This window comes from Pseudomonas rhizozeae, from assembly GCF_031583775.1.
In the GTDB taxonomy this organism is placed as follows: domain Bacteria; phylum Pseudomonadota; class Gammaproteobacteria; order Pseudomonadales; family Pseudomonadaceae; genus Aquipseudomonas.
Map to the genome: position 1 here is coordinate 1 of NZ_JAVLSB010000007.1, position 112,413 is coordinate 112,413.

Annotated in this window: 110 protein-coding genes and 2 pseudogenes (1 of these 112 only partly in view); 48 read left to right on the forward strand and 64 right to left on the reverse strand. The window is 60.2% G+C overall.

The annotated features are described in order from the left end of the window. The first annotated feature begins 535 nt into the window (after positions 1-535). Positions 536-1,510: a 2-hydroxyacid dehydrogenase gene (locus RG836_RS01120; RefSeq protein ID WP_310842564.1), complete on the forward strand. Its 975-nt coding sequence runs from the start codon at positions 536-538 to the stop codon at positions 1,508-1,510. A 156-nt stretch (positions 1,511-1,666) separates the two neighbouring features. Next, on the forward strand, positions 1,667-2,176 hold the full coding sequence (locus RG836_RS01125; RefSeq protein WP_310842565.1) for a DUF2165 domain-containing protein: 510 nt from the start codon (positions 1,667-1,669) through the stop codon (positions 2,174-2,176). Between the two features lie 23 nt (positions 2,177-2,199). On the opposite strand, the gene RG836_RS01130 is transcribed toward RG836_RS01125, so the two are convergent. Then, entirely contained in the window at positions 2,200-3,102 is a 903-nt protein-coding gene (locus RG836_RS01130) for a DMT family transporter (RefSeq protein WP_310842566.1), read from the reverse strand. 138 nt (positions 3,103-3,240) lie between these two features. On the opposite strand from RG836_RS01130, the gene RG836_RS01135 reads away from it, so the two are divergent. Next, on the forward strand, positions 3,241-4,116 hold the full coding sequence (locus tag RG836_RS01135; protein WP_310842567.1) for an AraC family transcriptional regulator: 876 nt from the start codon (positions 3,241-3,243) through the stop codon (positions 4,114-4,116). 147 nt (positions 4,117-4,263) lie between these two features. Here the strand turns inward: RG836_RS01135 and RG836_RS01140 are convergent, their stop codons facing one another. The 8 genes from RG836_RS01140 to RG836_RS01175 all read right to left on the reverse strand — a co-directional run bounded on the left by RG836_RS01140 (position 4,264) and on the right by RG836_RS01175 (position 12,415). Beyond that, positions 4,264-6,702 carry a TonB-dependent siderophore receptor gene (locus tag RG836_RS01140; protein ID WP_310842568.1) on the reverse strand — a complete coding sequence of 813 codons (2,439 nt, stop codon included), beginning with the start codon at positions 6,700-6,702 and terminating at the stop codon, positions 4,264-4,266. Between the two features lie 163 nt (positions 6,703-6,865). Next, positions 6,866-7,855 (reverse strand): FecR family protein, encoded by a 990-nt coding sequence (locus RG836_RS01145; protein ID WP_310842570.1) that lies wholly within the window; start codon positions 7,853-7,855, stop codon positions 6,866-6,868. Next, positions 7,852-8,421 (reverse strand): RNA polymerase sigma factor, encoded by a 570-nt coding sequence (locus tag RG836_RS01150; protein WP_409078048.1) that lies wholly within the window; start codon positions 8,419-8,421, stop codon positions 7,852-7,854. Before RG836_RS01150 ends, RG836_RS01145 begins: the two co-directional genes overlap by 4 nt. 16 nt (positions 8,422-8,437) lie before the next feature. Continuing rightward, positions 8,438-8,764, reverse strand: a complete 327-nt coding sequence (locus RG836_RS01155) for a DUF3325 domain-containing protein (RefSeq protein WP_310842572.1) — start codon at positions 8,762-8,764, stop codon at positions 8,438-8,440. Then, positions 8,764-10,344, reverse strand: a complete 1,581-nt coding sequence (locus RG836_RS01160; RefSeq protein WP_310842573.1) for a PepSY-associated TM helix domain-containing protein — start codon at positions 10,342-10,344, stop codon at positions 8,764-8,766. Before RG836_RS01160 ends, RG836_RS01155 begins: the two co-directional genes overlap by 1 nt. Next, a complete protein-coding gene (locus tag RG836_RS01165; RefSeq protein ID WP_310842574.1) occupies positions 10,344-10,646 on the reverse strand; it encodes a DUF3649 domain-containing protein in 303 nt (100 codons plus the stop codon). The genes RG836_RS01160 and RG836_RS01165 overlap by 1 nt, the downstream gene beginning before the upstream one ends. Positions 10,647-10,857: 211 nt before the next feature. Beyond that, positions 10,858-11,268 carry an HPF/RaiA family ribosome-associated protein gene (locus RG836_RS01170; RefSeq protein ID WP_310842575.1) on the reverse strand — a complete coding sequence of 137 codons (411 nt, stop codon included), beginning with the start codon at positions 11,266-11,268 and terminating at the stop codon, positions 10,858-10,860. Between the two features lie 196 nt (positions 11,269-11,464). Then, positions 11,465-12,415: a LysR substrate-binding domain-containing protein gene (locus tag RG836_RS01175; RefSeq protein WP_310842576.1), complete on the reverse strand. Its 951-nt coding sequence runs from the start codon at positions 12,413-12,415 to the stop codon at positions 11,465-11,467. A gap of 135 nt (positions 12,416-12,550) precedes the next feature. Between RG836_RS01175 and RG836_RS01180 the strand changes: the two genes are divergently transcribed. Beyond that, positions 12,551-13,927: an L-serine ammonia-lyase gene (locus tag RG836_RS01180; protein WP_310842577.1), complete on the forward strand. Its 1,377-nt coding sequence runs from the start codon at positions 12,551-12,553 to the stop codon at positions 13,925-13,927. A 253-nt stretch (positions 13,928-14,180) separates the two neighbouring features. Beyond that, the gene (locus RG836_RS01185; RefSeq protein WP_310842578.1) at positions 14,181-14,498 is read left to right on the forward strand and encodes a DUF3509 domain-containing protein; all 318 of its coding nucleotides are present in this window, start codon (positions 14,181-14,183) and stop codon (positions 14,496-14,498) included. Here the strand turns inward: RG836_RS01185 and RG836_RS01190 are convergent. Then, positions 14,495-14,995 (reverse strand): phosphate-starvation-inducible protein PsiE, encoded by a 501-nt coding sequence (locus RG836_RS01190; RefSeq protein WP_310842579.1) that lies wholly within the window; start codon positions 14,993-14,995, stop codon positions 14,495-14,497. The two genes, RG836_RS01185 and RG836_RS01190, sit on opposite strands and share 4 nt — an antisense overlap. A 277-nt stretch (positions 14,996-15,272) precedes the next feature. Between RG836_RS01190 and RG836_RS01195 the strand changes: the two are divergent. Beyond that, positions 15,273-15,527, forward strand: a pseudogene (locus RG836_RS01195) (YebG family protein); the annotation flags it as partial. 190 nt (positions 15,528-15,717) lie between these two features. On the opposite strand, the gene RG836_RS01200 reads toward RG836_RS01195, so the two are convergent. After that, positions 15,718-16,737 (reverse strand): Leu/Phe/Val dehydrogenase, encoded by a 1,020-nt coding sequence (locus tag RG836_RS01200; RefSeq protein WP_310842580.1) that lies wholly within the window; start codon positions 16,735-16,737, stop codon positions 15,718-15,720. Positions 16,738-16,922: 185 nt separating this feature from the next. Here RG836_RS01200 and RG836_RS01205 point away from each other — a divergent pair, with 185 nt between their 5' ends. After that, entirely contained in the window at positions 16,923-17,726 is an 804-nt protein-coding gene (locus tag RG836_RS01205) for a SirB1 family protein (protein WP_310842581.1), read from the forward strand. A gap of 42 nt (positions 17,727-17,768) precedes the next feature. On the opposite strand, the gene maiA is transcribed toward RG836_RS01205, so the two are convergent. Genes maiA through hmgA form a run of 3 tightly spaced genes read right to left on the reverse strand, consistent with a single transcriptional unit; the run spans position 17,769 to position 21,035 of the window. Then, a complete protein-coding gene (maiA, locus tag RG836_RS01210; RefSeq protein ID WP_310842582.1) occupies positions 17,769-18,410 on the reverse strand; it encodes a maleylacetoacetate isomerase in 642 nt (213 codons plus the stop codon). 12 nt (positions 18,411-18,422) lie between these two features. Then, entirely contained in the window at positions 18,423-19,727 is a 1,305-nt protein-coding gene (fahA, locus tag RG836_RS01215; RefSeq protein ID WP_310842583.1) for a fumarylacetoacetase, read from the reverse strand. 3 nt (positions 19,728-19,730) lie between these two features. Continuing rightward, complete coding sequence (gene hmgA, locus RG836_RS01220; RefSeq protein ID WP_310842584.1) at positions 19,731-21,035, reverse strand: homogentisate 1,2-dioxygenase; 1,305 nt, start codon at positions 21,033-21,035, stop codon at positions 19,731-19,733. Positions 21,036-21,199: 164 nt separating this feature from the next. Here hmgA and RG836_RS01225 point away from each other — a divergent pair, with 164 nt between their 5' ends. Continuing rightward, positions 21,200-21,988, forward strand: coding sequence for an IclR family transcriptional regulator (locus RG836_RS01225; RefSeq protein WP_310842585.1), 789 nt, complete (start codon positions 21,200-21,202; stop codon positions 21,986-21,988). A 30-nt stretch (positions 21,989-22,018) separates the two neighbouring features. Here RG836_RS01225 and RG836_RS01230 read toward each other — a convergent pair whose 3' ends face one another. From RG836_RS01230 to RG836_RS01245, 4 genes are all read right to left on the reverse strand, one after another. Further along, positions 22,019-24,358 (reverse strand): dermonecrotic toxin domain-containing protein, encoded by a 2,340-nt coding sequence (locus tag RG836_RS01230; protein WP_310842586.1) that lies wholly within the window; start codon positions 24,356-24,358, stop codon positions 22,019-22,021. 272 nt (positions 24,359-24,630) lie between these two features. Then, complete coding sequence (locus tag RG836_RS01235) at positions 24,631-27,186, reverse strand: LuxR C-terminal-related transcriptional regulator (RefSeq protein WP_310842587.1); 2,556 nt, start codon at positions 27,184-27,186, stop codon at positions 24,631-24,633. 140 nt (positions 27,187-27,326) lie between these two features. Then, positions 27,327-28,697, reverse strand: coding sequence for a DUF1329 domain-containing protein (locus tag RG836_RS01240; protein WP_310842588.1), 1,371 nt, complete (start codon positions 28,695-28,697; stop codon positions 27,327-27,329). Between the two features lie 23 nt (positions 28,698-28,720). Continuing rightward, on the reverse strand, positions 28,721-30,514 hold the full coding sequence (locus RG836_RS01245) for a DUF1302 domain-containing protein (protein ID WP_310842589.1): 1,794 nt from the start codon (positions 30,512-30,514) through the stop codon (positions 28,721-28,723). Between the two features lie 630 nt (positions 30,515-31,144). Here RG836_RS01245 and RG836_RS01250 point away from each other — a divergent pair. Both RG836_RS01250 and RG836_RS01255 read left to right on the forward strand, forming a co-directional pair. Continuing rightward, positions 31,145-33,148, forward strand: coding sequence for an S-type pyocin domain-containing protein (locus tag RG836_RS01250; protein ID WP_310842590.1), 2,004 nt, complete (start codon positions 31,145-31,147; stop codon positions 33,146-33,148). 1 nt (position 33,149) lies between these two features. Beyond that, the gene (locus tag RG836_RS01255) at positions 33,150-33,410 is read left to right on the forward strand and encodes a bacteriocin immunity protein (RefSeq protein ID WP_310842591.1); all 261 of its coding nucleotides are present in this window, start codon (positions 33,150-33,152) and stop codon (positions 33,408-33,410) included. Between the two features lie 54 nt (positions 33,411-33,464). On the opposite strand, the gene RG836_RS01260 is transcribed toward RG836_RS01255, so the two are convergent. The 4 genes from RG836_RS01260 to RG836_RS01275 form a co-directional block, all read right to left on the reverse strand. Next, the gene (locus RG836_RS01260; RefSeq protein ID WP_310842592.1) at positions 33,465-34,376 is read right to left on the reverse strand and encodes an SDR family oxidoreductase; all 912 of its coding nucleotides are present in this window, start codon (positions 34,374-34,376) and stop codon (positions 33,465-33,467) included. Positions 34,377-34,494: 118 nt separating this feature from the next. Continuing rightward, entirely contained in the window at positions 34,495-35,397 is a 903-nt protein-coding gene (locus RG836_RS01265) for an alpha/beta fold hydrolase (RefSeq protein WP_310842593.1), read from the reverse strand. Continuing rightward, positions 35,397-36,179 (reverse strand): class II aldolase/adducin family protein, encoded by a 783-nt coding sequence (locus tag RG836_RS01270; RefSeq protein ID WP_310842595.1) that lies wholly within the window; start codon positions 36,177-36,179, stop codon positions 35,397-35,399. The genes RG836_RS01265 and RG836_RS01270 overlap by 1 nt, the downstream gene beginning before the upstream one ends. Positions 36,180-36,339: 160 nt before the next feature. Beyond that, positions 36,340-36,795 carry a flavodoxin gene (locus RG836_RS01275; protein ID WP_310842596.1) on the reverse strand — a complete coding sequence of 152 codons (456 nt, stop codon included), beginning with the start codon at positions 36,793-36,795 and terminating at the stop codon, positions 36,340-36,342. A gap of 142 nt (positions 36,796-36,937) precedes the next feature. Here RG836_RS01275 and RG836_RS01280 point away from each other — a divergent pair, with 142 nt between their 5' ends. Continuing rightward, entirely contained in the window at positions 36,938-37,393 is a 456-nt protein-coding gene (locus tag RG836_RS01280) for a PAS domain S-box protein (RefSeq protein WP_310842597.1), read from the forward strand. A 73-nt stretch (positions 37,394-37,466) separates the two neighbouring features. Next, a complete protein-coding gene (locus RG836_RS01285) occupies positions 37,467-38,072 on the forward strand; it encodes a hypothetical protein (protein ID WP_310842598.1) in 606 nt (201 codons plus the stop codon). Between the two features lie 30 nt (positions 38,073-38,102). Here the strand turns inward: RG836_RS01285 and RG836_RS01290 are convergent, their stop codons facing one another. Then, positions 38,103-39,062, reverse strand: a complete 960-nt coding sequence (locus tag RG836_RS01290; protein WP_310842599.1) for a MerR family transcriptional regulator — start codon at positions 39,060-39,062, stop codon at positions 38,103-38,105. 210 nt (positions 39,063-39,272) lie between these two features. Between RG836_RS01290 and RG836_RS01295 the strand changes: the two genes are divergently transcribed. From RG836_RS01295 to RG836_RS01320, 6 genes are all read left to right on the forward strand, one after another. Then, positions 39,273-39,842, forward strand: a complete 570-nt coding sequence (locus tag RG836_RS01295) for an antibiotic biosynthesis monooxygenase (RefSeq protein WP_310842600.1) — start codon at positions 39,273-39,275, stop codon at positions 39,840-39,842. A 69-nt stretch (positions 39,843-39,911) separates the two neighbouring features. After that, complete coding sequence (gene folM / locus RG836_RS01300; RefSeq protein WP_310842601.1) at positions 39,912-40,622, forward strand: dihydromonapterin reductase; 711 nt, start codon at positions 39,912-39,914, stop codon at positions 40,620-40,622. Between the two features lie 22 nt (positions 40,623-40,644). Continuing rightward, positions 40,645-41,199 carry a GTP cyclohydrolase I FolE gene (gene folE / locus RG836_RS01305; protein ID WP_310842602.1) on the forward strand — a complete coding sequence of 185 codons (555 nt, stop codon included), beginning with the start codon at positions 40,645-40,647 and terminating at the stop codon, positions 41,197-41,199. 2 nt (positions 41,200-41,201) lie between these two features. Continuing rightward, positions 41,202-41,573: a dihydroneopterin triphosphate 2'-epimerase gene (gene folX, locus RG836_RS01310; protein WP_310842603.1), complete on the forward strand. Its 372-nt coding sequence runs from the start codon at positions 41,202-41,204 to the stop codon at positions 41,571-41,573. Between the two features lie 96 nt (positions 41,574-41,669). After that, positions 41,670-41,963, forward strand: coding sequence for a DUF1244 domain-containing protein (locus tag RG836_RS01315; protein ID WP_310842604.1), 294 nt, complete (start codon positions 41,670-41,672; stop codon positions 41,961-41,963). Continuing rightward, entirely contained in the window at positions 41,960-42,298 is a 339-nt protein-coding gene (locus tag RG836_RS01320) for a HopJ type III effector protein (protein WP_310842605.1), read from the forward strand. Before RG836_RS01315 ends, RG836_RS01320 begins: the two co-directional genes overlap by 4 nt. A gap of 159 nt (positions 42,299-42,457) precedes the next feature. On the opposite strand, the gene trxB is transcribed toward RG836_RS01320, so the two are convergent. Further along, on the reverse strand, positions 42,458-43,420 hold the full coding sequence (trxB, locus tag RG836_RS01325) for a thioredoxin-disulfide reductase (protein ID WP_310842606.1): 963 nt from the start codon (positions 43,418-43,420) through the stop codon (positions 42,458-42,460). Between the two features lie 313 nt (positions 43,421-43,733). Here trxB and cysZ point away from each other — a divergent pair, with 313 nt between their 5' ends. From cysZ to RG836_RS01340, 3 genes are all read left to right on the forward strand, one after another. Further along, positions 43,734-44,486 carry a sulfate transporter CysZ gene (gene cysZ, locus RG836_RS01330; RefSeq protein WP_310842607.1) on the forward strand — a complete coding sequence of 251 codons (753 nt, stop codon included), beginning with the start codon at positions 43,734-43,736 and terminating at the stop codon, positions 44,484-44,486. An 87-nt stretch (positions 44,487-44,573) separates the two neighbouring features. Beyond that, the gene (locus RG836_RS01335; protein WP_310842608.1) at positions 44,574-45,950 is read left to right on the forward strand and encodes a site-specific integrase; all 1,377 of its coding nucleotides are present in this window, start codon (positions 44,574-44,576) and stop codon (positions 45,948-45,950) included. A 36-nt stretch (positions 45,951-45,986) separates the two neighbouring features. Next, on the forward strand, positions 45,987-46,286 hold the full coding sequence (locus RG836_RS01340; RefSeq protein WP_310842751.1) for a recombinase family protein: 300 nt from the start codon (positions 45,987-45,989) through the stop codon (positions 46,284-46,286). A gap of 321 nt (positions 46,287-46,607) precedes the next feature. On the opposite strand, the gene RG836_RS01345 is transcribed toward RG836_RS01340, so the two are convergent. Further along, complete coding sequence (locus RG836_RS01345; RefSeq protein ID WP_078834174.1) at positions 46,608-46,895, reverse strand: DUF3892 domain-containing protein; 288 nt, start codon at positions 46,893-46,895, stop codon at positions 46,608-46,610. Positions 46,896-47,027: 132 nt separating this feature from the next. Between RG836_RS01345 and RG836_RS01350 the strand changes: the two genes are divergently transcribed. Further along, positions 47,028-47,393, forward strand: coding sequence for a helix-turn-helix domain-containing protein (locus RG836_RS01350; RefSeq protein WP_310842609.1), 366 nt, complete (start codon positions 47,028-47,030; stop codon positions 47,391-47,393). Further along, positions 47,390-48,268 (forward strand): ImmA/IrrE family metallo-endopeptidase, encoded by an 879-nt coding sequence (locus RG836_RS01355; RefSeq protein WP_310842610.1) that lies wholly within the window; start codon positions 47,390-47,392, stop codon positions 48,266-48,268. Before RG836_RS01350 ends, RG836_RS01355 begins: the two co-directional genes overlap by 4 nt. 202 nt (positions 48,269-48,470) lie before the next feature. Here the strand turns inward: RG836_RS01355 and RG836_RS01360 are convergent, their stop codons facing one another. From RG836_RS01360 to RG836_RS01375, 4 genes are all read right to left on the reverse strand, one after another. Continuing rightward, positions 48,471-49,121 (reverse strand): Eco29kI family restriction endonuclease, encoded by a 651-nt coding sequence (locus RG836_RS01360; protein WP_310842611.1) that lies wholly within the window; start codon positions 49,119-49,121, stop codon positions 48,471-48,473. Beyond that, positions 49,118-50,329, reverse strand: a complete 1,212-nt coding sequence (locus tag RG836_RS01365) for a DNA cytosine methyltransferase (protein ID WP_310842612.1) — start codon at positions 50,327-50,329, stop codon at positions 49,118-49,120. Before RG836_RS01365 ends, RG836_RS01360 begins: the two co-directional genes overlap by 4 nt. Further along, positions 50,326-50,745: a very short patch repair endonuclease gene (locus tag RG836_RS01370; RefSeq protein ID WP_310842613.1), complete on the reverse strand. Its 420-nt coding sequence runs from the start codon at positions 50,743-50,745 to the stop codon at positions 50,326-50,328. Before RG836_RS01370 ends, RG836_RS01365 begins: the two co-directional genes overlap by 4 nt. A 154-nt stretch (positions 50,746-50,899) precedes the next feature. Continuing rightward, positions 50,900-51,700 carry a hypothetical protein gene (locus RG836_RS01375; protein ID WP_310842614.1) on the reverse strand — a complete coding sequence of 267 codons (801 nt, stop codon included), beginning with the start codon at positions 51,698-51,700 and terminating at the stop codon, positions 50,900-50,902. 289 nt (positions 51,701-51,989) lie between these two features. Here RG836_RS01375 and RG836_RS01380 point away from each other — a divergent pair. Then, a pseudogene (locus RG836_RS01380) lies at positions 51,990-52,211 on the forward strand (EI24 domain-containing protein); the annotation flags it as partial. A 42-nt stretch (positions 52,212-52,253) separates the two neighbouring features. After that, positions 52,254-53,453, forward strand: a complete 1,200-nt coding sequence (locus RG836_RS01385) for a glycosyltransferase family 4 protein (protein WP_310842616.1) — start codon at positions 52,254-52,256, stop codon at positions 53,451-53,453. Positions 53,454-53,528: 75 nt separating this feature from the next. Here the strand turns inward: RG836_RS01385 and RG836_RS01390 are convergent, their stop codons facing one another. The 3 genes from RG836_RS01390 to RG836_RS01400 form a co-directional block, all read right to left on the reverse strand. Beyond that, complete coding sequence (locus tag RG836_RS01390) at positions 53,529-54,632, reverse strand: NADH:flavin oxidoreductase (RefSeq protein WP_310842618.1); 1,104 nt, start codon at positions 54,630-54,632, stop codon at positions 53,529-53,531. A 158-nt stretch (positions 54,633-54,790) separates the two neighbouring features. Next, complete coding sequence (locus tag RG836_RS01395; RefSeq protein WP_310842620.1) at positions 54,791-55,273, reverse strand: glutathione peroxidase; 483 nt, start codon at positions 55,271-55,273, stop codon at positions 54,791-54,793. Positions 55,274-55,396: 123 nt separating this feature from the next. Further along, complete coding sequence (locus RG836_RS01400; protein WP_310842621.1) at positions 55,397-55,882, reverse strand: FKBP-type peptidyl-prolyl cis-trans isomerase; 486 nt, start codon at positions 55,880-55,882, stop codon at positions 55,397-55,399. On the opposite strand from RG836_RS01400, the gene RG836_RS01405 reads away from it, so the two are divergent. The 3 genes from RG836_RS01405 to RG836_RS01415 are packed head-to-tail and all read left to right on the forward strand — an operon-like array spanning position 55,851 to position 59,252. After that, positions 55,851-56,189, forward strand: coding sequence for a DUF3565 domain-containing protein (locus RG836_RS01405; protein WP_310842622.1), 339 nt, complete (start codon positions 55,851-55,853; stop codon positions 56,187-56,189). The genes RG836_RS01400 and RG836_RS01405 overlap by 32 nt on opposite strands. 60 nt (positions 56,190-56,249) lie before the next feature. Beyond that, positions 56,250-58,349: a phosphate acetyltransferase gene (gene pta / locus RG836_RS01410; protein WP_310842624.1), complete on the forward strand. Its 2,100-nt coding sequence runs from the start codon at positions 56,250-56,252 to the stop codon at positions 58,347-58,349. After that, on the forward strand, positions 58,350-59,252 hold the full coding sequence (locus RG836_RS01415; protein WP_310842626.1) for an acyltransferase: 903 nt from the start codon (positions 58,350-58,352) through the stop codon (positions 59,250-59,252). A gap of 233 nt (positions 59,253-59,485) precedes the next feature. Here RG836_RS01415 and cysN read toward each other — a convergent pair whose 3' ends face one another. The 3 genes from cysN to RG836_RS01430 form a co-directional block, all read right to left on the reverse strand. Next, positions 59,486-61,384, reverse strand: a complete 1,899-nt coding sequence (cysN, locus tag RG836_RS01420) for a sulfate adenylyltransferase subunit CysN (protein WP_310842628.1) — start codon at positions 61,382-61,384, stop codon at positions 59,486-59,488. 9 nt (positions 61,385-61,393) lie between these two features. Then, positions 61,394-62,311 (reverse strand): sulfate adenylyltransferase subunit CysD, encoded by a 918-nt coding sequence (cysD, locus tag RG836_RS01425; RefSeq protein WP_310842629.1) that lies wholly within the window; start codon positions 62,309-62,311, stop codon positions 61,394-61,396. A 254-nt stretch (positions 62,312-62,565) separates the two neighbouring features. Next, complete coding sequence (locus tag RG836_RS01430) at positions 62,566-63,324, reverse strand: Nif3-like dinuclear metal center hexameric protein (RefSeq protein WP_310842630.1); 759 nt, start codon at positions 63,322-63,324, stop codon at positions 62,566-62,568. Between the two features lie 103 nt (positions 63,325-63,427). Here RG836_RS01430 and algW point away from each other — a divergent pair, with 103 nt between their 5' ends. The 3 genes from algW (at position 63,428) to RG836_RS01445 (ending at position 67,512) form a co-directional block, all read left to right on the forward strand. After that, a complete protein-coding gene (gene algW / locus RG836_RS01435; RefSeq protein WP_310842631.1) occupies positions 63,428-64,588 on the forward strand; it encodes a Do family serine endopeptidase AlgW in 1,161 nt (386 codons plus the stop codon). 86 nt (positions 64,589-64,674) lie between these two features. After that, positions 64,675-66,780, forward strand: coding sequence for a TonB-dependent siderophore receptor (locus RG836_RS01440; protein ID WP_310842633.1), 2,106 nt, complete (start codon positions 64,675-64,677; stop codon positions 66,778-66,780). A gap of 12 nt (positions 66,781-66,792) precedes the next feature. Then, positions 66,793-67,512 (forward strand): DUF4198 domain-containing protein, encoded by a 720-nt coding sequence (locus tag RG836_RS01445; protein ID WP_310842634.1) that lies wholly within the window; start codon positions 66,793-66,795, stop codon positions 67,510-67,512. A gap of 149 nt (positions 67,513-67,661) precedes the next feature. Here RG836_RS01445 and hisC read toward each other — a convergent pair whose 3' ends face one another. The 10 genes from hisC to RG836_RS01495 all read right to left on the reverse strand — a co-directional run bounded on the left by hisC (position 67,662) and on the right by RG836_RS01495 (position 75,625). Next, positions 67,662-68,714, reverse strand: a complete 1,053-nt coding sequence (hisC, locus tag RG836_RS01450) for a histidinol-phosphate transaminase (RefSeq protein ID WP_310842636.1) — start codon at positions 68,712-68,714, stop codon at positions 67,662-67,664. A gap of 2 nt (positions 68,715-68,716) precedes the next feature. Beyond that, complete coding sequence (gene hisD, locus RG836_RS01455) at positions 68,717-70,054, reverse strand: histidinol dehydrogenase (RefSeq protein ID WP_310842638.1); 1,338 nt, start codon at positions 70,052-70,054, stop codon at positions 68,717-68,719. A gap of 125 nt (positions 70,055-70,179) precedes the next feature. Next, a complete protein-coding gene (gene hisG / locus RG836_RS01460) occupies positions 70,180-70,815 on the reverse strand; it encodes an ATP phosphoribosyltransferase (RefSeq protein ID WP_010213102.1) in 636 nt (211 codons plus the stop codon). 126 nt (positions 70,816-70,941) lie between these two features. Beyond that, complete coding sequence (gene murA / locus RG836_RS01465; protein WP_310842641.1) at positions 70,942-72,207, reverse strand: UDP-N-acetylglucosamine 1-carboxyvinyltransferase; 1,266 nt, start codon at positions 72,205-72,207, stop codon at positions 70,942-70,944. A 22-nt stretch (positions 72,208-72,229) separates the two neighbouring features. After that, positions 72,230-72,481, reverse strand: a complete 252-nt coding sequence (locus RG836_RS01470) for a BolA family protein (protein ID WP_310842643.1) — start codon at positions 72,479-72,481, stop codon at positions 72,230-72,232. Between the two features lie 115 nt (positions 72,482-72,596). After that, entirely contained in the window at positions 72,597-72,902 is a 306-nt protein-coding gene (locus RG836_RS01475; protein ID WP_310842645.1) for an STAS domain-containing protein, read from the reverse strand. Then, positions 72,899-73,540 carry an MlaC/ttg2D family ABC transporter substrate-binding protein gene (locus tag RG836_RS01480; RefSeq protein WP_310842647.1) on the reverse strand — a complete coding sequence of 214 codons (642 nt, stop codon included), beginning with the start codon at positions 73,538-73,540 and terminating at the stop codon, positions 72,899-72,901. Before RG836_RS01480 ends, RG836_RS01475 begins: the two co-directional genes overlap by 4 nt. Before the next feature lie 11 nt (positions 73,541-73,551). Beyond that, entirely contained in the window at positions 73,552-74,019 is a 468-nt protein-coding gene (mlaD, locus tag RG836_RS01485) for an outer membrane lipid asymmetry maintenance protein MlaD (RefSeq protein WP_310842649.1), read from the reverse strand. Next, a complete protein-coding gene (gene mlaE / locus RG836_RS01490; RefSeq protein WP_310842650.1) occupies positions 74,019-74,816 on the reverse strand; it encodes a lipid asymmetry maintenance ABC transporter permease subunit MlaE in 798 nt (265 codons plus the stop codon). Before mlaE ends, mlaD begins: the two co-directional genes overlap by 1 nt. Further along, entirely contained in the window at positions 74,816-75,625 is an 810-nt protein-coding gene (locus RG836_RS01495; protein WP_310842651.1) for an ATP-binding cassette domain-containing protein, read from the reverse strand. The genes mlaE and RG836_RS01495 overlap by 1 nt, the downstream gene beginning before the upstream one ends. 277 nt (positions 75,626-75,902) lie before the next feature. On the opposite strand from RG836_RS01495, the gene RG836_RS01500 reads away from it, so the two are divergent. The 10 genes from RG836_RS01500 to RG836_RS01545 all read left to right on the forward strand — a co-directional run bounded on the left by RG836_RS01500 (position 75,903) and on the right by RG836_RS01545 (position 82,932). Further along, positions 75,903-76,877, forward strand: coding sequence for a KpsF/GutQ family sugar-phosphate isomerase (locus tag RG836_RS01500; protein WP_310842652.1), 975 nt, complete (start codon positions 75,903-75,905; stop codon positions 76,875-76,877). Further along, entirely contained in the window at positions 76,878-77,402 is a 525-nt protein-coding gene (locus RG836_RS01505) for a KdsC family phosphatase (RefSeq protein WP_310842653.1), read from the forward strand. Positions 77,403-77,408: 6 nt separating this feature from the next. Further along, positions 77,409-77,981, forward strand: a complete 573-nt coding sequence (lptC, locus tag RG836_RS01510; protein WP_310842654.1) for an LPS export ABC transporter periplasmic protein LptC — start codon at positions 77,409-77,411, stop codon at positions 77,979-77,981. After that, positions 77,968-78,516: a lipopolysaccharide transport periplasmic protein LptA gene (gene lptA / locus RG836_RS01515; RefSeq protein WP_310842656.1), complete on the forward strand. Its 549-nt coding sequence runs from the start codon at positions 77,968-77,970 to the stop codon at positions 78,514-78,516. The genes lptC and lptA overlap by 14 nt, the downstream gene beginning before the upstream one ends. Then, on the forward strand, positions 78,516-79,241 hold the full coding sequence (gene lptB / locus RG836_RS01520; RefSeq protein ID WP_259499399.1) for an LPS export ABC transporter ATP-binding protein: 726 nt from the start codon (positions 78,516-78,518) through the stop codon (positions 79,239-79,241). The genes lptA and lptB overlap by 1 nt, the downstream gene beginning before the upstream one ends. Positions 79,242-79,428: 187 nt before the next feature. Further along, entirely contained in the window at positions 79,429-80,922 is a 1,494-nt protein-coding gene (locus RG836_RS01525; protein WP_310842658.1) for an RNA polymerase factor sigma-54, read from the forward strand. A 73-nt stretch (positions 80,923-80,995) separates the two neighbouring features. After that, entirely contained in the window at positions 80,996-81,304 is a 309-nt protein-coding gene (hpf, locus tag RG836_RS01530) for a ribosome hibernation-promoting factor, HPF/YfiA family (RefSeq protein ID WP_007941242.1), read from the forward strand. 12 nt (positions 81,305-81,316) lie between these two features. Beyond that, a complete protein-coding gene (gene ptsN, locus RG836_RS01535) occupies positions 81,317-81,781 on the forward strand; it encodes a PTS IIA-like nitrogen regulatory protein PtsN (protein WP_310842661.1) in 465 nt (154 codons plus the stop codon). Positions 81,782-81,783: 2 nt separating this feature from the next. Continuing rightward, on the forward strand, positions 81,784-82,641 hold the full coding sequence (gene rapZ / locus RG836_RS01540; protein WP_310842662.1) for an RNase adapter RapZ: 858 nt from the start codon (positions 81,784-81,786) through the stop codon (positions 82,639-82,641). A 15-nt stretch (positions 82,642-82,656) separates the two neighbouring features. Continuing rightward, the gene (locus RG836_RS01545; RefSeq protein ID WP_310842663.1) at positions 82,657-82,932 is read left to right on the forward strand and encodes an HPr family phosphocarrier protein; all 276 of its coding nucleotides are present in this window, start codon (positions 82,657-82,659) and stop codon (positions 82,930-82,932) included. Positions 82,933-82,992: 60 nt separating this feature from the next. Here RG836_RS01545 and RG836_RS01550 read toward each other — a convergent pair whose 3' ends face one another. From RG836_RS01550 to pmbA, 6 genes are all read right to left on the reverse strand, one after another. Then, a complete protein-coding gene (locus tag RG836_RS01550; protein ID WP_310842664.1) occupies positions 82,993-83,886 on the reverse strand; it encodes a ZIP family metal transporter in 894 nt (297 codons plus the stop codon). Positions 83,887-83,915: 29 nt separating this feature from the next. After that, positions 83,916-84,527, reverse strand: coding sequence for a superoxide dismutase (locus tag RG836_RS01555; protein WP_310842666.1), 612 nt, complete (start codon positions 84,525-84,527; stop codon positions 83,916-83,918). 1 nt (position 84,528) lies between these two features. After that, positions 84,529-84,966, reverse strand: a complete 438-nt coding sequence (locus RG836_RS01560) for a hypothetical protein (protein WP_310842667.1) — start codon at positions 84,964-84,966, stop codon at positions 84,529-84,531. A 27-nt stretch (positions 84,967-84,993) separates the two neighbouring features. Further along, the gene (locus RG836_RS01565) at positions 84,994-86,370 is read right to left on the reverse strand and encodes a class II fumarate hydratase (RefSeq protein WP_310842669.1); all 1,377 of its coding nucleotides are present in this window, start codon (positions 86,368-86,370) and stop codon (positions 84,994-84,996) included. Next, entirely contained in the window at positions 86,363-86,758 is a 396-nt protein-coding gene (locus RG836_RS01570; RefSeq protein WP_310842671.1) for a FagA protein, read from the reverse strand. Before RG836_RS01570 ends, RG836_RS01565 begins: the two co-directional genes overlap by 8 nt. A gap of 160 nt (positions 86,759-86,918) precedes the next feature. Continuing rightward, positions 86,919-88,265: a metalloprotease PmbA gene (gene pmbA, locus RG836_RS01575; RefSeq protein ID WP_310842672.1), complete on the reverse strand. Its 1,347-nt coding sequence runs from the start codon at positions 88,263-88,265 to the stop codon at positions 86,919-86,921. 108 nt (positions 88,266-88,373) lie between these two features. Between pmbA and yjgA the strand changes: the two genes are divergently transcribed. Beyond that, complete coding sequence (yjgA, locus tag RG836_RS01580) at positions 88,374-88,898, forward strand: ribosome biogenesis factor YjgA (RefSeq protein WP_310842673.1); 525 nt, start codon at positions 88,374-88,376, stop codon at positions 88,896-88,898. A gap of 48 nt (positions 88,899-88,946) precedes the next feature. On the opposite strand, the gene tldD is transcribed toward yjgA, so the two are convergent. The 8 genes from tldD to mreB form a co-directional block, all read right to left on the reverse strand. After that, positions 88,947-90,389, reverse strand: a complete 1,443-nt coding sequence (tldD, locus tag RG836_RS01585) for a metalloprotease TldD (protein WP_310842675.1) — start codon at positions 90,387-90,389, stop codon at positions 88,947-88,949. 27 nt (positions 90,390-90,416) lie between these two features. Then, complete coding sequence (locus tag RG836_RS01590; protein WP_310842676.1) at positions 90,417-91,256, reverse strand: carbon-nitrogen hydrolase family protein; 840 nt, start codon at positions 91,254-91,256, stop codon at positions 90,417-90,419. 82 nt (positions 91,257-91,338) lie between these two features. Beyond that, on the reverse strand, positions 91,339-95,142 hold the full coding sequence (locus tag RG836_RS01595; RefSeq protein WP_310842677.1) for a YhdP family protein: 3,804 nt from the start codon (positions 95,140-95,142) through the stop codon (positions 91,339-91,341). Positions 95,143-95,217: 75 nt separating this feature from the next. Beyond that, positions 95,218-96,675, reverse strand: a complete 1,458-nt coding sequence (rng, locus tag RG836_RS01600; protein ID WP_310842679.1) for a ribonuclease G — start codon at positions 96,673-96,675, stop codon at positions 95,218-95,220. Positions 96,676-96,733: 58 nt separating this feature from the next. Then, the gene (locus RG836_RS01605) at positions 96,734-97,330 is read right to left on the reverse strand and encodes a Maf family protein (RefSeq protein ID WP_310842680.1); all 597 of its coding nucleotides are present in this window, start codon (positions 97,328-97,330) and stop codon (positions 96,734-96,736) included. A 44-nt stretch (positions 97,331-97,374) separates the two neighbouring features. Then, a complete protein-coding gene (gene mreD / locus RG836_RS01610) occupies positions 97,375-97,857 on the reverse strand; it encodes a rod shape-determining protein MreD (RefSeq protein ID WP_310842681.1) in 483 nt (160 codons plus the stop codon). After that, positions 97,857-98,981, reverse strand: coding sequence for a rod shape-determining protein MreC (gene mreC / locus RG836_RS01615; protein WP_310842752.1), 1,125 nt, complete (start codon positions 98,979-98,981; stop codon positions 97,857-97,859). The genes mreD and mreC overlap by 1 nt, the downstream gene beginning before the upstream one ends. Positions 98,982-99,124: 143 nt before the next feature. Then, positions 99,125-100,162 carry a rod shape-determining protein MreB gene (gene mreB / locus RG836_RS01620; protein ID WP_002555108.1) on the reverse strand — a complete coding sequence of 346 codons (1,038 nt, stop codon included), beginning with the start codon at positions 100,160-100,162 and terminating at the stop codon, positions 99,125-99,127. Between the two features lie 210 nt (positions 100,163-100,372). Here mreB and gatC point away from each other — a divergent pair, with 210 nt between their 5' ends. The 6 genes from gatC to RG836_RS01650 all read left to right on the forward strand — a co-directional run bounded on the left by gatC (position 100,373) and on the right by RG836_RS01650 (position 105,664). Then, a complete protein-coding gene (gene gatC / locus RG836_RS01625) occupies positions 100,373-100,660 on the forward strand; it encodes an Asp-tRNA(Asn)/Glu-tRNA(Gln) amidotransferase subunit GatC (RefSeq protein WP_310842682.1) in 288 nt (95 codons plus the stop codon). 16 nt (positions 100,661-100,676) lie between these two features. Further along, a complete protein-coding gene (gene gatA / locus RG836_RS01630; RefSeq protein ID WP_310842683.1) occupies positions 100,677-102,128 on the forward strand; it encodes an Asp-tRNA(Asn)/Glu-tRNA(Gln) amidotransferase subunit GatA in 1,452 nt (483 codons plus the stop codon). A gap of 10 nt (positions 102,129-102,138) precedes the next feature. Then, positions 102,139-103,584, forward strand: a complete 1,446-nt coding sequence (gatB, locus tag RG836_RS01635; RefSeq protein ID WP_310842684.1) for an Asp-tRNA(Asn)/Glu-tRNA(Gln) amidotransferase subunit GatB — start codon at positions 102,139-102,141, stop codon at positions 103,582-103,584. 217 nt (positions 103,585-103,801) lie between these two features. Then, positions 103,802-104,176 (forward strand): septal ring lytic transglycosylase RlpA family protein, encoded by a 375-nt coding sequence (locus tag RG836_RS01640; RefSeq protein WP_310842685.1) that lies wholly within the window; start codon positions 103,802-103,804, stop codon positions 104,174-104,176. Between the two features lie 49 nt (positions 104,177-104,225). Beyond that, entirely contained in the window at positions 104,226-105,287 is a 1,062-nt protein-coding gene (locus tag RG836_RS01645) for a calcium/sodium antiporter (protein ID WP_310842753.1), read from the forward strand. After that, complete coding sequence (locus tag RG836_RS01650; RefSeq protein ID WP_310842686.1) at positions 105,284-105,664, forward strand: carboxymuconolactone decarboxylase family protein; 381 nt, start codon at positions 105,284-105,286, stop codon at positions 105,662-105,664. Before RG836_RS01645 ends, RG836_RS01650 begins: the two co-directional genes overlap by 4 nt. 60 nt (positions 105,665-105,724) lie before the next feature. Here RG836_RS01650 and RG836_RS01655 read toward each other — a convergent pair whose 3' ends face one another. The 5 genes from RG836_RS01655 to kdgD form a co-directional block, all read right to left on the reverse strand. Next, positions 105,725-106,666: an AEC family transporter gene (locus RG836_RS01655; protein ID WP_310842687.1), complete on the reverse strand. Its 942-nt coding sequence runs from the start codon at positions 106,664-106,666 to the stop codon at positions 105,725-105,727. A 326-nt stretch (positions 106,667-106,992) separates the two neighbouring features. Next, positions 106,993-108,546, reverse strand: coding sequence for a galactarate dehydratase (garD, locus tag RG836_RS01660; RefSeq protein ID WP_310842689.1), 1,554 nt, complete (start codon positions 108,544-108,546; stop codon positions 106,993-106,995). Between the two features lie 11 nt (positions 108,547-108,557). Next, positions 108,558-109,928, reverse strand: a complete 1,371-nt coding sequence (locus RG836_RS01665) for an MFS transporter (protein WP_310842691.1) — start codon at positions 109,926-109,928, stop codon at positions 108,558-108,560. Positions 109,929-110,027: 99 nt separating this feature from the next. Next, positions 110,028-111,473 (reverse strand): aldehyde dehydrogenase family protein, encoded by a 1,446-nt coding sequence (locus RG836_RS01670; RefSeq protein WP_310842693.1) that lies wholly within the window; start codon positions 111,471-111,473, stop codon positions 110,028-110,030. Between the two features lie 59 nt (positions 111,474-111,532). Next, positions 111,533-112,413: the 3' portion of a 5-dehydro-4-deoxyglucarate dehydratase gene (gene kdgD, locus RG836_RS01675; RefSeq protein WP_310842694.1), read on the reverse strand. It continues 31 nt past the right edge of the window; the window shows 881 of its 912 coding nt (coding positions 32-912); its start codon lies beyond the right edge, outside the window; it ends in the stop codon at positions 111,533-111,535.

A 112,413-nucleotide genomic window follows, 5' to 3' on the forward strand; every position in this document is an offset into this window, starting at 1 on the left:
ACCCCGAGCCTCAGCGAGGGGCCGTACGTCAGGGGCAGCCTTTTGGGTTACCTTTTTGGCGTTTGAAAAAGGTGACTCGCTGTAAGAGCGAAACCGTCAGCAGCCGTTACCGCAGCAATGGATATGTACACCCTCTTGCTCCCGCTGGCTTGCGCAGCAAGCCCATCACCAGGCGACTCGTGTTGTCAGTGAAGTCGGGGGCTCAGGGTTTGGGGCGGCTTCGCCACCCAGCGGGAGCATGCTCCCTCGCCACAATGGTTTGCGGTGAAACCCATAGTGCTTGGTTGGCAGTCAGGCCGCCATCGCTGGCAAGTCGAATCGTCGCACCGCAGCTCCCACATTGTCCGCGTATATCTCGAGGATTGCGTACCCCATCAGGTCGAGTGTCAGCTCGCCTCGCCGTAAAGGCGAAACCATAAGCAGCCCTTACCGCAGCAATGGATAAGCCCACCCAACCAACAGCACAAATTGCCCCACCCCCCAAAAAGAATGTTAGCGTGCTTCCCATTCCCAAAGCCCGACGAGCCCTCGTGCCATGAAAAAGACCGTCCTCGCCTTCAGCCGCGTCACCCCGGAAATGGTTGAACGCCTGCAACACGACTTCGACGTGATCGTGCCGAACCCGAAAAACGGTGACATCAACGCCCAGTTCAACGAAGCCCTGCCCCACGCCCATGGCCTGATCGGCGTCGGTCGCAAACTGGGCCGTACACCGCTGGAAAACGCCCCGCTGCTGGAAGTCGTGTCCAGCGTTTCGGTCGGCTACGACAACTACGACGTGGCCTACTTCAACGAGCGCGGGATCATGCTCACCAACACCCCCGACGTGCTGACCGAAAGCACCGCCGACCTGGGTTTCGCGTTGCTGATGAGCAGCGCACGCCGGGTCGCTGAACTGGATGCCTGGACCAAGGCCGGCCAGTGGCAAGCCAGTGTCGGCGCGCCGTTGTTTGGCTGCGATGTGCACGGCAAGACCCTCGGCATCGTCGGCATGGGCAACATCGGCGCGGCCATCGCACGGCGCGGTCGGTTGGGTTTCAACATGCCGATCCTGTACAGCGGCAACAGCCGCAAGCACGAGCTGGAAACCGAGTTGGGCGCGCAATTCCGCAGCCTCGACCAGTTGCTCGCCGAAGCGGATTTCGTCTGCCTGGTGGTGCCGCTCAGCGATAAAACCCGGCACCTGATCAGCCACCGCGAACTGGCACTGATGAAGCCGAGCGCGATCCTGATCAACATCGCACGCGGGCCGATTGTCGATGAGCCGGCGCTGATCGAAGCGCTGCAAAAAGGCCAGATTCGCGGCGCCGGGCTGGATGTCTACGAGAAAGAACCGTTGGCCGAATCGCCACTGTTCCAGTTGAAGAACGCCGTGACCTTGCCGCACATCGGCTCGGCCACCCACGAAACCCGTGAGGCTATGGCCAACCGTGCGCTGGAAAACCTGCGCAGCGCCCTGCTCGGCCAGCGCCCGCAGGATCTGGTGAACCCGCAGGTGTGGAAAAGCTGATCGACGCCGGGCGGGCGACTTGCCCGCCCGGCATTCTTCTAACTAACTGGTACAACTACACAACTTGCAAATGAGTGTCACACCGTTTATTCCGAGCGCGCTATAAACTCTCCCGGCTTTACCCCTCATGGTATTTAGTTATGGAGAACACCTACCTTGATTTTCTCGAGCACCGACCAACTTATCCGTGTCAGCAAAGCCTTATTAATGGCTTTCTTCAGTTTCTTCGGATTGTTAATGATGTACAGCAACTTCACCGACTACTCGGTCAACCATGAATATGTCGCACATATTCTGAGCATGGACACCGTGTCAGACAAAGTGCGCTACAGCTACCGGGCCATCACCTCACCAATGATGCACCACCGGATTTACTGGGCAATCATCACGCTGGAAGTGATTTACACCCTGTATTGCCTATTGGGCACTTATCAGTTGTTTCGCACTATCAACAGCAGCGCAAAAGACTTTCATGAAGCCAAAAAATTTTCGATTGCCGGTTTACTGATTGCCATCTTCACTTATTACGTGTGCCTGCAAGTCATTGGCGTCGAATGGTTCAACATGGACGAATCCACCGACTGGAACTACCAAGACTGGGCGCGGCATATCGTCGATTTCATCTTTCCGTTACTGGTCTACATAACACTGAAGACCGAGCGCTGAGTGCGCCCGATCTTCGCTCTGCTTCAAGCCAGTTTGCCGTGACCCGGTAACACTGCCGCTCTGGGTTTGCGAAATACCAACACGTTGCCCAGCATTACCAGCACCAGCCCCACAAGGGCCGGTGCTGTCCATTGATAGCCTTCGGCGAAAGCCGACACGTTCAACGCCACCACCGGGAACAGCACCGTGCAGTACGCCGCCCGTTCCGGGCCCATGCGCCCGACCAGGGTCAGGTAGGCGGTGAAGCCGATCACCGAACCCGGGATCACCAGGTACAGCAGCGAGCCGATATACCGCGTGTTCCATTCCATGTCGAACGGGATGCCCTTGATCAGGCACCAGACCGTCAGCATCGCCGCGCCATAGGCCATGCCCCAGGCGTTGGTGGTCAATGGTTTGAGCCCGGCCTTCTGTTGCAGGCTCGAGAGCATGTTGCCGGCGGAAAAACACAGCGTGCCGAACAAGGCCAGAGCCAGGCCGAGCAAGGTTTGCGGGCTGGCGGCGTGGCCGGCCAGTTCCGGCCAGAACAACAAGCCCAGGCCCATCAACCCCAGCGCACCGCCCAACAGCACGTTACGGGCAATTTTCTGGCCGAAAAACACCCGAGCGTTCAGGGCGTTCCACAGGGTCGCCGTGGAGAACACCACCGCCACCAGACCGCTGGGGATCCACTGGCTAGCGGTCAGGAAGCACATGAAATTGACGCAGAACAGGCACAAGCCCTGGGCCAGGCAAATCAGATGTCCGCGCCGGTTCATCACTTGCAGGCGACGGCTGAGCAGCAACATCACGAACAGCACCAGCGCCGCCAGGCCGAAGCGGTAAACGATCGACACCGGAATCGCCACCACGCCCAATTGCAGTTTCAGGGCGATCCAGGTGGTGCCCCAGATCAGCACGGTCAGCAAATACAACGACAGGTTCATGGCATAGCTCCTCAATAGACGCTCAGTCTCCGTCGGGTTCGCGGGGTGGCGCTTGCATAAACTTGCGCTTTTGTCGGGCGCCGGGCTGGCAGGCGGCAGTTGACGGAGTAGGATGCAAGGCGTCGGAGAGAAGCGATCATGCCCGCACTGGAAACCCTGCAAGTCTTTCAAGCCCTTAACCGTTCGCCGAATGCTCACCTGGAGCACAGTGCCGAACTCGGTGACGGCTTGTCGGCGGCGTTGTGGAGCAACCATCACGATGCCCAGGAATACGAAGCGCCAAGCCATCACACGCTGTCGTGCTACATCGCCGGCGGCACCGGCACCTTTCGCCGGGGTCAGCCTGGGACTAAGGGCGGCCCGGACAAGTTGTGCATCTTGCCGGCGGACCACCAGTCCGGTTGGGTGATCAACGGCAGCATTCGCCTGGCGCATCTGTATGTCAGCCCGGAGCAGTTCGCCCTGGGCTGCGTCACGCTACTGGATCGCGAGCCGCGAGAATTGCAGCTACGCGAACAGACCTTTCTCGAAGACCCGCTGCAAGCCCAGCGCTTTCGGCAACTGATCACCCTTAACTGGGATGAGCCGGGCGAGCGCCTGCTCACTAGCAGCCTGGCGCACGAAGTGCTCAGCCATGCTCTGCTCAACCAGGTCAACCCGCGCCAGGGCTTGCGCCTCAAGGGCGGATTGGCTGCGCATCAGCGGCGGCGCCTGGTGGAATTTATCGACAGCCAATTGGCCGAGCCGATCAGCCTCGGGCAACTGGCGGCGATGTGCGCGTTGTCGGAATACCACTTCGCCCGCATGTTCCGCGAAAGCTTCGGCTTGCCGCCCCATCAATACCTGCTGGCCCGGCGCATGACCCGCGCCCGCGAACTGCTGCGCACCACAGCGTTACCACTGGGCGAAATTGCGTTGGCCTGCGGGTTTGCCAGTGCCAGCCATTTCACCAACCGGTTCCGCCAGGTGTTGGGCGGGACGCCGGGGGAGTATCGGTTGGCGTTTTTGCGCTAGCCAGATCAGGATTGTTGGCGTCTGCACCGACGCCTTCGCGGGCAAGCCCGCTCCCACAGTGTTTTGTGGTGTGAACACTCACGTATGAACACCACAAAACCTGTGGGAGCGTGGCTTGCCCGCGATGAACGATAACGCGGTCTCCGATCAGAACTCCAACGTACTCGACAACGAAATCTGCCGCGAATCCCCCATCGACACAAAGAACCGACTCGCCGCCGAGGTGTAGTAGGTGCGGTCGAACAGGTTCTTCACGTTGAGCTGGAACTTGACCTTCTGCCCGTCGAGTTGCGTGTCGTAGGTGGCGAAGGCGTCGGCCACGGTGTAGCCCGGCAGGTCGAAATCGTTGACCGCGTTGCCGGCACGCTCGCCGACGTAACGCGCCCCGGCGCCGATGCGCAACTGGTCACCGCCGACCAGGCTGCCGAAGTCATACACCGCCGACAGCGAACCGCTGTTCTTCGCCACGTTTTGCAGGCGATTGCCCTGATAGTCCGGGTCCTTGGTGACTTCGGCGTCGGTGTAGGCGTAGCTGCCGATCAGGCTCCAGCGCTCGGTGAGTTGACCGCTGAGGTCGATTTCCAGGCCTCGCGAACGCACTTCGCCTGCAGCGCTGTACAGCGTGGTGGGGCCTTCGGCGTTGGCCACCAGCACGTTGCGTTTCTTGATGTCGAACAGCGCGATGTTGCCGGTGACGCGCCCCGCAATATCGAGCTTCGCCCCCAGCTCCCAGGCCTTGGCTTCCTCCGGAGCAATGCTGCCATCGAGCACCGTGCTACTGCCGGACAACGGCGCGATTGTCGAGTTGGGTTTGAACGATTCGGTGTAGCTGCCGTAGAACGACAATTCATCGGTATAGCGGTAAACCAGGCCGGCGCGCGGCACCCACTTCTGACCGTTGCTGTCGGTGTTGGCCTGGAACGGCACACCCTTGCCGGCGTATTGGTCGTACATCTGGAAGCGCCCGCCCGCCACCAGAATCCATTGGTCGGTGAGGTGGATCGAGTCCTGCAGGAACAGCGAGTTGCTGCGCAGCACATCGGTCTGCGCGCTGTCGGCCGGGCTAACGGTGGTGCCTTCAACTTCGCGGCCATAGACCGGGTTGACGTAGCTGAAGGTGCTCAGGCTGCGCTGGCGGATCAGGTCAGCGCGGTAGATTTTGCGGTACTCGTCATCGATGCCGAACACCAAGTCGTGCCGCATACCGGCGACGTCGACCTTGCCTTCGAGGCTGGCGGTGGCGAAACGGTCGGTGGAGAGCGCGTCGTGGGTGCCGTCCATGCTGCGGGTCAGGGTGCCGCGACGGGTGTCGATGGCGGTGACGCGCACCTGGCTGGCGTCGTAGGTCTCGCGGTTCCAGCTGTAGCCGAGGTGGGCTTTCCAGTTGTCGTTGAGCTCGTGATCGGCTTCGAAACGGTACAGATCAGAGCGCCCCTCCATGTCGTTGAAGGGCTCGTCGAGTCGCTCGTTGCGCGAGATGTCCAGCGGGTGGTTAGTGCGCGGATCGATCAACGTACCGCGATCGAACGGGGTGAGGAATTCCCGGTGTTCGTAGGCGAACAACAGCGTGGTGCTGTCCCCGGTCCAGGACAGCGACGGCGCCACCAGGCTTTCGCGGTGGGTGCCGAAATTGCGCCAGTAGTCTTCGTCCTCGTGGTCCAGCACCAGCCGATAAGCCAAGCCGGTATCGCCCAGGCCACCGGTGCTATCGAAGGTGCCGCCGCTGCCGTTCTTGCCGTCGCCGTAGCTTGAACCGCGCAGGGTCAGGGCGTTGTACGGCGTTTGCTCAGGTTTCTTGCTGACCAGGTTGACCACACCGCCGGGGTCCTGAATGCCGTACAGCAACGAGGCCGGGCCCTTGAGCACTTCGACCCGCTCCACCGAGGCATTCAGGCCACGGCCCTGCACCAGCGGCATGCCGTCGCGCATGATCGAACCGTTGCGGTTATCGCCGAAACCACGAGTCATTACTGAGTCCTGGGTGCTGGCCAAGGTGTTGCCCTGAGTGATGCCGCTGACGTTGGCCAAGGCGTCATCAAGGTTGCGCGGCGCCTGGTCACGCAGTACTTGAGCGGCGACGACGTTGATGGTTTGCGGAATCTCTTGCAGCGGTGCCGACGAGCGCATCACCGAACTGGTGGGCGGTGGCTGATAGCTGGTCGAATCCTGCACCAGCGAAGTGATGGTGGTGGCGCCGAGGTTCAGTGCGCCGTCAGTGGGCAGCGGTTCCAGCACCAGAGTGCGGGCGTCAGCGCGGCGGAAGGTGAAGCCCGATGTGCTCAGCAAGCGCTGCAGGGCTTGTTCAGCGCTGAACGGGCCATTCAGCGCCGGCGCGGTCAGGCCGTAAGGCGCTTCGTCGGTGTAGACCACACTGATGCCGGTGATCCGGCTGAAGTCGCTCAATGCCTGGGGCAGCGGCTTGGCGGCCATCGCGAAATTGAACGGCGCACTGTGCTGCATGCCGGCGGCGTCCGCCGCGAGCGCCAGGCTCAGGGGCAGCAACGCCAACGCCGAGACCGCAATCACGCAAACGCCAACCCTGTGTGTGAACGAACGACCTGCCACCGATTTTGCCCTGGACTTCATTGCTCATGACCTGTGTAGAACCACTACGGATGCGAACGACTCGCAGTTTCAGTCACTACACGGTTGGCGCTGTGGTTTACCTCACCCCTTTTTTGAAATTATTTTGCCGAGCAGATCGCTTTCCAGGGTGGGCGCGAGCCTGCTCGCGAAGGGGGCAACGGATTTACCGCAAAATAATCAGCCGCCCCATCACACTGTGCTGCTCAAACCCCATCGCACTTTGCAACGACGCCAGCACCGCTTGCGGGTCCTGACTCGGAAAGCTGCCACTGACCCGGCGCGCCGCCAGTTCATCGTTGAGCACGACGATGCGACCGGGGTAGTAACGACGCAAATCCTCCACCACTTCCGCCAGGCTGGCCTTGTAGTAATTCAACCAGCCCTGGCGCCAGGCCAATTGCCCCTCGCTGTCGGCGGCGTGCAAGGTGGCGGCACTGCCGGCGCCATACGCCACTTGTTGATTAGCACTCAGCACTTGCGGCGCCGCGCCATGCTGCGCCGTCACCGCGACCCTCCCGGACAGCACCGTGACTTGCGCGCCGACCGGCAACAAACGAACCTCGAATTGCGTGCCCAGGACCCGCGCCTGGCCCTGTTCGGCGTCGACCACAAACGGCTCGCCGGTGTGGGTCACGCGGAAAAAAGCGGCGCCTCGGCGCAACCGCACATGCCGTTCGCCACCGCTGAAATCCACGGCAATCGCACTGTCGGCATCGAGTGTGACTTGCGACTGATCGGCCAGGGTCACGGTGCGTACCTGCCCCGGTGCCGAGACGTAATCGGCGCCCAGATCATCCAGCCAACGGCTCGGCTGCCAACCGGCACCTACCGCGATCATCATCAGCAGGCACGCGGCCATCGCCAGCGCACCAGACCAGCGCCTGACGCTTGAGCGACGCGCAGGGTTCATTGCATTCAAGTAACCCTGCAGCGCCAGCGCGTCTTCATCGGCCAGGGTTCTGGCTGGCACTTCACTCAATTCCCACAGCACTTGTGCCTGGGCGTAGGCCTCGGCGTGGGCGGGATCGGCTTGCAGCCATCGACTGAAGGTCGCTTGATCGCCGCTGCTGGGCTGGTCATGCAACAGGCTCAACCAGGCCAGGGCGGCCTGCTCCTGGGCAGGCGTCGGCGTGATGCGGGCGGAAGGGTTCACGGGGCATTCCTTGGCGTGCGCGGTGGGGGTTCTCGCAGGCTGGCCTTGCAAGCGTCGAGGGCGCGCATCATATGTTTTTCCACGGCACTTTGGGACAAGCCCATAGCCTTGGCGATGTCCGCGTACTTGCGACCGTGAATGCGATTGAGCAAAAAGATCTGCCGCGTGCGCTCAGGCAAGGCGCGCAACGCCGCTTCGACATGCCGCAAATCGTTGCCCGCCTCCAGCGCCGCTTGGGGTTCGCTGCCCTGGCTGTCGGGCTCGTCCGGCGCCCAACCTTCGTTGACCCGCACCCGCGTGCCTTCGCTGCGCAGATGGTCGATGGCAATGTTGCCGGCGCAGCGCAGCAAGTAGGTGCTGAGTTCTTCCACTTGCACCAGAGGTCGCCGCCAGAAGCGCAGGAACAAATCCTGCACCAGGTCCGCTGCCGTCGCCCGACAGCCCACGCGCCGACTCACCAGCGCTTCCATCTGCGAGCGCTGGGACAGAAACACCCGTAGAAAATGCGCGCGACCGCCTCGCTGCTCGGCGCTGTCGGCGTCTTGGGAATCGGGAGGAAGGCTCATCAACACGCGCTGTCGGTTACAGCGGCACGAACGCGGCCACCGGGCTGAGCAGCAGGCTCACCCCCGCCAGCGCCAACGCCAGACGCGGCCAATACGGCAACAGCAACACCAGCGCCAGACCGCTGGCCATCAACACCGCCGACCACAGCACCAACCCCAGCGCCCAGCCTTTGAGCGCCATTGCCACCCACAGCGACAGCAGCAGCAACAACCAGCCGCCGATTTGCAGGGTCCGGCGTCGGCGCGGCGATGGCTTGGCGCCGAGCAGGTCACGGTGGTGCCGGTCCATCGACAGGCACAACGCGGTGAAACCGCCGTAACACAGGAACAAAGGAAGCCACATCAGTTGAGTTCCTGCTTCAGGCTGATGGAATGCGCGCGCGGTTGTTTGGCGCTGACCGCCGTGTGACCGGCGCGGTGCATTTTCCACGCCGCCCAGGCGAGGAACACGCCGCTGCCCAGGCACGTCAGGTCAAAACCGGCCATGGCCCAATCGCTTTGGGCGAGGCTGTTGGCCAAGTGATAAGGCGTGGTCAGCGCATTCAGCAACGGCACCCCGGCGAACAACAGCGCCGCCAGCGCCAATTGCTCGACCCACGCTTTGCGCCCCGGACGCAGCACCGCGTGCAACACGCCCAGGCCCCAGGCGATGAAGAAACTCTTCACTTCCCAATCCGCTCGCCCCGCCAGCTCCAGCGGCAACAAACGGTTGGCCCAGAAGAACACCGCGACCGCCACTACCAGCCCGGCCATGCCGGCGATGTTCAGCACCTGCACCAGGCGCAATTCGAAGGGCAAAGCGCGACTTTTGACGTGTTTGAGCGAACGCTTGCTGAGCCAGATCACCAACCCGGTGCCGATCAATGCGGTGCTCGCCAGACCAAAAACAAAGTAGACCCAACGCCACACCGGCCCAGCGAAATGGCCCATGTGCAAGCCATAAAAACTGCCGCCAATGGCCATCGCCAGCGGTTGTTCCGGTGTCACACCCAGCAGTTGCCCGGTGGTGCCGTTAAAAGACACCGCGCTGCCAAAGTCGTGGGCGATCTTGTCGGCGCCGTCGCGGAACACGTTAACCGAGGCATTGGCATCGCCGGGGTTGTTGATGGTCAGGCGGCCGACCCGGCCATTGTCCCAATGCGCCTGAGCTTGTTCGAGCAACGGCGCCAGTGGCAACAATTGCCCCGGCTGGCCGGACGGCGTGGCGGTGTCGGATGCAGGGAACACTTCTTTGAAAAAGGTTTGGGTGTCTTTGCCATAGGAGGCAATGATGCTGGCCGGCATCACCAGACTCATGAAGATGATCAGGCTGCTGTAAGTGATCATCAGGTGAAATGGCAGCACCAGCACGCCCACCGCGTTATGGCCGTCCAGCCAGGAGCGCTGGCCTTTGCGCGGGCGGAACGTGAAGAAATCCTTGAAGATTTTTTTGTGGGTGATGATGCCGGTGATCAGGCCGATGAACATCACCAGCGCGGCGAACGTGGCCAGCATACGCCCCCACGGATGCGGCATTTGCAGCTGGAAATGGAAGCGGTAGAAGAACTCGCCGCCGCTGCTGGCCCGGGCCTGGACCTCGTCGCCAGTCTGCGGGTCGAGGTGTTTCTCGGTGAACTTGCCGCGCTCGCCGGGCTTGCCTGCGGTTTGCCACATCACCGACAGCGCCGGCTCGCGGGCGTCGGGCAGGCCAATAAACCAGCGCGATGCGCTCGCGGCATGCTTCTGCAGATACTGTTGCGCGCTGGCCACGCTGGCTTGCGGATTGAGCGGCCGCGCGCTGATTTCCGGTTGCATCCAGTGCGTGGTTTCGTCCTTGAAATACGCCAGGGTGCCGGTGAGGAAAATCGCAAACAACAACCAGCCGAACACCAACCCCAGCCAGGTGTGCAGCCATGCCATGGACTGGCGGAAACCTTCCTTCATCAGTGCGCCATCCAGTAAGCCAGACCATCCACAGCGCCCAACACGGCGCTGACCGCCAGCAACCCGCCCCAGGCCTGCCACGCGCTGCGGCAGGCAAAACACCAGATCACCGCCAGCAGGTAAAACAGGAACGACAGCATCATGCCGCTGACCACCGCTTCTGCCCGGGCGATTGGCAACAGCAGCGAAAAGCACACACTGGCCAACGCAGCGACCAGATAGCCGCCCACCGCCGCTGCCACTACCCGCGAGGTAACGGCCAATCGATAGGACACCGGGAGCGACGGGGCTTTGCTTTTCATGGATCGACCTTGAAACCGGAAGTTACAAGGTGGCGATATTAATGATAAATATTCTCATACGCAAAGGAGTCTGCACGCCTATCTCGTTGACGGGCATGGTCTGCCGTTTCCGGGTGAGGCTTTTCCCTGATTTTTTGCTGGCCCAGAAACCAAAACGGGCCTGCAAATGCAGGCCCGTTTTCAGTGGGAAGTTTAAACAGTGGCTCAGGCCTCAGCCGTTTTGCGCAGCCTGTTCGTTCTCGAGAAATTCTTCTTCCAGCAACACATCGGCATGGGCGCCTCGTTCGAACGGCACCACGGCGGCACGCGGTTTGGCGCGCAACTTGCCAAATAAATGTTCCAGCGCATGTTCCAGCTTGGTAGCCGCCCCGTCGATCGCCAGTTCCAGGGTATCGGCTTTATGGGTAACGGAAATCGGCTGGTGGCCTTTTGGCCGCGCTTCCAGTTGGCAGCGTATATCGTGCGGACCGGGCTTATCGCCGTTCTCGTCGCGCAGATGGACTTCGACCCGAGTCAGGTCTTCTTCGTAACGGTCGAGCGTGCTCTCAATGGTGGTTCGTACCCACTCCTCCAGTCGGATGCTGCTTTGAATATGGTTATCGCTGTTGACTTGGATTTGCATAGTTCATCCCTTATTTCAGCTAGCTCGCGAGAGGTCTTGGACGATAAGTTCGTGACCCCTTGATTACAGAGTTGGGCAGACGGACAAACAATTCAACCCCTAAAAAAAGATAAATTTCTATTCGCAAATAAAGCCGGACAACGGCAAAAAGCGCTGTTAAGGTCGGGAGTTGGGTCGCCCCGCTTAACCGCCACAATTACTCGTAATTCTCCTCGCCCACCGGGTGCAGGCCGCGAAAAATCCCCGCCTCTTCCACCAGCCAGTCGTGCACCGCGCGCACGCTTGGATGGCTCAGTGCGCCCGGCGCATACAGCAAGACGTAACGTTTGTGATTGGGCACCGCCAGCCCGAATGGCACGATCAATGCGCCACGCTCCAGTTCGTCATTGAGCAGCGTGCGCCGCGCGATCGCCACACCCATGCCGGCAATCGCTGCTTCGATGGTCAGGTGGTTGCGATTGAAGGTATGCCCGCGCCGCACGTCGGCATGGTGGAAACCGATGGCGTCCAGGTAGAACGCCCACTCCGCGTATTCATAGCTGCCGCGCCAGGCAGTGATGTCGTGCAGCAACGGAAAGTGCACCAGGTCCGCCGGACCGTGCAGCGGCGGTCGACCACGCAACAGGCTGGGCGCACACACCGGAAAAATCTGTTCATCCAGCAAGGCTGTGGATAACAGCCCCGGATAGCTGCCGTCGTTGAGGTCGATGGCGAGGTCGAAATCCCCTTCATGCAGCGCCACGCTGCTGTCCTCGGCCACCAGCCGCAACTGGATGTCCGGAAAGCGTTGCTGCAAGCGCGGCAAACGCGGTGTCAGCCACTTACCGAGGAACGACGGAATCGAGCGCAGCCGCAAAGTGCCGCTGATCATCCCGGAGTCGAGCCGCGCCAGTTCGGCGTCAATGCTGCCATAGGCTTCGTTGACGGTAATGGCCAGGCGCTGGCCCTCGGCGCTGAGTTCGACGCCGCGCGCACGCCGATGAAAAAGGCGCAACCCGAGGCGCTCCTCGAGCTGGCGAATCTGCTGGCTTACCGCACCCGGTGTGATGTGCAGTTCTTCGGCGCATCGAGTGAAGGACAGATGCCGGGCCGCGCAGGAAAACACATGCAGCAAGCCATAAGTCTGCGTATGCAGTTGACGACTCATCGTTTAGCACCACTAAAGACTGTCTTAGGAGCTTTCGTTGGTCACGGCCCTAAGGCCAGCGCACTATCGCCATTATTGCGCCTGTCCTACAAAAAATGGCAGCGACTTTTACTGCATTGCTTGTGAGGCTTTAGCATGGCTATCAGTGTTTTTGATTTGTTCAAGGTCGGCATCGGCCCGTCCAGCTCCCACACGGTCGGCCCGATGCGCGCCGCTGCGACCTTCGCCCAATCCCTCAGCGATCAGGGTTTGCTTGACGCCGTGCGCCGCGTGGAAGTCCGGTTGTACGGCTCACTCTCCGCCACCGGCGTCGGCCATGCCACCGACCGCGCCTGTGTCATGGGCTTGATGGGCGAATGGCCGGATCGCGTTGACCCGACCACTATCGATAGCCGCATTCGATCCTTGCGCGAAAACCAGCAACTGAGCCTGGCAGGTCAGGTGACCATTACCTTCGACTGGCCGCGCGATCTGCTGCTGCTCGACGAAACCTTGCCCTATCACCCGAACGCCATGTCCCTCACCGCATTCGGTGACACCGGCGAATTGTGCGAGCAAACCTATTACTCGGTCGGCGGCGGTTTCATCGTCGAAGCGGCCGAAGCCGAGTCCGGCATCGCGCCAACAAGCGACGTCGAATTGCCTTACGACTTTTCCAGCGCCGCTGAATTGCTGTCGCTGTGCAACCAACACGGTTTGAGCGTTGGCCAGTTGATGATGGCCAACGAACGGGCCTGGCGCAGTGATGAAGAAATCCGACAGGGTCTGCTGCGCATCTGGTCGGTGATGCAGGAATGCGTCGAGCAAGGCCTGCGCCACGAAGGCATTCTCCCGGGAGGGCTGAACGTACCGCGCCGTGCTGCGAAGCTGCACCGCAGCCTGTTAGAAATCGGCAAGCCGAATGTCATCAGTTCCACGCTGTCCGCCATGGAGTGGGTCAACCTGTTCGCCCTGGCCGTCAACGAGGAAAACGCCGCTGGCGGGCGCATGGTCACCGCACCCACCAACGGCGCCGCCGGGATCATTCCAGCCGTGTTGCACTACTACATGAAATTCAACCCGGACGCGTCCGACGACGACGTGGTCTCGTTCTTTCTGGCGGCGGCCGCCGTCGGCATCCTGTGTAAGAAAAATGCCTCGATCTCCGGCGCTGAAGTCGGTTGTCAGGGTGAAGTCGGTTCTGCCTGTGCCATGGCGGCGGCCGGTCTGGCAGAAATTCTTGGCGCAACGCCTGAACAGCTAGAAAACGCCGCCGAGATCGGCCTGGAACATAACCTCGGCCTGACCTGCGATCCGGTGGGCGGCCTGGTTCAAGTGCCGTGCATCGAGCGCAACGCTATCGCTGCGGTGAAGGCAATCAACGCCACGCAGATGGCATTGCGCGGCGACGGCAAGCACTTCATCTCGCTGGATCGGGTGATTCGCACCATGCGCGACACTGGGGCCGATATGCACGACAAGTACAAGGAAACGTCGCGCGGTGGCCTGGCCGTGAATTGGGTGGAATGCTGATCGGTTAAGAGGCACGACCGGCGATCCTGCCCCCAAACGGACCGTCAAAAAAAAGACGAGCGCGACCGTTCATCTTTTTGACGCCCATTTTATTGTTCGACAATATTCCCGGCATGCCGATTGCTATAGCTCTGACCGAGGCTAAAAGGATTTTTGCCCTTTCAGCGAGCGACGTGCCGATGGTCTGGTGTTGCGAACTAATCACGATCACGGCCGGTCAACAACTGCACGTTCAATCAGGCGGTGACGCAATATGGACAACCCTTTTCAAGTCATTACCGATGCCTTCGCACCGGAGTATCAGATCAACCTGAGTATCCAGGGCCTGGACGGCAGCATCATGCTCACCCTGTCCAACGCCGGGCGTATCGTCGCCAAACGCATGATCAGCAGCGAACAGCGTAACGATCCACAGCGCTTGAAACGATTGGTACAGAGTATTCAATTCGGCATCGCCATCGAACAGGGCCACAGCGCCATGGCCATCCTCGAAGCCATGACCGATGGCGACAGCCTCAACCTGCCGCCGCCACCGAGCAAATCCCGCCTGCCGTTCCGAGTAGGGCTTTAGAGTTCACCCTTCTCCACTTCAACGTGTTCACTGGAACCCGCACCGATTTTTCTGTGCGGGTTTTCTATTTTCACCGAAGGAAATTTCGACGAGGCGTAACGTACCACCAGGATCGCGAACGCCAGCAGCAGAATCCCGCCACACAGGTAGATGATCCCCAGGTCGGGCGGGTTGTGGTGCGAGACGTTGGAGATCAGCAGCCGGGTCAGCGCGGTGATCGCCACGTAGATCAGGAAGCGCACCGGCATGTGGTTGGTCTTGAAGTAAATCCCGACCATCGCCCCGAGTTCGAGGTAGATGAACAGCAGCAAGATGTCGTCGATCTTGATGTGACCTTCCTCAATCATGCCGAGGAATTCCATGACCGCCGCCCAGGCCGTAACCGCGCCGATGGCGAACAGCGCCAGGTAGTGGAAGGTCTCAACGAACAGGTTGCCCAGGGACTCGGCGAGTTGGTGCACGTTCTGCCGCAGTTTCTCGGCCCAATTGATTTTCACGGTGTACTTCCTTAGGTCGGCTCGACCGGATGATGCGGGTTGGACGTGACGGTTGATCTGCATGCAGAAAAAAGGCCAGAGACATCATGGCGAGGTGCTGGCCAAGGCGCTCCGTGGCGTTTGGTCGCACCTGGGTACACATCGGCGTCACTCACGGCAATTTCGGTCTACATTAAAAAGCCACTACCCAAAGCGCAGGGATTCGCTTATCCTTTTCGCTGTATATAAATACAGTGGTCGAAACAGACAACTAATGTGAAGGCATGTGAGGTGGTGAATGGCCGTCGAAGTGGTATACCGCAGCAGCCGAGATCTGGAGCGCTTGTTCATGGATAAAGCCGAAGCTGACCGTCATGACAAAATGCTCGAACTCGCTGAGTTGCTGGCTGAAGTGTTGCAAAGAGCCGTGCCGTCCCTGAGCGAACAGCAAGTGGAGGAAGCCGGGATCTACATGGCCAAGAACCGCGATGTGTTCGCCAAGGCATTCAAGAGCCAGCCGGACGCGCTGTCCGAACTGCTCAGCGCTCCGGCTGAACCCGTGGCACCGGTTGCAGCCGTGGAAGAAGACGTCGAGGCCGAGGCACCGACGCCGGCCAAGCCGAGCAAGGCCGCTAAAGCGGCAAAGTAGGCACCTGCCGAATTGAAATGGCCCTGAGCATTGCGTTCAGGGCCTTTTTCATGGCTGGGATTTTTTCGGGGTGAGGCTCTTTTCCTTGTAGCGCTTAGCGGTACAGCAAGCGCTCCGCCAGTTCGTCCGCGACTCTGGCTGGCGAGCGTTTTTCCGCTTGGGCGTGGGCGAAGATTTCCGTCAGGCGGGTACGGATTTTCGACAGGTGCGCGGTAATGGTCGGCAACTCTTCGCCTTGATGCTTGAGCGCCACATAGATCAAACCGCCGGCATTGATCACATAGTCCGGCGCATACAGAATCCCGCGGCGCTCCAATTGGTCGGCTACGTCCAGGCTGGTCAACTGATTGTTCGCCGAACCGGCTACCGCCGAGCAGCGCAATTGCGCCACCGTGTGGCTGTTGAGCACACCGCCCAGACCGCAGGGGGCGAGTATGTCGCACGGGGTGCTGAGCAGCGCATCGTTGGCGATCGGGTGCGCGCCCAGTTGCTCCATCGCCAGTTGCACCTTGCCGTGGTCGATGTCGCTGACCAGCAACTCGGCGCCCGCCGCGTGCAGTTGTTCGGCCAGGGCGAAGCCAACGTTGCCCATGCCCTGGATCGCCACGCGCAAGCCTTCGAGGTTATCGCTGCCCAGACGGGCCATGGCGGTGGTGCGGATCCCGGCGAATACGCCCATGGCGGCATGCGGCGAGGGGTCGCCCGAAGCGGTGGTGCTGGTGACGTGCTGAGTCTGTTGGGCGATGCAGTCCATATCCGCGACCGAGGTGCCGCTGTCGATGGCGGTGATGTAGCGCCCGTCCAGTTGCTCGATGCAGCGGCCAAACGCTTCGAACAGTGCGGCTCGGCTTTCGACGTGGGCAGGCCGAACGATAACCGCCACTCCGCCACCTTGCGGCAGGCCGGCGAGCGCAGCTTTGTAGCTCATCCCACGGGCCAGCCGCACAGCGTCCTCGACCGCGCTTTCGTCGTCGGGGTAAGCGAGATAACGGCAGCCACCCAGGGCGGGCCCGAGTCGACTGCAATGGATGGCAATGACCGCCTTCAACCCGCTGACCGGGTCTACGCTTAAGTGCAGCGATTCAAGGCAAGAGCTTTGCATGAGAGCGAACATCGTAGGGCTCCCGAAACACTTCTTGTCAGTCGCCAGTATAGGCGTGCGCTTGAAAATTGCTGAAGCGCACCGGAATAACCGCCCGCGCCGGCCAGTCTTTCGGGCATAACCGGCCGTGCACCGCGCAGAGCACTGGACGAATCGCGGCCAGCGGGCTAAAAACGAGGCAACCGCCGGAGATACCGATGACACCGCGCCAAGCTTTTTTCGACTGCCTGCACCGCTCGCCTCCGGCGCTTTTCGAAGCGGCGTTGTGGATGGCGGCCGAACATGACCCGGGCCTGCGACCGGACACAGTGATGTCCGACCTCAAGGATTTGCAGCAACGGGTCAGCGGTGGCTTGCCGATGCTGCCGGTCAGTGAGTTGGCACAACCGATGTTACGACGGCTGAACGACATGGGTTTCGCTCAGGATGATTTCACGCCGCTGCGGCCGCAGGCTGCGCTGGTCGACAAAGTATTGGAGCGTCGGCGCGGCCAACCCCTGGCCCTCGGCCTGATCGCTCTGGAGCTGGCCCGACGCCTGGAAATCCCCATGACTGGCGTCAACTTCCCCGGGCATTTTCTGCTGCGAGTCCCCGGCGCCGATCACCTGCTCGACCCTTGCGGCGGACGCCGGTTGTACCCCAATGATTGCCGCGAGCTACTGCAACGCCAGTACGGCGCGAACATGAAGCTCAGCGCCGAACACCTGGTGACCGCCGAACCGCTGCAAATGCTGCAACGGCTGTCGCGCAACTTGCGGCAGTTGCACCTGGCCAACGACGACTTCATCGCGGCTCTGATCGACGCCGAACGGGTGCTCGAACTGGGCAACGCCAGCGCCGCTGATTACCTCGCCCGCGCCAGCCTGTATCAACGGCTCGATTGCCCTAACGCCGAGCGCTTTGACCTGGAACATGCGCTGCTGCTCAGCGACGACCCGATCCAGCGCCTGCGCCTGACCGAACGCCTGGGGCATTTGCCGCCGAATTCGGTGGTGCACTGAATCCACGAAACTCTAGACGCGCTCACCCGCGATGACTGCCGCTCAGGCGCTGGGCGTATCCGCCTGATTCGCCGGGTGCGCCTTGATAAACGCCGGATGCGCCGCCGCCAATGCCGCCACCCTAAGAATCCGCGGATAAGCCTCCAGTGCAACGTTGAACCGCTGCGCCGCATACAGCTGCGGGATCAGATACACGTCCGCCAAACCCGGCTCCGGGCCGAAACAATAACCGGCATCGCCAAGCCGTTGCTCTACCGCCGCCAACCCATGGCTGATCCAGTGCTCGATCCACTCCTGCACCTGTGCTTCATCACGACCGAGCTGACGCAAGCGGTTCAGCACGCTGACGTTGTGCAACGGGTGCATGTCGCAACCGATCAGCGCCGCGACGCCACGCTCGTGCGCGCGAAGGATGAGGTCTGTGGATAACAGCGGCACCTGTGGATAACGCTCTTCCAGGTACTCGATGATCGCTGGCGACTGGATCAGTAACGCACCCTCGTCGCTGCGCAATGTCGGCACCCGACCTTGTGGATTGAGTGCCAGATAAGCCGACTGCCGATGCTCACCACCGTCAGCCGCTACCAGATTGACGGGTAGCGCCCGGTAGTCCAAACCCTTCAGCGCCAAGGCAATGCGCACCCGGTAGGACGAGGTCGAGCGGTAGTAGGTATAGAGTTCCATGCCCCGCTCTCCTCAACGCGCCGGCAACACTGTGCCTCGGCATTCGCCGAAGCCAATCGAAGCGAAACCTTCGCGCACGCAGCGGGCGCGCAGGATGATTTCATCGCCGTCTTCAAGGAACTTGCGCACCTCGCCCGAGGCCAGTTCGATCGGTTTCTTGCCGCCCTCGGTGATCTCCAGCAGGCTGCCGAACTGGTCGTTATGCGGTCCGGACAAAGTGCCCGAGCCAAACAAATCGCCAGCCTGCAATTGGCAACCGTTGACGCTGTGGTGCGCGACCATTTGCGCCACGGTCCAGTACATGTGCCGGGTGTTGCTCAAGGTCAGGCGATGAGGTGGCAGGCCTGTTTCGCGCATGGATTCGGTGGTCAGCAGCACCTCCAGTTCGATGTCGAACGCACCGCTGGCCTGGTCCCGTGGGTCGAGCAAATACGCCAGCGGTTGCGGATCGCCGTCGGGCCGCGCCGGTTGTGCTCGGCGGAACGGCGCCAGCGCCTCAGCAGTGATCACCCACGGCGACACACTGGTGATAAAACTTTTCGACAAAAACGGCCCCAGCGGCTGGTATTCCCAGGCCTGGATATCCCGCGCCGACCAGTCGTTCAACAGGCAGTAACCGGCGATGTGATCGGCGGCGTCGGCAATCTCAATCGAGTCGCCCATGTCGTTGCCCTGGCCGATCCAGATGCCCAGCTCCAGCTCAAAGTCCAGCCGCGCACACGGGCCGAAGGTCGGCTCGCTGTGCCCTGCGGGCAGGGTCTGGCCCTTCGGCCGACGCACGTCGGTGCCGGACGGGCGCACGGTGGAAGCACGGCCGTGATAGCCGATCGGCACATGCTTGTAATTGGGCAGCAGCGGGTTGTCCGGGCGGAACAGTTTGCCGACGTTTTGCGCGTGTTCAATGCCGACGTAGAAGTCGGTGTAGTCGCCAATCTTTGCCGGCAAGTGCATCTGGCAGTCCGTCGCCAGTGGTAGCAACTTCGCCCCTTGGGCTTCGAGCTTGCCGTGCAGGGTGCTGCCCTCAGTGAACAGCTCCAGCAGGCGCTCGCGCAATGCCACGCGGGCCTCGCGACCGAGTTGGAAAAAGCCGTTCAACTGGCCGCCACGGGTGGCTTCGACCGCCGTGCGTGCGAGGCCTTCGAACACACCGGCGGCCAGCGCCGCTTCGAGGTCGAAGATGTGCTCGCCGATCGCCACGCCGCTGCGTGGCGCCGAGCCGTTGTGGCTGAACACCCCCAGTGGCAGGTTCTGCAGGGGGAAATCGCGATGGCCGTTGGCGGAGGCAACCCAGCTACGCAGGGGGGAAGTCGAGGGCATGGGTTATCTCCGGGTCGGGTCGAAAGTGGCAGGCAGCGAGGCCCAGCAAGCGTCGTAATTGTTTTGCAGTTGCGGGCAGTCGAGGGCAAAGCGGCTCGGGCGCAGCACCTGGCTGGTCTCGAACATGAAGGCCATGGTGTTGTCGATCTTGCCCGGCGCCAGCGTGGCGTTGATCGCCTTGGTGCAGGTTTCACCGTCCGGGCCGTGGGCACTCATGCAACTGTGCAGCGAGGCGCCGCCGGGCAGGAAGCCCTCGGCCTTGGCATCGTAGGCGCCCTGGATCAGGCCCATGAATTCGTTCATCAGGTTGCGGTGGAACCACGGCGGGCGGAAGGTGTTTTCGGCCACCATCCAGCGCGGCGGGAAGATCACGAAATCGAGATTGGCCAGGCCATGCACGCTGGTCGGTGAAGTCAGTACGGTAAAGATCGATGGATCGGGATGGTCGAAGCTGACCGTGCCGATGGTGTTGAAGCGCCGCAGATCGTATTTGTACGGCACGTTGGTGCCGTGCCAGGCGACCACGTTCAGCGGCGAATGATTGAGCTCGCAGCCCCACAGTTCACCGAGAAATTTCTGCACCAGCGCGGTGGGCTGTTGCAGGTGTTCGTAGTGAGCCACGGGGGTCAGGAAGTCCCGCGGGTTGGCCAGGCCATTGCTGCCGATCGGCCCCAGGTCTGGCAGGCGCAGCGGCGCGCCGTGGTTCTCGGCGACGTACCCGCGGGCCTCGGCATCAAGCAGTTCGACGCGGAATTTCAAGCCGCGCGGCAGTACGGCGATTTCCAGCGGCTCCAGTTCCAGCACGCCCAGTTCCGTGGCGATGCGCAACCGTCCCTGCTGCGGCACCAGCAGCAACTCACCGTCGGCATCGAAGAACACTCGTTCCATGGAGCGATTGGCGCGGTAATTGTAAATGCTGATGCCCGCCGGTTTCTGTGCGGCGGAGTTGGCGGCCATGCTCACCAGTCCGTCGACGAAATCCGTGGGTTCGGTTGGCATGTCCAGCGGGTTCCAGCGCAGGCGATTGGGCGTCACTTCGCCCAGCGGTCCGCCGGCCAATTGCCGCTCAAGTTTGACGAACGCCGGGTGATTGGCCGATGGCTGAATACGGTACAACCAGGTGCGTCGGGCTTCACTGCGCGGCATGGTGAAAGCGCTGCCGGAGAACAACTCGGTGTACAGGCCATACGGCGCTTTTTGTGGGGAGTTTTGCCCGATCGGCAAGGCGCCCGGCAAGGCTTCGGTGCTGAATTCATTGCCGAAGCCTGACTGGTAAGCCAGGGCTGGCGAAGTTGCATCGGGGTTCATGGAGCCTCCTGAACGGGAGTCGAGCCATGGCCTGTCACTCCGCATGGGAGAAATGGCACGCTCGGGTTATTTTTATCGTAATCGAATTACGCACAACGTAATTTGATTGCCAAAGACCGTCAAGCTATAAAGACGCCCATTCAGCCTTGGATCAAAGTGCCTTCATGGAAAAGCCCAGCGACAGTAACGGTAAGCAGAAAGTCCGCTCGGCAGAGGTCGGCACCGACATCCTCAAGGCGCTGGCACAACTGTCGCCCGCCACCTCGTTGTCGCGCCTGGCCGAGCATGTGCAGATGCCGGCGAGCAAGGTCCATCGCTACCTGCAAGCGCTGATCGCCAGTGGCTTTGCCGAGCAAAACCCGGCCACCAACCATTACGGCCTCGGCCGCGAGGCGCTGCGCGTCGGCCTGGCCGCGCTCAACAGCATGGACGTGTTGAAAGTCGCCGCCCTGCCCCTGGCCGAGCTGCGTGATGAACTGAATGAAACCTGCTTCGTCGCGGTATGGGGTAATCAGGGCGCGACCGTCGTGCACATCGAACCGGCGGTGCGCGCGGTCACGGTAGTCACGCAACTGGGCTCGGTGCTGCCGCTGCTCAGTTCGTCCACCGGGCTGGTGTTCAGCGCGTTCCTGCCGAACCGCGAGACCGAGGAATTACGCGAGATAGAGGTGCAGACCAGTGGCGCACATCCCTTGGCCGACCCGCGGGATTACGCCCTGCTACGGGAGCAGATCCGCGATCGCGGCCTGCACCACGTCCACGGTTTGTTGATGCCCGGCGTGGACGCGTTGTCGGCCCCGGTGTTCAACGCAGTGGGCAAGGTTGCGGCGGTGATGACCATCGTCGGCCCCGCCTCACTGTTCCACGCCGACGAAAATGGCCCGGCGGCGCAGCGTTTGCTGGCGGCGAGCCGGGCCGTGAGTTGGCGGATGGGCTTCCAGCCATCCGCCTGAAAACCTGCACGCCCTAGGTCGGTCGCCGGACTAGCGCACCAGCGTCTTGCTGTACGCCTGGCCATGGCTGGCCGATAGATCCCGGACGATGTCCAGCAAGACTTCATGCGGGACTTTTTGCCCGGTGGCGGCCGACACCAGGCTCGCCAGCGTCTTCACATCGCCCGCGAGGTCGATCAGGGTTTTCTGGGTGGACGTCACCGCCTTTGGCCCCAATTCCTTGTATTTGCCGTAACCCAGCGTCGCCAGGTCCACCAGCGCCGCTTTGAAGTGATCCAGGGCTTTGGCCTGATCCCGGTAGTGATAGGCCTGCGCACCGTCGAGTATGTTCCGGGTGATCTGCACTGCACTTACCGCCAACCCGACGGGCGGAATCACCAGGCTGATTACCTGCGCGGCCAAGATGACCGAGTCATACGTCAGCTTGGTGATAATTTCAGCCAGGCTGGTGGTTTGTCGATCCACGTCGTCGATCACCCGCAGGATCATCTGTGCATAACACTTGGAAAAATCGCGGACCCGGCTATTGACCTCGAGGTCCGGCGCTTTGACGTGACTGGTCGTGGCTTCGATCTGATCGAAGTATTCGACGCCGTGCGGACGATCCACGTAATGCAGGCGGTCGAGGTAGTACTGCCGCAGGCCTCTGAAGCGTACCGAACCGGCGAAGTTGTCCAGCGGGCGCAGCCACACGCCATCCGGCGCCTGCGGGGTGTACAGGTAATCGCGCACCTCGCCACCTCTGGCAAACCGGAACACATAGACACCCTCCACCGGCCGGCGCCGCCCCAGATGGAACTGATAGACGCTGTCCTGATTCACCGGGTAGTCGCCCATCACCGGCCCGCCATAACGGTCCGGCGTGCGCAACGCGGCAATGGCCTGCTTGAAGTCATCGTACTGCGCGCGGTCGATCTGTCCCTGGAAATAGGCCGATAGCGCGCCGCGGTTCATCTCGGCGAACTGGCGCTCGATATGCACATCCCGATGAAACACGTGAGTCGGGCTCTGCGGGTTCAAATGCACCGTGCGCAGCATCTCGATGTACTGCTCGCCGGGGCGTAACGTGCGGGACCAGCCTGCCAAATCGCGGATATCCAGGGTCTTCAAGGGCGGATGTCCCGCCGCCAGTTGATAACGTGGGTAGCTGTTGGTCGGATCGCGCTCATGCTCGGCCGCATAAAACGCCTTCTCTTGAGTGATCACGGAGGTCAACGACGCACGTTGCGCAGGGCCGAATTCAATCATGATCAAATCCGGATCGACCTGGACCTGTTCGCCGCGCTCTTTCAGGACACCTTCAATGCGCTGCTTGATCAGGTCATACGTAAACTTTTCATAGGAAATAAGTGCTGCCTCTCGACCTTCAACGGTGTACAGCGCTTTAAGTTGCGTATTGAGGCTTGCGTAATATTGCCGCTGATCATAATTGGCATTGCGATAGTTAGGCGGCGCCAGTTCAATACTTTCAAAACGGTCCCAGCGAATCATTTCCAGTACAAAACCGGATAACGGCTGCCCCGCGATGGTGTCCGAGTATTCAACCAGTTGGATCGGATGGCGATTCCACAAGTTGTAGTTTTTGGCCAGATCACGGAAGAACTGGCGCATGGTCAGTTGATAGCGACTACCCACTTGCGGATAGATATATTCCGGATGGCGTAGGCACCAAGTGCCGATATGAGCAGTGACGTCCGCCATATTTTCAAAAACATTCCAGGCCTTGCCGCTGGGTGCACCGGGTGCAAACACCACACAACGGCCTTGCGGCTCACGCCTCTGGTGGATAACGAACATATTCTTCAGGGGCGAAGCGGTGCCCGGCAGCACAATGCCACGCACCATGAGCGACGGGTCACCTTGCAGCAAGCGCTGCACCCACTCCTCGCAGAAGCGCTCAAGACGATGTTCCGTAAGGTTGCAGAACAGGGTGAACTCCACTTGCCGCACCCAGTGCTCATGGGCGGCCTCGTACACCGCCGGCACAGGGTTGTCGATCAGGCTCAACGCATATTCGGAGCGCATGTCGACTGACGACAGCCAGTTCTCTAGCGTGAAATACGAGACATTCGAAGAGGTCTGGCCTTCAAAGGTCAGGCTGATCCGGTCCTTGTCTTGCTGGCCGCCGATCGCGTACTCGGTCAATGAACGGCGTTCGTCGTGAATCACTTCCCGGCCACCCAGGCGATATCGATAGCGACTCTTGATAAAAAGTTTGTCTGGGTCGAGCGATGCGCTGCCCATGCTGCTCAACCATTGCTGCGTACGCAAACGCGAATAAGCCGTGAGCGAGGCCTGCGGCCCCATCACCCGTTGAAGTTCTGCAGCGGTTTCCAGCATGGCCGATTCCAGTGCGACGAAACGGCGCATGGAAAGCTCACCATACTGTTCGCGCCATAACTTATGGTTCGCTTCACGCTCGCTGGAAGAAGTATTTACCATCATTTATCAAATCACCTTGTTCTAAGTGGGAAGACGTTATGCCCTCCCGACACAGAACAACGTTATTGATCGGCCCAACCAATTAAAAGCCAGAACCCCTTACAATTCATTTAAGCAGGATTAACAAACATTAATAACAAACCTTGTAACGCCGACACATCAATAAAAACCACCTAATTATTTCTTAATTACGCGCTGCCTCAAGTTATCAATCCCAGGCCCCTTGCCTTGTCCACGGCTTGCGTTCGTCTTTCGACGCCTAACTTTCCATGAATACGTCGAGCATGGGTCTTTACGGTATGTAACGAGATGAACAACTGTTCGGCAATTTGTTGATTGGAATTACCCCGGGCAATCAGCTCCAACACTTCCAGTTCGCGCTGACTCAAGGAATGATGAGCCGGGCTGGGACACACCTCATCCATCGGGCCATCCTCACGAATCAGCCATCGCAGCGCCGGGGGCAAACGCAATTCCGCTTCTCTGAGGGCTTGTCGCAAATGGTAGCAACTCACCAAGTCCAGGCCCACTTGCCAGGTGGCCGTGGCGCCGGACGCATGACCTTCGAACGCCAACACCTCGGCCAGGGCGAACAGCAATTCGGCCTCCAGGTTCATCCGGCCACGGCGAGCGGCATTCTCGCGCCAGCGATGCAGCCGGTTGGCTGCGTCTGAACCGCCATGCAAGTGAGTCTCGGCCAGCACCAACAGATATTCGATCCTGGCAATCAATTCCAGGGTCGCCGGTGGCGCCTGACGCGCAGTCGGCCCGCGGTAATGCTTCAATACCCGGCTCAAGGCCTCATGCGCCAGTTCCGGCCGGCCCTGCTGCAACCAGAAATGGCTGCTGGTTTGCAGTAACACCCCGCGATACACCGTGTCGGGGATCTGCCGTTGTTGCATCAGCCGTTCGGCGTCACGCAGGTAAACGAACGCCTGGGCGTAATCGCGCTGATTGGCCGCCAGTTGCGCCAGGCCCAAATAGCCGTACAGCACACGTTTGTCGTGGCTGCGCCGGCAGTCGTCCAGACCAGATTCGAACAACCGCGCGGCCTGCCCGTCGTGGCCCTGGCTCAGGGCCAGTCGCCCCCGGCGCAACGCGATCCGCCCCAACAGCGAAACAGGGCGGTCGGTGCGTTGCTCCAGCAGTTGCTGAACATTGGCCAGCAAGTTGTCCGCACGCGGTGCCGCGCCACGCTGTTCGAGCAACTGCGCATGATCAAGTTCGAGCCAGGCCTCAAACAGCAGCGAGTCCTGCGCCCGAGCCAGGCACAGGGCCTGGCGATTGATGCCCTGGGCGCCGTCGAGATCACCCTCGAGCAGGGCTTGCTGGGTCATCCCCGACCAGCACAGCAACCGCGCGGGCCAGGCCTCGGCGTCCAGCGTATCCAGGGCCTCGAGGAACAACGCACGGGCCGCCGACATCCTTCCTTGCAGATGCAGCAGCCAACCCCGTTGCGCCTGCCAGCGAGCGATCAGTTGCGACTGTGCGTCGGCCGTTGGCTGTGGCAAGAACCGCGACAGTTGATCAAGGCAGCGGCCAGCCTGATCGAATCGCCCGGCGAACAGCAGCGCGGCGGTCACGAGGCCGATCAGTTGCGGCGTGCCCAGCAATAAATCGGCGCCCTGTTGTTCGTACAAGCCCAGCAGCAGCCGGGCGTTCTGTCGTTGCAAAACCTGCTCAACGCTGAAGTGTTGCAACAGACTCACCGCAACGTCGAACTCCTCGGCCAGCAAGGCTTGCTCGAACGCGGCTTGCCAGTCTTGCTCGGCACAGAACCACTGGCAGGCGCGGCGATGCCAGGCGCGGCCGACCGGCCACGGTTGGTCCTTGATCAAGCGGGCCAAGGGGGCGAACACGTGCAGCCAGTCTGGTGAGCCTTCCCAGGACTCGATGAAGCAACCTCGCGCCTGCAAGTCGAGCATCCAGCGCGCGCCCTCGCCCGCGCCAAACAGGTGGTCGCACAGACTGGCATTGAAACGCGGCAGGTGTGCCAGCACTTGCCAGGCGTCCGCCAGCTCCGGCGGCAAGGTGTTGAACAACTCGTGCTGCAAGTAATCGAGCAGTGTCGCCGAGCGCGCTTGCCGCGCCTCATCACGCGCCCACTGGCAGCCATCCAGCAGGGCAATGCGCACCGCCGCGCACCAGCCGCCACTGCGTTGCACCACCCTGCGTGCGGTTTTCTCCACCAGCGCCGGCTCGAGGTGACCCAGCAATTGTTCGACCTCGGGTTGATTGAAGGCCAGCGCCCGACCTTCGACTTCGTAGAGTTCGTCGTCGAGCAGCAGCCGTGGCCAGTTGCATTGCGGTCGCCGCCGCGCACTCAGCCACCAGGTCAGCGCGGGGCTGCTGACGGCGATCAGTCGATCCAGCAAGGCATCGAGTTCGGGCGCCGGGGTCCGGCAATAGTCATCGAGAAAGACCCAGGTTGAAGCCTGCAAACGGGAGAGTGTCGCCAGCAGTTCTGGCTCATCGGTCGAGGGCAGTTGCAGCGCTTGCGCCAGCCGTGAGCAAAAATCCGCCGCACTCAACGAGGCACCGTGCAACGGCAACCACAGCACCTGGCCGTCGGCCGGCACCTGTAACAGGCATTCGGCAAGCAACGCACTTTTACCACTGCCGGGCGGCGCGCACAGCAGCTTGACCCGCGCCGTCGACAACAGCAGCGGCTCGGTCAGCCGTGGCCGCGACAAGTGATGGGAGGACACACGGGGCAGATACCCGGGACGGTCCAGACAGGGCGTCATGGCAGTCATAGTGGCGTGCCTTTTTATAATTGTGCGGCCACCCTAGTCCCGTGTCGGCGGCTTGTTGAAGAAGTATTCAGCGCGCTGATTGACGCCCATAAAAAAGGCGACCCGTGGGTCACCTTTTTCCTAAGACGTTGTAGGACACGTCACCTCACACCTGAACTCCGCAGCGCCGCCGGCGTGTAGTCCCCGGCCTTGGCCTCGATGCCGAACTCAAAGCTGCGCTTCTCTTCGTTCTTCATCCCGAGCGCGATGTAGCGCCCGGCAATCAGGTCATACAGCGCCTCGACCGTATAGGCTGGTACTTGATGATCGTAGTAGAACTGCGCGTGCCCCTCCGCCACGCGCCACAGTTGCCCGCGACCGTCATAGTGGTCGGCCAGCGCCACCTGCCAGGTGTCCTCGTCGATGTACATGTGGCGCTTGGCGTAGACATGACGTTCGTTTGGCTTGACCGTGGCCACCACCTCCCAGACCCGATGCAGCTCGTAGCGGGTCAGGTCCTGATTGATATGCCCGGCCTTGATCACGTCGCTGTACTTGAGGTTCGGCGAGTCGAGTTTGTAACTGTTGTAGGGGATGTACATTTCCTTCTTGCCGACCAGTTTCCAGTCGTAGCGGTCCGGCGCTCCGGAGAACATGTCGAAATTGTCGGTGGTGCGCAGCCCGTCCGATGACGTGCCGACGCCGTCATACGCCACTTGCGGCGCGCGCCGCACCCGTCGCTGGCCGGCGTTGTAGATCCAGGCCTTGCGCGGTTCCACTACTTGATCGAGGGTCTCGTGCACCAGCAACACGTTGCCGGCCAGACGCGCGGGCGCGGTGACTTCCTGCTTGAAATAGCTGAGTACGTTCTGGTCGCTGCCCGGTTGCAGATCGCCGAGCAATTGCGGCACCGCCACTTCGTCCTTGAAGCGGATCACCGTGAAATCGCCGTTCGATTGCGGGGTGGCCTGGGTGATGGTGCGGCGCAGGTTGCCACCGTGATAACGGGTGATATGGTTCCAGATCACTTCGACGCCGTTCTTCGGAATCGGAAACGCGTAGTAACGGTCACCGGTGAAATTCGCCAGGCCATTCCCGTCATTGATCGGCGTCACGTTCAGGGCGCTGCGCTTGGCCGACTCATAGATCTGCGCCGGCAACGCGGCCGTACGGTGGGTCGGGTAGACCGGGATTTTGTAGGTCTCGGGGTAGCGCTTGAACATGGCGATCTGGCCGTCGGAGAGCTTGTCCTTGTATTTGTCGACGGTGGCGGCGGTGATCACGAACAACGGTTTTTCGTTGGCGAACGGGTCGGCGAGAAAGCCTTTGCTGTCCACCGCACCCGCATTTTTCGGCAGGCCGCCAGTCCACGCCGGAATCGAGCCATCGGCGTTGCCGGCCTTCTCCGCGCCCAGCGGCGTCAGGCTGGTGCCGAGCTTCTCGGCTTCTTGCGGCGACACCGCGGCGATCACGTTCAGCGCCAGTAGGCTCAAGGCCAGGGCCGCGCCGCATTGCAGAATCATCTTGCGCATTACAGTCATCCTTTTCAGCCAGATCAGAAGTTCACGCCGAAGCTCAGCGCCACGAAGTCGCGGTCTTCCAGCACGTTGTAATCACCGCCGAAAAAATCGGTGTAACTCAGGCTGGCGGTGTAGGTGTTGCGGTAATCGGCGTCGACCCCGACGCTGATCGCCTTGGCGCCTTCGTTGAACAAACCGTTGGGGCCGTAGCCGCTGACGTCGTGGGACCACGAGAGGTTGGGTTTGAAGTTGATCCCGGCCATCACGTTGTTGTAATCAAGGATCGCCCGGGCGCGGTAGCCCCAGGAGGTAGAGTTAACGAAGCCATCGGTGTCGCCGCCAAAACCGTACTGGCCGTACACCGAGTCCCGGCCGTAACGCACCTTGTCCCGCGACTCCAGGCCACCCACCCGCACAACCGCCGCTTCACCGACCACGGTCAGGCGTTCGGCGCCGAGCACTTGGTCGAAGAAATGCGTCAGGGTGCTCTGCAGTTGCGTCACTTCCTTGCGCCGATAGCCTTTGTTGTCGGCGCCCGGCGAAGTCACCAGCGGCGAAGCCGTGCCACTGGCAATCGGGTTGAGCAGCGCGAGGGTCAAGTCGTTGGTGTTGACCTGCACCGGGGCGTTGGGGCGGTAACTGACTTCGCCGGTCCACGCGGTGCCAGTGGGCAACGTGGTGGAGAAACTGGCGCCGTACAAACGGATGTCCTCGGGGTACTCGAGGAAATACTGGCCACGCCCGAGCATCACGCTTTGCGCCAGGGACGCGCCGGTGCCCGGTGCGATGCCGTTGGCGGTGCTGATGATGCCCGGAAGCCGCGCCAGGGTGCCCAGCCCCGCAGTGGTGGTGCCGACGTTCGGCGTGCGGCTGTGGTAATTCATGAAATACAGGCCGTACTCGGTGTCGTCCCCCAGCCAGCGCAGCGCCGTGCCCCATTGCCCGGAATCCCGCGCATCGCGGTCGCCGCCACGGGGCACCACGACGCCTTCACGGCTGACTTCAAACCCTTGGCCGAACGCGGCGGCAATCGGTTGCAACGGCGCAATCGCCGGGCTCGCAACGGTGTAGCCCGTGTTACAGCCGTCCGCCGCCACGTCTCCACCGAAGAAGGTGCCGCAGTTGTCGAGGACGGTCTGGTCCCACTCCAGTTGGTAAAAACTTTCGACGCTCAGTTGCTCGGTCAGGCCTTGGGAAACGAACAACATGTTGACCGGAATCAGGCCTTCCTTGATCTCGGCACCGGGTCGGCGAAAGGCCGAGACGTCGATCGGGTTGATGCTGTTGATCGAATTGCCGATGAAGGTACTTTCACCCCAACTGACCACCTGCTTACCGGCGCGCAGGGTGCCCGGCAAATTGCCGATGGAATAGTTGTGGTAGACAAAAGCATCGAGCAACTGCGCACCAGCCGACTTCGAGCCTTCTTTGCGGCCGTGATCGCTGATGGGTTTGAACTCGCGGTCCTCATCCTGCAACTCGAAGTCATACCAATACTTGCCCCGCACGAACACACCAGTGTCGCCGTACTTCAGTTCGAGGTCGTGGATGCCTTTGAAGATCTTGGAGAAGGTTTCGCCTTTCTTGAAGTTCAGCCGCCCGTCATCCCCGGTCGACGCCTGTCCGCTGCCACCATTGACCGTGCCGACCAACGACTTGTCGGCATCGCGCATGCCCCAACTGGCACCGATCGACAGCGAGGAATCGAATTGCCCTTCGATCTCGCCAATATTGAAGGCAACGGCCTGCGCCTGGGCACAGCAGCCCAACGCCACCGCAGCGGCGAGCGCCTGCGGCCTGAAGATGGCGCGCATTGTTGTTTTTGTCATGCGTCTTCCCCGGTGAGTGACAGAAGGCCCCACCCTACTGCCGCGCCACCGGGGCGATAAGCGCACCAAGGAGGTATTCGCGTTGTCGCTCGAAAGGATGAGTCACCCCGTCATCCGGGTTTTTGCGCCGAGCATGGGCGGGCTGGATGGGCCGCCATCAGGAAAATGGATGGTGTCACCGGGTGACTGTTGCCCAAGTGGTAACAGTGCATGTCCGAAATCACTGTTTTTCCTTTGTGGTTAAGCACTTATGCTGGCCGGGCTTTCAGCGCAACTGGCCTGGAAGCGCAAGATTCTGACGGATTGAAGCAGTTTGCTTCAGCCCATCAACCCAGCGTTCACTGACGTTGATTTGTTGCTCCTTGATCCAACGTCTGCCTCAGCCACTGCGTTTGCGGTGGCTTTTTTTTGCTTGTTTTTTAGGCAAAAGTGTTTACACCGAGGCGTGTGGGAAGGGTCTGAGGATGTATTGAGAAACTTCTTTGGATTCGGCAGAAAGTTATTTCCATTCAATTAACTTCTGGAAACATCGCACAAGTTTACAGGCAACACCTGACGCTGTTCTCGGACCCGACTTTTTTACGCTTGTCGTAGAGTTATTTCTATATCGCATGGACCAATGACGGACCGATGCGCTTCACATACATGCACATTCAAAAGGATATGAATATGCAAAAGCCACCGAATAGGCATCAACCGAACAGCAACAGCAAACCTCCTGTCTGGGAGATTGATACACCCCTTGAGATTAAGGGTGTTGCTCCCGAACAAATGACCCCAGGCCCAAGAACTTCGATCAATAAGAGGGCCGGACCAATCGGTCACGGGGTAGCAACTTATTACCAGAACCAAAATATGGTGAAGGCCACTGCGCAAGCACTAGAACAGGAGTATCAGGCACGGACCAGCCAGATACCCCAATCCATTGAAACCGAACTAGCAGCCATCAGATCACCAGAACCTCTTTCATCGTCGCAATCAATCACCCGCGAGCTGGCCGCAAACCATCAACTTACACAACAAAAAACCGCCGAACTTCACACTAAAAATTCAATTGCCAATGCGTTTTTTGGAGGAGATCCGTTCAACCGCCATATCAACGAGTTCATGATAAAAGCCACGACGATGGAGCGTCGGCCGGGGCCTCATGGAATTGCAATGCAGGCATGGGCCACTTCTTACAGGGCTGCCCATGACGCGAGATTACTGTCAGTAACCATCCAGACACTTAATCAGCGCACGGCACATCTGCACCAGGCTTTGGCGGCAGCACAAGCCGCAGAGCACGCACAAAGACAAGCAGAGCAGGAAGCACAACGATTAGCGGCGGAGCTGGCGCGGATCAACGAGGAAGCCGAGGTACGCGCCCGCGAACAAGCGCGGCTTGCAGCTCTTGAAGAAGCCCGGCTAGCCGCCAAAGAGCAAGCACGCATTGCAGCAGAAGCCGCAGCGCAGCAAGTCGCTAGAGAACGGGCGCACCTCGAAGCACTGGCAGAGTTGCAGCGACTCGAAGAACAGCGGCAAGCGGAAGAGAACGCTAGAAAAACGACGCTAGCCATGGCGGGTTCGACAGCGTCAGCCGGCCCCCTGTTCGCTGGCACAGCCGGAACGTTAGTGGTCAGTCAGGCAACATCGCTGGCAGTCAGATCCGCTCTTCAATCAGCACTTACCGCAACAGTCTCGGCTGCCGTCGGATCAGCAGGGGCCCTGGCCAGCGGGTTTGCGGCACTGGTGTACCCATCGCCTCTGGGCAATAGCGACCTGTACTCGTTAAGCGTTCCGCTTGCAGACCTCTCGCCGGCTACCGATCAAAGCTTGAGCGCAAACGCGCCAACAAGTGGCCAAGTCAAGCTGAATGTTGGCATTGGCTTAAAAGCTGAAGGCAACTCCATCGAGTACTTCGTGGTCGCCACCAACGGCGCGGCAGTGCCTTTTGATGTGCCAGTCCAACTCGCCACCTACGATCCAATCCGGAAGGTCTACACGACTCAAAGTCCTGGCCTGCCATCGATTGGCATAACCTGGACGCCGATTGTTCAGCCGGGCGACGCCTCAACATCGTTGCCCTCAAGCGAATCGGGTGTCGTCGTCTACGAGGGCGCTACCGTCACTGCTCTCGAAGGGCGCATAGATGCATTTCCTGAGCTGGATCTCGACAGCCTGGGAGGTTTCATCACTGTTTTCCCTGCAGACTCGGGGATACCCCCGATCTATACGATGTTCAGGGATCGGCGGAATGAACCGGGTGTAGCAAGCGGATCCGGGGAGGCGGTTTCGGGAAATTGGCTAGGCGCAGCCTTATCGCAAGAAGGATCACCCATTCCAACAGACATCGCGGATAAACTGCGAGGAAAGCAATATTCCAGCTTCAGCGCGTTTCGTCGAGAGTTTTGGAAGGCAGTAGCGGCGGATCCTACCTTGAGTTCCCATTTACCTCGGCCAACAAAACTAGAAATGGAAAAAGGGCTTTCCCCAAAAGCACCTCAAGCCGATCAAGTTGGAAAAAGGACAAAGTACGAACTCCACCATGTGAAGCCTATTAGTGAAGACGGAGAGGTCTACAATATTGACAACATTCGAATATTGGGACCGAAGCAGCATATCAATGCCCACTCCAGCAAAGGGGGAAATTAAGATGACTCTTAAAAAGAAATTGGAAGATTACACAGAATCCGAATACAAGACTCTTATCCAGCGCTTGTTCACTGGAGATTACACATCGGAAGCCGAGCTCGATGAGATCGTTGAAACCATCGTGAATACCTCTGAGCATCCTAACGGCTCAGACGTTATGTACTACCCATCAGCCGGGGCCGAAGATAGCCCAGAAGGGGTATTGAATACTATCAAGACCTGGAGACTCGCGAACGGCAAACCAGGCTTTAAGGCTGAGTAATAGAAACGCGAAAAGAGGGGAGCAGTATTCTCACTTCTCCCCCTTTTCAGTTTGTTACATCAAATACTTCTGCAAATTCCCCATCATCTCTTTCAGCGCTTCAATGTTGTCCTTCGGATGCGCCGCCCCCTCGAAATCGCAAATCTGCTGCCAATGCGCCGCCACGTCTTCGGGGGAGAAACCAACCCGCGGATCAAACCCGGTGCCCAGGCTGCGTTCCCAGCGAACCTTGCCCATCCAGCCGCCGCCGACTTCGAACAGGCCGGCGGTTTCCTGGCACGCTTCGCTGGCGAGGTACACCACCAACGGGCTGACCAATTCCGGCTTGAGTTGTTCGAACACTTGCGGCGGGATCAGGCCTTCGGTCATGCGGGTGCCACCGGTGGGGGCGATGGCGTTGACCAGGATGTTGTTCTTGCGGCCTTCGATGGCGAGCGTGCGGGTCAGGCCGTAGAGGCCGAGCTTGGCCATGCCGTAGTTGGATTGGCCGAAATTGCCGTAGATGCCCGAGGTCGACGCGGTGAAGATCACCCGCCCATAGTTTTGCTCGCGCAGGTGCGGCCAGGCGGCGCGGGTGACTTTGTAGGCGCCTTCGACGTGGACGCGGTAGACCAGATCCCAATCGGCATCGTCCATTTTGTGAAAGGTCTTGTCGCGCAGGATTCCGGCGTTATTAACCACCACGTCGACCCGGCCGAAGACGTCCAGAGCATGCTGGACCAGTTTGTCGCCGTCGGTTACCGAATCATGGTTGGCCTGCGCGGTGCCGCCCGCTTCGCGAATCTCCGCCACTACGCGGTCTGCCGCCGACGCATTGGCGCCTTCGCCCTGCGCCGATCCGCCCAAGTCGTTGACCAGCACCTTGGCGCCCTGCCGGGCGAATAACAAGGCGTGAGCGCGCCCGAGGCCACCGCCCGCACCGGTGACGATCACCACTTTATCTTCGAAGCGCACAGACTCATTCATGGGAGAACTCCAGCAGGCCATTGGGACAATGGCCTGAGTGTCCGGCACGCCACAGCCAGTCACAAGAAACACGGCGGGCGCTGAATGGTGCGCGATAAGGCTGGGGGATGGGCCCGATTCAGGAATAGGCCAATTGCCGTGGTCGCGAGACCCAGTGTTCGCGAAACTTCAGGTAATGCTTGAGCACCTCGACCGGTGCTTCGATCTGCGGATAGTGACCGATGCCGGGCAGCAACACCGTATCCGGGTTGGGGATCAATTGGCGATACCGCGCGACCATGTGCGCCCCGGAGATCGGGTCGACTTCGCCATCGATCACCCGCAGCGGCACTTCATCTTGTTGCATGGCACTGACCCAGCGATCTCGGTGTACCCGGCGTTCGGGGATATAGCTGATTAACTTGTGCATGATGCGCGGACCGTGATGGCTCTCCACCAGGCGCCAGAAGTCGTCCATTTCGCTTTCGCTCGGCCGCGTGTTCGGGCCGAAAATCTGCCGGAAGCTTTTGACTAGCGCATCACGGCTGAAGGCGCGGCCAAACATCCAGCCCAAGGGGCTGAGCAAGAGTTTTTGCGCGAGCAATGGACGGTGGGTTTCAGGGAACAAACCGCCATTGAGGAACACGCAACTGGCCAGTTCGATGCGCCGCTCGTAGTGCCGGGCCAGCAATTCCTGGGCAACGCTGTCGCCGTAGTCATGAGCCAGCACATGCAGCGGTTGCTCGACGCCCAGATGCGCCAGCAGCGCTTGTTGCAAATCCGCCTGTTCCAGCAGGCTGTATTCGTGGTTCAGCGGCTTGCCCGAGTCGCCGAAACCAAGCATGTCGCAGGCGATCACCCGATAGCGCTGCGCCAACGGTTGCCACAGGTAATGCCAATCCCAACTGGCGGTGGGAAAGCCATGGATCAGCAACAGCGGCTCACCCTGGCCGGCCACCCAATACCGGATGCTCTGGCCGTGGAACTGGAAGGTCTGACCGCGGGTGCGCCACACGCACAGTGGGATCTCGGCGAGAGGCATTAGAATTTATAACCCGGGTCTTGTTTATCGAGTTTGCGCAGCAAGGCCGGCCACGCCAGCAAGCCGCCCATGCCTTGAGCACTTTTGGTCACGCCGGCAATCATGGCTTTGGCGCCGGCCAGGATGTGCGGTTCGATGGCGATCAATTCTGCACTGCCGTTTTGCGCCAGCACCTGGATATCGCAGGCACGCTGGAAGGTGAACATCATCAGAAAGGTGTCAGCGATGGTGCCGCCACAGGTCAGCAGACCGTGGTTGCGCAGCATCAGGAAATTGTTCTCGCCAAGATCGGCTTGCAAACGGGCTTTTTCGTCGTGGTTCAACGCCACGCCTTCATACCCGTGATACGCCAGGCTGGAGAGCACAAACAGCGATTGCTGGCTGATCGGCAAAATGCCCTGCTTCTGCGCCGACACCGCGACCCCGGCCGCGGTGTGGGTGTGCAACACGCAGACGACGTCGTGCCGCACTTCATGCACCGCGCTGTGGATGGTATAGCCGGCGGGGTTGATCTCGTAAGGGCTGTCCATCAGCTTGTGACCGGCCTGGTCGACCTTAACCAGGCTCGACGCGGTGATCTCATGAAACATCAGACCGAACGGGTTGATCAGGAAGTCTTCAGTGCCCGGCACCTTGGCGGAAATATGGGTGAAGATCAGGTCATCCCAGCCGTGCATCGCCACCAGGCGATAGCAGGCCGCCAGATCGACGCGGGTTTGCCACTCAGCGGCACTGACTTGATCCTTGACACTGTAGGGCGATTGGACGGGGGCTACGCTCACGGCAATGACCTCTGGTTCTTGTAGTTTTAAGCACCTGAGGACCAGTCTAGTCAGCATGGCGAGATGCGGTAGTTGCATTGGCAGCCAGCTTACTGGCCGAGCGAGTCAGCCTTCTGCGCGGCGCTGACGCCCGGCCTGCAACAACCGCACGAGCAGCGCGTCAGGCCTTCAGCGCTGTGGTCAACTGCGCCAGCCAGGGCTCGGCGTCAGCTTCGGGGTTGACGCTTTCACTAGCGTCCAGGCGCAGCATCGGCAGCACTTCCACCAGACCCAACTCGCCGAACAGTTCGCGCATTTGCTCACCGCCGCCGCAAAAAGTATCGCTATAGCTGGAGTCGCCCAAGGCAATCACCGCGCCGGGCAAACCGCGCCACGCGGCTGGCAACTGGTCGCGGATCATCGAATGCAGCGGCACCAGGTTGTCCGGCAGTTCGCCCATGCCGGTGGTCGAGGTCACAGCGAGGAACGCGTCCGGGGCAAAGGCCTGCACGTCGGCCAGGGTGGCACGGGGGTTGTGCCAGGCTTCGAGCCCCGCCTCTTTGAGCAGGTTCGCTGCGTGGCGTGCGACTTCTTCGGCGGTGCCGTACACCGAGCCGGAAAGTATGGCGACTTTCATCAATCTGTTCCTGAAGCTGAATAAAAGACCCGAAGCTTACCAGTCTCGACAAACCCGCGCCGAGGGCTCGCTGTTGGCCGGTGGACAGTCGCTGAAGCTGATTTACACTGGCGGGATCATTTGACGCACAAAGGACTCTCGGATGATCAACGCGCACCTGCTGCAGATAGTAATCGACGCCTCCAACGACGGGATCGTGGTTGCTGAGAAAGAAGGCGACGACAACATTCTGATCTACATCAACCCGGCGTTCGAACGCCTGACCGGTTACAGCCGCGACGAGGTGCTCTACCAGGATTGCCGTTTCCTTCAGGCCGGTGACCGCGATCAAGCGGCATTGGAGATGGTTCGTACAGCACTGCGCAACGACGGCTCATGTCGCGAAGTGCTGCGTAACTATCGAAAGGACGGCACTCCCTTCTGGAATGAACTGTCACTCTCCACGATAAAAAGCCCAGCCGATGGCCAGACATATGTGGTCGGCGTGCAGAAAGATGTGTCAGTGCAGGTCAAGGCCCAGCAGCGCGTGCTGCAACTTGAGACGGAATTGGCACAGGTGCGCGCGGAGCTGAATGCGTTGAAAGCGACGAACGGCTAAAACGAATCAGCGAATCAACGGTCATTAACTACAATCACCATTAACTTTGTAACTATATCCTTCGAGTTACCCCATGCATCGCAATGCACTCTTGACCCAGGATGAGCTGGATTTTATCCAGACCATGCAGCACAACCCACAGCTCAACGTGCGCGATGCAACGTCGAGCCTGCTGGTTAACGGCGGTTCGCAAATCCGCGACCTACTCACGCGGCTCGCGGCGCATGAGCAAGTGACTATTCAGGCCAACTTCGAAAACCAACAGATGACGTTTCCACTGCATCTGGTCGAAGACGAATTTCACGCGCTGCATTTGCGTCTGGGTGTGCCAAGCATTTACGAGGACGGCCCGATGATTCGGCCGTGGCGCCTGGCGCTTGAAGAGCCGGTCGCGCTGGAAAATGCCAAGGGCCAGCCTGGAATGTTCTGGGTGCATGAAGTGTCGTGCAAAGGCGTGCTGATCGAAGTACGCAACCGCACCAAGCCGCCGAAGCATTTTTCTCTGTGGTTCAGCCCTTCAGGTTACGAACGCATTCCCCTGCGCGGCAGCTTTGAACGGGAAACCGAAAACGGCTTCTATGCCTATCAGTTGAGCCAAACCGACAGCGATGAAACCGAGCGCCTGCGGCAGTTCATCCTCCAGCAGCATCGCCTGACCCACCCTGCCCTGCACGTCTAAGCCCGTCGATAAAGCCCTGCACTGCCAGGATCAGGTATCCAGATTGCCTGCCAGGAAGTGCTGCAGGCGCTGGCGCATCAGCCGGCCTTCGTTACCCAGGCACCCGACTGCCGAACCTGCCATCGACTCCTCCAGCAACTCGGCGACGTTACCCGCGAGCATCAGCGGACAGTCGAGGCTCAAGGCCAAGCGGCTCAAGCGGCGTGGCAATTCCGCCACCGGCGCGTAATTGGAAAACAACACCAGCGCCGCAGGTTTGATCTTGCCACAGACCAGCGGCAGTTCATCGAGCGGCTGACCGAGGGTCAAGACGCGCATGCCGAGGTCCATGCAGCCGAGCATCAGCGCGGCGACCAGCAATTCCAGTTCATACCCTTGACCAGTAAGCGCGCTCATCACCACCACGCGCTGCTGCGGATGGCGCATGGCTTGCAGGCGCTGCAACGTGCGCGAGCGCAGGAAGCTGTCGTAGAACAGCCACTCGCTGGCAGCCCCGAAACGCTCCTGCTGTCGCTGCAATTGTTGCCACAGCGGCATCAGGATGTCTTGAAACACCACCGTCACCGGGTAACTGGAAAACACCTGGCCGTAAACGCGATCCAGGCCTTGCACATCGAACTGACTGATCACACCGCGCAAGTCCGCCTGCCACTCGGCGTAGTCGAGGTGAATCTGCTCGTGGTTGATGATGGGCTCGAGGACTTGCGCGGGACTGGCCTTGCTGAGGATCTTGCCGACCTTGCTGACGGACACGCCGCGATCGATCCAGCTCATGATGCTGCGCACGGTCTCAATATCGGTCATGGAATACAGGCGATGCCCGCTTCCAGTGCGCGTGGGCTGGATCAAACCATAGCGGCGCTCCCAGGCCCGCAAGGTCACGGGGTTGATGCCGGTTAGTCGCGCCACTTCGCGAATCGGGAATAGCTGTTCTTTGTCGAGGGACGCATCGGCCCGTACAACGGCATCCAACTCAGTCGGTACAGGCATAAGATGTATATCGTCCATATGAATTGGATCCCATTCTACTCTGGCCTCCCCCCGCTCCGACAATAGGCCAACGCAACGACCAACGCCACTGGCGTATTTCGCAGAATCAGGAATAATCCTTGCTTGCCTTTGAGGCGCAGCCCACCACCCCGGCGCTGCGTACCGCAAAACTCCTACCCGGAGGGCCGCGCTCGTTTTCGGAGATACACAATGTCTACCTCACCCGTCACCCTGATGGTGGCCCGGCGCGTTGCCGACGGTCGCTACGAAGACTTGATTGCCTGGTTGCGCGAAGGCGAACAACTGGCCACTGACTTCCCCGGTTACCTGGGTTCCGGCGTGCTCGCCCCGCCGCCCGATGACGACGAATTCCAGATCATTTTCCGTTTCACCGATGAAACCACCCTGCACGCCTGGGAGCATTCTGCCTCGCGCACCGCGTGGCTGGCCCGTGGCAGCGACCTGTTCGCGCACCCGATGGAACACCGGGTCAGCGGGATCGAAGGCTGGTTCGGCGCCGTTGGCCAACGTCCTCCGCGCTGGAAACAGGCCGTGGCGATCTGGCTGGCGTTTTTCCCGGTGTCGCTGCTGTTCAATTTCGTGCTCGGGCCGCTGCTCGGCGAGTTGAGCCTGTTGTCACGGGTGTTTGTCAGTACGCTGGTGCTGACGCCGCTGATGGTGTTCTGGTTTATTCCACTGTCGACGCATCTGCTCGCTGGCTGGTTGCACAGCACGCCGGCCCGGCCGCTGCCCAGCGAGCCCGCCTCCCACAGTCGCTAGTTTTTTGCCGATAGGTGAACCGTTCGCGTCGCTGGTATAGTTTTGCTCTTACTGCGACGCGAGCCGTTCATGAATGCTTCCTCTGCTCCGATCCTGATCACCGGCGCCGGCCAGCGTGTCGGCCTGCACTGCGCGCAGCGCTTGCTCGAAGACGGTCATCGCGTGATCTTCACTTATCGCAGCGAACGTCCGGGCGTTCAGCAATTGCGCGATCTCGGCGCCACTGCGCTGTTCGCCGACTTCTCCAGCGAACGCGCAATCCAGGCGTTCATCGCCGACCTGCACAAACACACCGACAGCCTGCGGGCGATCGTCCACAACGCTTCCGAATGGCGAGAGGAAACCCCGGACACCGCCGCCGCGGATTTCACCCGGATGTTCGCCGTGCACATGCTCGCACCCTACCTGATCAACCTGCAGTGTGCCGAACTGCTGCAGCGCTCGATACCAGCGGACATCGTGCACGTCAGCGATGACGTCACGCGCAAGGGCAGCAGCCGGCATATTGGCTATTGCGCCAGCAAGGCCGGGCTCGACAGCTTGACCCTGTCGTTCGCCGCGCGTTATGCGCCGCAGATCAAGGTCAACACGATTGCCCCGGCCCTGCTACTGTTCAATCCCGACGACGACGCGGCGTATCGCGCCAAGGCGCTGGCCAAGTCCGCGATGGGCATCGAGCCCGGCAGCGAGGTGATCTACCAGAGCCTGCGCTATTTGCTCGACAACCCATACGTCACCGGCACGACCCTGACCGTCAACGGCGGACGGCACGTCAAATAAGCCCCGCTGTGCGAGGAACACCATGAGTCTGCCCCAGCAATATCGCGAGATCCTGATCGGCCTCGGTGAAGATCCCGAGCGCGAAGGCTTGCGCGACACTCCCAAACGGGCCGCCAAGGCGATGCAGTACCTTTGCCACGGTTACGGGCAAAGCGTCGAGGAGATCGTCAACGGCGCGTTGTTTGCTTCCGACAGTGACGAGATGGTGATCGTCGCCGACATCGAACTCTATTCGCTGTGCGAACATCACTTGTTGCCCTTCATCGGCAAGGCCCATGTAGCTTATATTCCGACGGGCAAGGTGCTGGGCCTGTCGAAGATCGCGCGGCTGGTGGACATGTTCGCCCGACGCCTGCAAATCCAGGAAAACCTCACCCGCCAGATCGCCGATGCGGTGCAGCACGTGACCCAGGCCGCCGGCGTGGCGGTGGTCATCGAAGCCCGGCACATGTGCATGATGATGCGCGGCGTGGAGAAACAGAATTCGACCATGAACACCTCGGTGATGCTCGGCGCCTTCCGCGAGTCGAGCAACACCCGCCAGGAGTTCCTGCAATTGATTGGACGGAGCAAGTAGCAATGCCACAACTTCAACCAGGAATGGCCCGCATCCGGGTCAAGGACCTGTGCCTGCGGACCTTCATCGGTATCAACGAAGACGAGATCCTCAACAAGCAGGACGTGCTGATCAACCTGACGATCCTTTACGCGGCGCAAGCAGCGGTGCGGGACAACGACATCGATCACGCGCTCAATTACCGCACCATCACCAAGGCCATCATCGCCCACGTCGAGGGCAACCGCTTTGCATTGCTCGAACGCCTGACCCAGGAAATTCTCGACCTGGTGATGATTAACGACTCGGTGCTGTACGCCGAAGTGGAAGTCGACAAACCACACGCACTGCGTTTTGCAGAATCGGTGTCAATCACGCTGGCGGCAAGCCGCTAAGCTTCAAGCTTTAAGCCTCAAGCGGTAAGCTAGCGGCCACTGAAATCCATCTAGCAGCTTGAGCTTGCCGCTCAAAGCTGTCTCGCAGAGACCCCCATGAACGATCAACAACGCCTGGAACTCGAAGCCGCCGCCTTTCGTCGCTTGGTTGCGCACCTGGACAGCCGCAAAGACGTGCAGAACATAGACCTGATGAACCTCTCCGGTTTCTGCCGCAATTGCCTGTCGAAGTGGTACAAGGCCGCCGCCGACGAACGCCAGATCGAAGTCAGCCTCGATGACGCCCGCGAAGTGGTGTACGGCATGCCCTACGCCGAGTGGAAAGCCCAATACCAGCAAGAAGCCAGCGCCGAGCAACAAGCGGCGTTCGTCCAAGGAAAACCGCAATGAGCGATGTGAATACCCTGCGCGCCAGCCTCGACAGCGGCGAGCACGCCTTCGCCGATACCCTCGCGTTTATCGCCGAGCACTACGATTACCAGCCACAAGCCTTCACTAACGGTGGCGTGGAAAACGCTGCCGGCCAGAACGAAGGGTCGTGCAAGACCCTGGGCTTGGCAGTGCTGGAAGGCTTGAGCGACCAGGAAGCGCTGTTGGCCTTCGGCGAGCATTACCGCTCGGTGCTGGCGACGCCTGAGGGCAGCGATCATGGCAATATCCGGGCGCTGATCGTGCACGGGATGGCGGGTGTTAAGTTCGAGCAAACGCCGCTGACCCGGCGCTGATGCAGCCCCTGTGGGAGCGAGCCTGCTTGCGAAAGCGGTAGTTGTTCAACGAATGTGTTGAATGGGAATACGCCTTCGCGAGCAGGCTCGCTCCCACAGATGTGAAATCCCAGACACAAAAAAACCGGCCTCTCAGCCGGTTTTTTTGTGTCGATGGTTTTAGAACGAAGCGTTCTGCAAGCCGTCGAGGTAGCGCTCGGTGTCCAGTGCCGCCATGCAGCCAGCGCCGGCCGAGGTGATGGCCTGGCGATAGACGTGGTCGGCGACGTCGCCGGCGGCAAAGATACCTTCGACGCTGGTGGCGGTGGCATTGCCTTCACGGCCGCCGTGCACCACCAGGTAGCCGTCCTTCAACGTCAACTGGCCTTCGAACAGCGAGGTGTTCGGGGTGTGGCCGATGGCGATAAACACGCCGTCGACCGTCACTTGGTCGAAGCTGCCGTCGTTGTTCTTCAGGCGAGCACCGGTCACGCCCATGTTGTCGCCCAGCACTTCGTCCAGCGTCGAGTTCAGTTTCAGCTCGATTTTGCCTTCGGCCACACGGGCGTTGAGCTTGTCGATCAGGATCTTCTCGGCGCGGAACGTTTCGCGACGGTGGATCAGGGTCACTTTGCTGGCGATGTTGGCCAGGTACAGCGCCTCTTCCACGGCAGTGTTGCCGCCACCGACTACCGCCACTGGCTTGTTGCGGTAGAAGAAACCGTCGCAGGTGGCGCAAGCGGAAACGCCTTTGCCCATGAACGCTTCTTCCGACGGCAGGCCCAGGTAACGAGCGCTGGCGCCTGTGGCGATGATCAGCGCGTCGCAGGTGTAGGTGCCGCTGTCGCCAGTCAGGGTGTAAGGCTTGGAAGCGAAATCGACGGCGTTGATGTGGTCAAACACGATCTCGGTTTCGAAACGCTCGGCATGCTCTTTCATGCGCTCCATCAGCACCGGGCCGGTCAAGCCGTGCACGTCGCCCGGCCAGTTGTCGACTTCGGTGGTGGTCGTCAGTTGACCGCCGGCCTGCATGCCGGTAATCAGCAGCGGCTTGAGGTTGGCCCGTGCGGCATAGACCGCGGCGCTGTAACCGGCAGGGCCGGAGCCGAGAATAATAACCCGCGAGTGACGTACATCAGACATGACCTACTCCTGTTGACCGGCCCCTGACGGCGGGGCGCGGACCGCCGGGATGCCGGCGGGAATAAAAAGAACCGTTGAGAGCACTTGGGGAAGGCTTGAGCTCGACAGTCCTGAAAAAGATGGGTGCAGCGTATCGAGGGGGCGAAGATTAAGGAAATACGGTTTAACAATCCAGCTTATAGGCGGTCTCTATCCGCACAATGCCTCGACATAGGCGCCTTTGTTACCTCCGATGTCGACACTGTGACGGCGCTTTCGTACCCCCGGCAAAGTCGGTAAGGTCGGCGCGTTCACTTATCGCAAGGACCCTGCTATGCCCGCTCCTGTACTGTCCGGCCCACAATACCTGCGCGAAGGCCTCAAGCTGGTCTTGAGCCCCGGCCTGCGCCTGTTCGTGCTGCTGCCGCTGATGATCAACCTGATACTGTTCGTCGGATTGATCTACCTCGCCGGTCATCAGTTCAGCCTGTGGGTCGACACGCTGATGCCGAACCTGCCGGATTGGCTGAGTTTTCTCAGTTACATCCTCTGGCCCTTGTTCGTGGTGCTGGTGGTGCTGATGGTGTTCTTCAGCTTCACCCTGCTGGCGAATGTAATCGCCGCGCCGTTCAATGGCTTCCTGGCGGAGAAGGTCGAAGCGGTGGTACGCGGCACCGATGACTTCCCGGCCTTCAGTTGGGGCGAGCTGTTCGCCATGGTCCCGCGCACCTTCGCCCGAGAAATGCGCAAGCTCGGTTACTTCCTGCCTCGGGCCATCGGCCTGTTCATCCTGTCGTTCATTCCAGTGGTCAACATCGTCGCCGCGCCGCTCTGGTTACTGTTCGGGGTGTGGATGATGGCGATCCAGTACATCGACTACCCGGCCGACAACCACAAACTGGGCTGGAACGAGATGCTCGCCTGGCTGCGCCAGAAGCGCTGGCAGAGCATGAGCTTCGGCGCGATTGTCTACCTGGTGCTGCTGATCCCCGTGGTGAACATCCTGATGATGCCGGCCGCCGTTGCGGGCGCGACGCTGTTCTGGGTGCGTGAACAGGGCGCAGAGAATCTGGTGACGCAACGCTGAGTCGGTCGTGATTGACTGAAAGAACCCGGTCGCAACTAACGCTTAAACTGCCCTTTCCCAGCCAACTGATACACAAGGCTGGTACACATGGCACTGATAGCACAACCATTCCGGCATCCCGACTCTGGTATCTATTACCTACGACGCAGGGTGCCGGATGACATTCGACTGGTGATCGGCAAAACTGAAATTCGCCGTTCGCTGAACACACGAAACCATCAAGAGGCCAAGGCTGCATTTGCAATCGCATATGCAGAGTCCGAACGATTTTTTCAACAGGTGCGCAGTGGCCATTCGTGCCTGATTCCTTCACCACGCTTTAATCCGTTTTCAATCCCGACCTGTACGCACACAACCACCGCGAGTGAAAGCGAAAGCTCACCCACCAGAAAGCCCCTAAGACTTTCGGAAGCGTTTCTTGGTTACGTTGAATCATTAGCGTTGGGAAACAAACCTGCACATGTATTACGTCGCCACACAGTCGACTACAAACGGTCCGTTGATCGATTCATAGCACGGATGGGCGACCGTGACGTAGCGGAAATTGGGCAACCGCAAATCCAGGACTTCGCCGGAAAGCTAACTAAGTCCGTGGTCAAACACAGCAATACGCCACTGGCGACATCTTCGATTCGACTGATTATCGCCCGCCTATCATCCGTGTTGTCTTATGCCGTGGATGTGGGCCTGATTGAATTCAATCCGGTCAGTGCGTCACGTATCCATAAACGCTTAGGGTCGGCGAAACCGAAACGCCTACTCGAAGACGCCAAAGGGTATGAATGGACCGAGCTTGTAACCCTTTTTAGTCAGCCCGAATTCAAAGCATTACGGTATTCATCCGGCCGCCCAGGTAATGCGCTGTTTTGGCTACCGCTAATCGCAGCTTATACCGGAGCAAGACGTGAAGAGATCAGCCAATTGTATGTGTGCGATTTTCGTCAAGATGCCGGCGGACATTGGTTTATCAGAATCGACGATGATAAGCCGGACAAGTCCGTCAAAACGGAAGGTAGTCGACGCGATGTGCCCCTGCATGACGACCTGCTAGAACTGGGCATTCTAGAATTGGTGGAAGGAAAGGACCACGAGTCTCGCTTATTTCCCCAACTGATCAAGGTATCCGACGGCTTCGCGGGCATCGTGTCCAAAGCATGGCGTCCGTTGGTTATACGTTGGGGCGTTTATCGACAAGGACGACACCCACTTCACGGTTTTCGACATACCTTTAAGACCACTGCGAGGAAGGTTGGAATTCCCAAAGAAGTAAGCGATTGGATAACGGGCCATGCACGATCAAATGAAGGTGATCGATATGGGGTAAGCCCGCTGTCCGGAATGGCTGAAGAAATTCGGAAGCTGCCAAGCATCGCAAAATCTGCTGGGCTAATACCTTCCACCGCCAGTCTAATCCAAGGTCAGGAACTGGGAAATGAGGCTAGCCGCACACAGGATGCAAGCTAATGTAAATTAGAATCACATCTAGCCCGCAAAAAGCATATCGTATTCCCGATACTTCGACGCGAAACTGCGGGCCACCTACGAAATAATCACGGAAAAATGACAATGCAGGTGCTAGGAGCTGTTGCCGAATTCGAACGCGATCTTCTAATTGAACGCACGCAGGCTGGTTTGAGGCGCGCCAAAGCAGAAGGCAAGAAATTGGGACGTCCAGCAGCAAACGATACAACAGAAGCCGTACAACGGCTCAAGGCAAAGGACATGACGCAGGCAAGCGTTGCAGCCGAATTGGGCATTGGCATTGCAACCGTTAAACGTCACTGGAACAAGTGGGCTTGAAGCGTACCCAACGCCTTGACTCGTTTCTTCTCAGCCAAATCAACTGCGTGCTGTTGGAAACTGACGACAAAAAAATGGGCGACAAAGCCGCCCGTAGGAAGAGGTACATAACTTAACGTTTGCTGTTGGGGGTCACTTTTACCGGAACCCAGGCGTGACCCGGCTTCGTTGTTGGGGGAAGCTGGCGATTATCCGGCACGGTTGTGTAGTTCGGGAGCTTGCCCCCACGAGGGCCAACCTCTTGATAAATCCCACCGTTGCTTCCTGTGTTTTCACCTGGCTTTTTGTTCGCAATCATAATAATTCCTCGTTTACACATCATCATTTCAGTGGGCATTGGTTCAGAGACAGCAAGTTATTGTTCCAACGACCATCAGCATAAGTGCGTACATATGGTGCTTTCCCTGCCTCCCTGACAACGCCAATGTCGGCACGCTGTCCATTGGCAGGATCCCTCACGTAAAACGTATTGGTTTTGGCCTCGATGCTTTGAATTACCTGCTCCCGAGTCCACTTCCAATTTCCGGCAGGGTTGCCCAAATGCGTGATGTGTTCATGCGGGCTTTGGGTGTTTGGCTTGGTAATACAGGTCACTTGTACGTCAGCCATATCATTTACCTTCCTTTCTTGCGTGGTTGAGGTTCGTCATCTACTATGTGACGAATTCGTCATGATTCCAGCCAAAATAAAAGGCCGGAAAGGCCATGACAAAACAGTCAACTCAAACTATACGGTTTCGTCATGTCGCAGTCAACCCCACCGCATCCATCTCCTTCCGAGGTTTTTCCGAACCGTTTGCGCACCGCGCGGGAGTATCGTGGGCTCAATCAAGCAGAGCTGGCCAAAAATGCCGGTATGCAACCGTCCGCAATTTCCCACTTTGAAACAGGTACTAGAAAGCCGTCTTTCGACAATCTTCGCATCCTTGCTGACAGTCTAGATGTCACCACCGATTACCTATTGGGGCGCGTTGAAGAGTTCAAAGACCTTGCTGGTGCTGATCGATTGCACCGCCACTATGAGTCACTTGATGGGTCCGACCGAAAAATGGCCGATGACCTCATAACGATGCTGGCCAAACGTGCGCAGGAGAAAGATAAGCAATGACCACGACCGATCCCTATGCCTTTGCTTCGACTGCTGCTGAACAAATCATCAAAGGGATGGGGATCGTCAGTTTACCCATCGATCCCAAAGCAATTGCTCGCGATCGGGAAATTGAAGTTGTTGAAAAACCCATGGAGAACGAAGGTGTCTCGGGGATGCTGGTTCGTTTTGGTAACAACTTCGCAATTGCCTACGCCACTCACCTTCAAAACGAAGGTTTCGAAAACTTTAGTGTCAGCCATGAGTTGGGACATTATTTTCTGCCCGGTCACGCGGATGCTGTCATTTCGGGTGATTCCGGTGCGCATCTATCGCGCGCTGGGTTTTCATCCACAAATAAATTTGAAATTGAAGCGGATCGTTTTGCAGCAAGCTTTTTGATGCCCCGACATTTGTTTTACCCCGCAATTCAACAGGCTGGGTGCGGCTTGGGAGCGATCGAAAACCTGGCGATGTTGTGCAAGACGTCGCTGCATGCGACAGCTATTCGTTACACGCAATGCACCCGCGAACAAGTTGCCATCATCATTAGCCGTGGCGGGACCATCGACCATTGCTTCATGTCACCGTCGCTAAAGAACATTGAGGGAATTGATTGGTTGAAAAAACGGGGAGGAGTTCCACGCAACACGACAACGTACACGTTCAACCAAGTCGAAGACAACGTGTTACATGGTGTGCGGATGCAAGCAACATCCAACTTTCAAGAATGGTTCGGCGGACGGCGTAGCATCGAGATCAGCGAAGACGTGGTTGGCCTTGGTCGTTACGGTAAAACACTAACCGTTCTTTACGACATCAACATTCCCGAGCCAGAGGACGAAGAAGACGAGGAAGCTTTGATTGAATCTTGGACGCCACGTTTCAAACGTTAACCATGTCGAGTCAGGTGGGATGCATGCCGATAAGAACGACGACACGGTAGGACTTTCACCCCGCCCCGTCCGAATCAGCAACGACACTAACCACGCACACGCCGAAATTATCGGGGGCGTACGCGACAACCCTAAATAAAAAAGGACCAGTTTTTCAACTGATCCATTCGTGAAGATTGATATACCCACCCTTCGCTAGCAGCTATTCGCCTTCTGCCTTTATGAACTGCGTCGAAAGGCTCGGGGCTCGCTCACGAAGGTAGGTCTCAGCATCGTCTGAAATGTCCTTCGCTTTCTCTGGCCGCTCAGCAAGATTCATTGCCCACGATCGCCCTGGATGCAATACGTCCCAGCGCGGACGCATCCCAGCATGGCGGCCCTTTCCAGGGTTATGGTTGCCAAAGCCATCAATTAGCGAATTCCACACTGGGGTAAATCTCGCAATAATTAGCGATTCACCCAACGGAATCCAAATGTCGTCCACTACCAAAAAGCGGCAGTGGAAATCATCGATATTCAGGTTCTCAACCGCACGAATGCTGTCAGCATGTTCCTTCAACCGCTTTTGAAGAACCTTCCCCGGCGATGAACCTAAATCGCCGCCCATTCGGGCACCGGCAGGAACAGCTTTGCCTACATAAATCGGCAGCATGAACTGTCCACTTTGATTCAATGACGCTAAACGCGCATATGCAGGAAAGCCACCAGTGTAGTAAATCGCGTACACCCCTGCCCCATCAAACGCAGGTAATGCACTGAGCGGATGAACCTCTTTGGAAAGCAACGCTTCAGCAACGCTGGCACCCAGATTTTTCTTGTCCAACGGATTGAATGGGATGACTTTGCCCGTCATGCGACGTTTACCACCTTCTTGACGGTTTTCTGAATGCGGATGATTTCAGCAATTGCCAATTTCTCCGCAACACTCGAAGCCACGTGCTGCGCCAGTAGCACTGGTACCGCATTGCCAAGCTGTCGCATCGTTTCGGACCAGCTTCCATGAAAACGGAAACCGTCTGGGAAGGTTTGAATGCGAGCACTTTCACGGACAGTGAAATAACGCACATCACCATTTGCCTTGACCAACATGTTTTCGCCGCCAGGTACACCATGGTCGCCAGCTTTCAGAGTTTTGGCTGGTAAATCCAACGGGCTACCAGTGTGGCCAGGGTATGAGCGAGCACCACCCTGGAAGGTATGGTTGGGCACTTTCAGTGCTGCCTTGGTTTCAGGATCGGGAAGATCGGCAATTGCATCACGCACCGTTCTCCATGGCGCTTTATCCATTGGAAGCAGATCGTTCTTCAATTTACGGACACGCGACAAAAGCTTGGCCGGAACCTCTGGCATCTTGAGACCATGCCGAGCCCAATACTCACCGGTAACCCACTGGGAATGCAGCAAGGCATCATAGCTGTGAGTTTCTTCTGGAAAGGACCACTCAACACCGAGGTCATCTCTGAAACCAACGATGAAAACCCGTTCTCGCTTCTGTGGCACGCCATAATCAGCAGCGTTTACAAGGGTTGGTACCACGTTGTAGGTATGACCTTTACCCTTACGCTTACCTGAGGTTCGCTCGGCTTGCAGACGCATCAGATGATCATGCCAACCCTCGTCCTTTCGACGTGGTAATTCTGGGAACTCAAGTTGGAGCAAAATGTACTGGTAGTAATTCGCGAAAGCAGCCCGAGTCAGACCCTTTACGTTTTCTACAATGAACGCTTTTGGCTTTAATCTGCGGATGATTTCAACGGTCGCGGGGAACATATCACGACTGTCATCGTAGGCTCCATGTTTACCGCCAATGGAGAACGGTTGGCACGGAGGACCACCGGCAAGCAACTCAATACCTTCTGGAACACTGCTCCAGTCGAAACCACGTACGTCACCTTCGTGTAGCTTCCAGTGCTGCACCAGTGGATAGCCACGCTTCTGGTTTTCGCGAACAGTATCACAAGCCCACTTATCCCACTCGACGACAGCCAGATGTGAAAATCCAGCGATTTCACACCCCATAGCAAGGCCGCCCGCACCCGCGAATAGCTCAACGGATTTCATTGCGTGTTCCCCCGACCCAGAAAGCCATTCAGCATTTTCTCTATTAAATTCAAATCTTTAAGCTCGCATTCCCAAATCACAAGACTTTCCCATCCCAGTGACTTTAGCTGATGCAACGTGCGTTTATCGCGATCTCTGTTGCCTTCTAATTTTGGAAGCCAGAAGTCCAACCGAGACTTAGGTAATCTTGCGAGTGGACAGCCATCATGTCGGTGCCAAAAGCATCCGTGAACGAAAATGACTTTTTTCCTGCCCTTGAAGATGATATCCGGGCTACCTGGAAGGCTAGGGTCGTGAAGCCGATAGCGGTAGCCCATCGAAAAAAGCAGCTGACGAACCACCATTTCCGGCTTGGTACCCTTTGACTTCACCTTCGCCATTCGAAGACTTCGGTCAGCAGGAGTCAGCGTATCCACGAATCTTACCAGTCACAGGGAATTCATTCATACCAAAAGCTCCCATTAGCGATGCCCTGCCACCACCGAAAACGGCTGTCGGTGTAGGTATGAGGTTCGTCAGACACCCCATACCAAATGGTCTTGGCAGGACACTACGCCTGCAAAAAACGGCTCATCTTTGAGTTGCCCACGTAGGCATCAAACTTGGTTCGATCAACACATAGCTCAATCCGAGCCCAGCGGCCATAACGAAGAACCACAGCCTTCCCGAGAAAAACATCGTGGCACCGGTCAAAAACATCCAAAACCCTTGCAATGGGCCATAGCTACGCTGGTTCATCAATGCCAAATAGTGGAGCAGTGCAACGCCAGTCAAAACCATGACAAGAAAGATCAGCACCACACCCAGAACCTGAAAAATCATCAGGGATTGCCCATATGACGACAGGCTATGCGCGTAAAAATCCCAGAACGTATGCTGAGATGCCAGTCGTGTCAGCTCATGATCAAACGATGCCTTCGCCAGCATCAGAAGGCGACCACAAACCGCAAGAATGACAATAGGTGCAGCGATGTAAATGCACCAACTGCTTGACGTGAACTGCCCTTTAATCAGTGACACCAGTGCGGTTGTCATGCTGAAAGACAGCAAGGTCGAAAGAAGCGCCCAGAGACAATAATGAACAAGCTCAATATGGATTGCATATTTCCAGACCAAAAAGATCATCCCAAGGCCAGCGGCAATCAGAATGGCCACAGCGCCACTGCCATCGTCGCCAGAACCTGAACGTCGCTGGTTCACAACGATATTAGTGACGAATGTAGTTCTCGTCTGAGTCACCGTGACGGGCGCGTTGACGGTTGGCGAATTAGTAACCCCCGCGAACAATGCACCGAAAACTACCCCCATCAATGGCCCCCAGATCCAGGCCTGCATCGTTGCGTTTGCGATCAAATCCAAAATTGTCTGCATCAACATCCTCTCTGAGAAAATCAAGTCAAACACTGGATGGTTAACCAGTGATGGCCAATAGAACCATGCCCAAGAAAAGAATGCAATTTTGACGTCAGAAATATACCGCCACTTTCAAATGTCGGATCATCCCTCCCGATCTGGTCAAAGACATCAAATCAAGGGCGCTAAAAAACTGAGCAGCGCGGACAATCCAAGCTTTTCAGTCCGTCCATATCACTGATACATTTTCTATTCACTCCTTTGGGAAAGGGCAGTGAAAGACGTGGCTTTAGGACGATGTATGCTCACTTTCCAATACATCGACTACCCGGCCGACAACCACAAGCTGGGCTGGAACGAGATGCTCGCCTGGCTGCGCCAGAAGCGCTGGCAAAGCATGAGCTTTGGCGGGATTGTCTACCTGGTGCTGCTGATCCCCGTGGTGAACATCCTGATGATGCCGGCCGCCGTGGCCGGGGCGACGCTGTTCTGGGTGCGCGAGCGTGGCACCGAAGTGCTGCCGCGCTGAGCCGCCGTCATCAATCCATCATCACCCTGACACAATGACGACATGGCCTCGGTGGACACTGAGGTCATGACGACAGCTCTGCATATCACCCTGATCACCGAAACCTTCCCACCGGAAATCAATGGCGTGGCCAATACCCTTGGCCGCTTGTGCGAAGGCTTGCGCGCCCGCGGGCATCGAGTCGAACTGGTGCGCCCGCGCCAGGGCGGCGACCAGGGCGTGGGCAGCGATGACACGCTGTTGCTGTGTCGCGGCTGGCCACTGCCGGGTTATCCGGGGTTGCAATGGGGCCAGTCGTCGATGCACAAATTGTTGCGCCGCTGGACCCGCCAGCGTCCAGACGTGCTGTACATCGCCACGGAAGGCCCGCTCGGGCTCTCGGCGCTGCGTGCGGCGCGACGCCTGGGGATCAGCGTGGTCAGTGGTTTTCATACCAACTTCCAGCAGTATTCCAGCCAATATGGTTTGGGGCTGCTCAGCCGGATGCTGACCCACTACCTGCGCTGGTTTCACAACTGTTCCAGCCTGACGCTGGTACCCAGCGTGAGCCAGCGCCTGGAGCTTGAGCGTCGGCATTTCGAACGCCTGGCGCTGCTGTCACGCGGGGTCGACAGCCAACTGTTCCATCCCGGTAAACGGCTCAACAGCTTGCGTGAGCAATGGGGGTTGCGCAGCCAGGACCTGGCGATCATCCACGTCGGGCGGCTGGCGCCGGAGAAAAACCTTGGCCTGCTCAAACGCAGCTTCGAACACATGCAGACGACTTATCCACAGCGGCGCTTGAAACTGATCGTGGTCGGCGACGGACCGCAACGGGCGGCGCTGGAGAAGGAACTGCCGGAGGCGATTTTCTGCGGCGCGCAACGGGGCGAGGCGTTGGCCAGCCACTATGCGTCGGGGGATGTGTTTCTGTTTCCGAGCCTCACCGAAACCTTCGGCAACGTGGTGCTGGAAGCCCTGGCCTCGGGCCTCGGGGTGGTGGCCTACGACCAGGCCGCGGCGGCGCAGCATTTGCGCCACGGCTACAACGGCGTGCTGGCGATGCCGGGGGACGAAACGGCGTTCTGCGATGCCGCCGCATGGTTGCTCGAAGAACCGGAAACCTTGCGCTGCGTTCGCCTCAACGCCCGACAGCATGCCAGCCGCCAGGGCTGGGCGGCGATAGTCGAGCAGTTCGAGCGGCAGTTGCGCGGTGCCTGCGCGCCAGAACTGGCTTTGCCGGACAGTGCTCTGTTGCCCTGAACCATTTCGCGAGCAGGACGTACACCGTCCAGGTGGGAGCGAGCCTGCTCGCGAATGGCTGTTGTCTGTCGCCGTTTAAACGAGGGTAGTCAACGCCTCACGGCTGAACGGCAAGATGTCGCCCTCACGCCCTTCGCGCACTTTCAGCGCCCAGTCCGGATCCACCAGCAGCGCACGGCCGACCGCCACCAGGTCGAACTCGTCGTTGTTCAGGCGTTCCAGAAGCTTCTCCAGGCTCGCCGGTTGGGCGACTTTGTCGGTGTTGACCATGAACTGCAGGAACTCGCCGTCCAGGCCGACGCTGCCGACGGTGATCGTCGGTTTGCCGGTGAGCTGGCGGGTCCAACCGGCCAGGTTCAGATCGGAACCTTCGAACTCCGGCTCCCAGAAACGACGGGTGGAACAGTGGAAAATGTCCACGCCAGCGTCAGACAAAGGCTTGAGGAATGCGCTCAAGGCTTCGGGCGTCTGCACCAGGCGCGCGGTGTAATCCTGCTGTTTCCATTGCGAGAAACGGAAGATGATCGGGAAGCCTTCGCCGACCGCCGCACGCACGGCTTGGATCAATTCGATGGCAAATCGCGAACGCTGGGCCAGGTCGCCGCCGTATTCATCGGTGCGCTGGTTAGTGCCTTCCCAAAAGAACTGATCGACCAGGTACCCGTGGGCGCCGTGGATTTCCACGCCATCCATGCCGATGCTTTTGGCATCCTTGGCCGCTTGGGCGAAGGCGTCGACCACGTCCTTGATGTCTTGCCGGGTCATGCCGTGTACCACGACCTGCCCGTCCTTGAGTTTTTCCATCGGCCCGTAGGCTGGCACGCTGGCGTCGGGCTCGGTGCCCAAACGGCGCACGGCACCGACATGCCACAGTTGCGGAACGATCTTGCCGCCTTCGGCGTGCACTGCATCAACCACTTTCTTCCAGCCGGCCAACGCGTCGTCACCGAAGAACTGCGGCACGTTCGGGTAACCGTTGGACGCGCGATGGCCGACCGTGGTGCCTTCGGTGACGATCAGGCCCACGCCCGCCGCCGCGCGGCGACGGTAATACTCGATGACTTTGGAATTAGGCACGCCACCCGGCGAGAACGAACGGGTCATCGGCGCCATGACCACGCGGGACGACAGTTCCAGGGCACCGAGGTGAAACGGTTTGAATAAGGCTTTGGTGGGCATGAGGCGCTCCATTGAAGAACAGAATCGGCGGAGAAAATTTTATGACGCCGATAATATGCAACCGTGCAGGTCTTGAACAGCACTATTGATTTGGGTGATTAAGGCTCAAAAGCCGGGCAAAAAAAATCGCAGCTCAGTGGCTGCGATTTTTCGGCGGATCAGGCCAAGGCTTTTTCGATGGCCTGGATCACCGTCGGATCATCCGGCGCCGTACGTGGCGAGAACCGCGCCAGCACGCGACCGTCCTTGCCAAGCAGAAACTTTTCGAAGTTCCAGGTGATGTCGCCGGGAAACTCCGCGCCTTCGCCCGCCAGCAGGCGGTACAACTGATGGCGATCGTGGCCGTTGACCTCCAGCTTGCTGGCCAACGGAAAACTCACGCCGTAGTTGAGGCTGCAAAACTCCTGGATTTCCTGCTCAGTGCCAGGCTCCTGCCCGGCGAACTGGTTGCATGGCAGGCCCAGCACGCTGAACCCCTTGCCTTTGTATTGCTGGTAGAGGTTTTCGAGCGCCGCATATTGTGGGGTCAAACCACATTTGGAGGCGACGTTGACCACCAGCACGACTTGCCCCTTGAAGGGCGCCAGAGGTAACTCCTGACCATCCAGGCCTGTCAATTTAAGGTCGTGAAAAGCACTCATGACGGACTCCAAATTTCCCGTGTTCTACTCGAAACAGTCACTGCCCGGTACTGCCAGCAACAGCCGCGGACTAAAAAGGCGCCCTCGGGCGCCTCTCCAGTTCTCTGAGCTTAGCGCAGAAAATCAGTGGTGATGGCCACCTTCGCCATGGACGTGACCATGGGCGATTTCTTCCTGGCTGGCATCACGGATGTCGACGATCTTGACCTGGAAATTCAGGCGCTGACCGGCCAACGGGTGGTTGCCATCAACGGTAACGTCGTCGCCGTCGAGGTCGCGGATGGTGACGATTTGCATCTGGCCGTCCGGCGCGGAAGCGTGGAACTGCATGCCCACTTCCAGTTCGTCGACGCCTTCGAACATGCTGCGGCTCAAGGTGCTGACCAGTTCGGCGGCGTATTCGCCGTAGGCATCTTCCGGTTCAACGGCAACGGTCAGCTCATCACCGACGTTCTTGCCTTCCAGCGCCTTTTCCAGGCCCGGAATGATGTTACCTGCGCCTTGCAGGTAGACCAGCGGCGCGCCGCCGGCAGAACTGTCGATGACCTCACCAGCGTCGTTGGTCAGGGTATAGTCAATGGAGACAGCCTTATTGGCGGCGATCGGCATGGGGCGAGACCTTTTGCATAAGAATGAAGAATGGGCAAGTTTAGCGAAGCCATCGCCCGAAAGCGAACACAACCCGGACAGACGGACCATGAGTAAAGCGTCGACCATCGACGGCTTCCATCAGGACGAGGACGGCCACTGGGTGGTCGAGCTGTCCTGCGGCCACACCCAGCACCTGCGCCATCAACCGCCCTGGCAATCCCGGGCCTGGGTCCTCGACCCGACACAACGCCTGGAAAAAATAGGCCAGCCGTTTGCTTGCGGTTGGTGCGCTCAAGGCCCGGTTAGCGATAACCTTGGCGACTGATATCCGGTTGAAGGCCAGCCATAGGCCAATGCCGTTGCCATGCACCTCCAGAGAATTCGCATGCAAACTTTTTTTATCGCGCCCACCGATTTTGGAGTGGGTCTGACCTCCATCAGCCTCGGGCTGGTGCGTACCCTCGAACGGGCCGGGCTGAAAGTCGGATTTTTCAAACCCATCGCCCAGCCCCACCCCGGAGACACTGGTCCTGAGCGCTCCACCGAACTGGTCGCCCGTACTCACGGTTTGAAGCCGCCGCAACCGCTCGGGCTGGCACATGTCGAGCGTATGCTCGGCGACGGTCAATTGGATGAGTTGCTCGAAGAAATCATCACCCTCTACCAGCAGGCGGCCATCGGCAAAGACGTGCTGATTGTCGAAGGCATGGTGCCGACCCGCAGCGCCAGCTACGCCGCGCGGGTCAATCTGCATTTGGCGAAAAGCCTGGATGCCGAGGTGATCCTGGTCTCGGCGCCGGAGAACGAAGTGCTGACCGAACTCTCGGGGCGCGTCGAATTGCAGGCGCAATTGTTCGGCGGACCGAAAGACCCGAAAGTCCTCGGCGTGATCCTCAACAAGGTCAAGACCGAGGAAAGCATGGACGCCTTCGCCGCGCGCTTGAAAGAGCATTCGCCGTTGCTGCGCAGCGGCGATTTCCGTCTACTGGGCTGCATCCCTTTCCAGCCGGAACTGAACGCCCCGCGCACCCGCGACGTCGCCGACCTGATGGGCGCGCAAGTGCTCAATGCCGGCGACTACGAAACCCGGCGCATGACCAAAATCATCATTTGTGCGCGCACCATGCGTAACACCGTCGAGCTGCTCAAGCCCGGCGTGTTGGTAGTGACGCCGGGGGATCGCGACGACATCATCCTCGCCGTTAGCCTCGCGGCCATGAATGGCGTGCCCCTCGCGGGCCTGCTGCTGACCAGCGACACCCTGCCCGACCCGCGCATCATGGACCTCTGCCGGGGCGCCTTGCAGGCCGGTTTGCCGGTGTTGTCGGTGAGTACCGGCTCTTACGACACCGCCAACCAGTTGAACGGCTTGAACAAGGAAATCCCGATCGACGACCGCGAGCGCGCCGAGATCATCACTGATTTCGTCGCCAGCCACCTCGACGCCAACTGGCTGCACCAGCGCTGCGGCACGCCACGGGAAATGCGCCTATCGCCGGCGGTGTTCCGCTATCAATTGATCCAGCGTGCCCAGGCCGCCGACAAGCGCATCGTCCTGCCCGAAGGCAGCGAACCGCTGACCGTGCAAGCGGCGGCGATCTGCCAGGCGCGCGGTATCGCCCGCTGCGTGCTGCTGGCCAAACCGGAAGACGTCGAAGCGGTGGCCCGCGCCCACGGCATCGAACTGCCGCCGGGCCTGGAAATCCTCGACCCGGACTTGATCCGCCAGCGCTACGTCGAACCTATGGTGTCGTTGCGCAAAAGCAAAAGCCTCAACGCCCCGATGGCCGAGCAGCAACTGGAAGACACCGTGGTGATCGGCACCATGATGCTGGCGCTCGATGAAGTCGATGGCCTGGTTTCCGGGGTGATTCATTCCACGGCAAACACCATCCGCCCGGCCTTGCAACTTATCAAGACTGCGCCGGGCTGCACCCTGGTCTCGTCGGTGTTCTTCATGCTGTTCCCGGAAGAAGTGCTGGTCTACGGCGACTGCGTGATGAACCCGCACCCGAGCGCCACCGAGCTGGCGGAAATCGCCTTGCAGAGTGCCGACTCGGCAGCGGCCTTCGGCATCACCCCGCGAGTGGCGATGATCAGCTATTCCAGCGGTGAATCCGCCAGTGGCGAAGAAGTCGAGAAGGTCCGCGAGGCGACACTGCTGGCCCACGAACAACAACATTCACTGTTGATCGACGGCCCGCTGCAATACGACGCCGCCGCCAACGAAACCGTGGCCCGGCAACTGGCGCCGAACAGCCCGGTCGCCGGTCGCGCCACGGTGTTCGTGTTCCCGGACCTGAACACTGGCAACACCACCCACAAAGCCGTGCAACGCAGCGCCGATTGCGTGAGCCTCGGGCCCATGCTGCAAGGCCTGCGCAAACCGGTGAACGACCTGCCGCGCGGTGCGCAAGTCGACGACATCGTCTACACCATCGCGTTGACCGCGATCCAAGCCGCCAACCGACCAGTGGACCTTTAAATGCTGGATTTCCTGCCTGCCCAAGTGCGCGGTGTGATTGCTTCGTTGCTGCTCGCGCTGAATACGATTTTGCTGTGCTCGTTTCTGTTCTGTGTGGCGCTGCTCAAAGTCTTGCCGTTCGCCTTCACCCAGCGCCTGACGCTGTGGCTGATGAGCCACACCCATGAAGCCTGGATCAGCAATAACAAAGGCTGGATGAACCTGGTACGGCGTACGCGCTGGCACCTCAGCGGCCTCGAAGGCCTGGACTACCAGCACTCGTACCTGATCACCAGCAACCACCAGAGCTGGGTCGACATCATGGTCTTGCAATACGTGCTCAACCGGCGCATCCAGCCGTTGAAGTTCTTCCTCAAGCAGGAGCTGATCTGGGTCCCGGTAATTGGCCTGGCGTGGTGGACGCTCGGCTTTCCGTTCATGAAGCGTTACACCAAGGCCTATCTGGAAAAGCACCCGGAGAAGAAAGGCAAAGACCTGGAAACCACACGCAAGACCTGCGCGAAATTCCGCAACAACCCGGTGGGCATTTTCAACTTCGTCGAAGGCACGCGCTTCACACCGGGCAAACATGCGCAGCAGCAATCGCCGTTCAAGTACCTGCTCAAGCCCAAGGCTGGCGGCATTGCCTTTGTGCTGGATGCCATGGGTGAACAGCTGGAGTCGATCGTCAACGTGACGATCCATTACCCGGGTGGGCGTCCCGGTTACTGGGACCTGCTGTGTGGCAACGTAAAGGACGTGGTGGTGCATTTCGAAGAACTGCAAATCCCGCCACAGTTCATCGGCAAGAACTACGACCAGGACGGCGAGTATCGATTGCAGTTCCAGGGCTGGATCAACCAGTTGTGGCAGGACAAGGATGCGTTGTTGGAAAGGATGCACCGCGAGTATCCAGCCAAGTGAATCGGTGGCTGTACTGACCTCATCGCTGGCAAGCCAGCTCCCACAGTGGTGATGGTGTCCGAATTTTTTGTGTACGACGCGATTCAGTTGAGGAGTTGTAATGGGGGCGTTTGTACTTCTTATGTGCGACGCGATTCCTGTGGGAGCTGGCTTGCCAGCGATGGCGATTTCAAGGACACAAAAAACCCGCCAGATGATTGCTCATTGGCGGGTTGCTTTTTACCGGCTAACGCTTAGATCGCGCCGCGTTGACGCAGCAGCTCCAGCACTTGCTTGACGCCCTCTTCCAGCGAGACGGCCTGGGTGTCGATCACCAGATCGGCATTTAACGGCACGTCGTACGGGAAGGACTCGCCCGGGATGTTGTCGCCACCCGCGGCATACAGACCTTGCGGGTCACGCTCGGCGCAGACTTGCGGCGAGGCCTGGACGTATACCGTCAGCAGACGCTCCTTGCCGATCAGGTCCCTGGCCTGCTCGCGGCCCTCGGCACTCGGCGCCACAAACGCGGCCAGGGTCAGCAGGCCCGCTTCGTTGAACTGACGCGCGACATGCGCCGCACGCCGCCAGTTTTCGGTACGCCCGGCGCGATCCTGTGGCAGGCCTTTGTTGAGGTCGTGCCGCAGGTTCTGACCGTCGAGCACGAACACCGCACGACCGAGGTCGAACAGCTTGCGCTCCACCGCGTAGGCCAGGGTGCTTTTGCCCGCGCCCGACAGGCCGCTGAACAACACAGTCGCCGGTTGCTGGCCGAAGCGCTGGGCGCGTTCTTCGGTGGCGACGTGCGCCAGTTTGCCGTGGTGCGTGGCGCTGCCATGGCTCGACGGTTGCGCGATGATCATGCCCGCCGCGACGGTTCCGTTGGTCAAGCGATCGATGACGATGAACGAACCGGTGGTGCGGTTGCTGGCGTAACCGTCCAGGGCAATCGCCGCGTCAAGGCTGATCTTGACCCGGCCGATTTCGTTCAACTGCAACGCGTTCGCCGGACCTTCTTCAAGGGTGTTCACGTCAACGCGATTGACGATGCTGGTGATCGAACCCGGCACGTAAGTGGTGGCGCGCTTGATGTCGTATTTCTTGCCCGGCAGCATCGGCTCTTCAGCCATCCACACCAGCATCGCGTCGAAGCCATCGCTGACTTGCGGGACGTTGTCGGCATGCACCAGCAGATCGCCACGGGAGATGTCGATTTCGTCTTCCATGGTCAGCGTGACGGCTTGACCCGGCCCGGCGTGCTCCAGCTCACCTTCAAAAGTGACGATGGACTTCACGCGGCTGCTCTTGCCCGACGGCAGCACGACGATTTCGTCGCCCTTGTGCACCACGCCGCTGGCCAGGGTGCCGGCGAAACCGCGGAAGTTCAGGTTCGGACGATTCACGTACTGCACCGGGAAACGCAGGTCGGTGTAGTTGCGATCGCTGGCGATCTCGACGGTCTCAAGAATCTCCATCAGCGACTGGCCGGTGTACCACGGCGAACGCTCGGACTTGTTCACCACGTTGTCGCCCTTGAGGGCCGACATCGGCACGAAGGCCATGGTGGTTGGCTTGAAAGCGATGCCGTCGGCGAACTTCAGGTAATCGGCCTTGATCGACTCGAACACGCTTTCGTCGAAGCCGTTGAGGTCCATCTTGTTGATGGCGACCACGATGTGTTTGATGCCGAGCAACGAAGCGATAAAGCTGTGGCGGCGAGTCTGGGTCTGCACGCCGTAGCGAGCATCAACCAGAATGATCGCCAGGTCACAGGTGGACGCACCGGTGGCCATGTTACGGGTGTACTGCTCATGGCCGGGGGTGTCGGCGATGATGAATTTGCGCTTGGCAGTGGAGAAATAGCGGTACGCGACATCGATGGTGATGCCCTGCTCACGCTCGGCCTGCAAGCCGTCGACCAGCAATGCCAGGTCGATGTCTTCGCCGGTGGTGCCGACTTTTTTCGAATCGCGGGTGATGGCTTCGAGGTGATCTTCGTAGATCATTTTCGAGTCGTGCAGCAGGCGCCCGATCAGGGTGCTCTTGCCGTCATCGACGTTGCCACAGGTCAGAAAACGCAACATTTCCTTGCGTTCGTGCTGGCCCAAATAGGCGAGGATGTCCTCGCTGATCAAATCAGATACGTGCGACATGACAACCCCTTAGAAATAACCCTGACGTTTCTTTTCTTCCATCGAGCCGGCGCCATCGTGATCGATGACTCGGCCCTGGCGTTCGGAAGTTCGCGTCAGGAGCATTTCCTGAATGATGTCGGTCAGGCTGGTGGCCTCAGACTCGACCGCGCCGGTCAGCGGATAATCGCCAAGGGTACGGAAGCGCACTTTTTTCTTGACGATGCGCGCCTTGTCTTCGTCGCTCAGGTGATTGAGCAGGCGTTCGTCGTCGATCATGATCCAGGTGCCATTCATCTCGATAACGTCGCGCTCGGCGGCGAAATACAGCGGCACGATCGGGATGCCTTCGAGGTAGATGTACTGCCAGATGTCCAGTTCAGTCCAGTTCGACAGCGGGAAAACACGGATCGATTCGCCCTTGTTGACGTTGCCGTTGTAAACGTTCCACAACTCGGGGCGCTGGTTTTTCGGGTCCCAGCGATGCTTGGTGTCGCGGAAGGAATACACGCGCTCCTTGGCGCGGGATTTCTCTTCGTCACGACGGGCACCGCCGAAAGCGGCGTCGAAACCGTACTTGTCGAGGGCCTGTTTGAGGCCTTCGGTTTTCATGATGTCGGTGTGCTTGGCGCTGCCGTGGGTGAGCGGGTTGATACCCTGCGCCACGCCATCGGGGTTGACGTGGACCAGCAAGTCGAGGCCGAGGTCTTCGACCATCTTGTCGCGGAACGCGTACATTTCCTTGAATTTCCAGCGGGTGTCCACGTGCATCACCGGGAACGGTAGTTTGCCCGGGAAGAACGCCTTGCGTGCCAGGTGCAACATCACGGCAGAGTCTTTACCGACGGAGTACAGCATCACCGGGTTATCAAACTCGGCGGCGACCTCGCGGATGATGTGGATGCTTTCCGCCTCCAGCTGTTTCAGATGCGTCAGTTTGTCGACCATGGCTACTCACGAAAACTTTCTTATGAACGGCCAGCGGGCCGTGTTCGAGCGGGGAATCCTAGCACAGCGACCTATTCTATTCAGGGCGCCAACTAGATCGAAAGGGTATATGAATATGCCTGTGCGTTTGGGCGCTGAGGCGTCCTTGTGGGAGCGAGCCTGCTCGCGAAGAGGCTGGATGAGTCAAACTCGGATGCCGCTGGATACGCGGCCTTCGCGAGCAGGCTCGCTCCCACATTTATTAGTGGTAATGGTCAAATTGGATTCGGGCAATCGATAAAGATGTGCTCCAGCGCGAAGCGTCGCGCCAGGTAATCGCCCAACGCCTGCACACCGTAACGCTCGGTGGCATGGTGGCCGGCGGCGATGAAGCTGATGTCGTTTTCCCGGGCGCTGTGGAAGGTTTGCTCGCTGGCTTCGCCGCTAAGGTATAGATCGACGCCGGCCAGGATCGCCTGATCGATGTAGCCCTGGCCGCCGCCGGTGCACCAGCCGACCCGCCGGATGGTCTGGCTGCCTTCTATCAGCAACGGTTCGCGCCCCATGACCTCTTGCACCCGCCGGGCGAAATCCCGCGGTGTCATCGGTTCGGCGAGGGAACCGACCAGGCCGACGATTTTCGGATTCTGCGGGTCAAGCGGGCCCTCGACGGTGATATCCAGTTGCCGGGCGAGCTGCACGTTATTGCCGACTTCCGGGTGCAGGTCCAGCGGCAGGTGATAGGCCAGCAGGCTGATATCGTGCTTGAGCAGGGTTTTCAGGCGGCGCTGTTTCATCCCGGTGATGCACGGGCTCTCGCCCTTCCAGAAATACCCGTGATGCACCAGCACCAGGTCGGCGCCGGCCTCTACTGCGGCATCAAGCAACGCCTGGCTGGCGGTCACGCCGCTGACAATGCGCGAAACCTGCGGCGAGCCTTCGACCTGCAAACCGTTTGGGCAGTAATCGGTAATCCGCGAACTGCCGAGGTAACGGTCGGCTTCTTCGACCAAGGTGCTCAGGGCGACGGCCATAAAAGACTCCTAAATATCCCGTTCAGAGGCGCGCGTCGCCTCGTATAATGCGCGACATTATGGGCGGTCCCGTTCCGCCTGCAACCTCTGTAGGACGTGCTTAATGCTTAAGGCGCTGCGTTATTCCGGCTGGCCGCTGTTGGCCGGCGTGCTGATCGCTCTGTTGATTATCCAGCGTTACCCGCAGTGGGTCGGGCTGCCGAGCCTCGACGTCAACCTGCAGCAAGCGCCGCAAACCACCACGGTGCAACAGGGGCCTGTGTCTTACGCAGACGCCGTGACCATCGCCGCGCCGGCGGTGGTCAACCTGTACACCACCAAAGTCGTCAACAAACCCAACCATCCGTTGTTTGAAGACCCACAGTTCCGGCGCTTTTTTGGCGACAACTCGCCCAAGCAGAAACGCATGGAATCGAGCCTCGGCTCCGGCGTGATCATGAGCCCGGAAGGCTATCTGCTGACCAACAACCACGTCACCAGCGGCGCCGACCAAATCGTCGTGGCCCTCAAAGACGGCCGTGAAACCCTCGCACGGGTCATCGGCAGCGACCCGGAAACCGATCTCGCAGTGCTGAAGATCGACCTCAAGAACCTGCCGTCGATCACCATCGGCCGCTCCGACAACATCCGCATTGGCGACGTCGCCCTGGCCATCGGTAACCCGTTTGGCGTCGGCCAGACCGTGACCATGGGCATCATCAGCGCCACCGGCCGCAACCAGTTGGGCCTGAATAATTACGAAGACTTCATCCAGACCGACGCCGCGATCAACCCAGGCAACTCTGGCGGCGCGCTGGTCGATGCCAACGGCAACCTGACCGGCATCAACACCGCGATTTTCTCCAAGTCCGGCGGTTCCCAGGGCATCGGTTTCGCGATCCCGGTCAAGCTCGCCATGGAAGTGATGAAGTCGATCATCGAGCACGGCCAAGTGATTCGCGGCTGGCTCGGGATCGAAGTGCAGCCGTTGAGCCAGGAACTGGCCGAGTCGTTTGGCCTGTCCGGTCGGCCGGGGATTGTGGTCGCGGGGATCTTCCGCGATGGCCCGGCGCAGAAAGCCGGGCTGCAACTGGGTGATGTGATTTTGAGCATCGATGGTGAGCCAGCCGGTGACGGGCGTCGCTCGATGAACCAAGTGGCGCGGATCAAACCGACAGATAAGGTTTCGATCTTGGTGATGCGCAATGGCAAGGAAATCAAACTCACCGCCGAAATCGGCTTGCGTCCACCTCCGGCGCCGGTGAAAGAAAAAGAAGGAAACTGAGGCGCTTCCAGAGATTTTCAGCTAACAGCAGACATTCTCATTGGGCATGTTATATTGTTTCAATATCACTATTGGAACAACATAACATGTCGTCTCGAACAATGGCTTCCGTTGCTGGCCTGACCCTCGGCCTGTTGGGTGATCCGGTCTTCGCCGAAGACCCGCAACCCTTGGAACTGGAGGCCATCAGCGTCACCTCCGAATACGAATCCGCCACCGACCCGGTCCACGGCTATCGAGCCTTGCGTTCCTCCAGCGCGACCAAAACCGACACTGCGATCCGCGATATCCCGCAAGCCATCAGCGTCATTCCCGCCGATGTGCTCAAGGACTTGGGCAGCAGCAGAGTCGAACGCGCGCTGGAGTTTGCCGGCGGGGTGTCGAAGCAGAACAATTTCGGCGGCCTGACCCTGTACGAATACAGCGTGCGCGGCTTCACCACGTCGGAGTTCTACAAGGACGGGTTCAGCGCCAACCGGGGTTACCCGAGCACCCCGGACGCCGCCAATATCGAGCGCATCGAAGTGCTCAAGGGTCCCGCCGCCAGCCTCTACGGCCGGGGCGATCCTGGCGGCACGGTCAATATAGTCAGCAAAAAGCCACAGGCCGACGCCTTCACCACCCTGCAAACCAGCGCCGGCAGTTGGGATCGCTACCGCACCGCCCTGGACGTCAACACACCGCTGGATGCCGATGGCAACGTATTGTCGCGGGTCAATCTGGCGGTGGAGGACAACCACAGCTTCCGCGATCACGTTGACAGCAAGCGCGTGTTCGTGGCGCCGTCCATTAGCTGGCAGCTCAGCCCCGACACGCACCTGCTGGTCGAAAGCGAAATCGTCCGCCACAGCTCGACCTTCGACCGTGGCGTGGTCGCACCGAACAATAAGTGGAGTGGCGTCTCGCGCTCGACCTTCCTCGGCGAGCCCAGCGATGGCGACATCGACAACCACAACAACCAACTGCAAGCCGCGCTCGAGCATCAGCTCAGCGACCAGTGGAAGCTGCGCCTGGCCAGTCACTATAAAGAAGGCGAACTCTGGGGCTCGGCCTCGGAGGCGCGGGCGTTGAATGCCGACGGGCATACGGTCAACCGCCGCTACCGCGAGCGCGACAGCGATTGGCACGACAGCATCACCCAACTGGAACTGCGCGGCCTGTTCGACATCGGCAGTTGGCAGCACGAGTTGCTGATCGGCAGCGAGTACGAGAACTACCGCAAGAACGAGCGCGTCACCACAGTCGCCGGCAGCCCTTACGCCATCGATATCTACCAGCCGATCTACGGCCAGCCGAAACCCAACGGCGCGCGCTCGGGCACGGACTTCCTCGAACACGTCGAAAGCCATGCGCTGAACCTGCAGGACCAGATCATCTTCACCGACCGCTTGCGCGGCATGCTCGGTGCACGCTTCGAGCATTTCGAGCAGAGCATCGATGACCACACCCGCACCAGCACCAGCCGTCAACGCCACGATGCGCTGACCCAGCGCGCCGGCCTGCTCTACCAACTGACGCCGGAACTGGGCGTGTTCGCCAACGCCTCCACATCGTTCAAGCCGAACAACGGCCTCGATGCGGCGGGCAAATCCTTCGACCCGGAAGAAGGCGTCGGTTATGAAGTCGGGCTCAAGGCCGAGCTGTTCGACGACCGATTGAGCGCCACCTTGGCGGCCTTCCATATCGACAAAGAAAACGTCCTCGCCCTTGACCCAGGCACCGACACCAGTCGCGCCATGGGCAAGGCCCGCAGCCAAGGCCTTGACTTGCAGGTCAGCGGCCAGCTCAGCGATGCGCTGCGCGTGATCGGCGCCTTCGCCTATATCGATGCCGAAGTCACCGAAGGCGACGCCGCGATCCCGGCCGGCAGCCGCATCCTCGGCGTGGCCAAGCGCAGCGGCAGCCTGCTGGGGGTTTACGAATTTCAGGACGGCCACTTACGCGGCTCGGACGTGGGCGCGGCGTTCACCTACGTCGGCGATCGCTCGGGGGAATCCGGCGGCGAGTTCGAGCTGCCGGCCTATCACACCGTCGACCTGCTGGCCCACTACAAGGCCAGCGAGAACGTCACCGTGGGCCTGAACCTGAACAACCTGCTCGATGAAAAATACTTTGAGCGCTCGTACAGCAACTACTGGGTCAACCCCGGCGAGCCGCGCAATTTCACCGTCAGCCTGACACTCAATCTGTAAAAGGAAGTTTCCATGCAACTGCGCACCTCCCTGCTGCTGCTCGGCGCCCTGCTCGCCGGCCAAGCCTCGGCCCATGGCCTGTGGACCGAACAACGTCGCGGCAATATCGAAGTGATCTACGGCCATGGCGCCGAAGACAATGCGTTCAAGGCGCAGAAGATCAGTGGCGCCTGGGCCTATGACCTGGGTGGCCACATGATCCCCGTGACCGTCGAACGCTTGGCCGACCACGCCCGATTGAAACCGCTGAAAGCCCCCGCCGTGATGGCGGTGGCGCTGAACAACGGAATGTGGTCACAGACTGCCGACAAACAATGGGTCAACCAGGGTCGCAGCAAAGTGCCGGGCGCGATCCAATCGACCGAGACCTTCAAATACAGCCTGGCGATTTACCAGCCGGGCGCTAAGTTGCCGGCGCTCGAGCCGATCAAATTGCTGATCCTGCCGGAAGTTGATCCGCTCACCGTCGGGCCGGGCAACAAGCTGCCGGTGCGAGTGTTGCTCGACGGCAAACCGGCGGCGGGCGTTAAGTTGATCGGCGATTACCGCAGTGCGCCCAACACCCTGAGCACTGAAACCGACGCCGAAGGGCGTGCGCAAGTGCTGGTGAGGAATGAGGGTCTGAATGTCATCGCAGCGCAGATGGAAGTGGCGCTGAAGGACAATCCGGATGTCGCGACCCGAGGCTTGTTCACTTCACTGACGTTCCTCGGCGAACCGCACCACGAGTAACGCCACTAACCTTTGTGGGAGCGAGCCTGCTCGCGAAAGCGGTTCCGGGATGTGCCAGTCACACGGCGTTATCGTTTTTCGCGAGCAGGCTCGCTCCCACATTTGAAATGCATTCCAATGTGGGAGCGGGGCTTGCTCGCGTAAGCGGTTTAGAGATCGCCGAGGCCGTCGATCAGCGCTTGATTCTGCTCCGGCGTACCAACGCTGATCCGCAGGAATTGGGCAATCCGCTCCTGTTTGAAGTGCCGGACGATCACCCCTTGCTCACGCAGTTTCGCCGCCAGGCCGGCAGCGTCGTGCCGAGGATGGCGAGCGAAAATGAAGTTGGCCGCTGACGGCAACACCTCAAAGCCTTTGGCTTCCAGTTGCGCGACTACCTTGTCGCGGCTGTCGATAACCAGCCGACGGGTTTTGTCGAAGTGTTCGCGGTCCTCGAACGCCGCCGTGGCGCCGACGATGGCCAGGCGATCCAGCGGATAGGAGTTAAAGCTGTTCTTCACCCGCTCCAGCGCTTCGATCAAGTCCGGATGCCCAACCGCGAACCCCACCCGCAGGCCCGCCAACGAGCGCGACTTGGACAGGGTCTGCGTCACCAGCAAGTTCGGGTATTGCTGAACCAGGCTGATCGCGGTATCGCCGCCGAAGTCGATGTAGGCTTCGTCGACCACCACCACCGAATCCGGGCTGGCCTTGAGGATTTGCTCGACGGCTTCCAGCGCCAGCACGCAACCGGTCGGCGCATTCGGGTTAGGGAAGATGATCCCGCCGTTGGGCTTGGCGTAATCCGCCGGGTTGATCTGGAACTGCGCATCCAGCGGCACCGCGTCGAAGTTGATGCCATACAACCCGCAATACACCGGATAGAAGCTGTAGCTGATGTCCGGGAACAGCAGCGGCAAATCGTGTTGCAGCAAGCCGTGGAAAATGTGCGCCAGCACTTCGTCCGAGCCGTTGCCGAGGAACACGTAGTTACTCGGCACCTGGTAATACTTGGCGACCGCGTGCTTGAGCAGGTCGCTGTTCGGGTCCGGGTAGAGGCGCAGGTTGTCGTTCAACTCGGCCTGCATCGCGGCCAAGGCTTTGGGCGACGGGCCGTAAGGGTTTTCGTTGGTGTTGAGCTTGACCAGTTTTGTCAGCTTCGGCTGTTCGCCTGGCACGTAAGGCACCAGCGTCTTGACGAACGGGCTCCAGAATTTACTCATGTTCAGTTCCCCTGCCCTTCAACGAAATCCTGATCGACGATGCGGTATTCAGCGCTACGGGCGTGGGCGGTCAGCGACTCGCCACGAGCCAGCACCGAAGCGGTCTTGCCCAGTTCGGAGGCACCCTGCTCGGAACAGAAGATGATCGACGAACGCTTCTGGAAGTCATACACCCCCAGCGGCGACGAGAAGCGCGCGGTGCCCGAGGTCGGCAACACGTGGTTCGGCCCGGCGCAGTAATCGCCCAAGGCCTCGGAAGTGTGGCGGCCCATGAAGATCGCGCCGGCGTGGCGGATCTGCGGCAACCAGGCCTCCGGATCGGCAACCGACAACTCCAGGTGTTCCGGGGCAATGCGGTTGGCCACTTCGATGGCTTGCTGCATGTCGGCGACCTTGATCAACGCGCCGCGCCCGTTGATTGAGGTGGCGATGATCTCGGCGCGAGGCATGGTCGGCAGCAGTTTGTCGATGCTCGCCGCGACTTTGTCGAGGAACTCGGCGTCGGGGCTCACCAGAATCGCCTGGGCGTCTTCGTCGTGCTCGGCCTGGGAGAACAGGTCCATGGCGATCCAGTCCGGATCAGTCAGGCCGTCGCAGACCACGAGGATTTCCGACGGGCCGGCGATCATGTCGATACCGACCTGGCCAAACACATGGCGCTTGGCGGTGGCCACATAAATGTTGCCGGGGCCGACCACTTTATCGACCTTCGGCACACTTTCGGTGCCGTAGGCCAACGCCGCCACGGCTTGCGCACCGCCGATGGTGAACACCCGGTCAACTCCGGCGATGCACGCAGCGGCCAGAACCAGTTCGTTGATTTCACCGCGCGGAGTCGGCACCACCATCACCACTTCACTGACGCCGGCGACCTTGGCCGGAATCGCGTTCATCAGCACCGACGACGGATAAGAAGCCTTGCCGCCCGGCACGTAGAGACCGGCGCGATCCAGTGGCGTGACTTTCTGACCCAGCACCGTGCCGTCGGCCTCGGTGTAGCTCCAGGAATCCTGCTTCTGTTTTTCGTGGTAGCTGCGCACACGGGCGGCGGCGGTTTCCAGGGCTTCGCGCTGGGCCACGCTGATGCGGGTCAGGGCCAGTTCCAGGCGCTCGCGCGGCAGTATCAACTCAGCCATGGACGCCACTTGCAGGCCGTCGAACTTCTGGGTGAATTCGACCAGCGCCGCGTCGCCGCGCTCGCGCACAGCCTTGATGATGTCGAGCACCCGCTGATTGACCGAGTCGTCGGACACGCTTTCCCAGCTCAGCAGATGATCCAGATGATGTGCGAAATCCGGATCGGCAGCGTTGAGTCGGCGAATTGCAGTCGGTGCGGTCATAGCGAGAGCCTCATAGGAATGGCAAAAACTCAGGCGCCCTAAGCTACCGTTCGATCCGCTTGGGCACCTGAGAATTCTGGCTATGAGGCGGATAGACGGGCGCGACTCAAGGTCGCGCGGGTGAATCAGCCGCGGTGTCGCGACTCCACTGCCTTGCGCAGGGTATCGATCAACGCCTGGATGCGGGCGTGCTGCATCTTCATCGACGCCTTGTTGACGATCAGCCGCGAGCTGATGTCGGCGATGAATTCCTGCGGTTCCAGGCCATTGGCACGCAAGGTGTTGCCGGTGTCGACCACGTCGATGATCTTGTCGGCCAGGCCGATCAGTGGCGCCAGCTCCATCGAGCCGTACAGCTTGATGATGTCGACCTGACGGCCCTGCTCGGCGTAGTAACGCTTGGCGACGTTGACGAATTTGGTGGCCACCCGCAGGCGCCCTTTGGGCTCAACGTCACCGACGCGGCCGGCGGTCATCAACTTGCACAGGGCAATGCGCAGGTCCAGCGGCTCGTACAGGCCCTGGCCGCCATACTCCATCAACACGTCCTTACCGGCAACGCCGAGGTCGGCGGCACCATGCTCGACGTAGGTTGGCACGTCGGTGGCGCGCACGATCAACAGGCGAACATCGTCCTGGGTCGTGGGGATGATCAGCTTGCGGCTCTTGTCCGGATTCTCGGTCGGCACAATGCCCGCTTCAGCCAGAAGCGGCAGGGTATCGTCAAGGATGCGGCCCTTGGACAGTGCGATGGTCAACATGGGAAACGTCAGTCCTTATCAAGGTACTCATGCCCGGGCGCATTCGGCGCCGGACACACATCGAGCCGGAAACCGGCTCGACTTCAACAATTCAACGGGCGCGTCCTTGCGCCCATGCATCTGGGACTAGCCCGGGACGCGGCGGATCTTGGCGCCGAGCATCTGCAGTTTTTCTTCGATGCACTCGTAACCACGGTCGATGTGGTAGATGCGGTCGATCAGGGTGTCGCCTTCAGCGATCAGCGCCGAAATCACCAGACTGGCCGAGGCCCGCAGGTCGGTGGCCATGACCGGGGCACCCTTGAGCTTCTCGGTGCCGGTGACGATGGCGGTGTTGCCTTCGACCTGGATCTTGGCGCCCATGCGGTGCAGTTCATACACGTGCATGAAGCGGTTTTCGAAGATGGTCTCGATCACTGCGCCGGTGCCTTCGGCAATGGCGTTGAGCGAGATGAACTGCGCCTGCATGTCGGTCGGGAACGCCGGGTACGGCGCGGTACGCACGTTGACGGCTTTCGGACGCTTGCCATGCATGTTCAGCTCGATCCAGTCTTCGCCGCAGGTGATTTCGGCACCGGATTCGCGCAGTTTCTCCAGCACGGCTTCGAGGATGGTCGGATCGGTGTCCTTGACCTTGACCCGGCCACCGGTCACGGCAGCGGCCACCAGGTAGGTGCCGGTCTCGATGCGGTCCGGCATCACTTTGTAGGTGGCCGAGTGCAGACGCTCGACGCCATCAATGGTGATGGTGTCGGTGCCGGCGCCGCTGATCTTGGCGCCCATGGCAATCAGGAAGTTCGCCAGGTCGATGACTTCAGGCTCGCGCGCGGCGTTCTGCAACACGCTGCGACCTTTGGCCAGGGCGGCGGCCATCATGATGTTCTCGGTGCCGGTCACGCTGACGGTATCGAAGAAGAAGTGCGCACCGCGCAGGCCACCTTCAGGCGCCTTGGCCTTGATGTAGCCACCTTCGACGTCGATGACCGCGCCCATGGCCTCGAGGCCACGGATATGCAGATCGACCGGACGTGAACCAATGGCACAACCGCCAGGCAGTGCGACTTCGGCTTCACCGAAACGCGCAACCATCGGGCCCAACACCAGGATCGAGGCGCGCATGGTTTTTACCAGTTCGTACGGCGCGATCAGGGTCTTGATGGTGCGTGGGTCGATTTCGACGCTGAGCTTCTCGTCGATCACCGGTTCGATGCCCATGCGACCGAACAGCTCGATCATGGTAGTGATGTCGTGCAGGTGCGGCAGGTTGGCTACGGTCACCGGGCCATCGCACAGCAGGGTCGCTGCCAGGATCGGCAAGGCAGAGTTCTTTGCCCCGGAGATACGGATTTCGCCATCAAGGCGAGCACCGCCGGTAATAATCAATTTATCCATAAGAATCTCGACGCCCTTGGGCTCAGGTGCGCTCGGCCCAGGCCGCGCTGCTGAAAAATTTCATAGTGACCGCATGGATGCTGCCATCGACGATCCATGGGTTCAAATGGGCATAGACCTGCTGCTGACGCTTCACCGGGCTCAACGCCGCCAGTTCATCGCTAATCACGTTCAGCTGGAAATTGCAGCCTTCGCCTTCAACTTCCACATGCACGTGTGACAGAGAATTCGACAGCTTTCCTTCAAGGAAGCTCTTTACTTCGTTGGCCTGCATGCTCAACCTCAATCGGCGCCCTGTGCGCGCGGGTCGGACATCATACAAAAAAGCCCCGCGCCTGCGAACCCCGCGAAGCAGGACTCTGACGGGGGGCTTGATTGATGGATGATAGTTAAGGGTGCGCCAACAGCTCGGTCAATTCGCTGACCTGAGCGATTTCACGCATGTCTTCGGGTAATGCACGAATGGTTAGCGCCTTGCCGGCCGCCTGCGCATCACGCATGAAGCACAGCAGCAGGGACAGGCCCACGCTGCTGGATTTTTCCACCGCCGCGCAATCGACCACCAGCGCCGGGGCGCTGCTGGCTTTGATCAGCGCCGCGCCTTCCTTGCGCAGGCCCGGGCCGCTGCGGTAATCGAGGACACCGCTGAGCAGCAACTCGCCGGTTTCGCTCATGCGAATCGCCGACTCAGTCATTGCGGCTGCTTCTCGGTGGCTTCCTTGGCCTTGGCCACTTCGCCAGCCCAATTGTTGATGGTCTTGTCCAGGTCGCCGCCGTTGCGCTGCATGGCATCGGCGAACTGATCGCGGAACAGCTTGCCGATGTTGATGCCATTGATGATCACGTTGCGCAGTTTCCACTCGCCATTGACCTTCTCCAGGGTGTACTGCACCGGGTAGATCGAGCCGCTGCTGCCCTTGACCGTCATGCCGACGCTGGTGCGCTCACCGGATTCGTCCTTGGGCGGATCAACGGTGATGCCCTGGTTGTTGTATTCGAGCAAGGCATTGCCATAGAACTGGAACAGGCCGCGCTTGAAGTTTTCTTCGAACGTCTTCATTTGCGCCGGGGTGGCCTTGCGCGAGTACTTGACCGTCATGATGCTCTTGGAAATGCCCTCGGCATCTACCACGGGCCCGACGATGGTATTGAGCGCCATATAGAAGTCATGCGGATCCTGCTTGTACTTCTCTTTATTGGCCGACAGGTCAGCGAGCATGCGCTTGGTGGTGTCTTCCACCAGGTCATGGGCCGACGGCGCCGCCACGGCATGGGCCATCAACGGCAAGGCCGCCAGGAGCGCCCACAGGCTACGTCGCAAGATTGAGATCATTCAAAAGCTCCTCATTTGGCGTCTTTGCTAACGGTATTGAGCAGGAATTTACCGATCAGGTCCTCAAGTACCAGTGACGACTGGGTGTCGTGAATGGTTCCACCGTCCTTGAGCAGGGTGTCTTCGCCCCCCACGCTCAAACCGATGTACTTCTCGCCCAACAGGCCAGCGGTGAGGATAGAAGCTGTCGAGTCAGTCGGCAGGTTATCCACGCGCTTTTCCAGTTGCAGGGTCACTCGACCGGTGAAACTGTCGCGGTCCAGATCGATGGCCGTGACCTTGCCGATGGTTACACCGGCCATGGTCACCTTGGCTCTGACCGTCAAACCGGCGATATTGTCGAAATAAGCATAAAGTTTGTACGTATCGGTACTCGCGGTCGGTGCCAGACCGCTGACTCGCAGGGCCAGCAGCAACAAAGCCAGGATGCCAGCCAGCAAGAAAAGGCCGACACCGATTTCCAGGGTGCGGTTTTGCATCAGAAATCTCCAAACATCAAGGCGGTCAAAATAAAGTCAAGGCCCAGCACCGCCAGTGAGGCGTAGACCACGGTCTTGGTAGTGGCTCGGCTGATCCCCTCGGAGGTGGGCTCGCAGTCATAGCCTTGGAATACGGCGATCCAGGTCACGACAAAGGCAAATACCATGCTCTTGATAATGCCGTTGAGCACGTCGCCACTGAAGTTCACGCTGTTTTGCATGTTCGCCCAGTAGGAGCCTTCGTAGACCCCCAGCCAGTCAACGGCCACCCACGAACCACCCCAGATCCCCACCACGCTGAATATCATCGCCAGCACCGGCAGGGAAATGAAGCCGGCCCACAGGCGCGGGGCAACAATGTACTTGAGCGGGTCGACGCCGATCATTTCCAGGCTCGACAACTGCTCGGTGGATTTCATGTTACCGATCTCCGCCGTCAACGCCGAACCGGCGCGTCCGGCGAACAGCAAGGCAGTCACCACCGGCCCCAGCTCACGCAACAGCGTCAGGGCAACCATCTGCCCCACCGCCTGCTCCGAGCCGTAGCTCGACAGAATGCTGAAACCCTGCAGCGCCAGCACCATGCCGATGAAAATCCCCGAGACCACAATGATGACCAGGGACATCACACCGACCGAGTGCAGTTGCTTGACCAGCAGGCCAAAGCCGCCGCCGACCGAACCGCGACCGAGTAACGCGTGGAATAGAAACAGCGAGGAGCGACCGAGGACAGCCACCAGGTCGATGCCGGAGCGACCGAACAAGCGGATTCTTTCTATTAATGACTTCTTGCGCATCAGCGCTTCCCCAACAAATCGGTGCGGTAATCCGTGACTGGAAAATGGAAAGCCACAGGGCCGTCCGGATCACCTTTCATGAATTGGCGAATACGCGGGTTGTCCGACTCCTTCAGTTCCCGAGGCGTGCCCTGCCCCAGCACCTGGCCGTCGCCGACCACATACAGGTAATCGGCGATGCTCGCGGTTTCGGCCAAATCGTGGGAGACCACGATGCTGGTGATCCCCAGCGCGTCATTGAGCAGGCGGATCAGGCGCACCAGCACGCCCATGGCGATCGGATCCTGGCCGACAAAGGGTTCGTCGTACATGAGAATCTGCGGATCGAGGGCAATGGCGCGCGCCAGCGCCACCCGGCGCTTCATGCCACCCGACAGCTCATCGGGCATCAGCTCGAGAGCACCGCGCAGGCCAACCGCCTGCAACTTGAGCAGGACGATGTCGCGGATCATCTCTTCCGGCAATTCGGTATGAACACGCAGGGGAAATGCGACGTTCTCGAACACGTCGAGATCGGTGAACAGCGCGCCGCTCTGGAACAGTACGCCCATTTGCTTACGCGCATCGAACAGATCGCTGCGCGACAGTTTCGGAAGATTCTGGCCGTTGACCCACACTTCGCCACTGCTGGGGCGCAATTGTGCCCCCATCAGACGCAGCAATGTCGTCTTGCCGCTCCCGGAAGGTCCCATGATGCCCGTGACCTTGCCGCGTGGAATGCGAATATCGATGTTATTGAAAATGCTGCGCGCACCGCGCTTGAAGGACAGGCCCTTCAGCTCGACCGCGTAGGCGTTATCGGCACTCATCTAAACTCCTTGCGATGCAGCCTCTCACTCGGACGCCTGGCTCTTTGACACGAACCGTTACCTTACCGGGCGGGCCGAACTGGCGGCGAACTATATCACTGCTGCGCCGAAGGCCCCAAGGCCGAAGACCGGTACGTTGCGCTTCATTTCCACTAATAATTCATTAGCAGGTGTGTTTCGCGAGACGGGCCGGCGAATGCACGACGAAACTAACGTGAGGGTTTCGATCATTACCGCTATAATCGCCGCCTTTTCATCGGGCTATACGATTTCAGACATGAGCCAATCCAGCGACCTGATTCAATCGGCACAACGCACCATCCGCCTCGAGCTTGAAGCCGTAGAAGGCTTGCTGGCCCATATCGACGCGGATTTCGTACGTGCTTGCGAGATGATTCTGGCCAGCAAAGGTCGTGTGGTGGTGGTTGGCATGGGCAAATCGGGGCACATCGGCAACAAGATTGCCGCGACCCTGGCCAGCACCGGCACCACCGCATTTTTCGTGCACCCGGCCGAAGCCAGCCATGGCGACATGGGCATGATCACCCGCGATGACATCATCCTGGCCCTGTCGAACTCTGGCTCCACCAATGAAATCGTGACCCTGTTGCCGCTGATCAAACGCCTCGGCATCCAATTGATCAGCATGACCGGCAACCCGAACTCGCCGCTGGCCAAGGCCGCCGAAGTCAACCTCAACGTGCATGTCGAGCATGAAGCCTGCCCGCTGAACCTGGCCCCGACCTCGTCGACCACCGCCGCGCTGGTGATGGGCGATGCCCTGGCCGTTGCGCTGCTCGAAGCCCGTGGCTTCACCGCCGAAGACTTCGCCTTTTCACACCCCGGTGGCGCCCTCGGTCGTCGCCTGCTGCTGAAAGTCGAGAACGTGATGCACGCCGGTGAAGAATTGCCCCACGTCCAGCGCGGCACCCTGCTCAAGGATGCCTTGATGGAAATGACCCGCAAGGGCCTGGGCATGACAGTGATTCTCGAAGCCGACGGCACACTCGCCGGGATCTTCACGGACGGTGACTTGCGCCGTTCGCTGGACCGCGCCATCGACATTCACCGCGCAACCATTGACGATGTCATGACCGCCCACGGCAAAACCGCCCGCGCGGAAATGCTCGCGGCCGAGGCTTTGAAGATCATGGAAGACAATAAAATCAGCGCCTTGGTCGTCGTCGACACCCACGACCGCCCGGTAGGCGCCTTGAACATGCACGACTTGCTGCGTGCGGGAGTGATGTAAATGAGCGCCGACCTGCTGCAACGTGGCCAACACATCAAACTGGCGGTGTTCGACGTCGATGGCGTATTGACCGACGGACGCCTGTACTTCCTCGAAGACGGCAGCGAATTCAAGACCTTCAACACGCTGGATGGCCAAGGCATCAAGATGTTGATGGCAGCCGGCGTCCAGACCGCTATCATCAGCGGCCGCAAGACACCGGTGGTCGAGCGGCGGGCGAAAAACCTTGGCATCCCCCATCTTTATCAGGGGCGCGAAGACAAACTGGTGGTGCTCGACGAGCTTCTTGCCCAACTCAACCTAAGCTATGAACAAGTGGCTTACCTGGGCGATGACCTTCCGGACCTGCCGGTGATCCGCCGCGTAGGGCTGGGCATGGCGGTGGCCAATGCCGCGGGTTTCGTGCGCGAGCATGCCCACGGTATTACCCAGGCCCGGGGGGGCGAAGGTGCCGCCCGTGAGTTCTGTGAATTGATCCTGCGCGCCCAGGGCCGACTTGAAACGGCCAATGCCGCGTACCTGTGAGTGCTTATGCTGAGTAAAAAGATTCGAAACATCCTGGTGTTCGGTATTATCGCGGCGCTGTTTGCCGCGGTCGGTTACTGGAACATCAGCCCGGAACGCTTTCTCGACCAGCCGGTGGCCAAGGTCGACGAAACGGCGATCGACTATTACGCGATCAACGCCCACAGCAAGCAGTACTTGCCGGACGGCAAGTTGCAGTATGAGATGACTTCCGACAAGGTCGAGCACCTGAAGGCCACCGAAGTGACCCTGCTGACCAACCCGGACTTGAACATGTTTCGTGGTACCGAGTTTCCCTGGCACGTGCAGAGCTTGCGCGGCGAGGTCAATCCGGACGGCACCGAAGTGGAGCTGATCGACTCGGTACGCATCGCGCGCACCGACGCGAAAAACCGCCAGACCATCATTACCAGCAGTCGTATGACCGTGTTCCCCAAGCAGCAATATGCGCAAACCGAACAAGCCGTTAGAATCGACGGCGCTGGTGGCGTGTCGACTGGCAAGGGAATGAAAGCGTATTTGAAAGAAAGCAGGATACACCTGCTATCGAACGTAAGAGGACAGTATGAGGCTCGTTAAAACCCTCCCTATTTTGCTCGGTCTGAGCGCAGCACTGGGAAGCGTGAGCGCCTGGGCTCTGCCGAACGATCAGCAACAGCCGATCCGCATCCAGGCCGACGACGCCCAACTGGACGACAAGCAAGGCATCGCCACCTACACCGGTGACGTGATCATTACCCAGGGTTCGATGAAGGTCACCGGCAACACCGTGACCATCACTCGCACCCAAACGGGCGACATCGACGTAGTGACCTCGGTGGGCAATCTGGCCTACTTCGAGCAGTTGCAGACCGCGGGTGACACCAAGCCTGTTCAGGGCTACGGCGTTACCATCCAGTACCACGCCGCGCAAGATCGCGTCGTACTGATCGACCGCGCCAAGGTCATCGACAAGGACGGCAACGTTACACAGGGCGAAAAAATCGTCTACGACACCAAGACCAAGCGCGCCAGCGCCGGCCGTGCCACCGGCAGCAAGGTGACCGAGTCGCGCCCGCGCATCGACATGGTGATCCAGCCGAAAAAGAAAACTGACGAGCAGAAGGCCCCTTAATGGCAACCCTGAAAGCTCAGCATCTGGCCAAGAGCTACAAGAGCCGCCAGGTCGTGCGCGACGTCAGCCTGTCCATCGACAGCGGTCAGATCGTCGGTTTGCTCGGCCCCAACGGCGCCGGCAAGACCACCTGCTTCTACATGATCGTCGGCCTGGTGCAGGCGGATCAGGGTCGTGTGCTGATCGATGACCTCGACGTCAGCCACCAGCCGATGCACGGCCGAGCCAAGGCCGGGATCGGCTATCTGCCGCAGGAAGCCTCGATCTTCCGCAAACTGTCGGTGGCCGACAACATCATGGCCATCCTCGAGACCCGCAAGGAACTCGACAAGGCCGGCCGTCGCAAGGAACTGGAAAGCCTGCTGCAGGAATTCCACATCAGCCACATTCGCGACAACCTGGGCATGAGCCTGTCCGGCGGTGAACGTCGCCGCGTAGAAATCGCCCGCGCCCTCGCCACCGCACCGAAATTCATCCTGCTCGACGAACCCTTCGCCGGCGTGGACCCGATCTCGGTGGGCGACATCAAACAGATCATCCATCACCTCAAGGCCAAGGGCATTGGCGTGCTGATCACCGACCACAACGTCCGTGAAACCCTGGATATCTGCGAGACCGCCTACATCGTCAACGATGGCCAACTGATCGCCGAAGGCGATTCCGCCACTATCCTGGCCAACGAGCTGGTCAAGGAAGTGTATCTGGGCCACGAGTTCCGCCTGTAAGCATTGCGAGGCCTGGCGAGTCGTCAGAGCGCCCGGGACAGTTAATACACTTGGTGTGTTTTTTATTGTTACGGCGCTCTAGGCAAACACCGAGGTTTCAGGCATATAATTTGCTTATGTTTGGCGCTCCGGCGCCCTGTAGTGGATGGCGCATGTGCGCCGGCGAATAAGGTGTTAAGCCCCTGCCATGAAACCATCGCTAGTCTTGAGAATGGGCCAGCAGCTGACGATGACACCTCAGCTGCAACAGGCCATCCGCCTGCTCCAATTGTCGACCCTGGACCTGCAACAGGAAATCCAGGAGGCATTGGAGTCCAATCCGATGCTCGAACGCCAGGAAGAAGGCGACGACTTCGATAACGCTGACCCGCTGGCCGACAATGTCGAGCAGAAGCCGAACACCGATATCCAGGAACCCTCCTACCAGGAAAGCGCCCCGACGGTGGACAACCTCGAGGAAGGCGACTGGAACGAGCGCATCCCCAATGAGTTGCCGGTCGATACCGCCTGGGAAGACGTTTATCAGACCAGCGCCAGCAGCCTGCCCAGCAACGATGACGACGAGTGGGATTTCACTACCCGCACCTCCGCCGGCGAAAGCTTGCAGAGCCACCTGCTGTGGCAACTGAACCTGGCGCCGATGTCCGACACTGATCGCCTGATCGCCGTCACTCTGATCGACTGCATCAACAATCAGGGCTACCTGGACGAAACCCTTGAGGAAATCCTCGAAGCCTTCGACCCGGAACTGGACATCGAGCTGGATGAGATCGAAGCCGTCCTGCACCGCATCCAGCAATTCGAACCGGCCGGCATCGGCGCTCGCAACCTGGGCGAGTGCCTGCTACTGCAATTGCGTCAACTGCCGGCGAAAACGCCTTGGCTGGCCGAGGCCAAGCGCCTGGTCGGCGATTACATTGACCTGCTCGGCAGCCGCGATTACAGCCAGTTGATGCGTCGCATGAAACTCAAGGAAGACGAGCTGCGCCAAGTCATCGAACTGGTGCAAAGCCTCAATCCGCGCCCGGGCTCACAGATCGAATCCACCGAAGCCGAATACGTTGTACCTGACGTGATCGTGCGCAAGGACAATGAACGCTGGCTCGTGGAGCTGAACCAAGAGTCGGTGCCGCGCTTGCGGGTCAATGCCCAGTACGCCGGTTTCGTCCGTCGCGCCGACACCAGCGCCGACAACACCTTCATGCGCAACCAGTTGCAGGAAGCGCGCTGGTTCATCAAGAGCCTGCAAAGCCGCAACGAAACCCTGATGAAAGTGGCTACGCAGATCGTCGAGCATCAGCGCGGCTTCCTGGAATACGGCGACGAAGCGATGAAGCCGTTGGTCCTGCACGACATCGCCGAAGCGGTGGGCATGCACGAATCGACCATTTCACGGGTGACCACGCAAAAATTCATGCATACCCCACGGGGCATATATGAGCTGAAATACTTTTTCTCCAGCCACGTCAGCACCTCCGAAGGCGGCGAATGCTCGTCCACGGCGATCCGCGCGATCATCAAAAAACTGGTTGCCGCGGAAAATCAGAAAAAGCCGTTGAGTGACAGCAAGATCGCTGGTTTACTGGAGGCACAAGGCATTCAGGTGGCTCGCCGCACCGTCGCCAAGTACCGCGAGTCCCTCGGGATCGCGCCTTCGAGCGAACGCAAGCGGTTGATGTAAGCCACGCCACAGCGTTCCAGTGGTAGACCATCAGGTCTACCGCTTTATGCACTGGCAACGAAGGAGAAGCTGTATGCAAGTCAACATCAGTGGACACCAACTGGAAGTGACCGAACCCCTGCGCACCTACATCGGCGAGAAACTCGAACGATTAGAAAGGCATTTCGACAAGATCACCAACGTGCAGGTCACGATGACAGTCGAGAAGTTGAAGCAGAAAATCGAAGCCACCTTGCATATTCCCGGCAACGAAGTGGTCGCCAACGCTGAGCATACCGACATGTATGCAGCGATCGACGCACTCACCGACAAGCTGGACAAACAACTCAAAAAGCATAAGGAAAAGACCCAGAGCCTCCTCCAGGGCGCGACCGGTCGTTAACACTCCCCACCCATGATCCGACTTGAAAGCATCCTGACCCCCGGCCGTTCCCTTGTGAACGTGCCGGGCGGCAGCAAAAAGAAAGCCCTCGAACAAATTGCGAACCTGATCCACCGCGAGGTGCCTGATCTGGCCATGCAGGACGTCTTCGAGAGCCTGGTCGCCCGTGAAAAACTGGGTTCCACCGGTTTTGGCAACGGCATCGCCATTCCCCACTGCCGCCTCAAAGGCTGCACCATGCCCGTCAGTGCCTTGATGCACCTCGACGCGCCAATCGATTTCGACGCCATCGACGGCGCACCGGTCGACCTGCTGTTTGTACTGCTGGTCCCGGAAGCGGCTACCGATGCGCACCTGGAGCTGTTGCGCCAGATCGCCAGCATGCTCGATCGCAAGGAAGTACGTGAAAAACTGCGCAGCGCCCCGAATAATCAAGCCTTGTATCAGGTTGTCCTGGACGAGCAAAACGGTCAGTAACCATGCGCTTGATCATCGTCAGCGGCCGCTCAGGCTCGGGTAAAAGTACGGCGCTCGATGTCCTTGAGGACAACGGCTACTACTGCATCGACAACCTACCCGCCGGCTTGCTGCCGGAATTGGCGGAGCGCGCCTTGATCCACACCGAACTGGCGCAACCGCTGGTGGCCGTGTCGATCGATGCACGTAATCTGCCCAGCCACCTTTCGCGCTTCCCTTCCCTGCTCGAAGAAGTCCGCAGCCGACATATCAAATGTGACGTGCTGTACCTGGACGCCGACGAGGAAACGCTGCTCAAGCGCTTTTCGGAGACCCGTCGTCGCCACCCGCTGAGTAACATGAGCCGGTCGCTGGCCGAGGCGATCCATGACGAAACCGCCCTGCTGGGGCCGATTGCCGATCTCGCCGACCTGAAAATCAACACCACGCAGTTGAACCTCTATCAACTGCGCGATGCGATCAAGCTGCGCCTGCTGAACCAGCCAGAGCCGGGCACCGCGTTCCTGGTAGAGTCATTCGGCTTCAAGCGTGGCATGCCGGTGGATGCCGACCTGGTGTTCGACGTGCGCTGCCTGCCCAATCCCTACTGGAAACCGGAACTGCGTGACCAGTCCGGCCTCGACGCCCCGGTGGCCGAGTACCTGGCGGCGCAGCCGGATGTCGAGGAAATGTTCCAGGATATCTATTCGTATTTGAATAAATGGTTGCCACGCTTTGCCGCCAGTAACCGCGCGTATGTCACCGTGGCCATTGGCTGCACCGGCGGGCATCACCGCTCCGTCTACCTGACCGAACGTTTGGGCCAGGCCCTGCAACAATCCCTTAAGAATGTCCAGGTCCGCCACCGCGACCTTAGCTAAAGGATCCACACCGCGATGCCCGCTCTGGAAATTGAGATCATTAACAAGCTGGGTTTGCATGCCCGAGCATCAGCCAAATTCGTCGGCGTGGCCGGTCAGTTCAAGGATTGCTCCATCCGGGTGGGTCGGACACCCGAAACCACGGTGGACGGCAAAAGCATCATGGCGATGATGATGTTGGCGGCCGGTAAAGGCACCAAGATCTATCTGAGCACCGAAGGCGAGCAAGAGCAGGCAGCGCTGGATGCACTGGTGGCGCTGATCAATAACTACTTTGATGAAGGCGAATAGCCTGAATGAAAGAGGGGCCGCGCAATGCAGCCCCTCGAAGTCAGCCAGCGTTGCGAGGCGCTAGGCCAGCGCTGTATCCATCACCATCATCAGACAGAACCCGACTAACAGGCCAAGGCTGGCCAGTTTGTCGTGGCCGTTGCGCCGCGATTCGGGAATGACCTCATGGGTCACCACCAACAACATCGCCCCGGCTGCCAAGGCCAGACCCAGCGGCAATATTACCTCGGCCAGGCTCACCAGCCAGGCGCACAACAGCGCAAAGACCGGCTCAACCAGACCTGACGCCGCGCCAATCAGAAACGCCTTGACCCGCGACATCCCCGCCCCGGCCAACACCAGCGCAATCACCAGCCCTTCGGGAACGTCCTGCAAAGCGATGCCCATGGCCAGGCTGTCGGCATCCGGCATGCCGCCACCAGCAGAAACGCCGACCGCCATGCCTTCCGGGATGTTATGGGCGATGATCGCAAACACGAACAGCCAGATCCGCGGAGGAATCACCGGTCGCTCCGGCGTGCCCACCAGCATTTCGGGCGAAGCGCCGGACACTTTGCGGTCCACCAGAAACAGCCCGAACGCCCCGAGCATGATGCCAAAGCAGATCAGGCCGCTGGCCGCCCAGGGAGTAAGCCCCAGGCTTTCAGCCGCGCTGATGCCTGGGACGATCAGCGAAAACGCCGTGGCCGCGAGCATCACACCGGCGCCGAACCCTAGCAAGGTATCGCTGACGGCGATGGGCATATTGCGGATGACCAGCACCGGAACGGCGCCCAACGCCGTACCCAGCGCGCAGATCGCGCCACCTTGCAAAGCCCGCAGCAAACGCGGCTCCATCTCCAGCCAGGTCAATCCCTTGGCCACCAGCAGCGTCATGCCCGCCAACAGCAACAGTGAGCCCAACGCATAGCGAAACATTCGCCCGCTGCTGATTGCCAGTGTTTCAGTGCCCATAGTCGGCCTTGGATTCTTGTTCTAGAGACTTAAGCCAGTGCGGCCTGATAGCGTGCAGCGACTTCTGGCCAGTTAATTACGTTATAGAACGCATTGATGTATTCCGGACGACGGTTCTGGTAGCGCAAGTAGTAGGCGTGCTCCCAAACGTCCAGGCCAAGGATCGGTGTGTTGCCGTTCATCAGCGGGCTGTCTTGGTTACCGCTGCTTTCCACTACCAGAGTTTTCTGCGGTGTCACGCTCAGCCACGCCCAGCCGCTGCCGAAGCGAGTCAGTGCAGCCTTGGTGAACGCTTCCTTGAAGCTATCGAGACCACCGAGGTGTTCGTCGATCGCCTTGGCCAGCGCGCCCTCCGGTTGACCGCCCGCGTTAGGCGCCATCACTTCCCAGAATAGCGAATGGTTGGCATGTCCGCCGCCCTGATTGATCACCGCCGCACGGAGTTTTTCCGGCAACTGCTGGACGCTGGCGACCAGTTTTTCCACCGGCCACTCGGCGAACTCGGTGCCTTCGACCGCAGCGTTCAGGTTGTTGATGTAAGTCTGGTGGTGCTTGGTGTAGTGGATTTCCATGGTTTGCGCATCAATGTGCGGTTCCAGGGCGTCGTAGGCGTAGGGCAAAGCAGGCAAGGTAAAAGCCATGTCAATGGACTCCATAATGATGAGGGGTGCGGTGACGGGCCGATGCGGCATCGACCAGCAGCAAGCGGTGAGTGCGTGGGTACTCGCCGTGTTCACTGATGAAATTCAGCAGCTCGACGTAAGTCTTGCTGCTGTGGCGCAACGCGGCTTCGCGCAGGGCCGGGGCCAGTCGCGGCGACTGCATGGTCTGCAGCAACAGTTGATGGACCGCGCACAGATACTCGGCGCTCTCCTCTGGCTGGTTGAGGCGCAAGTGCAAGTCCGCCAGGTTGTGATGGGAAATCACGATGGCCGCTACCGCTTCGTCAGCGTTGGCCCAGCGTTCGAACAACACCTGCGCCAGCGCCAGGGCTTGCAGATAAGCTTCTCGGGCATCGACCAGTTCGCCCTGCATGAAATAGCGATTTGCCCTTTCGATCGTGCGTTTCCAGTGCTCCATGGTGAGCCTCCAAAGCGTTAGCAGGGTTTACACGCCGCCAGCGGTGAGCTTTTCCGGATTGAGTAGTTCTTCCAGTTGGCCACGGGACAAGTCGGTGTGTTCGAGGGCCACATCGATCACCGGACGGCCCTGCTGATAGGCTTTTTTGGCGATTTCGGCGGCTTTTTGGTAACCAATGATCGGGTTGAGTGCGGTCACCAGGATCGGATTGCGCGACAGCGCTTCCTTGAGCTTGGCCTCGTTGACCTTGAACGTGGCGATGGCCTTGTCGCCGAGCAGGCGGCTGGCGTTGGCCAGCAGTTCGATGCTGCTGAGCAAGTTTTGCGCGATGATCGGCAACATTACGTTCAACTCGAAATTACCGGACTGCCCGGCAATGGTGATCACGCTGTCGTTGCCGATGACTTGCGCGGCGACCATCGCCGTGGCTTCCGGGATCACTGGGTTGACCTTGCCCGGCATGATCGACGAGCCCGGCTGCAGGCCTTCGAGTTCGATTTCACCGAGCCCGGCCAAAGGCCCGGAGTTCATCCAGCGCAGGTCGTTGGCGATTTTCATCAACGACACTGCGGTGGTTTTGAGCTGGCCCGATACCGCCACCGCCGTGTCCTGCGAACCGATCAGCGCAAAAAGATCCTTGCCCGGGGTGAACTTCAGGTCCGTGAGTTGGCTCAGTTGCTGGCTGAACAACGCCGCGAACCGTGGATGCGCGTTGATCCCGGTGCCGACCGCCGTGCCGCCCTGCGCGAGGGATTGCAGCGCCGGTCGCAGATCCTGCAGGTGAGCGATGTTGGCCTTGAGCTGCTGCGCCCAGCCGTTAAGTACCTGGCTCATGCGCACGGGCATGGCATCCATCAGGTGCGTTCGGCCGGTTTTGACGAACGGATGCACTTGCTCGGCCTTGCGCTCGATCACCTCGACCAGATGCGCCAGCGCCGGCAGTAATTGCTCGTGCAGCGCCAGCGCGGCGCTGACGTGAATGGTGGTCGGGATGATGTCGTTGCTGCTCTGCCCGCAGTTGACGTGATCATTCGGGTTGACCGCTTCGCCCAGTAGACGGCTGGCCAGGGTCGCGAGCACTTCATTGGCGTTCATGTTGGAGCTGGTGCCCGAACCGGTCTGGAAGATATCCACCGGGAAGTGCTGCATGAAATCGCCTTCGAGCAGGCCTTGGGCGGCGTCGACGATCGCCTTGCCCTGGGCCGCGCTGATTTGTTCGAGTTCGACGTTGGCCTTGGCCGCTGCGGCTTTGGCCAACACTAGGGCGCGGATGAATTGCGCCGGCATGCGTTGGCCGCTGATCGGAAAATTGACCACGGCGCGCTGGGTCTGCGCGCCATACAGGGCGTCGGCGGGGACTTGCAGTTCGCCCATGCTGTCGCGTTCGATACGAGTGTTACTCATCGGGAAATCCTTGCAGCAGTTCAATGAGGGGAATGGAAGGCTGCAACTCGCAGGTCGCCAGTTGCCAGGTGTAGCGCTGCCAGCGATTGAGGCGGCAGTTGCACAAAGAGAGGCGTTCCAGTTCGCGCAGCGGGCGCCAGGCCTGGTCGAGGCAGTAACTGCGCCAGTGCCAGGGCAGCGCGACATCGGTGGCGGTGTCGAGCAGCAAACGGAAAGTGGTTTCGGCGACGGTCCAGGGCGAGGTGGCCGTGCAACAGGAGAGATACCGGCCTTCAGCCAGGTAATGTTCGATCAGACGCGGTTCGTCGGGGTTCAGCGCGCATCGAATCTGACGGCTCATCCAGCGCCAGCTTTCGAGGTAAGGCTGCTCGTGCAAAGCAGAACTCATAATTCGGGGCTCATCCGATAATGAGATTTATTATTAGATGATAATGAGAACCAAAACAACCCCAACTAATGGATGAGACTTATTGTGAGACTGGTGCACGGCGCATAAAAAAGCGCGTCACCCGATCAGGTGGCGCGCCTTCTTATGCATCGAGACGAGGTTAACTGCCGGCGACGGTCATCCGCTCGATCAACACCGAACCCGTACGAATGTTGCTGCGCAATTCCAGGTCATTCCCCACCGCGACGATCTGTTTGAACATGTCGCGCATGTTGCCGGCGATGGTGACTTCCTGCACCGCGAACTGGATTTCGCCATTCTCCACCCAGAACCCCGCCGCGCCCCGGGAGTAGTCGCCGGTGACCATGTTCAAGCCATGGCCCATCAATTCGGTGACCAACAGGCCACGCCCCATGCGCCGCAGCAGCGCGGCTTGATCTTCGTCGCCATGGGTGACGAACAGGTTGTGCACACCACCGGCGTTCGCGGTACTTGGCATACCGAGTTTACGGCCGGAATAGGTGCCGAGAATGTAGGAGACCAACTCGCCGTTTTCGACGAATGGTTTGGCGTAGGTCGCCAGGCCATCACCGTCGAACGCCGAGCTGCCCATGGCGCGCATCAGGTGCGGCCGCTCGTCGAGGGTCAGCCATTCCGGGAACAGCTTCTGCCCCAGCGCGCCTTCGAGGAACGACGATTTGCGATAAAGATTGCCGCCGGAGATCGCCGACAGAAAGCTGCCAAACAACCCGCCCGCCAGTTCCGCGGAAAACAGCACCGGCACTTCGCAGGTCGGCACCGGGCGCGCACCGAGGCGGCTCGCAGCCCGTTGCGCGGCGCGCTGGCCGATGCTCGCCGGGTCGGCCAGCAAGGTGCCAATGCGGTTCACGTCATACCAGTAATCGCGCTGCATCTGGCCGTCGGCCTCGGCGATCATCACGCAACTCAGACTGTGCCGGGTCGACGCATAGCCGCCGACAAAACCGTGGCTGTTGCCATACACGCGGCAACCCTGGTGGGTGCTCAGCGTGGTGCCGTCAGCGTTCTTGATCCGGCTGTCGGCGTCGAAAGCCGCCGCTTCACAGGCCAGCGCTTGTTCGATGGCTTGCTCAGGGGTGATGTCCCACTCATGGAACAGGTCGAAATCCTGCAGATCGCGAGCCATCAACGCCGCATCCGCCAGGCCCGAGGCTTCGTCTTCAGAGGTGTGCTTGGCGATCGCCAGCGCGGCGGCGACGGTCTCGCGAATCGCGTCCGGACCACTGGCGGAAGTGCTGGCCGAGCCCTTGCGCTGGCCAACATACAGGGTGATGCCGAAGCCCTGGTCGCGGTTGAACTCCACGGTTTCCACTTCCCGCTGGCGCACCGATGTCGACAAGCCCTGCTCCAGGGACACCGCGACTTCACAGGCACTGGCACCCTGGCGCTTGGCTTCGGCGATGATCTGCTCGACTTGCTCTTGCAGTGCCGGCAACGCTTGTGGGCCGACGCTTTCAACTGCACTCATGCTGTTCTCCACTCAAATTCTGCTTTCGGCTAAGGCCTGTGAGCGACCGGGCCGGACAAGCGGCCCCCGACTGGTTATCATGGCGGCGTTTCTTTGCGGACGGCCACCATGGTTGATTCTTACGACGACTCCCTCGATACGGGAGAAAAAAGCAAATCCCAGGTCAAACGCGAGCTGCATGCTCTGGTTGACCTTGGCGAGCGACTGACCACACTCAAGCCTGACTTGCTGGCAAAACTGCCCTTGACCGACGCCTTGCGCCGGGCTCTGGGCGATGCGCCGAAGCACAGCGCGAACATCGCGCGTAAACGGCACCTGATGTTTATCGGCAAACTGATGCGCGACCAGGACACTGACGCGATTCTGACTCTGCTCGATCAACTCGATGCCTCCACCCGGCAGTACAACGAACGTTTCCACGGCCTGGAACGCTGGCGCGATCGCTTGATCGCGGGCGACGATGGCGTCCTGGAAAAGTTCTTCATCGAGTACCCCGAGGCCGATCGCCAACAATTGCGCTCCCTGATCCGTCAGGCCCAGCACGAAGTGGCGACCAACAAGCCGCCGGCCTCGAGCCGCAAAATCTTCAAGTACATTCGCGAGCTGGACGAGACTCAACGCGGCCTGCGCTGATCCTCGACCGGGGTGGGTTGCCACGCAGCCCACCCGTCGCTCCCTTCTTTACGCGCCCGTGCCACCCACGGTGATCGCGTCGATTTTCAGCGTCGGCTGGCCTACGCCCACTGGCACCGACTGTCCATCCTTGCCACAGGTCCCCACGCCGCTGTCCAGCGCCAGATCGTTACCGACCATCGACACCTTACTCATGGCTTCCGGGCCGTTGCCGATCAACGTTGCGCCTTTGACCGGCGCGGTGATTTTGCCGTCCTCGATCAAATAGGCTTCGCTGGTGGAGAACACAAATTTGCCGCTGGTAATGTCAACCTGGCCGCCACCGAGGTTCGCGCAGTAGATGCCCTTCTTCACCGAGGCAATGATTTCCGCCGGATCGCTTTCGCCACCCAGCATGTAGGTGTTGGTCATGCGCGGCATCGGCAAGTGCGCGTAGGATTCGCGGCGACCGTTACCGGTGCGCGCCACGCCCATCAACCGGGCATTGAGCTTGTCCTGCATGTAGCCCTTGAGCACGCCGTTTTCGATGAGCGTGGTGCACTCGGTCGGTGTGCCTTCGTCGTCGACGCTGAGGGAACCACGACGACCGGCCAGGGTGCCGTCATCGACGATGGTGCACAGCTTCGACGCAACCATTTCGCCCATGCGTCCGCTGTAGGCCGAACTGCCCTTGCGGTTGAAATCACCTTCCAGGCCATGGCCGACCGCTTCGTGCAGCAGCACGCCGGACCAGCCCGAACCCAGCACCACCGGCAGGGTACCGGCCGGCGCCGGAATCGCCTCCAGATTGACCAGCGCCTGACGCAGCGCTTCGCGGGCATAGCCCATGGCGCGGTCGTCGCTGAGGAAATAACGATAGTCGGTACGCCCGCCGCCGCCATGGCCACCGCGCTCGCGGCGGCCGTTCTGCTCAACGATCACGCTGACATTGAGACGCACCAGCGGCCGCACATCCGCCGCCAGGCCGCCGTCGGTGGACGCCACCAGAATCCGTTCCCAGACCCCGGCCATGCTCACCGTGACTTGCTGAATTCGCGGGTCGAGGGCGCGGGTGGCGGCGTCGATACGCTTGAGCAACTCAACCTTCTCGGCGCGGCTGATCACTTCCAGCGGGTTGTCCGGGGCGTACAACTGCGCCACGTCCTGGGTGCTGAAGGCCTGCACGCTGCCATTCTGCCCGGCGCGGGATATAGAACGCGCCGCCCGCGCCGCAGCGCCGAGGGCTTCAAGGGTGATGGCGTTGCTGTAGGCAAACCCGGTTTTTTCCCCGGACTGCGCACGCACCCCCACCCCTTGGTCTAGGTTGAAGCTGCCTTCCTTGACGATGCCGTCTTCCAGCGCCCAGGACTCGGAAATCTGCCCCTGGAAATACAGGTCGGCAGCATCAATACCCGGGCCGGCCAGGTCGCCGAGCACGCTTTGCAGGCTCTCGATCGTCACGCCGCCGGGCGCCAACAGGTGGTCACTGACTGAGGACAACAACTCGCTCATATGCTTTACGCCTTAAATTCGTCGTTCTTAAGCAGGTCGCCGCGCGCCCTGCGAGAAAAAGCGCCGGTGACTGGACACCGGCATCCGCGCCCGAATGGACGCCTGTTCGCTGCTATCGCGTTCGGCCAGCAGCACGGCCTCGCCTTGATCCTGTTGCGCCACCACCCGGCCCCAGGGGTCGATGATCGCTGCATACCCGAAGGTTTCTCGCGGCCCCGGATGCACGCCACCCTGGGCGGCCGCGAGCACATAGCACTGGGTCTCGATGGCCCGTGCGCGAATCAACACGTCCCAATGCGCGGCACCGGTCACGGCGGTGAAAGCCGACGGCGCGGTGATCAACTCGGCACCGGCGGCACGTAATTCGCTGTACAGCTCCGGAAAACGCAGGTCGTAGCACACCGTCAAACCCACTCGGCCAACCGGCGTGTCCGCCACCACCACAGCACTGCCATGAGCATAGTCATCGGATTCACGGTAGCGACCGCGCGTGTCCGCCACGTCCACATCAAACAGGTGCAATTTGTCGTAACGGGCGACCGTCTCGCCGTGCTCGTCCACCAACAATGAGCAGGCGTGGACTTTGGCGGTCGGCTGATCTGCCGGCGGCAACGGCAAAGTGCCTGCCACTATCCATAACTTGAGGTCGCGGGCGGTCTGTTTCAACCACGGCAGGATCGGGCCTTCGCCCTGGGCTTCGGCGCGGCCGATGTCGGCGATGTCGCGGCGGCCCATGGCGGCGAAGTTTTCCGGCAGCACCGCGAGGCGCGCGCCGCTCTGCGCCGCCCGCTCGAGCAAGCGCCGGGCCTGGGCGAGGTTGGCCAGCACATCGCTCTGGCTGACCATCTGAATTACCGCGAAAGACATGGCGCGCTCCCGAATCGCTTTTCACAAGCACTGGCAGCCATGCTACTCCATGCGGCCGGCGCGCGCTTTTTCAAAAAAGTGCTCAAAAAGGTTTGTCGAAGGTGATTTTCGGCTCTTTCCACGGCCCTTTTACCGTGTAGTTGACGCTGGCAAAGCGCGCCACGCGGTCGCCAATCAGCTTGTCGATGAGGAACAACGCGCCGCCGATGGCCGGGGCCCCGACGATCAACGCGGCGATCGGCAGGTTATTGGTCACCGGCAACGTCACCAGCAACTTGGCGTCGACCTGATCGGCCACCAGATCCAGGGTGCCATTGAGCTCGAGGTTACTCGACGGCCCGGTCAGCACGATCGGCTCGCGGGTCACGTACACACCATTGCTCGCCACCAGCAGGCCTTTGACCCGGTCGTAGCTCAGGCCTTTACCGAACAAGTCGGAGAAGTCCAGACGCAGGCGGCGGCCGATGGAATTGAAGTTGAGCAGACCGAACACCCGCAATGCCTGGGCGCCGCCCTCCACTTCGACGAACTGGCCTTTGTTCAACGAGGCATCGATGCTCCCGGAGAAACGCTTGCTCGCCACCCACGCCGGCGAACCCGGCCAGCGTCCGTCGACGTCCATGTGGAAATCTTCACTGGTGACGCTCGGCGCAAAACCCCAGCCCTTGAGCACATCGGCGAGGTTCTTGCCGCTGATCCGCCCCTTGTACCAACTGCTGGTGCTGCCGGGCGCACCTTCCCAGGTGCCGCTGCCTTGCAGCAGCATGCCCTTGAGGCCGAGGTCGAGGTCATTCAGGGCGATGCCCTTGGCGGTCGGGCGGATTTTCAGTGACCAGCCACCCACCAGATCGGCGCCCTGAAACAGTTGATTGACGGTGATATCCAGCGCCGGGATCTTGGTCGGATCAACCGAGGCCAGTGGGTCCGGAGCATTCTCGTCGGCCTGCACTGTCGGGTCGGCGGCCGGCAGGCGCACGTACTGCAAATTGATGGCGATCGGCGCCGCTTTGGCGTCGGGGATGTTGGCGCTGCCCTTGACCTGCTGGCTGTCGAGTTGCACGCCCCAGGCGACCGGTTTGCGATCGAGTTTCACCGCCGCCTGGTCCAGGGTGGTGCCCATCGCCGTGAGCTTGCCGACCTTGATGTCCGCGCTGCTCAGCAGTTGCTTGGCACTGCCACTCGGGTCCTGGCCGACGTATTTATCCACCAGGTCCTTCCACGGCGCGATATCCAGCTCCGACAGTTCGCCGCGCACCCGCAGCCCTTTGCTGTTGGGCAGTTCCGCTTCACCGACGCCGAGGAACAACTCACCACGACCGTCGCCGAAACCGCTTTGCGGAGCGACGAAAGTGAAGTTGGCCAACTGGTCATAGTTGACCCAGTAACGTTTTTCTTCCCCTTGCAACGTCATGCGGAACGACGACTCGCGGCCCACATCGGCGGCCATGCCGAATGGTGCCGGCAAATCCACCGCCACGCCTTGCAGGTTGGAATTGACCTTCAACTCGCTGTCGGCGCCGTTCAGCGTGACCTGCAATTGATACGGAATGATCCCCGACACCGGCAGCGGCTGGGTCACGCTCAGCCAGTCGGTAAGTTTCTTCACCTCGACCTGGCCTGACGCGGTCACTCGGGTATTGAGTTTGCCGGGGCTGCCCTCGGCGAAAATCTGCGCGGTCACCGGTTTGTCGAACGCCCGGGCGCTGATGTTCTGCCCGCTCAGGCCCTTGGCGCTGTCGAAGCGGAAATCGCCCTTGAGCTGAGTCAACTCAAGTGCCGGTTCCGCCAGCTTCAAACGCGCTTTGGCGGTTTTGAAGTCGACCTGGATCTTCGGCTCTTCGCCTTTGACCAGCGGGATATCGAGCTTGATCTTGCCCTGCAAGTCGCCCTCGCCTTCCCAACCAGCGAAGGTCTCGGCAGTGCCGATCGGCGCCTCCTGGAGAATCTTGACGCCATCGCCCAGGCCACCGGCAAAGGCGCCGTCGATAAACATGTGGCTGGTCTGCCCGGTGGGCACGTGTGGGATGTTGACGTAGACGTTGCTGACCTGAGTGTCGAGCAACTGGCCCTTGCTGGCGAGGATTCGCACGCCGCTGTCTTCGATGAACACATCACCGTTGACCTTACTGATGTGCGGCCAGCCAGGCTGGAACGCCAGTTCGGCGTCGTGCACCTTGAAAAACAGGCTGATGCTGCGGTCGGCGTCGCCGGCGTTCTTGCTCAACGAGCCCTGATATTGGAAGAAGCCTTGGTCCACTGCGCCTTTGAGGATCGCCGTGCGCAGCCATTCGTCGAGCGCAGGGCTCAGGACTTCTGGCAGGTACTTGGCGGTGTACTTGCCGTCGCCCTCCACCAGGCCGACGCGCAAGTCCATGTAATCTTCCTGGCTGTGGTCGAAGTGCAGGCGGATCAGGAAATCGCCGGCGATCTTGCCTTCTTCGCCCAGCACTTTCAGGTAGGGCGCAATCAGGGTGAAGCCTTGCTTGTCGAGCTTCCAGGTCAGCCGGGCGTTGGCTTGCAAGTATTGCCACGGCTTGGCAAAGATCGGGTCGAGGTGCAGGACGAAATCCTTGCTGTCCATGCGCAACTCGCCCTGGCCGAGGTCGCCGCTGATGCTGCCCGACACGTTGCGTGCCGCCGGCGCGCCGTGATAAGCGTCGAAGCCGACGGTGTCGAGGTTGGCGGCGAAGCTGACCTTTTGATCGCCGGTATTTTGCGGCCGGTAATCGGCCAGCACGTTGCGCAACACCCCGGTGACCTTGAGCCGTTCGATGGTGGTCGCCAGGGCTTCCGGCAGCGGCGCGAGGGCGTTGATCAGTGGGGTGAGCGGCGTCAGGTCGAGGCGGTCGGCCTGCAAGTGCCAGCGTTCTTCGGCCTTGTCGGTGGCGATGCTTTGCTCCAGTTGCAGGTGCGATTCCCAACGGGTTTCGCCGAGGGTCAAGGCCAAGGAATCGAACGAGACCTTCAAACCGCGACTGCTGCGCTGGAAATAGGCATTCAGCGCGAGGTTATCCAGGGTAACCGGCTCGCGATCGGCGTAGGCGCCTTTGATCTGCGGCGCGTGCAAGCGCGCGACCGCACTCTGCACATTGCCCTGCTCCCAGTTCAACCAGAACTCGCCGCCGGCCTTGATCCGCGACAGTTTCCACTGCTGGGTCAGACGTGCTGGCAGCCAGCGGGACCAGTCGCTTTGCGGCAGGCTCAAGTAGGCTTCGGCAGCGCCGTTCTTCCAGTCGCTGGCGCGGACGCGGGTGCGCAGGCTCATGGCCACCGGCTGGCCGTCCGGCAGGGTCAGGCGAGCATCGAGGCGCTGGCGACTGGCGCCGGTCTTGAGGTTAAGCCCGACGTAAGTCAGGGTCAGCGGCGCCTGATCGAGCGGTTGCAAAGTGACCTGGCTGTCGAGCACCGACAGTTGCTGGACCATTTGCATCTTGTTCAGCAACTGCTCCGCGTCCAGTGGCTGGTCCTGCTGGATCGGCAAGCCTTCCAGCGCCCAGTGGCCGTCGGCGCCCTCCTTGAGATTGATCTTCAGGCCGCTGACTTCCAGATGCGCGATCCGCACTTCCCGAGCCAGCAGACTGGCCCACAGATCCGGCACCGCCCGTACATGGTCCAGACGCACGCTATTGGCGCCCTCGCCCACGGTGACATCCCGCGCCAGCACAATGGGCGCAAAGCCACGCCAGGTGCCTTCGAGGCTACCAATCCGCAACGGCATGCCCAGTGCCTGCTGGGCCTTGGCCTCGACCTCGGCGCGGTACTCGGCGACCACCGGCGCCAACTCGCGGCCAAGGCTGACGTACACCGCCATCAGCACCAGGACCAACGCGCAGAGGCCCAGGCCCCAGCGGGTCAGTGCGGCCAAAAGGCGTGTGAAACGGTCCATGTCAGGTGGCTCCCGGGGCTAAAAAACGGCAAAAAGCTGAGGCCAGCCTGCTTGCTGAAAATGATCGACAGCGCTTCAGAGCAGCACCACGTCGTATTGTTCCTGCGAATACATGGTTTCGACCTGAAAACGAATGGTCCGGCCGATGAACCCTTCCAGCTCCGCTACGTTGCCGGACTCTTCATCGAGCAAGCGGTCGACGACTTTCTGGTTGGCCAATACACGATAGCCCTCGGCCTGATAGGCGCGGGCCTCGCGGAGAATTTCCCGGAAAATTTCGTAGCAAACGGTTTCCGGGGTCTTCAACTTGCCCCGGCCCTGGCAACTGTGGCACGGCTCGCACAACACTTGCTCGAGGCTTTCGCGGGTGCGCTTGCGGGTCATCTGCACCAGGCCCAACTCGGTGATGCCGATGATGTTGGTCTTGGCGTGATCACGCTCCAGTTGCTTCTCCAGCGTGCGCAGCACTTGGCGCTGATGTTCTTCGTCTTCCATGTCAATGAAGTCGATGATGATGATCCCGCCGAGGTTGCGCAGGCGCAGTTGCCGGGCAATCGCGGTGGCCGCTTCGAGGTTGGTCTTGAAGATGGTTTCTTCGAGGTTGCGGTGGCCGACGAACGCGCCGGTGTTGACGTCGATGGTGCTCATGGCTTCGGCCGGATCGATCACCAGGTAACCGCCGGACTTGAGCGGCACCTTGCGCTCCAGGGCTTTCTGGATTTCATCTTCGACGCCATACAGGTCGAAGATCGGCCGTTCGCCGGGGTAGTGCTCCAGGCGATCAGCGATTTCCGGCATCAATTCGGCGACGAACTGCGTGGTCTTCTGGAAGGTTTCCCGGGAATCGATACGGATCTTCTCGATCTTCGGGCTGACCAAGTCACGCAAGGTGCGCAACGCCAGGCCCAGGTCTTCATAAATGACGCTGGGGGCGCTGATGGTCTTGATTTGGTCGTTGATCTGATCCCACAGCCGTCGCAGGTAGCGGATGTCCATCAGGATCTCGTCGGCGCCAGCGCCTTCTGCTGCCGTGCGCAGGATGAAGCCGCCCGCTTCCTTGATCCCTTCTTTGGCCACGCAGTCGGTGACCACCTGCTTGAGACGCTCGCGCTCGCCTTCGTCTTCGATCTTCAGGGAAATACCGACATGGGCGGTGCGCGGCATGTACACCAGGTAGCGCGACGGAATCGACAGTTGCGTGGTCAGGCGCGCGCCCTTGGAACCGATCGGGTCCTTGGTGACTTGCACCACCAGGCTCTGGCCTTCGTGCACCAGTGCGCTGATGCTTTCCACCGCCGGGCCTTCGCGCAAGGATATTTCCGAAGCGTGGATGAACGCCGCGCGGTCGAGGCCGATGTCGACAAACGCCGCCTGCATGCCCGGCAGGACGCGAACCACTTTGCCTTTATAGATGTTGCCGACGATCCCGCGCTTCTGGGTGCGCTCTACGTGAACTTCTTGCAGGACACCGTTTTCGACCACCGCCACGCGGGATTCCATCGGCGTGATGTTGATCAGAATCTCTTCACTCATGGCAGGGTCTCGTTCAGGCATGTTCACGGTAATAGCCGCATCTTAGTCAGTACGACGCTCAGCGCGCGTTAAGGGTTTGCCAACAGGGTATGCCGAAATGGCCGAGCAGTTCTGCGGTTTCGCACAGCGGCAGGCCGACCACCGCCGAATAGCTGCCGCTCAGCCCGGCCACGAACACTGCGCCCAGTCCTTGAATCCCGTAGCCGCCGGCCTTGTCCCGGGGTTCGCCGCTGGCCCAGTAGGCAGCGGCCTCGGCATCGGCAATCGGACGAAACAGCACTTGGCTGCGCACTACCTGCGACTCGCAACGCTGGCCATCGAGCACGGCAATCGCGGTGAGCACTTCGTGCTCGCGCCCGGACAACAGCTTAAGCATGGCGCAGGCCTCGGCTTCATCCAGCGGTTTGCCGAGAATTTTTCCGTCCAGCACTACAGCGGTGTCGGCGCCCAGGACGCAGAAAGCCTCGTCGCTGCTGACGCGCAAGCGCCCCGCCTCGGCCTTGCCGCGCGCCAGGCGCTCGACATAGGCCGAAGGGCTTTCATCAGGTTGAGGGGTTTCGTCGATGTCCGCGCTGATGGCGGTGAACGGCACGCCGATCTGCGTGAGCAACTCACGGCGACGCGGCGAACCGGAGGCGAGGTAAAGCGATTTCATTCCAGACATCTCCCTGTCGAGGTACGGGCGCATGCCTGACCGAATCAATTGATTTTGTAGCGGCGACTCAACCCACGCAATCCGAAACTGACCCAAGGCCAGAGCAAGGCGCTGATCAGCGCTGGCAACAGCACCGCCAGGGTCTGGCGATTGCCGGTCAGGGCACTGAGCCACAATTGCAGCAACTGCGCGAGACCGAAAATCACCAGGATCACCAGGCTCTGCTGCCACATCGGGAACATCCGCAGGCGTTGCTGCAGCGACAGGATCAGGAAGGTAATCAAGGTCAGGATCAGCGCGTTATGCCCCAGCAACGTGCCGAACAGAATGTCTTCGGCCAGACCCAGGCACCAGGCGGTGAGCATGCCGACCTTGTTGGGCATTTCCAGCGCCCAGAACGCCAGCGGCAGCGCGAGGAACATCGGTCGCAGGATTTCCACGTGCGGGAACGGCACTACGCTGAGCAGCAGGGCGATGAGGAATGTCAGCCAGATGATCCAGCCGTTTCGAGAGCGGGTGCTGGGCATTATTCTCTGCCTCGCGGGGTGGCGGCCGGCGCGGCGGCGGGTGGCTTGGTCGCCGCGGGTTTGACCGCCGGAGCCGTGGATGCCGCGGGTTTCACCGGGGTCGCTTGGGCAGGCTTGACCGGCGTGGTCGGCTTGGCTGGAGTCGCTGGCGCGGCCGGGGTTGCGGCAGGCGTTGTGGGAGCGGCGGTCGCGGGTGTGGTTGTCGCGGGTTTTGGCACCGTGGCCGGCACCACCGCAGCGCCGGCGGCGTGCTGTTCGGCATCTTGGGCTTGCGCCGCCTCGTTGGCGCGCTCCTCCGGGGTGCGGCCATCGCTGAACACTAACAGCATGTAGCGGCTGCGATTGAGCGCGGCGGTGGGCACGGCACGCACGATGGCGAATGGCTGGCCGGAATCGTGGATCACTTCCTTCACCGTGGCCACCGGATAACCGGCCGGGAAGCGCTGGCCAAGCCCAGAACTGACCAGTAAATCGCCTTCCTTGATGTCAGCAGTATCCGCCACGTGCCGCAGTTCAAGACGCTCCGGGTTGCCGGTGCCGCTGGCAATCGCCCGCAAGCCGTTACGGTTCACTTGCACCGGAATGCTGTGGGTCGTGTCGGTGAGCAACAGCACGCGCGAGGTGTACGGCATCAGTTCGACCACTTGGCCCATCAGGCCGCGGGCATCGAGCACCGGCTGACCGAGGACCACGCCGTCGCGCTCCCCTTTATTGATGATGATGCGATGGGTAAAGGGGTTGGGGTCGACACCGATTAACTCGGCGACTTCGACTTTTTCATTGACCAGTGCCGAGGAGTTGAGCAACTCGCGCAGGCGAACGTTCTGCTCGGTCAGGGCCGCGAGCTTTTGCAGGCGCCCCTGCAACAGCAGGTTTTCCGTCTTGAGTTTTTCGTTTTCGGCGACCAACTCGGTGCGGCTGCCGAACTGGCTGCTGACCCCGCGCCACAGGCGTTCGGGCAAATCAGTGATCCAGTAGGCGTCCATCAACACCAGCGACATTTGACTGCGCGCAGGCTTGAGCACGTCGAAGCGAGCATCGACCACCATCAGCGCAACCGATAGCACGGCCAGCACCAAAAAGCGCACGCCCAATGAGGGGCCCTTGGCGAAAAGCGGTTTAATAAGCCGCTCCTCCCAGGCAAATGTTCTCTTTATTCATACGGCATCAAACCGGCCTGGATGCAGACTGACAGAAGATAAACGCCAACAGGCAGCACTGCAAAGTGCTGCCTGTGAGCGGAACAGCATAGAGGCTTTCAGCGAAATCACTCGCTGGAGAGCAGATCCATGGTGTGCTTATCCATCATTTCCAATGCACGGCCACCGCCGCGAGCAACGCAAGTCAGCGGATCTTCGGCAACGATCACCGGCAGACCGGTTTCCTGGGCCAGCAACTTGTCGAGGTCACGCAGCAAGGCGCCACCACCGGTCAGCACCAGGCCACGCTCGGCGATATCGGACGCCAGTTCCGGCGGCGATTGCTCCAGGGCACTTTTTACAGCCTGAACGATGGTCGCCAGGGACTCTTGCAGAGCCTCCAGGACTTCATTGGAGTTCAGGGTGAATGCGCGTGGAACGCCTTCAGCCAGGTTGCGGCCGCGAACGTCGACTTCGCGAACTTCGCCGCCCGGGTAGGCGGTGCCGATTTCCTGCTTGATGCGCTCGGCGGTGGATTCGCCGATCAGGCTGCCGTAGTTGCGGCGCACGTAGGTGATGATCGCTTCGTCGAAGCGGTCGCCACCAACCCGCACGGATTCGGCGTAGACCACACCGTTCAGGGAGATCAGGGCGATTTCAGTGGTCCCGCCACCGATATCCACCACCATCGAACCGCGGGCTTCTTCAACCGGCAGGCCGGCACCGATCGCAGCCGCCATTGGCTCTTCGATCAGGAACACTTCGCGGGCACCGGCACCGAGGGCCGATTCACGGATGGCACGACGCTCCACCTGGGTGGATTTGCATGGAACGCAGATCAGCACACGAGGGCTGGGCTGCAGAAAACTGTTTTCGTGAACTTTGTTAATAAAGTATTGCAGCATCTTTTCGCAGACGCTGAAGTCGGCGATCACGCCGTCTTTCATCGGACGGATGGCGGCGATGTTGCCCGGCGTACGGCCGAGCATGCGCTTGGCTTCGGTGCCGACAGCCACGACACTTTTCTGATTACCGTGGGTGCGAATGGCCACAACCGATGGCTCATTCAGGACGATACCGCGCTCGCGCACGTAAATAAGGGTGTTGGCAGTGCCCAGGTCAATGGAAAGATCGCTGGAAAACATGCCACGCAGTTTCTTGAACATGGGAAAGGGACCCTAGGCAACGCGTGGGTAAAAAAGTGCGGCAAACTCTAACAACGACAGGGATTTTGGGCAAGGCGCCAATATGTTAAATTGGCCGCTTTTCTGTGCACCAACCCCCACAATCGCGGCCGTAAGACCGTAGAAATGCGGTAGTGTTCCGACAATCTAACACACGGACGCCGTCCGTTCTGTTTTCCACTGGAGATTCCCATGGCGCTTGAACGCTCCGACGTGGAAAAAATCGCTCACCTGGCCTGTCTGGGCCTGGATGATGCCGATCTTCCACACATCACTTCGGCCCTGAACAGCATTCTCGGGCTGGTCGACGAAATGCAAGCGGTCAATACCGACGGCATCGAGCCGCTGGCGCATCCACTGGAAGCCAGTCAACGCCTGCGTGCCGACGTCGTGACCGAATCCAATCATCGCGAGGCCTATCAATCCATCGCACCAGCGGTCGAAAACGGCCTGTACCTGGTTCCGAAAGTCATCGACTAAAGGGAAAGAGCCTGCAATGCATCAATTGACTCTGGCTGAGATCGCCCGCGGACTCGCCGATAAAAAGTTTTCCTCCGAAGAGCTGACCAAAGTCCTGCTGGCGCGTATCGCCCAGCTCGATCCACAGCTCAACAGCTTCATCAGCCTCACCGAAGAGCTCGCGCTGCAGCAGGCCAAAGCCGCTGACGTGCGCCGGGCCAACGGTGAGAGCGGCGCCCTGCTCGGCGCGCCGATTGCCCACAAAGACCTGTTCTGCACACAGGGCATCCGCACCAGTTGCGGTTCGAAAATGCTCGACAACTTCAAGGCCCCGTACGACGCCACCGTGGTTGCCAAACTGGCCGCCGCCGGCGCGGTGACCCTGGGCAAGACCAACATGGACGAATTCGCCATGGGTTCGGCCAACGAGTCGAGCTACTACGGCGCGGTAAAAAACCCGTGGAACCTGGAACATGTGCCTGGCGGTTCGTCCGGCGGTTCCGCTGCGGCCGTGGCCGCGCGCCTGCTGCCAGCGGCAACCGGCACTGACACCGGCGGCTCGATTCGCCAACCGGCAGCACTGACCAACCTCACCGGTCTGAAACCGACTTACGGCCGCGTCTCGCGCTGGGGCATGATCGCCTACGCTTCCAGCCTCGACCAGGGCGGCCCATTGGCGCGCACCGCCGAAGATTGCGCGATCCTGCTGCAAGGCATGGCCGGGTTCGACCCGAATGATTCCACCAGCATCGACGAACCGGTGCCGGATTACAGCGCCAGCCTCGGCACTTCACTGCAAGGCCTGCGCATCGGTGTGCCGAAGGAATACTTCGGCGCCGGCCTCGACCCGCGCATCGCCGAGCTGATCCACAACAGCGTCAAAGAGCTGGAAAAGCTCGGCGCCGTGGTCAAGGAAATCAGCCTGCCGAACATGCAGCACGCGATTCCGGCGTACTACGTGATCGCTCCGGCGGAAGCCTCGTCCAACCTGTCGCGGTTTGACGGCGTGCGTTTCGGCTACCGCTGCGAAAACCCGGTCAACCTGATCGACCTGTACAAGCGCTCCCGTGGTGAAGGGTTCGGCCCGGAAGTGCAGCGCCGGATCATGGTCGGCGCCTACGCGCTGTCGGCCGGTTACTACGACGCCTACTACCTGAAGGCGCAGAAGATTCGTCGTCTGATCAAGAACGACTTCATGGCCGCCTTCAATGAGGTCGACATCATCCTCGGCCCTACCACGCCGAACCCGGCCTGGAAACTCGGCGCCAAGAACAGCGACCCGGTCGCCGCGTACCTGGAAGACGTCTACACCATCACCGCCAACCTCGCAGGCCTGCCGGGCCTGTCGATGCCGGCCGGTTTTGTCGACGGCCTGCCGGTGGGCGTGCAACTGCTCGCGCCGTATTTCCAGGAAGGCCGCCTGTTGAACGTTGCCCACCAGTATCAGTTGAACACTGACTGGCACACCCGCACCCCAACCGGCTTCTGAGGAGACACACATGCAATGGGAAGTCGTGATCGGGCTGGAGATTCACACCCAGCTCACCACCCGGTCGAAAATCTTTTCCGGTAGCTCGACCACTTTTGGTTCCGAGCCCAACACCCAGGCCAGCCTGGTTGACCTCGGCATGCCCGGCGTACTGCCGGTGCTGAACCAGGAAGCGGTGCGCATGGCGGTGATGTTCGGCCTGGCGATTGACGCCGAAATCGGTCAGCACAACGTGTTCGCCCGTAAAAACTACTTCTACCCGGACCTGCCGAAGGGCTACCAGATCAGCCAGATGGAATTGCCGATCGTCGGCAAGGGCCACCTGGACATCGCCTTGGAAGACGGCACGGTCAAACGCGTCGGCATCACCCGTGCGCACCTGGAAGAAGACGCCGGCAAGAGCCTGCATGAAGAATTCAACGGCGCCAGCGGCATCGACCTGAACCGTGCCGGTACGCCGCTGCTGGAAATCGTTTCCGAGCCGGACATGCGCAGCGCCAAGGAAGCCGTCGCCTACGTCAAGGCGATGCACGCATTGGTGCGCTACCTGGGCATCTGCGACGGCAACATGGCCGAAGGTTCGCTGCGTTGCGACTGCAACGTGTCGATCCGGCCGAAGGGCCAGGTCGAGTTCGGCACCCGCTGCGAGATCAAGAACGTCAACTCGTTCCGCTTCATTGAGAAGGCGATCAACAGCGAAATCCAGCGCCAGATCGAGCTGATCGAAGACGGCGGCAAGGTCATCCAGCAAACCCGCCTGTATGACCCGAACAAAGACGAAACCCGGCCGATGCGCAGCAAAGAGGAAGCCAACGACTACCGTTACTTCCCCGATCCGGACCTGCTGCCGGTGGTCATCGAAAACAGCTTCCTCGATGAGGTGCGCGCCACCCTGCCGGAATTGCCACCGCAGAAACGCGAGCGCTTCCAGGAGCAGTTCGGCCTCTCGGTGTATGACGCCAGCGTGCTGGCCACCAGCCGTGAGCAAGCGGATTACTTCGAGCAAGTGGTGAGCATCAGCGGCGACGCCAAACTCGCCGCCAACTGGGTGATGGTCGAGTTGGGCAGCCTGCTGAACAAGCAGGGCGTCGACATCGACGAATCGCCAGTGTCCGCCGAGCAACTGGGCGGCATGCTGCTGCGCATCAAGGACAACACCATCTCCGGCAAGATCGCCAAAGTGGTGTTCGAAGCCATGGCCAACGGCGAAGGCAATGCCGACGAGATCATCGACAAGCGCGGCCTCAAGCAAGTGACCGACAGCGGCGCCATCTCGGCGGTGCTCGACGAAATGCTCGCGGCCAATGCCGAACAGGTCGAACAGTACCGCGCGGCTGACGAAGCCAAACGCGGCAAGATGTTCGGCTTCTTTGTCGGCCAGGCCATGAAAGCCTCCAAAGGCAAAGCCAACCCGCAGCAGGTCAATGAACTGCTGAAAAGCAAGCTCGAGGGTTAAGGGTGATGGGGTCTGTGCCAACCGCTGGCCCCAACATTCGCGAGAGCAAGCTTTTGTGGCGAGGGAGCTTGCTCCCGCTGGGTCGCGAAGCGGCCCCGACTCCTGAATCCGGTTTGCATCCGGCACAGCGGGTGTTCAGGTTTTGGGACTGCTGCGCAGTCCAGCGGGAGCAAGCTCCCTCGCCACAGGGGGTTCACTGGTTCGGGAACTCATTCCAATGAAACATCTGCTCGGCGCCTGCGCCCTGCTCACCCTGCTGGCCGGTTGCGCCAGCAATGACGTCATCGACCCGCACGGTTACAACCAGAGCGGCGTCGCCTCTTATTACGGTGCCCGGCACCACGGCAAACGCACCGCCAGCGGTGAGCCGTTCAACAAGAATGCCCTGACCGCCGCGCATCGCCAGTTGCCCTTCGGCACACGGGTCAAGATCACCAATCTGAGCAACGACAAATCCTGCGTGGTACGCATCAATGATCGCGGCCCGCACACTCGCGGCCGGCTGATCGATGTTTCACACGAGGCCGCCGAACAACTGGGTATGCTCAGAAGCGGCACTGCGCGGGTGCGCGTGCAAGCCCTCGACGATTGATAGACGGAGCCCGGCCATTTTCGGACTGACTGATTTGCCGCTGATCAACGTGATCGAGTTGCTCGGAGGCTTGCTCTTGCTGATTGTCGGCGCCGAATTGATGGTGCGCGCCGCCGTGCGCCTGGCCGCACGCCTGCATGTGCGGCCGTTGATCATCGGCCTGACCATCGTCGCCCTCGGCAGCAGCGCGCCGCAAATGGCCGTCAGCCTGCAAGCCACCCTGGCGCAGAACACCGACATCGCCGTGGGCAGCGTGATCGGTAGCAGCATCTTCAACATCCTCGTCACCCTTGGCCTGTCGGCGCTGATCATTCCGCTGCGGGTCTCGCGGCAAGTGGTGCGCCTCGACATTCCACTGATGATCGGCGCCAGCCTGCTGGTGTTCGTGCTGGCCTGGAACGAGGAATTCACGCCGCTCGATGGCGTGATCCTGCTGTCGGCGCTGGTGCTTTACCTCGGCTTGCTGCTGCGCCAGTCGCGGCACTCGGCGCGGCCACAGGCCCATCCGCCGGTGACGAGCAAAGCGCCGTGGCTGAGCAGCCTGCTGCTGATCGTCGCCGGGCTGGCGATGCTGGTGTATGCCGGGCATCTGCTGGTGGGGGCGGCCGTGGCGGTGGCGGCGGACCTCGGCCTGTCGGAACGGATCATCGGCCTGACGATTATTGCCGTCAGCACCTCGCTGCCAGAACTCGCCACTTCGCTGATCGCCGCCCTGCGTGGCCAACGCGAAATTGCCGTGGGTAACGTGATCGGCAGCAACCTGTTCAACCTGCTCGGCGTGCTGGGGCTGACCGCGCTGGTGGCACCGTCACCGCTGTCCGTGTCGCCGAATGCCCTGGATTTCGACTTGCCGGTGATGCTCGGCGTCGCCCTGCTGTGCCTGCCGGTGTTCTATTCCGGCTACCGCGTGACCCGCGCCGAAGGCTTACTGTTTCTCGGTTTGTACCTGGCGTATGGGCTGCACGTGGTGTCGTTCACCACTGGCATGCCGCTGGCCGGGAAGCTGGAACACTGGATGCTGTTTTACATTCTGCCGGCATTGGTGGCGTTTCTGTTGTTCACGTCACTGCGCGCCTGGCGCCGCCAACACCACAAGAGGGAATCGCCATGACCACCGATAAAAAGCCTGGGGTTGAAGTTCGTCGGCAAGTGATGGGCGACGTGTTCGTCGACCGGGCGCTGGGCAATGCCACGGAGTTTTCGCAGCCGCTGCAGGATTTTGTCAACGAGCACGCCTGGGGCAGCGTGTGGAACCGCGAAGGTTTGCCGCTGAAAACCCGCAGTCTGATCACCCTCGCCGCGCTGACCGCGCTGAAGTGTCCGCAGGAATTGAAAGGCCACGTGCGCGGCGCGCTGAACAACGGTTGTACCGTGGAAGAGATTCGCGAAGCGCTGTTGCATTGCGCGGTGTATGCCGGGGTGCCGGCGGCGATCGATGCGTTTCGTGCGGCACAGGAAGTGATCGATACCTATCAAAAGCCTGAGTGAGCGTAAGTCCGTCTTCGCGAGCAGACTCGCTGCCACAGGCATTTAACTGGACCTCTCACATCAGATCCAGCCACCCCACTGCAACACAAAGATCCCGATATTGGTGGTGATCGCCGCCATCAGGGTGGTGATGACGATGATCGCCGCCGCCAGTTCATGGTTGCCTTCGGCCTGGCGCGCCATGACGAAACTGGCGGCGGCGGTCGGGGCGCCGAAGTACAGGAACAGAATCCCCAACTCCGGCCCGCGAAAGCCCAGCACCCAGGCACCGGCAGTGGCCACCACTGGCAGGCCGACCATCTTCACCAGGCTCGAACTCAGGGCCATGCTGCCGCTCTTGCGCAGCGCCACCAGCGACAACGTACCGCCGATGCACATCAGCGCCAGCGGCAAGGTCATTTGCGCCAGGTACTGGCCGGAAGTCTCCAGCCAGTTCGGCAAGCCAATCTTGAAATAAGCGAATGGCGCGGCGGCAAACACGCTGATGATCAGCGGGTTGCTGACCACGCTTTTGCAGATGCTCCAGGGGTCGGACTTGATCACCGGGCTGTACACCGCCAGCACGATGGTCGAGAGCGTGTTGTAAAACAGGATCACCAGCGCCGCGAGAATCGAACCCAGGGAAATCCCGTAGTCGCCGTACATGCTGGCCGCCAGCGCCAGGCCGATCACCCCGTTGTTGCCGCGAAACGCGCCTTGGGTGTAAATGCCGCGATCTTCGCGCGGGCACTTCCAGATCGCCCAGCCCCAGGCACCGACGAAGCTCACCAGGGTCGCAACCGAGAAATAGATCAGCAACGCCGGCTGAAACGCCGCGTGCAGGTCGGCATGCAGGATGCCCAGAAACAGCAACGCCGGCATGGTGACGTTGAACACCAGGGCCGACGCGGTATGAATGAAGTTATCGTTGATCCAGTTGATGCGCTTGAGCAGCACACCAAGAAACAGCATCGCAAAAACCGGCGCGGTGATGGTCAGGGTTTCGAAGAAAATAGCCAGCATGCCGGGGGCAACCTTGGGTGGGTGTCGTTAGGGGGCTAATGATAAGCCACTAAGCACTCCGGCGTCTGGTAGACCGCCATCGCTGGCAAGCCAGCTCCCACAGGAATTCTCAGTGTTCGAACCATTTCGACAACAAAGAAGGTACCTATGGCAGCTGGCTTGCCAGTTCCCACAGATCTTCAGTGTTCACGCCATTTCGACAACAAAGAAGGTCATTGTGAGAGCTGGCTTGCCAGCTCTCACAAGATCTTCAGTGTTCACGCCGTTTCGACAACAAAGAAGGTCCCTGTGGGAGCTGGCTTGCCAGCGATGCAGACGACGCGGTCTCAGGTAATCGGCGCCGGGTTGAACAAGGTGATGTCGTTGTGCAGCTTGTGATGCTCGGACCAGGTCTGTTTCTTGCCGCTGGCCACGTCCAGGTAGTAGTGGAACAACTCCCAGCCGAGGTCTTCGATGGTCGCGCGTCCGGTAGCGATGCGCCCGGCGTCGATGTCGATCAGGTCGGGCCAGCGCTGGGCCAGTTCGGTGCGGGTGGAAACCTTCACCACCGGCGCCATGGCCAAGCCGTAAGGCGTACCACGTCCGGTGGTGAACACGTGCAGGTTCATCCCCGCCGCCAGTTGCAAGGTACCGCAGACAAAATCACTGGCCGGTGTGGCGCAGAAGATCAGGCCTTTCTGGTTAACTCGCTCGCCAGGGCCAAGCACCCCATTGATCGCGCTGCTGCCGGACTTGACGATCGAGCCCAGGGACTTCTCGACAATGTTCGACAACCCGCCCTTCTTGTTGCCCGGTGTGGTGTTGGCGCTGCGGTCCGCTTCGCCCTTGGCCAGGTAACGGTCGTACCAGTCCATCTCGCGCACCAGTTCCTGGGCGACCGCTTCGGATTCGGCACGGGAGGTCAGCAAGTAGATCGCGTCGCGCACTTCGGTGACTTCGGAAAACATCACCGTCGCCCCGGCGCGCAGCAGCAGGTCCGAAGCGTAACCGAGCGCCGGGTTGGCGGTGATCCCGGAAAACGCATCGCTGCCGCCGCACTGCATGCCCAGAATCAACTCCGAGGCCGGCACCGTCTCGCGACGACGCTGATCGAGTTTCTTCAGGCGCACTTCGGCCAGCTCCATGATCTGCTCGATCATCTCGGTGAAACCGTGGCTGGAATCCTGCAAGCGGTACAGCCACGGATCGCTGAGATCGACGGAGCTGTCGTTCTCGTGCATCACCTGCCCGGCCTGCAATTTCTCGCAGCCGAGGCTGATCACCAGCGCTTCGCCACCCAGGTTCGGGTTGCGCGCCAGGTTGCGCACGGTGCGGATCGGAATGTAGGCGTCGGTGGCGGTGATGGCCACGCCGCAGCCGTAGCTGTGGGTCAGGGCCACCACGTCATCGACGTGCGGATACTTGGGCAGCAACTCGTCCTTGATGCGCTTGACCGCATGGTCCAGCACACCGGTGACGCACTGCACCGTGGTGGTGATGCCGAGGATGTTACGCGTGCCGACAGTGCCGTCGGCGTTGCGATAACCCTCGAAGGTGTAGCCGTCCAGCGGTGCTTGCGTGGCCGGGACCTCGGTGGACAGCGGCAAGCTGTCCAGCGGGGGCGCGGTCGGCATACGCAGTTGATCTTCCTTGACCCAGCTGCCACGGGGAATCGGCTGCAAGGCGTAACCAATGGTCTGGCCGTAACGGATCACCTGACCACCTTCGGGAATGTCTTCCAGGGTGACCTTGTGGCTTTGCGGTACGAAATCCACGGTCACCAGGCCGTCCGGGAATTCAGTCCCGGCCGGTACGCCCTGGTCGTTGACCACGATCACCACGTTGTCACGCTCGTGCAAACGGATGTAGCGCGGCGAGTCGGAATGTTCAATCAACTGCATGACGCCGCCTCTCAGGAATGTGCTTGGGACAATTTGTTGGTCAGTTCAGGGCCGCTGGTAGGTGGCTCTTTGAGCACCACACGTTTGATCGGACCGACAATGACCAGGTAGCTGAACACCGCAACCAGCGCGTTGCAACCAACAAACACCAACGCCCACTTGAACGAACCGGTGGTGCTGATGATGTAGCCGATGACGATCGGGGTGGTGATCGACGCCAGGTTACCGAAAGTGTTGAACAGGCCGCCGCTCAAACCGGCAATCTGCTTAGGCGAAGTGTCGGACACCACGGCCCAGCCCAATGCGCCCACGCCCTTGCCGAAGAAGGCCAGTGCCATGAAGCCGACGACCATCCATTCCACGTCGACGTAGTTGCACGCCACGATGCTACTGGAGACCAGCAGGCCGGCAATGATCGGCGCCTTGCGAGCGAAGGTCAGCGAGTGGCCCTTGCGCAGCAGGTAGTCGGAAATCACCCCGCCCAGCACACCACCGATAAAGCCGCAGATCGCCGGCAGCGAGGCAATGAAACCCGCCTTGAGGATGGTCATCCCACGATCCTGCACCAGGTACACCGGGAACCAGGTCAGGAAGAAGTAGGTGATGCCGTTGATGCAGTATTGGCCCAGATAAACGCCGAGCATCATGCGGTTGGTCAGCAACTGGCGGATGTAGTCCCACTTCGGGCCATCGCCCTTGCTGCGCTTGCCGCGGTCCTGGTCCATGTCGACCATGCCGCCGTTGGCAGCGATGTGGTCGAACTCGGCCTTGTTGATCATCGGGTGTTCACGCGGGCTGTAGATCACTTTCAGCCAGATGCCCGAGAACACGATGCCGATCAGGCCCATGACGATGAACACGTGCTCCCAACCGAAGGAGTACACGATCCAGCCCATCAACGGTGCGAACAGCACGGTGGCGAAGTATTGCGCCGAGTTGAAGATCGCCGAAGCCGTACCGCGCTCCGCCGTCGGGAACCAGGCTGCCACAATGCGCGCGTTACCCGGGAAGGAAGGGGCTTCAGCCAGGCCCACCAGGAAGCGCAGCATGAACAGCGCGACCACGGCAGTGGACATGCCGAATTCGCCGACCCAGCCTTGCAGCACGGTGAACAGCGACCAGGTGAAAATGCTCAGGGCATAGATTTTTTTCGAACCGAAACGGTCCAGCAGCCAACCACCAGGAATCTGCCCGGCCACGTAGGCCCAGCCGAATGCCGAGAAGATATAGCCGAGGGTGACGGCGTCGATGCCGAGGTCTTTTTGCAGGCTGGAGCCCGCGATAGCGATGGTCGCACGATCGGCGTAGTTGATCGTGGTCACAAGGAAAAGCATAAGCAGGATCAAATAGCGGACGTGAGTCGGCTTCTCGGTCGATTGCATGTAGATGTACTCCCACTGATTATTTTTATGCGGGTAAAACATTCTTGAGTGATGTGCCGCGCAAGGCCTCAGGCAGAAGCCCCGCGCGGGTGCAGCGGGTTACGAGCCGATGTAGGAGGTCTTCACCACGGTGTAGAACTCTTGGGCGTAACGGCCTTGCTCGCGCGAGCCGTAGGACGAACCTTTACGGCCACCGAACGGAACGTGGTAATCCACCCCGGCGGTGGGCAGGTTGACCATCACCATCCCGGCCTGGGAATGACGCTTGAAGTGGTTGGCGTACTTCAAGGACGTGGTGGCAATGCCCGCCGACAGACCGAATTCGGTGTCGTTGGCCATCGCCAGGGCCGCTTCGTAATCCGCCACGCGAACTACGTTAGCCACCGGGCCGAAGATCTCTTCACGGCTGATACGCATGGCGGCTTCGCTGTCAGTAAACAGCGTTGGCGCCAGGTAGTAGCCTTCGGTGTCGCAGGTCACGACGTTGCCGCCGCTGACCAGACGTGCACCTTCGGACTGGCCGATGTCGATGTACTTCAAGTCTTGCTCAAGCTGTGCCTGGGACACCACTGGACCGATGTCGGTACCGGCTTTCAGGGCGTGGCCGACTTTGATCGACTTCATGCGCTCAGCCACGGCTTCAACGAACTTGTCGTGAATGCCGGCGGTGACGATGAAGCGGCTCGATGCAGTGCAACGTTGGCCGGTGGAGTAGAACGCGCTCTGTACCGACAGCTCGACCGCTTGCTTGAGGTCGGCGTCGTCGAGAATGATCTGCGGGTTTTTACCGCCCATTTCCAGTTGCACTTTGGCCTGGCGCGACACGCAGCTGACGGCGATCTGACGACCCACGCCCACCGAACCGGTGAAGCTGATGCCGTCGACTTTCGGGCTGTTGACCAGGGCTTCACCGACCACACGGCCACTGCCCATCACCAGGTTGAACACGCCAGCCGGGAAACCGGCGCGGGAGATAATTTCGGCCAGGGCCCAGGCGCAGCCCGGTACCAGGTCAGCCGGCTTCAACACCACGCAGTTGCCATAGGCCAGGGCCGGGGCAATTTTCCACGAAGGAATGGCGATCGGGAAGTTCCACGGGGTGATCAGACCGACCACGCCCAGCGCTTCGCGCGTCACTTCAACGTTGACGCCCGGACGTACCGACGGCAGGTAGTCGCCGGACAGACGCAGGCACTCACCGGCGAAGAACTTGAAGATGTTACCGGCGCGGGTCACTTCGCCGATGGCTTCCGGCAGGGTCTTGCCCTCTTCACGGGCCAGCAGGGTGCCGAGCTCTTCGCGACGGGCGAGGATTTCGGTGCCGACTTTATCCAGCGAGTCGTGACGCGCCTGGATGCCGGAAGTGGACCAGGCCGGGAACGCGGCGCGGGCTGCATCGATGGCCGCGTTGACTTGCGCCAGGTCAGCCTTGGCGTAATCGCCGATGGTGTCGCTCAACTCCGACGGGTTGATGTTGGCGGAGTAATCGCCACCGGCAACCCATTCGCCGTTGATGTAGTTATCAAAACGCTTTGCATCTGCCACGAGTTGTTCTCCTCACGCAAAAAGCCGCTGATTGCTCAGCGGCCTTATCTGGACGGTTGTTATTGCGCGCCTTGCTTGTCGATCAGGGCGGCGAGCATCTCGTACTCTTCGCGGGTCAGATCGGTCAGCGGCGCACGCACCGGACCTGCGTCATAGCCGGCGATTTTTGCCCCCGCCTTAACGATGCTCACCGCGTAACCGGCTTTGCGGTTACGGATGTCCAGGTACGGCAGGAAGAAGTCATCGATGATTTTGCCGACGGTCTCGTGATCGTCGCGAGCGATAGCGTGGTAGAAATCCATCGCGGTTTTCGGGATGAAGTTGAACACCGCCGAGGAGTAGACCGGTACGCCCAGAGCCTTATAAGCAGCGGCGTAGACTTCAGCGGTCGGCAAACCGCCCAGGTAGCTGAAACGATCACCGAGGCGGCGACGGATCGACACCATCAACTCGATATCGCCCAGGCCATCCTTGTAGCCGATCAGGTTCGGGCAGCGCTCGGCCAGGCGTTCCAGCTGAGCAGCGTTCAGACGGCAGACGTTACGGTTGTAAACCACGACGCCGATTTTCACCGATTTGCACACGGCTTCAACGTGGTCGGCCACGCCGTCCTGGCTGGCCTCGGTCAGGTAGTGCGGCAGCAGCAACAGACCTTTGGCGCCCAGACGCTCGGCTTCCTGTGCGTATTCGATGGCCTGGCGGGTAGCACCGCCGACACCGGCAAGGATTGGCACGCTGGTGGCGCAGGTATCAACGGCAGTCTTGATGATTTCCGAGTATTCGCTGGCAGCGAGGGAGAAAAACTCACCAGTGCCGCCGGCAGCGAACAGAGCCGAGGCGCCGTACGGGGCCAGCCACTCGAGACGCTTGACGTAGCCAGCGCGATGGAAATCGCCCTGGGCATTAAAATCGGTAACCGGGAAGGACAGCAGACCGGAAG

Excerpts from the sequence above, each read along its gene's own strand:
- RG836_RS01245 (WP_310842589.1), bottom strand. The coding sequence starts at position 30,514 with ATGACAAAAACAACAATGCGCGCCATCTTCAGGCCGCAGGCGCTCGCC.
- garD (WP_310842689.1), bottom strand. The coding sequence starts at position 108,546 with ATGCAGTTGATTGAACATTCCGACTCGCCGCGCTACATCCGTTTGCAC.
- RG836_RS01120 (WP_310842564.1), top strand. The coding sequence starts at position 536 with ATGAAAAAGACCGTCCTCGCCTTCAGCCGCGTCACCCCGGAAATGGTT.
- RG836_RS01345 (WP_078834174.1), bottom strand. The coding sequence starts at position 46,895 with ATGGCTGACGTACAAGTGACCTGTATTACCAAGCCAAACACCCAAAGC.
- RG836_RS01590 (WP_310842676.1), bottom strand. The coding sequence starts at position 91,256 with ATGTCTTTCGCGGTAATTCAGATGGTCAGCCAGAGCGATGTGCTGGCC.
- RG836_RS01255 (WP_310842591.1), top strand. The coding sequence starts at position 33,150 with ATGACTCTTAAAAAGAAATTGGAAGATTACACAGAATCCGAATACAAG.
- RG836_RS01470 (WP_310842643.1), bottom strand. The coding sequence starts at position 72,481 with ATGCAGGCCAACGAAGTAAAGAGCTTCCTTGAAGGAAAGCTGTCGAAT.
- RG836_RS01160 (WP_310842573.1), bottom strand. The coding sequence starts at position 10,344 with ATGAAGGAAGGTTTCCGCCAGTCCATGGCATGGCTGCACACCTGGCTG.
- RG836_RS01390 (WP_310842618.1), bottom strand. The coding sequence starts at position 54,632 with ATGCCCACCAAAGCCTTATTCAAACCGTTTCACCTCGGTGCCCTGGAA.
- RG836_RS01505 (WP_310842653.1), top strand. The coding sequence starts at position 76,878 with ATGAGCGCCGACCTGCTGCAACGTGGCCAACACATCAAACTGGCGGTG.
- RG836_RS01200 (WP_310842580.1), bottom strand. The coding sequence starts at position 16,737 with ATGTTCGCTCTCATGCAAAGCTCTTGCCTTGAATCGCTGCACTTAAGC.
- RG836_RS01500 (WP_310842652.1), top strand. The coding sequence starts at position 75,903 with ATGAGCCAATCCAGCGACCTGATTCAATCGGCACAACGCACCATCCGC.
- RG836_RS01265 (WP_310842593.1), bottom strand. The coding sequence starts at position 35,397 with ATGCCTCTCGCCGAGATCCCACTGTGCGTGTGGCGCACCCGCGGTCAG.
- RG836_RS01235 (WP_310842587.1), bottom strand. The coding sequence starts at position 27,186 with ATGACTGCCATGACGCCCTGTCTGGACCGTCCCGGGTATCTGCCCCGT.
- RG836_RS01280 (WP_310842597.1), top strand. The coding sequence starts at position 36,938 with ATGATCAACGCGCACCTGCTGCAGATAGTAATCGACGCCTCCAACGAC.
- RG836_RS01165 (WP_310842574.1), bottom strand. The coding sequence starts at position 10,646 with ATGAAAAGCAAAGCCCCGTCGCTCCCGGTGTCCTATCGATTGGCCGTT.
- hisG (WP_010213102.1), bottom strand. The coding sequence starts at position 70,815 with ATGTTGACCATCGCACTGTCCAAGGGCCGCATCCTTGACGATACCCTG.
- RG836_RS01250 (WP_310842590.1), top strand. The coding sequence starts at position 31,145 with ATGCGCTTCACATACATGCACATTCAAAAGGATATGAATATGCAAAAG.
- RG836_RS01355 (WP_310842610.1), top strand. The coding sequence starts at position 47,390 with ATGACCACGACCGATCCCTATGCCTTTGCTTCGACTGCTGCTGAACAA.
- RG836_RS01385 (WP_310842616.1), top strand. The coding sequence starts at position 52,254 with ATGGCCTCGGTGGACACTGAGGTCATGACGACAGCTCTGCATATCACC.
- RG836_RS01290 (WP_310842599.1), bottom strand. The coding sequence starts at position 39,062 with ATGCCTGTACCGACTGAGTTGGATGCCGTTGTACGGGCCGATGCGTCC.
- RG836_RS01365 (WP_310842612.1), bottom strand. The coding sequence starts at position 50,329 with ATGAAATCCGTTGAGCTATTCGCGGGTGCGGGCGGCCTTGCTATGGGG.
- rng (WP_310842679.1), bottom strand. The coding sequence starts at position 96,675 with ATGAGTGAAGAGATTCTGATCAACATCACGCCGATGGAATCCCGCGTG.
- RG836_RS01640 (WP_310842685.1), top strand. The coding sequence starts at position 103,802 with ATGAAACATCTGCTCGGCGCCTGCGCCCTGCTCACCCTGCTGGCCGGT.
- RG836_RS01595 (WP_310842677.1), bottom strand. The coding sequence starts at position 95,142 with ATGGACCGTTTCACACGCCTTTTGGCCGCACTGACCCGCTGGGGCCTG.
- murA (WP_310842641.1), bottom strand. The coding sequence starts at position 72,207 with ATGGATAAATTGATTATTACCGGCGGTGCTCGCCTTGATGGCGAAATC.
- hisD (WP_310842638.1), bottom strand. The coding sequence starts at position 70,054 with ATGACCGCACCGACTGCAATTCGCCGACTCAACGCTGCCGATCCGGAT.
- RG836_RS01525 (WP_310842658.1), top strand. The coding sequence starts at position 79,429 with ATGAAACCATCGCTAGTCTTGAGAATGGGCCAGCAGCTGACGATGACA.
- RG836_RS01335 (WP_310842608.1), top strand. The coding sequence starts at position 44,574 with ATGGCACTGATAGCACAACCATTCCGGCATCCCGACTCTGGTATCTAT.
- RG836_RS01405 (WP_310842622.1), top strand. The coding sequence starts at position 55,851 with ATGGAGACAGCCTTATTGGCGGCGATCGGCATGGGGCGAGACCTTTTG.
- lptA (WP_310842656.1), top strand. The coding sequence starts at position 77,968 with ATGAGGCTCGTTAAAACCCTCCCTATTTTGCTCGGTCTGAGCGCAGCA.
- RG836_RS01135 (WP_310842567.1), top strand. The coding sequence starts at position 3,241 with ATGCCCGCACTGGAAACCCTGCAAGTCTTTCAAGCCCTTAACCGTTCG.
- RG836_RS01205 (WP_310842581.1), top strand. The coding sequence starts at position 16,923 with ATGACACCGCGCCAAGCTTTTTTCGACTGCCTGCACCGCTCGCCTCCG.
- trxB (WP_310842606.1), bottom strand. The coding sequence starts at position 43,420 with ATGTCTGATGTACGTCACTCGCGGGTTATTATTCTCGGCTCCGGCCCT.
- lptC (WP_310842654.1), top strand. The coding sequence starts at position 77,409 with ATGCTGAGTAAAAAGATTCGAAACATCCTGGTGTTCGGTATTATCGCG.
- fahA (WP_310842583.1), bottom strand. The coding sequence starts at position 19,727 with ATGCCCTCGACTTCCCCCCTGCGTAGCTGGGTTGCCTCCGCCAACGGC.
- RG836_RS01180 (WP_310842577.1), top strand. The coding sequence starts at position 12,551 with ATGGCTATCAGTGTTTTTGATTTGTTCAAGGTCGGCATCGGCCCGTCC.
- mreD (WP_310842681.1), bottom strand. The coding sequence starts at position 97,857 with ATGCCCAGCACCCGCTCTCGAAACGGCTGGATCATCTGGCTGACATTC.
- RG836_RS01400 (WP_310842621.1), bottom strand. The coding sequence starts at position 55,882 with ATGCCGATCGCCGCCAATAAGGCTGTCTCCATTGACTATACCCTGACC.
- RG836_RS01375 (WP_310842614.1), bottom strand. The coding sequence starts at position 51,700 with ATGCAGACAATTTTGGATTTGATCGCAAACGCAACGATGCAGGCCTGG.
- maiA (WP_310842582.1), bottom strand. The coding sequence starts at position 18,410 with ATGGAACTCTATACCTACTACCGCTCGACCTCGTCCTACCGGGTGCGC.
- RG836_RS01555 (WP_310842666.1), bottom strand. The coding sequence starts at position 84,527 with ATGGCTTTTACCTTGCCTGCTTTGCCCTACGCCTACGACGCCCTGGAA.
- gatB (WP_310842684.1), top strand. The coding sequence starts at position 102,139 with ATGCAATGGGAAGTCGTGATCGGGCTGGAGATTCACACCCAGCTCACC.
- cysZ (WP_310842607.1), top strand. The coding sequence starts at position 43,734 with ATGCCCGCTCCTGTACTGTCCGGCCCACAATACCTGCGCGAAGGCCTC.
- RG836_RS01295 (WP_310842600.1), top strand. The coding sequence starts at position 39,273 with ATGTCTACCTCACCCGTCACCCTGATGGTGGCCCGGCGCGTTGCCGAC.
- lptB (WP_259499399.1), top strand. The coding sequence starts at position 78,516 with ATGGCAACCCTGAAAGCTCAGCATCTGGCCAAGAGCTACAAGAGCCGC.
- RG836_RS01430 (WP_310842630.1), bottom strand. The coding sequence starts at position 63,324 with ATGGCCGTCGCCCTGAGCACCTTGGTCGAAGAAGCCGACCGTTACCTC.
- RG836_RS01480 (WP_310842647.1), bottom strand. The coding sequence starts at position 73,540 with ATGATCTCAATCTTGCGACGTAGCCTGTGGGCGCTCCTGGCGGCCTTG.
- RG836_RS01140 (WP_310842568.1), bottom strand. The coding sequence starts at position 6,702 with ATGAAGTCCAGGGCAAAATCGGTGGCAGGTCGTTCGTTCACACACAGG.
- gatC (WP_310842682.1), top strand. The coding sequence starts at position 100,373 with ATGGCGCTTGAACGCTCCGACGTGGAAAAAATCGCTCACCTGGCCTGT.
- RG836_RS01415 (WP_310842626.1), top strand. The coding sequence starts at position 58,350 with ATGCTGGATTTCCTGCCTGCCCAAGTGCGCGGTGTGATTGCTTCGTTG.
- RG836_RS01170 (WP_310842575.1), bottom strand. The coding sequence starts at position 11,268 with ATGCAAATCCAAGTCAACAGCGATAACCATATTCAAAGCAGCATCCGA.
- pmbA (WP_310842672.1), bottom strand. The coding sequence starts at position 88,265 with ATGAGTGCAGTTGAAAGCGTCGGCCCACAAGCGTTGCCGGCACTGCAA.
- RG836_RS01230 (WP_310842586.1), bottom strand. The coding sequence starts at position 24,358 with ATGCGCCGTTTCGTCGCACTGGAATCGGCCATGCTGGAAACCGCTGCA.
- gatA (WP_310842683.1), top strand. The coding sequence starts at position 100,677 with ATGCATCAATTGACTCTGGCTGAGATCGCCCGCGGACTCGCCGATAAA.
- RG836_RS01560 (WP_310842667.1), bottom strand. The coding sequence starts at position 84,966 with ATGGAGCACTGGAAACGCACGATCGAAAGGGCAAATCGCTATTTCATG.
- RG836_RS01495 (WP_310842651.1), bottom strand. The coding sequence starts at position 75,625 with ATGAGTGCCGATAACGCCTACGCGGTCGAGCTGAAGGGCCTGTCCTTC.
- RG836_RS01395 (WP_310842620.1), bottom strand. The coding sequence starts at position 55,273 with ATGAGTGCTTTTCACGACCTTAAATTGACAGGCCTGGATGGTCAGGAG.
- RG836_RS01650 (WP_310842686.1), top strand. The coding sequence starts at position 105,284 with ATGACCACCGATAAAAAGCCTGGGGTTGAAGTTCGTCGGCAAGTGATG.
- RG836_RS01550 (WP_310842664.1), bottom strand. The coding sequence starts at position 83,886 with ATGGGCACTGAAACACTGGCAATCAGCAGCGGGCGAATGTTTCGCTAT.
- hisC (WP_310842636.1), bottom strand. The coding sequence starts at position 68,714 with ATGAGTAAATTCTGGAGCCCGTTCGTCAAGACGCTGGTGCCTTACGTG.
- mlaD (WP_310842649.1), bottom strand. The coding sequence starts at position 74,019 with ATGCAAAACCGCACCCTGGAAATCGGTGTCGGCCTTTTCTTGCTGGCT.
- RG836_RS01565 (WP_310842669.1), bottom strand. The coding sequence starts at position 86,370 with ATGAGTAACACTCGTATCGAACGCGACAGCATGGGCGAACTGCAAGTC.
- RG836_RS01545 (WP_310842663.1), top strand. The coding sequence starts at position 82,657 with ATGCCCGCTCTGGAAATTGAGATCATTAACAAGCTGGGTTTGCATGCC.
- RG836_RS01360 (WP_310842611.1), bottom strand. The coding sequence starts at position 49,121 with ATGACGGGCAAAGTCATCCCATTCAATCCGTTGGACAAGAAAAATCTG.
- RG836_RS01315 (WP_310842604.1), top strand. The coding sequence starts at position 41,670 with ATGAACGATCAACAACGCCTGGAACTCGAAGCCGCCGCCTTTCGTCGC.
- folX (WP_310842603.1), top strand. The coding sequence starts at position 41,202 with ATGCCACAACTTCAACCAGGAATGGCCCGCATCCGGGTCAAGGACCTG.
- RG836_RS01185 (WP_310842578.1), top strand. The coding sequence starts at position 14,181 with ATGGACAACCCTTTTCAAGTCATTACCGATGCCTTCGCACCGGAGTAT.
- RG836_RS01130 (WP_310842566.1), bottom strand. The coding sequence starts at position 3,102 with ATGAACCTGTCGTTGTATTTGCTGACCGTGCTGATCTGGGGCACCACC.
- hmgA (WP_310842584.1), bottom strand. The coding sequence starts at position 21,035 with ATGAACCCCGATGCAACTTCGCCAGCCCTGGCTTACCAGTCAGGCTTC.
- RG836_RS01150 (WP_409078048.1), bottom strand. The coding sequence starts at position 8,421 with ATGAGCCTTCCTCCCGATTCCCAAGACGCCGACAGCGCCGAGCAGCGA.
- ptsN (WP_310842661.1), top strand. The coding sequence starts at position 81,317 with ATGATCCGACTTGAAAGCATCCTGACCCCCGGCCGTTCCCTTGTGAAC.
- mreB (WP_002555108.1), bottom strand. The coding sequence starts at position 100,162 with ATGTTCAAGAAACTGCGTGGCATGTTTTCCAGCGATCTTTCCATTGAC.
- pta (WP_310842624.1), top strand. The coding sequence starts at position 56,250 with ATGCAAACTTTTTTTATCGCGCCCACCGATTTTGGAGTGGGTCTGACC.
- cysD (WP_310842629.1), bottom strand. The coding sequence starts at position 62,311 with ATGGTCGACAAACTGACGCATCTGAAACAGCTGGAGGCGGAAAGCATC.
- RG836_RS01665 (WP_310842691.1), bottom strand. The coding sequence starts at position 109,928 with ATGCAATCGACCGAGAAGCCGACTCACGTCCGCTATTTGATCCTGCTT.
- RG836_RS01440 (WP_310842633.1), top strand. The coding sequence starts at position 64,675 with ATGTCGTCTCGAACAATGGCTTCCGTTGCTGGCCTGACCCTCGGCCTG.
- RG836_RS01155 (WP_310842572.1), bottom strand. The coding sequence starts at position 8,764 with ATGTGGCTTCCTTTGTTCCTGTGTTACGGCGGTTTCACCGCGTTGTGC.
- RG836_RS01475 (WP_310842645.1), bottom strand. The coding sequence starts at position 72,902 with ATGACTGAGTCGGCGATTCGCATGAGCGAAACCGGCGAGTTGCTGCTC.
- RG836_RS01320 (WP_310842605.1), top strand. The coding sequence starts at position 41,960 with ATGAGCGATGTGAATACCCTGCGCGCCAGCCTCGACAGCGGCGAGCAC.
- folM (WP_310842601.1), top strand. The coding sequence starts at position 39,912 with ATGAATGCTTCCTCTGCTCCGATCCTGATCACCGGCGCCGGCCAGCGT.
- RG836_RS01655 (WP_310842687.1), bottom strand. The coding sequence starts at position 106,666 with ATGCTGGCTATTTTCTTCGAAACCCTGACCATCACCGCGCCGGTTTTT.
- RG836_RS01605 (WP_310842680.1), bottom strand. The coding sequence starts at position 97,330 with ATGAAATCGCTTTACCTCGCCTCCGGTTCGCCGCGTCGCCGTGAGTTG.
- rapZ (WP_310842662.1), top strand. The coding sequence starts at position 81,784 with ATGCGCTTGATCATCGTCAGCGGCCGCTCAGGCTCGGGTAAAAGTACG.
- mlaE (WP_310842650.1), bottom strand. The coding sequence starts at position 74,816 with ATGCGCAAGAAGTCATTAATAGAAAGAATCCGCTTGTTCGGTCGCTCC.
- RG836_RS01225 (WP_310842585.1), top strand. The coding sequence starts at position 21,200 with ATGGAAAAGCCCAGCGACAGTAACGGTAAGCAGAAAGTCCGCTCGGCA.
- RG836_RS01260 (WP_310842592.1), bottom strand. The coding sequence starts at position 34,376 with ATGAATGAGTCTGTGCGCTTCGAAGATAAAGTGGTGATCGTCACCGGT.
- RG836_RS01350 (WP_310842609.1), top strand. The coding sequence starts at position 47,028 with ATGTCGCAGTCAACCCCACCGCATCCATCTCCTTCCGAGGTTTTTCCG.
- hpf (WP_007941242.1), top strand. The coding sequence starts at position 80,996 with ATGCAAGTCAACATCAGTGGACACCAACTGGAAGTGACCGAACCCCTG.
- RG836_RS01275 (WP_310842596.1), bottom strand. The coding sequence starts at position 36,795 with ATGAAAGTCGCCATACTTTCCGGCTCGGTGTACGGCACCGCCGAAGAA.
- yjgA (WP_310842673.1), top strand. The coding sequence starts at position 88,374 with ATGGTTGATTCTTACGACGACTCCCTCGATACGGGAGAAAAAAGCAAA.
- algW (WP_310842631.1), top strand. The coding sequence starts at position 63,428 with ATGCTTAAGGCGCTGCGTTATTCCGGCTGGCCGCTGTTGGCCGGCGTG.
- RG836_RS01445 (WP_310842634.1), top strand. The coding sequence starts at position 66,793 with ATGCAACTGCGCACCTCCCTGCTGCTGCTCGGCGCCCTGCTCGCCGGC.
- folE (WP_310842602.1), top strand. The coding sequence starts at position 40,645 with ATGAGTCTGCCCCAGCAATATCGCGAGATCCTGATCGGCCTCGGTGAA.
- RG836_RS01570 (WP_310842671.1), bottom strand. The coding sequence starts at position 86,758 with ATGAGTTCTGCTTTGCACGAGCAGCCTTACCTCGAAAGCTGGCGCTGG.
- RG836_RS01175 (WP_310842576.1), bottom strand. The coding sequence starts at position 12,415 with ATGAGTCGTCAACTGCATACGCAGACTTATGGCTTGCTGCATGTGTTT.
- tldD (WP_310842675.1), bottom strand. The coding sequence starts at position 90,389 with ATGAGCGAGTTGTTGTCCTCAGTCAGTGACCACCTGTTGGCGCCCGGC.
- RG836_RS01240 (WP_310842588.1), bottom strand. The coding sequence starts at position 28,697 with ATGCGCAAGATGATTCTGCAATGCGGCGCGGCCCTGGCCTTGAGCCTA.
- RG836_RS01285 (WP_310842598.1), top strand. The coding sequence starts at position 37,467 with ATGCATCGCAATGCACTCTTGACCCAGGATGAGCTGGATTTTATCCAG.
- cysN (WP_310842628.1), bottom strand. The coding sequence starts at position 61,384 with ATGTCGCACGTATCTGATTTGATCAGCGAGGACATCCTCGCCTATTTG.